We start from the raw sequence: 115,343 nt of genomic DNA, 5'->3' as shown, positions 1-115,343 counted from the left end.
GTAGGTCAAACCGGGGAAATTGCAAATTGGGCGGTACCTGGCAAGAATATCATGGGTGTTGGAGGAGCGATGGATCTGTTGGTTGGCGCCAAAAAAGTGATCGTAACAATGACACATACAAGTAAGGAAGGTAAAAGTAAAGTTTTAAATGAATGCAACTACCCCATTACTTCCACTAGGAGCGTTGACTTGATCATCACCGAGTTGGCTGTCTTTGAAGTTATTGACAAACAGTTGACACTGATAGAATTAATGCCCGGTGTAACGATCGAAGAAGTAAGAGCAAAAACAGAAGCAAATTTTATCTATTAAATTTTAAAAAGGTGGATTAAATGAAAATACGTTCAGTCGATGTATACATTATTGATTTACCCACAATTCGTCCTCATCAGCTTGCCATGCATACCATCGTGGAACAAACGATCATTCTTGCCCGTGTCATGGATGAAGAGGGTGCGGAAGGTTGGGCAGAGGTGGCGACAATAGGCGGGGCTTCATATGGTGAGGGGACACCTGAGGCGATAAAGGTGAATATTGATACATATATCGCCCCACTTATCATTGGTAAAAACCCCGTCCATTATGACAAAATCATGCATGAAGTTTCACTAAATGTTAGAGGAAATAATTTTGCGAAGGCTGTCGTTGAATCAGCCATGGTGGATTTAGTAGCTAGAAGGAGAAACATCCCTGCTTATGAATTATTCGGTGGACAAATTCATAAATCATTGCCAGTGGCATGGACTTTGGCAAGTGGTGATACGAATAAAGATATCGAAGAAGCGAAGGAATCCTTACACCAAAAACGTCATAATATCTTCAAATTGAAAATTGGCAAAGGTAATCCATATAAGAATGTGGAGCATGTATTGAAAATTATTGAAGCCGTAGGAGCTCAAGCACGCATTACGGTTGATGTTAATCAAGCATGGGATGAAACAACGGCTACGTATTGCATTGAAGCTTTACAGGAAGGTGGGGTTTCCATGGTCGAACAGCCGCTGCCAGCTTGGGATAATGAAGGGATGTCAAGATTGACCGAACGTTTTAAGGTCCCGATCATGGCCGATGAATCATTGAATACTTTACAAGATTCATTCCAAATAGCTAAACATAGAGCAGGTAATTCCTTCGCCTTGAAAATATGTAAACATGGTGGAATGACCCAAACGAAAAAGGTTGCTGCAATTGCTGAAGGTGTTGGTTTTGGTTTGTATGGCGGAACGATGATTGAATCATCATTAGGAACCGCCATTTGTGCACAACTTTATTCAACCATTCCAAAATTCGAATTCGGTACTGAATTATTTGGACCGTTACTTTTCAAAGAAAATATTACGCTAAACCAAATTAAATATGAGAATTATGAAATAATCATCCCGGATGGGCCAGGATTTGGCATGGAGATAGATATGGAAAAAGTAAAACATTTTTCAAGAGGTCTTTAATTAATATAAACTGGAAAGGGGATTATGGAACACCCACACTAGTTTATGCAAGTAATCTTGAGAGGATGTAGTTTTATATGGGACAGCCAACATTATTAATCACGGCCTATGCGAAGGCACCGCAAAATACGAGCATGTATGAAAATTATAAATACGCTGGGATGGTACTTGAAATCCACAAGGAAAGTCACATTATCATTAATGCAGAATTTACGTTTTTAACAACTTTGGCCCAGGATTTTTTTAAGCGAATGATAGTTGGTTTCGATTTTAGTAAAGATATTGATTCCTTAATAGAGAATATTAAAACGGACTTTTTAGCTCCATCGCAGCAGTCGGTAATTGTTGCCTTGAAAATAGCACACCAAAGATATAAGGATAGTTTAGAAGAAAGAAATAAAAATAGCAGGGGGTAGAAAATTGAGCAATGTAGTTATTATAGACTCGGTTCGCACCGCTATCGGGAAATTAGGGGGAGCATTGGAAAATGTTCCTGCCGATTTCCTGGCAGCTGCTGTCCTTGATGAAGTTATCAAGAGAGCGGATATTCCTAAAGAGAGTATTGATGAAGTGATTATGGGACAAGCGAAACAAAGTTCAGACGCGTCAAATTTGGCAAGAGTTGCATCGCTCCGGGCAGGTTTTCCTGTGGAAGTACCAGGTTATACCGTTCACCGACAATGCGGATCCGGCATCCAGGCGATCAATTCTGCAAGTCAACAAATACAATGCGGATTCGGAGATGTAATCATTGCAGGTGGAGCGGAATCAATGAGCACGGCTCCATACTATATGAGAAATATCCGTTTTGGGTTGAAATCAGGCAATGGACAGTTATTGGACCCGAATACGGAAAGCCAGCCAGGTTCACAGCCCATTGAAGAATACGGTATGTTAACAATGGGAATGACAGCAGAAAATCTGGCTGAAAAATATTCCATTTCAAGAACTGAACAAGATGAATTTGCTTTAAGGAGCCAAGAAAATGCAAGACGGGCAATTTCTACTGAAATATTTACGAAAGAAATCGTTCCCTATCAAATAAAAACGAAAAAGGGTGTAATCGAATTTAATGTGGATGAGCACCCAAGAGAAACCAGTCTGGAAAAGTTGGCTAGTTTAAAACCGTTTTTCAAGAAAAATGGAACGGTAACCGCAGGAAATAGTAGTGGAAGAAATGATGGTGCATCCGCTCTGATACTTATGTCGGAAGAAGCAGCAAAAAGGCGTGGTAAAAAGCCAAAAGCAAGAGTGATTGCTCAAGCGGCTGCAGGCGTATCACCGAATTTTATGGGGCTGGGGCCTGTCAACTCTACCTTGAAAGCGCTTCAAATGTCAGGGCTGAAACTGAATGATATTGATTTAATAGAACTGAACGAAGCCTTTTCTGCACAAGCATTGGCAGTAATTAAAGAATTGAAGCTTGATATGAATAAGGTGAATCCTAACGGCGGTGCCATTGCCATGGGCCATCCAATTGGTGCCACTGGAGCAATTTTGGCAACCAAATTGATACATGAGCTAGAAAGAACCGGAAAAAGATATGGGCTAATCACATTATGTATAGCAGGTGGATTGGGAATTAGTACCATTATTGAAAATAAACAGATATAAAAACTTATAAAAATTGGAGGAATTATTATGAAGAATCAAAAAGTAATCGACGTTTATAATGGATTGGTAGTTAAATTCAAGGAATTAGTTAGTGAATACGAAATTGATCATAATGACTATCAAGCTCTTGTTGATTGGATGGATCAATTAGGCAGGGCAGGGGAAATTCCGTTGTTTATGGATGTTTTCTTTGAAACTCATGCACTTCAAGAAATGTATAAAAGTGTAAAAGGAACTGAACCTACTATTCTAGGACCATATTACATTGAAAATACGCCAGTCGTCCAAAATCCTGGAGTGCTGCCACAACGTGAAAATGAACCAGGTGAAGCACTTTTCTTTTCAGGATCAGTGAAAGATGTTAATGGAAATCCGTTGGCAAATACCAAAATCGATATGTGGCAGGCTGATACAAATGGTGAATACTCATACTTCGCTGAAGGTATTCCAGATGATAATTTACGTGGTGTTTTTTATACGGATGCGAATGGTAATTTTGAAATTAAAACAGTTGTACCGGGTAATTATTCAATTCCAACAGATGGGCCTTCTGGTCAGTTCTTAAAGTGGATTGATCATCATTCATTTCGTCCAGCACATTTACATCTATTGTTCCAACCGGAAAATGGCGATAGATTAGTAACACAAATATATTTTGAAGGCGATGAATATTTAGAAAATGATGTTGCACAAGGTGTTCGTGGAAGCTTAATTACGAAGTTAGATAAACATTCCGGTGCAGAAAAAGGATTGAACAATGATTATTATACGGCTCATTTAGATTTTGAACTTAGATTACAAGATAAACCTGTTTTCAATAAAGCTGTCGTGAAAAACTAATCATCCCTATGAATACGCAGGCAAATATTCTCAGAAAAAAGGTTAGTAAATATACCTATGTATCCAACGAAAGTGCCTAAGTGGGTACTGAAAATGAAAGTAGTTTGCTAATGAAACAACCCACTCTTCGTTATCTGATTTTTTCGATTTTTCCGAGTTCCTATTTTGGAACTCGGAAAATACATTCTAAACAGATATTTTTAAAAAGATGGGAGGCGGAACATGCGTAGTGTAGTTGCTTCGGATATTATTGCTGCCAGTAAATTTAACCGCTTTCATTTACTTGTTTTTCTTTGGTGTTTTTATGCCATCGCTTTCGACGGGTATGATATTGCGATGTATGGTGTGGGTTTGCCTTGGATGATGGAAGAGTGGGGTTTAACTTCCATTCAGGCAGGGGCAGTCGGCAGTTATTCCTTATTCGGCATGATGATGGGTGCCCTGATTTTAGCACCGATTGCAGATAAATATGGTCGGAAAAATGTTCTCGTTATTTGTATGATTTTGTTCAGCGTATTTACCTTGGGGGCAGGGATTGCCCCTAACCTCACATGGTTCACCGTCATGCGTTTCATTGCGGCAATGGGCATGGGAGCTTTGATGCCGAATGTTATATCGCTAATGACTGAATATTCCCCAAAACAAAATCGGGCCATCATTGTAGCTGCGATGTATTGTGGCTATTCAATCGGTGGAATCATGGCATCATTAGTGGGAATGTATATCATTCCTTATACGGATTGGCGTGTATTGTACTTTATTGGAATTCTGCCATTACTTACACTTCCAATATTCATGAAGCAGTTTCCTGAATCCCTTTCCTACTATTTAGTAAAGAAGGAAATAAGTAAGGTTGTTGAAATCCTCAATAAAGTCAAACCAGAAGGGGATTTTAAAGAAACAGATGATTTCAGGCTTAGTGAAGCTGTACAGAGGGGGAAAGGATCTCCAGTAAAAAAACTATTTACGAACAAACGGACATTCAGTACGATTTCCATATGGGTGGCTGTGTTCTGTACATTGATGATGGCTTATGGATTAAATACATGGCTTCCAAAAATGATGCAGGATTCCGGATTCAGTATCACCTCAAGCCTTTCATTTAATCTGGTTTTATGCCTTGGTCAAATTGGAGGTTCCTTAGTAGGCGGTTATTATGCTGGAAAAATGGGACATCGTAAAATTCTTGTTACACTATTCTTAATAGGGGCCGTTACCTTTGTCGCATTGAGCGCTACGACGAATACCTTCGGAGTATATATACTGATATTTGTGGGGGGTGCCTGTACTGTGGGTGCCATGAACTTAGCCAATCCGTACATCACAGAATATTACCCCCGTGAAATCCGTACGACGGGTATGGGCTATTCGCAAGCTATAGGCAGGATTGGCTCAATTATAGCTCCTACTTTTATTGCCTTTCTTCTGACAACAGGCATGAATCCAAAGGTGGCTTTTGCTACATTTGCCCTTCCAAGTATCATCGCAGCGATCGGTTATCTTCTTGTCCAAGAAAACATGGATCTTTTGACAGGGTAGTCAAGGATGATAATGAAGAGGTAGAATCAGAGAAGACTGTAACTATCTAAAGAAATGATTCACAATTCAAAAAACAATCCCTTAAGTTGCTTAACTTTGCAACAAGGGTATCTGCTTTCAATGTTCCTTGGGGCTGCTCTTGAAAATATTAACTCAGATTGATAAGTAATTGCAGGAAACATACAAGCATTTATGAAATTTCAATTAAATTAGTAGAACGATGTACTAAAGTTGGGCATTAGGTTAGGGGGAAAAATATTGAGCTCAGAATTAAAGGCAATAATAGAAGATCGCACACCGGAAATGGTAACGGACAGATTAAAAAAAGGAAAAAAGAAAACTGTTCGATGGTTTATCCTATTTCTAATTGCTTTAGTCACTTGTATAAATTACATCGACCGTGCCATCATTTCGCTTGCGGCTCCGAATATTCAAGCCGATTTACAAATAGATCCGGCTTTAATGGGAATCATATTTTCCGTATTTGGCTGGAGCTATACCTTCTCCATGCTATTTAGCGGCTACTTTCTTGATAGATTTGGTCCTAGAAAGGTATACACGGTTTCCCTCATTTTTTGGTCTGTATTTACATTCATGGTAGGTACCGCGAAAAGTATATCGTCACTGATTACATATCGCATAGGACTGGGTGCCTTTGAATCTCCCTCCATACCTACTAATGCCTGGTGTGTATCCGAGTGGTTTCCTAAAAAAGAACGGGCTACTGCGGTAGGGATTTATACGGGTACCCAATATATTGGGTTAGCCTTCCTGACTCCAGTTTTTACTTGGATCATCATAACCTTTGGCTGGAATTACCTGTTTTATATCGCCGGAATTATAGGGATTCTTATTGGATTGGTTTGGTATGGATTCTATCGGAACCCAAGGGAACATAAGCGTATTTCTCAGCAGGAGCTAAACTATATCAAAGAAGGCGGAGGGATGATCGGTACCGAAGAGAAGCATCCTTTCTCCTGGAAACGGATTGGCCAACTGCTTAAACACCGTCAAATTTGGGGAATGTTCATCGGGCAATTTTCCATTCAAACTACTTTGTTTTTCTTTATGACTTGGTTTCCATCCTATTTGATTGATGAAAAGGGAATGACGATGTTAAAAACCGGAATTTATGCAAGTATCCCATACATAGTAGCTATACTAGGAACTCTGATTGGCGGCCGATGTTCCGATTGGATGATAATACGCGGGTTATCAACCGGAATGGCACGTAAACTGCCCATTATTGTCGGATTGTTACTTTCTTGTTTGATTCTCGGGGGGAATTATACGGATTCACCAAACATAGTCATCACCTTTATGGCAATAGCATTCTTCGGACAGGGGATGGCATCAACGGTTACCGGTGCTCTTTTAGCTGATATTGCCCCGAAAGGAATGGTAGGCCTAACGGGTTCTTCACTATATTTTGTAGCTAACATTGGTGGGGCATTATCTCCGTTAATCGTCGGTTTAATCATTAGTGCGACACATTCTTATGCAGCAGCGCTAACCTTCATATCCGTAGTGGCTCTAATTGGCGCTTTTGCTTATATCTTTCTTCTCGGGAAAGTCCAACGTATTGAAATCACTGAATGATAAAAATAAAAAGGAGAAAGGCGGAATTACATTGAAACTGAGTTTATGCACAACAGGATTTAAAGAATGGGACATAGAGGAAATAATAAATTGGCTGCTTCCGTTGCAAGCGGATGTTAAAGGACTTGAATTATGGAATAAACATATAGAACGATTTCAGGAGAAGCACGGACCACTGGACAAATTAGCCAAATTACTTGAAACCAATGATTTACAAATACCTTCCATTAGTGGATATACGACTTTTTCGAAACTCTGGAACCAAAAAGAACATCAAAACGAAATCAATCAAGCAAGAAGATTGTTAGATATGGCTCATCAATTAAACTGCCCATTAATACGGACGTTCGCAGGACATATTGCATCAAGGAATGCCTCACCAGAACAATGGTCGGAAACGGCAACCGAGTTAAATAAATTAGGACAAATGGCAGATCTCTATGGAGTGGATGTAGCAATAGAAATTCACTATGACTCCTTTGCTGATAACCTCGAAGCCATTCATAAGCTTTTAGAAGATATCGACCATCCACGGATAAAACTGATTTTCGATGGTGCTAACTTATACGTTGATCAATTGAATCCGAAAGAGGTATTGGAATCCATTTTCCCCCATGTCAGCCATGTACATTTAAAAAATTATCACTACAATCATAAAGAACGTTATAAAAACAAACCAGCACCCATTTTTAGTGGGGATGTTGACAATATTCGCTTACTCGAAGAATTGAGAAAGCGAAATTATACAGGCTTTGTTTCTCTGGAATATTTCGGTCAGGAAGGAATGCCTAACTTGCTTGCCTCATTAGAACAATGGAAACAACAACTGACATATTGATTCTTTTGGGTATTTTAGATGAAGAACAATGGTGGGAATTCAACTTTTATATAAATGATTTTAAGCATACTCTTTTCTCTTAATGAGCAGGAAACTCCATCATGGCAGTCGAACATCAATTAGTAAAAGAGCGCTCTAATTAAGAGTAGCTGAAAAGGAGGGTGAATATGCAGAATCATGAGCTGGAACAAGTCATAAAAAATGCGGACAGGGCAATAAATAATGAGGATTTCGATCATTTAATGGAGTTCTATTCAGAGGATGCGACTTTAGTTGTCAAACCTGGAACATTCGCAAAAGGAAAAGAGGAAATTCGGCGGGCATTCATTGCTATCGCTGAATACTTTAATCATAGTTTAATCGTCAAACAAGAAAAGATGGCAATAATCGAAACGGGTGATACGGCATTGGTTGTGGCAAAAGCCCAGCTAAGTGCCAATCAAAAGGACGATTCCGAATTCTCTATGGAAAGAACCGCGACATATGTATTTAAAAAGGATTCCACGGGTACATGGCGCTGCATAATCGACAACTCTTATGGTGCTGAAATAATTGAAGAATTGAAGTGATTGGTGAAAGCTACCGTATATGGTGGCTTTTTATTTTTTTTCAACTAGATTACATGAAAACAAAAAAACAGTTTTAGTTATGAAAAAATCGCCTATGTATAGAAGTGATGATGAAATGAAGAAATGATTGTGCCCATTAATAATAAGAACAAAGGCTACAATAAAAACATTAATTTACGACAAAACAAGAAGACGAAATCTTTAAGATATCGCCGTCTCATATAATACGGGTTTATAATTTTCCCTATGTTCAATTGTCGCTTATTTTAAAGCTGATAAACTTCTGCTCCATCATTTCATCCATCGCATATTTGACGCCTTCTCGGCCAACACCACTGTCCTTCCAGCCACCATAGGGCATATTATCAATCCGATAAGTTGGGATATCATTGATTACGACTCCACCTGTTTCCAAGCGTTCCGCCGCATAAAAAGCTCGTTCTATACTCGGTGTCATCACTCCTGAGTTCAATCCGTAACGCGAATCATTTGCATCATTGATGGCATCATCCAGCGTATCGAATGGGAAAATGCAAACAATTGGACCAAATACTTCGAAACGAAATACCTTTGAGTCACGATTTACATTGGTTAAGACGGTAGGCAATAGTACATTACCTTCCACTGTACCGCCGCACTCAATTTTTGCTCCTTCCTGTACTGCCTCGTCAATCCAACTTTGTAACCGTTCCAATGATTTTTTTGAAATAACCGCTGTAATATTTGTATTTTCCTCGAGTGGGGAACCGATGACAAGCTGTTTTGTTGTACTTACGAATCGATCTAAAAATTGTTGGTATAGTGATTTGTGGACATAAATTCGTTGAATAGAGATACACACCTGCCCATTATTCGTAAATGAACCCATCACACTTCTTTGAATAATTTTATCGATGTCGACTCCTTCATCAATGATGAAAGGCGAATTGGATCCGAGTTCAAGGGTAAGCTTACGGAAGCCTGCCTGCTGCTGGATAAGGTGTCCGACCTCTACACTGCCTGTGAAAGTCACTTTTTTTACATGTGGATGGGTCGTCAAGGCTTCACTTAAAACATCCCCTTTGCCCGGTATGATGTTCAATACTCCATCTGGCAACCCTGCTTCTTTAAAAATATCGGCAAGAACCAGTGAACTCAACGGGGTTTGTTCGGCAGGTTTTAACACAATCGAATTTCCAGCCGCAATAGCTGGACCAACTTTATGGGCGACCAGATTAAATGGAAAGTTAAATGGGGTAATCGCGGTAACGACGCCAATCGGGGTGCGAACCGTGAAGCCAAAACGGTTTACCCCACCCACTGCCGCATCCATCGGGATCTGTTCTCCATAATTGTTCTTGGATGCTTCTGCAGCAAAACGATAGGTCTGAACCGTACGATTCATTTCTTCACGAGCATTTCGAATCGTTTTCGCCGCCTCTAGAGAAATGATTTTCGCAAGTTCTTCACTGCGTTCTTCCATGATTGATGCAGCTTTAAATAAAATTTCTGCTCGTGCGTGAGCAGGGTAGGATCGGTATTTCTGAAAAGCTGAATTTGCTTCAACAATCGCTTCAATGGCATCAGCTGGTTCAGCCTGTCCGATTTGTGCAATTTCTTCGTTTGAATGGGGATTAAATAATGGCTCATATGATTTAGCCTCACGCCATTTACCACCAATCCACAATTGCCACTTTTTCTTCATCTGAAATCCCTCCAATAATATCTGCCTTTATAATTTACAAATATAATCACCTAGTGTTTTCGAGAGCTTTACATTTTCCGAATAATCGACATCCACATCAATCAAGACAATTTCCTGACTTGAAATCGCTTCTTCTAATGCATGAAGCAATTCATCGGAGTGGGTTACTTTCACTCCTTTAACCCCAAAGCTTTTTGCGAACCCTAAAAAGTCTGGGTCTGTAAATTCAATCGCATTCGTACGATCAAATTTATTCAATTGCTTCCACTCAATTAGGCCGTATTTTGAATCATGGAAAATGACTATCACGAAGGCAAGACCTAGACGTTTTGCAGTTGCCAATTCAACCCCATTCATCAGAAATCCACCATCTCCTGTAACCGCAATGACAGGTTTATCAGGTTTTGCCATTTTGGCTGCAATTGCGCCGGGAATGGCAATTCCCATCGATGCAAAACCATTAGAAATGATAGTGTGATTAGGCATTTCCGGCTGATACATCCGGGCAATCCATAATTTATGGGCACCCACATCCGATATGACAATGGCATTACCCTTTTCCGCCCTTTTCAAATCGGCGATAATTCGCTGAGGGATGATAGGGCTTCCAGATACATCATCAGAAGAATGAAATTTTTCAATGATTTGAGACCTTAACTTTTTTACTTCTGGCCAAAGCTCTTTTTTTGCTACACCAGTGGTCAAGGCTTCAATTGCCTCCGTAACGTTCCCGACCAATTCAGCTTGAACGGGGTAATAAGCATCAATCTCAGCCGGTCGAGCATCAATATGAACAATCGGATTCATTGCCTCATCGTTCCAATACTTTGGCAAATACTCGACGAAATCATAGCCGACAGTGATTATAAGGTCGGCCAAATCAAACCCGCATAGAACATAATCCCTTGCTTGCATCCCTACTGTAAAAAGGGTCAATGGATGGTTAGAAGGTAAAACTCCTTTGGCCATGAACGAATTCACAACGGGAATTTGCTTCTCTTCTGCAAATTTCCGTAAGGACTCAGCAGCTCCATCGCGGACTATGCCATTACCAGCTAGAATAATAGGCCTTTTAGCGCGATTTATTAATTCTACGGCTTTTTTGATTTCTTCCTCGGCTGGGCGGGATCTAGGCATTGGTGTAACCGGAAGAGGTTCACCTTCAGTATCCATCATCGCCACATCTTCCGGGAGTTCTATATGAACAGCTCCCGGCTTTTCTATGACTGCAGTTTTAAATGCTTTACGGATAATTTCCGGAATCGTATGCGGCACCTTAATTTGTTGATTCCATTTCGTTACTTCATTAAAAACCCCAATAATGTCCACATATTGATGCGACTCCTTATGAATTCGATCAAGGCCCGCCTGACCTGTAATCGCGACAACAGGGGAATAATCCAGATAAGCACTTCCTATCCCTGTCAATAAATTAGTTGCACCCGGTCCCAATGTGCCCAAACAGACGCCAGGCTTTCCAGTTAGCCGGCCATAGATGTCTGCCATAAAAGCTGCAGCTTGTTCATGATGAACCAAGATAAATTTAATATCAGAGCTTATTAGAGAATCAATAAGATCCGTATTTTCCTCACCAGGTATCCCAAAAATATACTTAACACCTTCATTCTCTAAACATCTTACAAACAAATCAGATGCCTTCAAATTATTTCCTCCTCGACCATTTCAATTTCTTTCCCTATATGTTGGCTTTGCCAACTAGAAATTATGTACTTGCTCATATTAAAACCAATTCGAACATTTGCAACTCTGTATAAAGAAATTCAGGTATAAGTAAATTTAGGAAGGGTAAAATTGATATCGCAAGTCGATTAATTATCATAATATTTATTACTGTTGCACTTGTTGTAATAGCACTTGTCCTTTTTCTTATCTATTTATTAATATTTGACCGAAATCAGAAGCATCACGCCATACTACGGAATTATCCAGAACTAGGCAGGGGGCGCTATTTTTTAGAAAAAGCCGGCCCGGAATTTCGGAAATATTTATTTAACGAGGAAAATGAAGGGAAGCCATTTTCAAGGGATGACTTAGAACATATTGTTAAAAGCGCAAAGTATATGCGAGGTGTAATTGTGTTTGGTTCAAAACGTGATTTTTTGAAGAACGCCTTTTTATTCGGAATGCTATGTTCCCCAAATTAGCCGAGAAGAAAAATTTGATAGGGAAACGAAGGTGATGACCAAAAGATATATCTTATTGAGAGATTCGCTTCTTACGCAGTGAAAGGGAAAATGGGAGGATGAGGAATCGTTTACTTACATAATGCATGACCATGATGCCTTAATCATTGGCCCAAGTAGAAAAACCTCCATTTAGAATAAAAGGTTTGATCGGGATATCGGCGATGAGCTATGGTTCATCACTGTTTTTTTAGCAAGTTCAATACAGGACATTGGTCGGAAGGGAAATATAATATCTGAGGGGAAATGGTAAGGTAGTTCGGATGTACAAAAAAAAGGGAGATGGAGCTATGAAGAAATTACTTACTAGTTTGGTAGTATTAGCAATGGCCCTTGGGATATCCTTTTCCACCGCTTCAGCATCTGCTGGAGGTTTTCACCACCCCGAAAGCTGGGATAAAAACTCAATTTTGCGGAAGGACACACATGGGGTGGAGGTCAGAAATATGCAGTATATCCTGAATGTCATGGGTTTTTATACGGATTCAGCAGTGGTTGACGTTGATGGAATTTTTGGACCAAAAACCGAAGCGGGTGTAAAGAAATATCAAAAAGACAACAACTTGAAAGTGGATGGTGTGGTTGGCCCCAGGACGTGGGAAAGCTTCTCGCAATATATTAAGAAGAATGGCAATGAAACATATGGAGCAGGCGGAAACATGGGACTCAGAATTAAATGGAAGTACGAAAATTCTTCCTATACTTCCGGCTCTAAAGCCTATATTTACGGTAATGGGGATACATTAAGCGACCAATATCGCTTGTATGCGAATTAAGATACAGGAAGGACCAATTAATTTCCCCTTCATATGAAAAACGTGTCCACAAATGGGCACGTTTTTATTTTTGGCTTCACGAGTTGATTGTTATGTCCTACCTATGATCCGGAACATTCTTATCATTAGGCAATTGAAGTGGATTAATGAATATATACATTAAATCAACACTAAACCGATTGATGTCTCAATCGGTTTAGTGTTGTTCAAACATTTTATCTTTTAAGAAATCCATAAAAACAGATTTAGGTTTACCTTTTAAATAAATAAAATCAATACTAATATTTGTTTTCACAGGAGGTGTTATTTCTACCCGAAATAACTCTTCATTCTCAAATTCTTTTTTAACACAATGCTCAGGTAGAAAGCAGATACCTACGCCTTGCAGTACAAGATTTTTAGCTGTTTCCATATTATCAACTTCTAAGTATATATTTGGATTCAAACCCTTACTTAAGAATAGACGATGAATTGTAAGCCAATCCATAGATCCATAATCAAAAAGGATTAGTGGTTGTTTACTTACATCTTCTACTGTTACACTCTCTTCTTTTAAAAAAACATGATTTCGAGGAACAAAAAGACTGATAGGATCATTATAAAGACGAATTGAATCTATTTGAGGGTGAGTTTCTGTACGTACAATGCCAAAGTCTACATCTTTATTAATAACCTTGTGCAAAATGTCTTTAGAATGGCCTGTTATAATTTTTATTCTGACGTCCTTAAACTCCGAGATAAAAGATGGCAAAATATCAGGAAGAATGTTATTGGAGATTGACAAAGCACTCCCAATTACGAGCTCATATGGGATGTTTACCTGTTGTAGGCCGTACTTTGCTTCCTGATATGATTGAAGAATTTTTTGTGCATGTGGAAAAAAATACTCTCCTTTTTCAGTTAAAGAAATTTTATTTCCGTTTCGATGAAAAAGCTTTATATTAATTTCACGTTCTAGGGATTGAATCCGTGCTGTTACAGAAGGTTGAGTTAAATAAAGAGCTTCTGCTGCTTTATTGAAACTACCGACTTGACAAACATAGATGAAGGCTTCAATATTTTCAATATTCATGTTTAACTGCTCCTAATTTTTATCTACTATAACACTTCCCTATACATTATACATTTAAAAGGTAAAAGGATGTAAACCCCCACGTCTTCTTCAAACTTCAAAATTACACCAATTGAATTTTCTTATTTGTTTCATTAGCTGTTTTAATTACCGTTTTTGCTAAAATTTCTGTTGGATCAATGATACAAATATCTTGGGACGATCTAAGTACAAGAGGAATTTCTGTACAACCTGCTATAATTGCTACTGCTCCTTGTTTTATCAATTTATTAGCAACTTTTGAAAGGCAAAAATGCCCTTTCTCTAAATTACTACCTTTAATAGCATATATTCCATCCATCACCTCTTTCTGCATGTCTTTATCAGGCTCAATGACCTCAATATCGTAGTTTTGACAACTATGTTGATACAGTTTTGTATTAATCGTCCCGTCTGTAGCTAACAAACCTACTTTTCTAAAACTATTTTCTTGTAAAAAGCGAGACGTTTCTAAAGGCATATGCAAGATAGGAATACTAACGGATTTTTGTACTAATTCAAAGAAAAAGTGAGCAGTATTACATGCAATTACTAGAAAATCAGCACCAGCGTTCTCTAGTCGCTGTGCTGATTGTATAATATATGGAGTAGGATCTGTTCCTTTTCCCAAAATAGCTGTAGTTCGATCAGGTATTTGAGAATAGTTGTCGGCAATGATATGGATATGATCTTGATCCTTCATTGCAGGCGTATAAGAAATAATTTTTTTCATTAAATCAACTGTTGCTAACGGGCCCATTCCACCAATAATTCCTACTACTTTCTGCATTTCGTCACCACTTTTAAAGTTATTTTAAAATTAAACTTTCAATGAAAGTCTACTTATTTTTTATGTGTTTTAGATACTTTTCTTTATTATAGTTTTTGTTTTAGGAGATGAATTATAGAAATAATCTATACAGTAATAGAAACTATATATTGAACAGTAGTTTTGACATAAACACTCTTTGTAATTATATTTCGTTCAGGATACATATTTTCTAATTGATGTTCTTCAATTAACCTGCCACGTTACTAAAAGTACATTCCTTCACAATCTCTATTTTTAAATATCCAAAATTATCATTAGAATTTAGGTTTTTTTGCATCTCGAAATTTTAAAAAACAACTATTAAATTATGCAATATTAAATTTTTTATTCTAATACGCATAATGATTTTGCTAATTTTACTAATAGTTAGCGTTATAACAGTATTTTGTAATTTGGAATGGGATTTGCATATTGAATATAGAAAATTCAAATAATAGGAAAGGGGGAAGAGAAATCTATAATCAAATAACTAGGGTGTTTTTTTGTATAAACTGGTCTGACCGGTCTGATATCTTAAGCTATGGAGTTGAACTTAAAGATGGCGATTGTAAGTGAAACTGTTCAAAAATTTTTATGTGATTTTATCCTTAAAAATAATCTTACATGTGGTGACCAGCTTCCGTCTGAAAGAGAATTGGCAAAACTATTAGAAGTCAGCAGATCTTCTGTAAGAGAGGCATTGCAATCACTTTCTGAAAAAGAAATTATAGAAAAAAAAGTAGGAAAGGGGGTGTATGTAAAGAAAAGTTTACAGCTCAATGACAAAGAATTTTCAAGCACGTTCGATATATCTGTCAATATAGAAAATTCTCTAGACTTATTAGAACTTCGCAAAGTGATTGAAGCTGAAATCGCTTATTTGGCTGCAAAACGGATAAAACCGAATGAAATCAATATTCTTGAACAATCGCTTGTCGACTTAGAAGTGAGTATTAAAATGGAATCTTCTATTATTGTTCCTGATCTTGTATTTCATAGAACGCTTGCACGATCTACAAACAATCAAGTGATTATTGATATGTACAATAATATTTCAGAATTTTTCAAAAAGGTAAGGATTGAAATGGCAACTTATGATGATACAAAAAATGCACTTTATTACCATCAACAGATCTTGAAGGCGGTGAAAAAAGGAGAATCAGATAGAAGTTCTAAATTAATGAAAGAACATATTGAAGATGTGAAAAGCCATTATATCAAAATGGTAGAGGAGTATAAGAACGTCCAAAGCACATACACCTGATACCAATAATAGGGGGAATTATATTGAGAGCTAAAACCACCGTTACTTCTGGTTTAATTCAAGAAGAGCCGAATTTTAAGAGAGTTCTAACCCTTCCTTCCCTTGTATTTTACGGCCTTGCTTATTTAATACCTACGACAATTTTTGATATGTATGGAATTGTATCTAATATAACTCACGGAATGTTTTCTTTAACTCACGCGTTAACCGCAATAGCTATACTGTTTACAGCATTTAGTTATGGCAGCATGGTTGCCGCTTTCCCGGTTTCAGGTTCTGCATACACGTATGCCCAACAGGCAATAAATCCATATATTGGTTTTTTAACGGGTTGGACAGTTATGATGGATTATCTTCTTGTACCTATGCTGTCTTACGTTATTGCTGCTAACTATATGAATGCGATTTTCCCTGAAATACCTAATTGGATATGGATCCTCGGATTAACTGTCCTTGTGACAACTATTAGCTATGTTGGCATTAACGTTACTGCCAAAGTAAACAATATAATTGTTTTGGTTCAGCTCTCCATTATAGCTATTGTAACGATTTTTTTAATTAAATTTATTGCCCAAGGTGGAGGAATGGGATCCTTTTTCTCGTGGGATGTATTTGTAAACACTAGTGAGTTTGCTAAACCAGAAGTAGGATGGGGAGTCATTTTTACTGGTGCATCTATACTGGTACTATCATATTTTGGATTTGATGCTGTAACAATGGTAGCGGAAGAAGCTATAAATCCGAGAGTTAATGTTCCAAGAGCGGTATTAATAATTTGTGCGGGTGCGGGGCTTTTATTTACAACCGTATCTTACTTAATGCTATTAGCCTGGCCTGCAGGCTGGAGTGAATTCACAGATGTAAATACGGGAGCACTTGAATTATTTAAAAAGATTGGTTTAGGTATACTCGCTGTTATCTATCCTTTTTTTACCATGATTGGAGCAATAGCGGGTCCTTTAGCTGCACAAACCTCTTGTTCCCGTATGCTGTGTAAAATGGGTGGCGACAGAATTATACCAAAGTTTTTTGGCTACATTCACCCTAAAAAAGCTACTCCAACAAATAGTATTTTATTTATCGGGTCTCTTAGTTTAACTGCTTTGTTTCTTGATGTAAAAACAGTCATTTCTTTAGTAAACTTCGGCGCACTGTTTGGCTGTACCTTCGTAAATATATCTGTTATATTCTATTATTTTATTAAGCAGAAAAAACGTAAAGGCATAAATATTGTACGATATTTGTTATTCCCCTCTATTGGAGCAATAATCACGCTATTCTTTTTATACAAATTGGATATGTATGCAAAGACTGCAGGTTTGATTTGGTTGACAGTTGGAGTTATTTACCTTGGACTAAATACAAATTTCTTCAAAAAACTTCCACCGGAATTAAATATGAATGAAATGAAGGGATGATACTTTAATGACACAATCATATTGGTTAGCAAATGTATTACTTGAAAGCGGTTTCTTTCGTAAGGATGGAATGGTTACAAAAACAATTACAGAAAACTGTCATATCCTTGTTGAAGAAGGAAAATTCACTAAAATAATCCCAGCGTATGAGAATTTACCCGTTGGGTTGCCAGTTCAGGATACGGGCGGACTGCTTATGCTGCCTGGCTTTCAGGATATGCATATTCATCTGGACAAAACATACTATGGAGGTAAATGGAAAGCATGTACCCCATTTGTGGATGTATTTGGCCGAATGAAAGAAGAAGAAGACATGCTTCCGTCTCTTCTTCCTGTCACGGAAGAAAGGGCGAAGAAGATTTTGGAGCTGCTTCTACAGAATGGAGTAACCCACATAAGGGCTCAGTGTAATGTTGACCCTATAATTGGGTTGAAAAACATGGAAGCAGTTTTACAGGCTTTAAAATCATACGATGGACAGCTTTCTTATGAGTTAGTTGCTTTTCCTCAGCACGGACTCTTGCGAAGTAATTCCGTTCCACTTGTAAGGGAAGCCTTGCAAATGGGAGCTACTGCTTCAGGGGGATTGGATCCGGCCATAGTAGATGAAAATATTGAAGCTTCATTACATGCACTCATAGAGCTTGCAGTTGAAGCGGATGCAGATATAGATTTGCATTTACATGAACCTGGTCACCTCGGAATTTATACGATGAAACGATTGGCAAAACTTACAGAAGAAGCAGGCTGGCAGGGAAGAGTTACAATTGGACACGCGTTTGGACTCGGGGATGTTCCAGTTGAAGTTGCAGCCGATGCGGCGGAAACTTTAGCTCAAGCGGGTATTTCAATTGCTTCTACTGTACCTATCGATATTCCCACAATTCCAATCCCGTTGCTTCATGAAAAGGGTATAAATGTCTCGCTTGTAAATGACAGCATAACGGATCATTGGGACCCATTTGGCACAGGGGACGTGCTTTACAAAGCTATCTGATGGCTGAACGTTTCGCTTGGATTGATGAGTGGTCTTTAGGACGAGCCCTTGGTTTTATTACTGGCGGGAAAATGCCTCTTAATTCAGAAGGGGAGCGAGTTTGGCCGACTATTGGTGATAAAGCGGATGCTGTTTTTGTGGAAGCTAGTTGTTCAGCGGAAGCAGTCGCAAGACGTTCAAGTCGCCTTGCAGTTATGCACAAAGGGAAAATTGTTTCAGGTTCTTTTAATCAAATCTTAGCAAAAAATTAATATTATAACGAAAAAACGCTATTCTTTTTGTAGAAATATACAGAAAGGATGGCGTTTTTTATGAGTTTTTTTAGATGAAATGAATCTCTATTTTCAAAAACTTCACGCCTTTTTCTCTCTATCTTATCTACAACTATTAGCTAAAGAAGTTGGTTTTGTTCAACATATAAGTAAATATCAAACGCAAGAATTCTCTATGGAAAGAACAGCGACATATGTATTTAAAAAGGATTCCATTGGTACCTGGCGCTGCATAATCTACAATTCTTATGGTGCTGAAATAATTGAAGAATTGAATTAAACGGCTTGACAATATACCCCTATAGGTATAATATGAACTCACAAGTTAAGAACGCATAAATTCACGAGTAAACTACGCAAACTCCGAGTAAAGCACTCAAATTCACGAGTAAAATGCACAAACTCACGATTGCTTCTAATAAATTGGAAGTGAACTTGGGGCTGAGCTTCTTAATGATTAGTGATTGTATTTGTAAATAGATGGGTGGGTGGAGTATGGAGTATGATAAAAATGTCATTAATCGCTTGAAGCGGATTGAAGGACAAATCAAGGGTGTTCTTGGAATGATGGAGCAGGGAAAAGATTGCAGGGAAATCGTCACTCAATTGTCTGCTGCACGTAATGCCATCGATAGGACCATGGGTGTTATTGTAAGTGACAATCTTGAGAAATGCGTTCGGGAAAACGTCGAGAAAGGCGAGGGCACTGATCATCTTGTCAAGGAAGCGGTTGAGTTGCTGATTAAAAGCAGGTAAAAGAATTTGATCTGACCTGTAGAAAAAGGAGTGTTATGCATGTCTTATATTTTACAAGTGGATTTTAAAATGGAGGGACCATTCGGCAACGAAATGGTAAAAGAATTTACTGATTTAGCAAAAAGCATTAATGATGAAGAAGGCTTGATCTGGAAGATTTGGACCGAAGACAGTGAGGCAAAGGAAGCTGGTGGAATTTATCTGTTTGAAACGAAGGAATCCGCATGTAAGTACTTGACTATGCATACAGCGAGGTTAAAAGGGTTTGGAATAGAGAAGGTCAATGGAAAAATATTCGAAGTGAATGAAGGTTTGACTTCAATCAATCATGGACCAATTAAATAAAGAAAACCCTATTCCGTTCATTTTTTAGTGAATAGGGTTAACGAACTATATTTTTTTATCACAATTTATACCCACTAGGGTATAAAAATGGAATATCGATCAGGGGGAAAACATAATGACTGAAAAGAAAAGAACGACGATCATTTTATTTAGTGGTGATTATGATAAGGCAATGGCTGCTTATATTATAGCAAATGGGGCGGCGGCTTACGATCATGAAGTGACTATCTTCCATACATTCTGGGGATTGAATGCATTAAGGAAGGATGATCCGATTTCTTTAAAAAAAGGATTCCTTGAAAAAATGTTTGCAAAAATGATGCCGCGTGGTTCTGATAAAATGGGTCTATCAAACATGAACTTTGCCGGGATGGGCCCTAAAATGATCAAACACGTGATGAAAAAACATAACGCCATGTCACTGCCAAATTTAATTGAGCTGGCCCAAGAACAGGAAATCAAACTAATAGCCTGTACGATGACAATGGATTTATTGGGCTTGCAGCAAGTGGAATTATTGGATGGAATTGAGTATGCAGGTGTTGCGGCATATTTAGCTGAAGCAGAGGATGGAAATGTAAACTTATTTATATAAATGTGGGTTCTGGAGGGATGAGGCTAAATGGGAACTATATTCAATATCATCATACTAGGTGTCATCGTTTGGTTTTTATATCAGCGATTCGTCCCGGTAAAGGGGATAAAAAATATAAATGCGGCTGAGTTAAAAGCTGAGCTAAATAACAAAGGAAATAAGCAATTCATTGATGTCCGTACTCCTAATGAATATAGGGGCAACCATATTAAGGACTTTATAAATATACCTCTAAACGAACTTGGCAAAAGGTCACAAGAACTTTCAAAAGATAAAGAAGTGGTTGTAATTTGCCAAAGCGGGTTGAGGAGCAGTAAAGCGAGTAAAGCGTTGAAAAAACGCGGTTTTAAAGAAGTAACCAACGTAAAAGGCGGCATGAGTTCTTGGCGCTAATAAAAGGAGGATATCAAAACGATGAAAGAAATTTTACCGAATGAAGTGAAAGCATTATTGAAGGGAGATTCACCAGTCCATATTATTGATGTGCGGGAGGTGGATGAAGTAAAGGCAGGGAAAATACCAAATGCTTTGAATATCCCGTTGAGTCTAGTGGAATTTAGATTGCAGGATCTGGATAAATCAAAAGAATATATCATCGTCTGCAGGTCAGGGGGCAGAAGTTCAAGGGCCGCACAGTTACTTGAGAATCATGGATATAAAGTGTTGAACATGATGGGTGATATGAATGAATGGGAAGGTCCCATAGATTAATTTTACATCTGAATATACCCCCACACCTATGAAAATTCAAGGAGGAAATAAAATGATTAACACAAATTCCGTTTTGGATGCTAAAGGTTTAGCTTGTCCAATGCCAATCGTAAAAACGAAAAAGGCCATGAATGGCCTTGAAGCGGGGGAAGTATTGGAAGTTCAAGCGACTGATAAAGGGTCAACTGCCGATATGAAAGCATGGGCGGAAAGTTCAGGTCATCAATACTTGGGTACGGTTGAAGAAGGAACCACACTAAAACATTATCTTCGGAAAGCAAGCGGAGAAGAAACAGAAGTGAAGAAGCATGAAAAAATCATTTCAAATGAAGAACTTCTTCAAGTAATGGAAGTAAATCGAAATACGATCATCCTGGATGTACGAGAATCTGCAGAGTACGCTTTTAATCATATTCCAACAGCTAAATCCCTTCCTTTGGGTGAATTGGAACAACGAATGGGTGAACTTGATAAGAAGTCAGAGATTTTCGTGATTTGCCGTACTGGCGGCCGAAGCGATCTTGCTGCACAAAAACTGACAGCGGCTGGATTTGAACAGGTATTCAATGTTGTACCCGGCATGAGTCAATGGAACGGTCCTTCACAAAAATCCGTTAATGAATAAAAGAGACTATTAAATGGAGGAATATATCATGACTAACAAAGTAGCTATAATCGCAAGTAATGGTGGTTTATTTGACGCATATAAAGTGTTTAACATCGCAACGGCAGCGGCAGCAACAGATCAAGAAGTGGCCATTTTCTTCACTTTCGAAGGCTTGAACTTAATTCATAAAGAAGCGAATGGACAACTTCCACTGCCTGAAGGTAAGGAGCATTTTGCCGAAGGCTTTAAAAAGGCTAATGTTCCTTCAATTCCGGAATTAGTTACTATGGCACAGGAAATGGACGTCAAGTTTATTGGGTGTCAAATGACCATGGACGTTTTGGGCATGGAAAAAGAAGCTTTCGTTGACAGTATCGAAGTAGGTGGTGCGGTCACATTTTTAGAGTTCGCTAAAGATGCTGATGTTACATTAACTTTTTAATGAAGGTAAATTTTTTTGAAATTCTTAATACTATAGGGGGTATGTGAGATGACGATTAAGCAAATGACAGCCGCTGAGGTTTCAAAGAAACTAAACAATAAAACTGACTTATTTATTTTGGATGTTCGAAATGAAAGTGACTTTAATGATTGGAAAATTGAAGGGAAGAATTTCAAATTCCTTAATATCCCATACTTTGATCTACTGGATGGTGTGGAAGAAATTCTCGATCAAATCCCGGCCAAGAAAGAAATCCTTGTAGTATGTGCAAAGGAAGGCTCATCTGTTATGGTAGCTGAAATGTTATCTGAAGCTGGATTGGATGTTTTTTATTTAAAGGGCGGCATGAAAGCATGGAGTGAACACTTGGAACCAGTGAAAATTGGCGAATTGACCAATGGCGGCGAAATTTACCAATTTGTTCGACTAGGTAAAGGCTGTTTATCTTACATGGTCATTTCCAATGGTGAAGCAGCCATTATTGATTCAACAAGAATGATTGATGCCTATCTTGACTTCGCCGATGGTATCGGAGTGAAAATTACACATGTTCTGGATACGCACCTACATGCCGATCATATTTCAGGTGGAAGACGAATAGCCGAAAGAACAAATGCAGCTTACTGGCTGCCGCCAAAAGATGCGGCTGAAGTAACTTTTGAATATCAGCCATTAGAAAGCGGTAAAGGGATAACGGTCGGTCATACAGCGATTGATATTCAATCATTATACTCCCCGGGCCATACCATTGGATCCACTTCATTTGTGGTAGATCAAAAATACTTGCTAAGCGGGGATATATTATTCATCGATTCCATTGGCAGACCGGATTTAGCTGGATTGGCTGAGGATTGGGTAGGGGACTTGAGAGAAACACTGTATATACGTTATAGAGAATTATCAGACGATTTAATCGTATTGCCATCTCATTTCATGATCATCGATGAATTGAATGAAGACGGAAGTGTCGCTAAAAAGTTGGGTGCGCTGTTTGCTGACAATCATGGATTGAACATTGTAGATGAAACGGAATTCAGAGAACTGGTAACAGGTAATTTACCGCCTCAACCAAACGCTTATCAAGAAATTCGCGAAACCAATATGGGGAAAATCGAGCCTGATGATGAAAAACAACGCGAAATGGAAATAGGACCAAATCGTTGTGCGGTTCGCTAATACTGATAAAAATAGAAGCCAAGAAAATAGGAGAGATGAAATATGCATTCAGATAAAGTGTTAGATGCTAAGGGACTAGCTTGTCCAATGCCGATTGTTAAAACGAGAAAAGCCATGAATGATTTGCAAACCGGGCAAGTGTTGGAAATACATGTAACCGATAAAGGAGCTAAAGCCGACTTAGCGGCTTGGTCAAGATCCGGTGGCCATGAACTGGTGGAAATGGCAGAAGAAAATGATATACTGAAATTTTGGATCAGAAAAGGCTGTTAAAGAGAAGGGAACCATTAGGGTTCCCTTCTTTTAAGGGAGGCACTTACAATGGAGATTACCTTTATCATTACCATCTTTTTGATTGGTTTTATAGGTTCATACGTTTCTGGAATGCTCGGCATCGGAGGCTCGATAATAAATTATCCAATGCTGCTGTTTATTCCCCCAATCATCGGTTTAGCGGCATTTAGTGCACATGATGTGACAGGTATAAGTGCTGTACAAGTCTTATTCGCTTCCATCGGAGGTATATGGAGCTATCGTAAGAGCGGACATTTAAATAAAACGCTTATTCTCTATATGGGGATCAGTGTTTTAATCGGAAGCGTGGTTGGAAGTTTTGGATCACGATCGATGTCGGAAAACGGAGTGAATATCGTCTATGGCGTTTTGGCGTTGATAGCAGCTGTCATGATGTTCATACCGAAGAAAGGGATAGATGACATTCCTTTGGATCAAGTTTCCTTCAACAAATGGCTTGCTGCCATCCTTGCCTTAATCGTTGGTTTAGGTGCTGGTATAGTCGGTGCCGGAGGAGGCTTTCTATTAGTTCCAATCATGCTTATCGTTTTAAGAATTCCAACCAGGGTAACGATTGCGTCTTCATTAGCGATCACTTTCATTTCATCCGTTGGTGCAACAGCAGGGAAAATCTCGACGGGACAAGTTGATTACTATCCGGCATTGATCATGGTCGTTGCTAGTTTAATGGCATCTCCGCTCGGGGCGATGGCCGGTAAAAAAATGAATGTAAAAGTCCTGCAAGTCATACTGGCTCTATTGATTTTAGCGACGGCCGTGAAAACGTGGGTGGAGATCATGTCTTGAGGAACTTCTTTGACAGGGAAGGGGTCGTGGGTTCGAATCCCTCACAGGTCATCAACTACCAAAGGCTCAAATCCTTGATATAACAGGGATTTGGGCCTTTTTTATTTTGTCTTACTGGATGCCTTTAGATCAACTATAGTGATTTGCTCACATTTTGCTAACGGGGCAGCATTCCTGTTAGAAGGATGTTCGAAGTCTTGAAAGAAAAAGAGCCCTCTTGTATGATGCATGAGTGTCAACGACCATTGACTCAGCATCAAACAAGGAGGACTTCTCTATGCAGTTTAAATGGAATGAAAAAATTAATCAAGTTACTGAAAATACACTCGTTGTTGGTATGGATATTGCCAAGCGTGTTCATTACGCTTGTTTTGTTGATGAACGAGGGCGCGTGATAGAGTAAGCCTTCGCAGTACATCAATCAAAAGAGGGCTTTGAACACCTGTATGAAAAGATTCGTCAAACGATGAAGGAAGCTAAGAAAACAGAAGTAATTGTTGGAATTGAGCCAACAGGCCACTACTGGATGAACTTAGCTAATTTCTTAGATCATTACGGCATACCACTAGTCATGGTGAATCCAATGCATGTCAAACGATCGAAGGAACTGGACGATAATTTACCGACAAAGAACGATAAAAAAGATGCATTAGTCATCGCTCGTTTATTGAAAGATGGGCGTTTTAGCTATCCACGTTTATTAAAAGAAGTAGAAGCAGAACTTCGTATCGGATCTACTCTTCGTTCAAAGTTAACGGAAGATTTAGCGAGTATTAAAAACCGAATCATTCGTTGGCTTGATCGTTATTTTCCCGAGTTTACTCAAGTCTTTCCGGCTTTTGGAAAGATGGCTCTAGCTACATTGGAAATGACTCCGTTGCCACAGGATATCGATGGAAAAACCAGAATTTCAATACTCTGTTTAAAAGTAGAATAAAAAAATAATTCCCCTAATACACCGAGTGGTGCAAACCGTTGATACATCAATGTTTATAGAGGGAGTTTAGTTCATTAAGAATTAACACTTATTTTGGGAATTATTGTTATAATGAAGTGGATAATTTCGTTAGGAAGGTTGCTGTTCAAGTTGGTTACAGTTATGAAATCTAAAAAGACAGTAGTGATTATTGCTCTCGGTATAATATGTATAGCTATCGTTATAAATCTATTAAAGAAGGAATTATGGGTTGTAAACGAAGAGTTGTTAAAAGAAGAAGTGTTATCAATTGGACAATCCGTTGAAACAATAAATTTATTAGATGTAACACCGTTTGACTGGGATGTAGTATATTCCTTTGGACCATATACCCCGAAAGATGATATATATGAAACGGTAGGTTATAAATGGGATACTATTAGCGAAACTGTAAATGAAGGAATGAATCAGATTGTATTTTTGAACGATGGAAAAGTGGTCTGCTATTTATATGGTTATCCTGAGAATAATGGATATGGTATATCTTATGAATCTGAGAATTATAAAGATGCTGGTTATATGCTTAATATTAGGGATGATTTAAATTTTCAAGTAGAAAGAAGCGACAGTGTCGTTTATTTGAGAAACTAAGTAAGAATATGAGGCCTTCAACTAACAGGTGCTTTCTCAATAAAAGGTTGCTGCGGCAACCTTTTTCTTAATGAACTAAAGGGGCAGGTTCACTAGAATTGAGGTTAAAAATTTACTGATTGAACAAGCACTAAATATAGAATTACTTTCACACTTTTATCTGTTTCTGCTTCAAGTAAACCAAAGCATTCTGTACTTCTTATGTTACCACCATTAATTGCAGCAATGCTTAATCCAGATACATTATAATCTTCCATAAGCTTTTGAATGTTGATATTTTGTGTTTTCGTACTAACAACCCCAAAATTAACTCCTATGTACAAACGTTTAAAATGCAACTCCATTAAACTGCCCGTTTGTTGAATAAGAACCACTTATAATTTACTATATATTGAAGGTTGTTGGTTTTTTATCCTGAGAGCAACAATCTTTTAGAAAACAGCCTAACAAAAAAAGACTTTCTACATTGTTTAAATGTAGGAAGTCTTATCTATTAAAGTGATTTCAAATGTTCAATACGTTTTTCTAATGGTGGGTGTGTAGAAAATAGTCTGGAAAATTTCCCCTTACCACTAATTTTAAAGGCAGCAATAGACTTTTGGCTGTCATCAACCAAGTTCGTGGTATGTCTTAATGATTCTAAAGCGTGAATCATATTTGCCTTTCCACCTAAATCGGCAGCTAATTTGTCCGCTTTAAATTCACGTTTTCTTGAATGCCAAAAGATAATGGGACTGCTTAAAATACCGAATAGAATCTCGAAAACTATAGAAGATACGAAGTAAACAATACCGGCAACTTCTTCTCTTACAAAACTTGAAACGATTTTTGAGGCAATACGGGAGAAGAAAATAACGAACGTGTTTATCATTCCTTGCAAGAGTGTGGTTGTAACCATATCACCATTCTTAATGTGTGCTATTTCGTGTGCAATAACTCCACTAATCGCCTTTCGATCCATTCTTTCTAACATACCGCTTGAAACAGCTACTAAAGAACGCTTTTTGCTTGGTCCAGTAGCAAATGCGTTGACCTCTTGTGAATGATAAATACCAACTTGCGGCATACCTTTCAAACCAGCCGTATGTGCTAATCGGTAGGTTTCTTCCAATACAAAGCGTTCGTGATCGCCACGCGGGGAATGTTCATCAATTAATTGAACACCCATAACCCATTTCGCCATTTTACGGGACATTAACAAAGAAATGAAGGAACCAGCAAAACCGGCGATGACGCTAAAGGCAAGTAGGGAACCGTAACCACCGCCACCAATATAACTTTCTACGCCTAGTAACGTGGTGATCGTGGTAATGGTGATCAATACGAGAATATTAACGAAAATAAATAAGGAAATCCGTTTAAACAATTAAGCCCCTCCTAAAATATAATGAACCTTATCTTAATAAGGCGTTCATCAATAATGAAACAAACATTATAAAGCTATATACGAAAAAATAAAAAAAAAGTTTCAATAAAACTTCTCACCACTAAGAACAAAAAAAATTTTAGGCTATGTAACTTCATAGGGGAATTCAATTGCTATTCTTCGCCATTTCTCTTCCTAATTCGCAGCGAGAACCTTAATCGTTTGGATTTTAATGTATTTTTATGTAAAAAAATATAAAAAAGAAACTTATGGAAATTCAGGTACTTATGTATTAATATAAGTGGAGTAAATAGTTCGTTATAACGAATTTAGGGGGGCGTTTTGTGCGTAAAAAAGGTATATTGTCATTGGTTTCTGTAGGTCTATTTGCTTCATCATTGTCTGTAGGTGTGGTTAAGGCAGAAGGAAACGATAACGGCTTGGCGAGGAAGGCCTTTGAAAGCCAAGTGGAAAAGCCTCTTGAAAAAGGTATTATTGATTCTAAAACGTTTAATCAACTTGAAAAAAAAGTAAATGATTCTCAATCGGTTTCAGTTAAAGATTCTAACAAAATGGGTAGAATGAGTAGTTCTTCCAGTAGTAATTTTATTTTGGAAATTGAGCCCAATAACGACTTTGGTTCAGCAGATAATAGTTCTTATGAAAAATCATCTATTGGTCAGTTGCTTCCTATGAATGATTTGGATTTACATAAAGTGGTTGTTCCTAGTGATGGAGTTTTGTTAGTAGCAGGATTTACGGACTCATACTTTATTGATCTGGGATTCGGGGCAGTTCAAAAAGATTTTGTTGAAAACAATAACTTAGAATATTTAGGCTATGAGGAAGATGAGGATGGAGTTGAAATACAAGCGTATCAAGCTAAGAAGGGCACATACTATGTGGGTGTCATAGACCTAGACAACGAATATATTGACGATAATACAACAGAAGACATATACGCTATCGGAACTGGATTTGTAGACAATGTTAAACCATCTAAGCCAACTGTTTATAAGGTTGATAATAATGACAAAGTATTAACTGGAAAAGCAGAGGCCAGTTCTACTGTTACTGTTAAAAATGGAAGTAAGGTGCTAGGTTCAGCAAAAGCAACATCTAAAGGTACGTTCTCTATTAAAATACCTGTTCAAAAAGCAGGAACTAAATTAACAGTTACAGTTAAAGATAGTGCAGGCAATGTGAGTTCAAGTGTATCGGTAACTGTTGCTGATGTTGTCGCCCCAAGCAAGCCAACAGTAAATAAAGTAGATGATAACGATAAAGTTGTAAAAGGGAAAGCTGAAGCAAACTCAACTGTAACTGTTAAAGTAGGAAGTAAATCCATTGGTTCAGCAAAAGCTAGTTCTAAAGGTATCTACTCAGTTAACATTAAAGCACAGAAAAAAGGAACTACACTTTCTATAACTGCAAAAGATAAAGCAGGGAATACTAGTTCTAACAGAACGATTACAGTGGTAAAACATTAAAGGTTAAAAGTATACACAAGTCGAGGTTAACTCCTCGGCTTTTTATATTGGTTTTGGAATAATTTTCGCCACGATGGCATCTTAGAGGAGCTTAAGAAAAACCTTTATGAAGAAAGGAGAATGAATATGGAAAACTTAATGCAAATAACTCCTTTAGTGTTTTGGGCAGTAATAATAATAGGGGGAATTTACTTATTAGCAAGGTATATAAAGAAATGAAAAATATTTTAATATTCTTAGGGATTGTGGCCGTTTTAATTATAGGGGGAAGTATTCTCTATTTTTCCACACAACCTACAAGTGCGGAATTAGAATACTGAACAATTAAAATGGGATGTCCATAAATACTTAATCAATGAGGAGAACTATGTTGAAGACAACATAGAAGAAATTAAAGTGACTGATAACGCTAAGCTAAAAGGAAAGAAAAGATTTGAAATAGCTGTTGTATTTAAAGACGATAAAGACAGTGTATATTACTACCAGTATGATAAAAAATCCGGGAAAGTAGAACAATTTGCAGTGACAGGTAAAAAACACGGAGGAATAATAAAATAATTTACTTCAATAATGAAGGTTGCTGCTGCGGCAACCTTTTTCTTACGGAACAAACGGGGCAGCTAGTTAAAATGTCGGTTTAAACTATATACCTCTTTCTAATTTAACCTCGGTCTGCTTTAATTTAGTATTAATCACAAATTAACCCAACCATTTTTGGATATTTATGTTAATATCGACTTAAGTATCTAAACGATTGAAACATAGTAGTAAAAAGGTACGTAAATTCAATGAAGTCGACAAAATTATAAAAGGGGTAAGTTATGAGTAAAAAAACTGAAGAACAAAGTAAAATACAAAAACCTTCCCTGGATAGAGCCGGTCAAAGAGCGTTTATGGGAAATCCTGAGGAATTTAAACTTTCTTTTTATGGGATCTTTATGGCTCTCATTCCCATTATCATATTAGGAATTATCGTTTGGTTAAATTGGTAATGAACCAACACTAATTTAATATGGTATTTGAATGGACGAAAGTTGAAAACACGTATAAAAAGCCCCGATTAGAGGCCTTTTTGTATACTCGCTAACAACGTACTCTTTGTTGAATAAGAAGAAAGTAGTGAGGTAAATCCTCCCTGATTAAAGCTATCTGCTAAAATGGAGACGCAATTATCATTCCCATTTATTTATTGTAGGGGGTTAAATCAATTTCTTCGGCGACTCGTTTATAGAATACCGAATTCCCCTCGATATGATCCCACTGAAAAATACCAACAAATTGATACTTATTAGTTTTAAAAATGGGGTCCTTAACCTTCATAAATGTAATTCGATCTCTTGGTTTACCCTCCGGGAGGTTGAGCGGAATATAATCCTTTTCCATTCTTTTTTCTTCAATTTCTGTCCAATTTTTGTTAAAAAGGTTAATCCATCCTCGAGTATTTGAGACATTTCCTTGTCCAATGTCTATAGATAACTGGGGGAACCACATCATATAGCGTTCATTAAACTTCCAATAAGATTTTTGAAGACTATCATAATTCTTTCCTAGACAACGCATCGCCTCTGAAATTTTACGAAACGTAAACTCATCATAAACGGATAATGTACCCTTCTTGACTGCTAACGCTGCATAATCTACGTCTTCAGACCAAGGTAGTATCTTGCTGTTAGAAGCCAGTTTATTGATTAGTTGAACGATCTCTTCAATTTTAGTATGTATCATTTCTATTGAGTCGGTGGCATCTATTCGTTCAATCTTAATTTCATTTTCCTTAACTGCTTGAAACATTTTTCCAATCTCCAATGTTCGAATTTCATCATTAAGTGCGTTACTTTTGTGATGCCCTTCGTCACATTCAACCCCTAAATGAATCTGTGGGAAATATAGATCAAGCAAGGCGTATTTACCATCCGCTCGTTTCACATATTGTTGAGTAACAGGTTTTAAATCTAACCGATTTAATCGATTCCAAATCCTGTTTAAAATATAATTCTCATAATCTTTCCTTTTAGTCCTGGAAAATGTTCGAACTAAATACTCTCTTTTCGCATTCATCATTTCCCCCACCTTGATTAATCTAGCTTTTTGCTTCAAATATATTTTTATTCCATAAGAAAAAGAGTGACTGATCAGCACTTATAGTGAAGTCAGACACCCAGCCATCTAACAAATTTCATATAGGCCATATAATTCATATTATATCAGTCATTAGTCATTAAGAAAGAATTCCGCCCGGATAAAAACAAAATAGGAGATAATAAAAGTATATTACTTTTGTTTTTTTACTTGGTTTTAAAGCAACGTAATAAGCAAATTACTGACTTTCCTTTTTCTAATCATCTTACGAATTGAAGAACTTCGTCCTAAATAACTACGAATTTGCTTATTGTTTTTAAAAAGCCTGGTGTATTTCGGGTTGTAATAAACATCATTAAACCAATCATGTTCTTTTAACATTTCAATGTGTTTATTTTGTTTCTTGTTCAACTAACTCGCAAGTTAATTGAATACATAATTTTTAAAAAATGATAAGATTATTATCAGTCGATAATATTTTGTAAAGTGGTGGATTTATGAATATTTTAGAAAAGTTTGGTGATGTACCTAAAATAGAAACAGAACGTCTCATCCTTAGAAAAATCACATTAGATGATGCAGAAGATATGTATTTATATGCTTCGAATGAAGAAGTAACGAGATATGTAACTTGGGATACTCAATCTTCATTATCAGATACAATTGAATTTATAAATACGTTTTTACCTCAATATGATGCTCTATGGGGGATTGAGCTTAAAGAAAATGGTAAATTTATTGGAACAGTTCACTTTGTTTGGTGGCAGCCAGAACACAATAGTGCTGAAATTGGATATGTTCTATCTAAAGAATACTGGGGCAAAGGGTTAATTACCGAAGCAGCAAGGGCAATCACCTCTTTTGGTTTCGACAGTATGAACATAGTTCGTATACAGGCGAGATGTTTTTTAGAAAACAAGGGTTCAGAGCGTGTTATGAAAAAGTTAGGTATGTCTTTCGAAGGTATAAGTAGAAAGGTAATGTATGTTAAAGGGGAACATAAGGACTTAAAGGTGTACTCCATATTAAAGTTTTAGATGTATTTTTTATGCTTTATTACAGTGATATCGTTATTTAACAACAGTTATATATTGCGATGAATAAGTTTGTGAAGATTTACACTTAAAGTAACGGGGCGTTAGTTTAATAAGCAAATATTTTAAAATAGAACTTCCATTAAATTGGAAGTTCTATTTTTACGCCTAATATCAACATTGAACTTTAATAGAGCCTTGTTTTTTAATAATAATCCCAAGCGTTTTCATATAAGTCGAGAAGATCTGGTCTATTTAACGAATTGACGGGGATATCAACGTGCTTCCCCTTAATGGTTATATCTTGATCTTCATCTTTGCCAAAATAAAAGAGGGATGCAATCATTTCATTCGCAAGATAGGTTGTTTTCACTTCTAACTTAATATTTTCAACATCAAACTTTTCCCTGGATGCTAGTGTGAAGCCCCAGTTTCCAAACGAAGGAATATCTAAATGATAATTATCAACATATAACCCTGTGGATTTCACAGTGTTACTAATCGTCCAAAAAGCGGCCGTAGCAAATACAGGGGAAGTAGATTGAATAGAAACAAGGCCTGTTGGTGTTAGGTGGTTTCTAACTAAACTGTAGAATTCCCAAGTATAGAGTTTATTTAAGGATTCGTTATTTGGATCAGGTAAATCGACAAGAATTACATCATATAGGTCATCGGCATTCTTTAAATAATTAAAGGCATCTTTATTAATGATATGAACTTTTTTAGAGTGAAATGAGTTTTTATTTAACTTTGTCAAATGAGGGTTCTCCTTGGAAAGGTTGGTCATTTCAGGATCCAGGTCAACAAGTGTGATTTTTTGAATTTCTTTATACTTTAATAACTCCCTTGTGGCCAATCCATCACCACCACCAAGAACCAACACATTTGTTTTTTTGTCGGAAAGAGACATCGGAATATGAACCAGTGCTTCGTGATATCTATGTTCATCAGACTCAGCGAATTGGAGTTGTCCATTTTGGTATAAACGTAAATCACCGGTATCTTTCGTCATAATAATCTTCTGGTATTTAGTATCTTTAGAAAAAACAATAGGGTCTCTATAAAGCTTCTGTTCTAATGTATGTGCATACCTCTCACCATATAAAAATCCAAGTCCAATAACGACCGTTAATAAAATCCCCATCAGTCTTATATAGTTTGGTTTGATCTCTTTTTTAAAGGCAAAGCTTATCCAGAGGGCTACCACAATATTAATAAAGGCGATAAAGAATCCTGCCTTGATGAGTCCTAGAGTAGGTTTTAACCAAAATGCAAAAGCTACTGTCCCTATTAAGCTACCTACATAATCCCAACCCAACACATTCGCAGTCGATCCCTTTAAGTCCGAATCAATTTCTTCTGATTTACGAATAAGTAAGGGCAATTCTAATCCGGTAAGATAACCGGTAATAATAATTATTGCATATAAAAATACCTTTGCTGTTGAATCACCGAAATTAGCTTGTATGTAAAAAACTGAAAAGATGGAAAAGCCACCGATTAAAGCAATCAAGTATTCGGTTATAACGAATTTAGACATTAAGTGTCGATGGAATTTGCTACTATGCATAGCACCAATTCCCATTCCGCTTAAAAACAATCCAATTGTTAAACAGTAAAATTTTGTTGAATCACCGAAAAGATAGCCACCAGCTGCTCCATAAAGTACTTGGTACACAATTCCACATATCGATACAATCCCAGAAGACGTAAAGATTCTTCTTTTTTGTATGTGGTTTTCTCTCTCTGTCATAATGTTCTCTCCTTAATGTTTTATCTATATTAATTATTTAGATAAAAATCTATAGCAAAAAAATAAATAAGAATAATTCCACACCAAACAAAGAAAAAAGAATCTGAAAGAATTCAGATTCTTTTGGTTTTAATACTTATGAAATGGCTCCAGATATTATAAAGGATATAGCCAGGGAAATAGAGGCAGCAATGATTCCAACCGATACTTTCCCTTTTTCGATTTCTTTTCGAACATCTAATTTAGGCGTAGCGATTTCAAAAATAAAATAACCGACTACCATCAAGATAAATCCAATAATACCCCATACAGCTGCACCCAATAACGAATCGTTTGTGTTGACCGCAACGCTCATAATATGTGTAATCCCTAAGATCTTTCCAGCAAATTGAATAGCAACAGCGATATTCCCATTTCGTATAAGTTCAAAGTCTTTGTAAGGGGTAAGTTTTGCGAATATCCACATACAAGCAATGGACACCAAACCCAATACGACAAAATAATATAAGGTTAATAGTACTTCCTGCACATCTATAATGTTTTCAAACATATCCAATATCCTCCTTGTTATTTACCAGTTCCCGGACCACCACCACGAACAGCAGCACCATTACGAATGCCATCCGAATTCGATGATTTTTTTACGTTGCTTGTCTCACCATTTGACGAAGTACCCGTAGTAGGTGGATTCCCACTGTTACTTGAGCTCGTACCAGTAGATGTCGTTGATGAAGAACCAGTTGAAGTATATTCGTCGTCCTCATCTTCTTCATCCGGTAAGACATTATTGGCGGGGATACTAGTAGTGGACTTGTTACGAAAAGCCTTGTTATATCCCTTATAACCTATTCTTTTCTTTTTTGTTTTAGAGTCTGACTTATTCCAACCATATAAAGCAGTAGCAACTCCCAACACTCCGAGTGTTTCCATAAGAGGGAAGTCATAGCTATTTTCAGCAAAATCCTCTTCAACCACTTCTATAATCGTGTTATCTGGGTTTTCATCATCTTTCATAATATGTACAACTTCTTCGGGCGAGTCTTCTGGGTATAGAAGAAACATCTCGTCCTCACTCTTTTTGGATGAATGATCGGGTTGAGCATTCTTTTGAATCTCCCTGGCTACCTGAGAAACACTTTTACCCTCGGCCTGATAAACAGTCCCATAATCCCCTAAATCATTTTCAATCGTGTCGATTTCTTGATAATTAGAAGAAATAAAGGGCTGATTTCCACAAGCAGCTAAAAATACGGATAACGAAGTAATTATGATGGCGATTTTCTTCATTATTTTCCTCCCTGATTATTGTCTTTTATATAATAGTATATTCTTATAATAAAATCTTAAAAAAATAAATAATGGTAAAAAAAATTATAGATTGATTGGATTAGTGGAGAGAGTAATGTATCTTTTATGGAACTAAAGGGGCAGCGTAGTTGAATAATTATGTTAAACTTAAAAAACAAGTCAGAGGTGGTTGTATGAAAATATACTTGTCCTTGCTGTGGATATAAAACATTAGATGAAAAACCTCCAGGAACGTATGATATTTGTGAAATCTGTTTTTGGGAAGATGATGGTTACCAATATGAACATCCAGATGAGGATGGAGCCAATTATGTTTCCTTTAGAGAAGTACAACAAAATTTTAAAAAATTTAGGGCTAAAGGTGAAAAAAGTTTGCAGTATGTAAGAAAGCCAAATAAGTCCGATATAAAGGACCCAAATTGGAAACCGTTAGAATAAGGGTACATATAGTAATCGATTATTTTGTTGATCAACTAAAAGGTGCGTTAGTTCCATTGGGCACGAAAAGAGACCACAATATTATCTCAGCAGTTTATTATATTGATAAAGGAAGAATAACTTAATCTACTACTATAATGAAGTAAGTCTTTAAAAGGGAAGTGATAGTTAAATGCTTTATATAAGCGATATCGAAAAGATAATTAATAACACATTAAATGAGCACAATTTGGATATTATTTATGAATTTGACAATAATCTAAGTGCACCTATGAGTTATAACGTATCGACCAATACTATAAAATTCAATTACCTTCAAGTTAACGGTTATAAAGGGAAAATTAGAATTAAAGAGACAGAGGAAAACTTTGTTAAAATTATTCTTTATCGTATGATTGGTTATTATTTAGATTTTAAGAAAAACAAACATGATTTAAGGATTTTAATGTATGGTCACGAAGAAGAAAAAGAAAAGCTAAAATCTGAAATAGAAACTAATGCTTGGGATTATGGGAGAACATTAATACCTGAACAACTATTGGAGTCATATGATAAAGTTCGTGAATTAGATAAAATGCTAATAAATTAATGTACTCTAAGAAAATGGTGACCCGACTTTAAACTAAAACAAGAAAAAGAAGCCTCCTAGGAAAATCTCTCTGGAGCTGACTTTTTAGTGAAAATTAAACTGATATCCAATAAGACAAGACCCAGAGAAAGAGGAGTTGTCTTAGAAAGCTTGATAAATAAACAAATAGAAAATGAAGTTCAAAGTTCGTGCTCAATTTTTAAGAGAAAACATGGAAAAGCATATCGATTACTTGACTAAAGAAATACACTGGACTGAACATACTTCTGAAGAAAGGTTTTAATGAACAACATATACTAGATAAAGAGGAAAGTGAATTATTGTTGAGGTGGGCTACAGAGAACGATTGCGTTGATAAGTATTATGACCTGCTCATCCAACAATTTGCTCATAGCAGTAATTTCGATACAGCAGACCATAATTACGATGTTTTTATCCAACCAAACTTGATGCAATTTAATCGAGAACAATTTCTTGCTATATATGATGGTATTAACAGAAGCCGTCAATGTTATGCGCATAGATTTGGACGCTTAGTGCTATCATTGTAAATTCGGTTTTATTAATATTTCCTTTTGTATATATGATTTTAGGAACAGTGATATTTGGTGTTTAAGTTTTTGATAATACTGATGACCTTTCTTCAATTAACAGGTGCTTTACTTCAATAAGAGAGTTGCTTTGGCAGCTCTTTTTTGTATGAAAATATATTCGTAAAAGGCCATACAAAATAAGCCCACCATATTCTAATTTTTTGAAGGACGTAAATGTGCCATATCGTTATATTAACTGGTTATGCAGTTTGTTGTTCAGATGGAGCGATTGTATAGCCTTTCTTTTTTAGGTATTCGATCATTTTTAATTCTTTGTTATTTTGTTTTTCTTCAAGGTAATTTGAACCTAGTTCATGATAGGGTTCTCCTGTTTTTAAGATGTTATAAGCGATCGTTAATAGTAAATGAGCAGAAGCGATTCGTCCCTTCATTTTTCCCTGGCGTTTGGTAATCCTTTTTCGATGTGAAGCAATTCGATTATTTTGCCTTGATGTCGCTAGTACACACTCTACAGCCATCGTTTTCAAAGCTTTGTTACCTTGTGTGGTTTTACTCGTTTTTTTTTACCAGCACTTTCGTAATTTCCGGGACTCACACCAGCCCAAGAGGCAAGATGTTTAGCCGACTTAAATACGGACATATCAACGCCCATCTCTGCAATAAAAGTAGCTGCGGCAGCTTTGTTAACACCAGGTATACCATCCAATAATTCTACTTCCTTACGATATGGGGACAGGAGTTGATCGATTTGTTTTTCCAATTCTTCTATGGCTTTTTCTAAATAACTCATATGCTCCCAATGGTAACGCAACATATCACGGTGATGACGGCGAATACGACCATTAATTGCATTTGCAATGTCAGTAATACTTGCTTTTGTTCGCCAATCCACCATTTTTCGAAGACCATCGGTCTCTATTTTTTCACCGTTTAGAATCGCTTCAAGGATACGGCGTCCCGATACACCAAAAATGTCTGATAATACGGATGTTAGCTTGATATTAGCATCTTGAAGAATTTTGTGAATGCGATTCTGCTCTGAAGTGCGATGATGAATCAATTTTTTTCGATAACGAGTAAGATCTCGTAAATCACGAATATCCTCCGGTGGAACAAAATTACTTTCAATAAGTCCACATCTTAGAAGCTTGGCAAGCCATTCGGCATCTTTCACATCAGTTTTACGACCTGGAACATTTTTGACATGTCTGGCATTGGCAAGAACAAGGTGAAAAGAACCCTCAAGTATATTCCATATTGGTTTCCAATAGACTCCGGTACTTTCCATCACAATATCGGATACCTGAAGGGTAGCTAGCCAATCACTTAAAGCCAAGAGTCCCGTTGTTGTAGTTGAAAACGTTTCAATAGAGGTTTTTGGCTTTTTATCTAATGGACCAAATAATACACAGGCTACTACTGTTTCTTGGTGTACATCTAGGCCAGCACACCGTTCAATCATTGCTTCCATAGGAGAATCACCTCAAAAAAAATTAACAATACATATGACAGGAGATTTGTTACAAAAATTTTTGTATACGTACTAGCAGTACACTAAATGGTTCTTCAATACTGTCACAACCAGTTTCTTATACAGGGTATCTTCCTTAAGATCCACCAAAAAAAGTTCAGCCTGGTTGTATTGTTATCATCCATTATCGTCAAGGAGTTAAAGGGTTAGACTCTATTTTGAGTTTAGATTTTCGTAGTAGATGGTGGCGGCGAGGAGCGCCGTCATAGGAGTTTCTTATGGAACTATCGTGGCAGGTAGTTCAACAATTTATTTGATTTTTTTGGTAATATCTATAGAGAGATGGAGAGGAATTATGATGAATAAAAATACTGTTTCATTGTTATGCCTATCTACTGCTTCTATTGCAGGAGGTATGGCACTAAAAGATATTTTTGATTATTCAATGATTATTGGAGTTGGTTTAGCGATAGTATCTTTATTAGCTGCTGGGTTTTCGCTTGGGAAAAATAATTCAGATAATTAAATTGTTTGTTTAGCTAAAGGGTGCTTTCCTTCAATTAGGTTGATTTAAGGCATAAAAAGTATTTTCTGGTTTAATTCATTATATATAGGTAAAAGGTGATACACTTTGTTTAAAAATAATAACTTGACGTTTGTATTCTTAATGCTTTCAGTATTCAGCTTTACATTCGGAAACGTAATATATTTCCTTTGGGAATACTCTACTTATGGGTCGCTTCTAGGTTTTACTTTCTTACTAATTAAGATGTTTTACTTTTGAGTTAATACTTGTATGAGTATTAACTCTTTTGTTTGTTCAGTATTAACTAGAAATTTAGTAATGCAACCTTGGTTTTTTGTCATTAGTTACAAGTCTTCATTCTATTATTTATATAACATTGGAGAATCTATTAATAAAAACTAATTATGGTAAAATGTAGATAGATTATTAAATAAGTAGAAGTAGATTGGAGAATGGAATAAATGAAATCAATCTTTTTAAGGGCAGGATTATTAACGTGTTTATTACTCGGTTTGGATTATGAAGAAACCTCTGCCGCGTCAGAATGGTCCTCTAAATGCTCTGGTGTAATTAAGCAAAATGTCAATCCCGATTTTCAGCATATTAACTGCTTACTGACGAATGCAGCTTTGGATGCAGAAATCCCTCCTGAAGTTGTAAAGGCTGTGGCTTGGAGAGAAAGTTATTGGGTGCAATTCATAGCGCCGGGCAAACCTAACATCTCCTCTGATGATGGAATCGGTATCATGCAGGTTACAGATATACCAGAGGGGTACGACGAGAATGAGAAATTAACATACAAAGAGAAATTAAAATACGATATTACCTTCAATATCGAGGAGGGCGTCAAAATCCTCAACGAAAAGTACGATTATCTCGATAACAATACTCTTCCAAAAATACAAGGCGCAGGAAGACAGGAAATAGAAAATTGGTATTTCCCTATAATGGCGTACAATGGTACTAAATCTATTAACGGAACTGTATATCAGAGTAGTGGATTGAAAAATACAAACGCTTATCAAGAAGAAGTCTTTTCTTCTATTGAAAATGACAGTTTCTTAAAAGATACTCAATTAGCACAATTTCCATTTAAGAAAGAGCACTTCTCATACGACCCTAAAACCAACAAAATTAATTTTTTACAGAAAACCTTTACACTAGTGGACCCATTGCATACTTCTGTCTACTTTGTAAAAAACGGGCAAGATGTAGTCGTAACAGGAGGGAATAGGTATTTAAGAGCACAGCCTGCTGCTTCCAGTGAGATAAATTATATAGCTCCAAAAAATACTTTATTGGAAATCACAGGAGAATTGGCATATACCTTAAAAACAGAGAAAACAGCAAATGCAAATCAGTTTGTCTGGTTTCATGTTAAAACGAAAGATGGGAAATCAACTGGTTATATTTCCTCTGCTTATATTAAAAAGCGAGATTCGTCTTGGACACCACCTGTAGATAACGCAGCTCCTGCATTACCAAAAGTGAATGAAGTAACAGATAAAACGACGAATATTATAGGGGAAAGCGAACCTGGTTCCATCCTTATGGTTAAAGCCGGTACACCAGTAATAGGGGCTACTACAACAAGTACCGATGGTAAATTCACCGTCCGAATATCCAAACAAAAAGCTGGAACAAAACTAACCGTCACAGCTACTGATAAAGCAGGAAACACAAGTGAGGCAAAAGATTTAACGGTTAAAGATGCAACAGCGCCGTCTATTCCAAGCGTTAATGCTATCTATGATTATTCGACTACTATTACTGGTAAAGCTGAAACCAATGCAAAAGTATATGCGATGGTGGGAAGCAAGATAATCGGGGAAACAACAGCAAAAGATGGTGCTTATACCATTAAGATAGCTAAGCAAAAAGCTGGTACATCCATTATTGTGTATGCAGTTGATGTAGCAAGAAATAAGAGCGCAACTAAATCGGTTAAAGTAATCGATAAAACAGCTCCATCTACCCCAAGTGTCAATACCGTCTATGATTATTCGACTTCTATTACGGGTAAAGCCGAAACCAATGCAAACGTATATGCCATGGTAGGTAGCAGGAAAATCGGGGAAACAACAGCAAAAAGCGGTTCGTATACCATGAAGATTTCGAAGCAAAAAGCCGAAACATCCATTGCGGTTTATGCCAAAGATGTCTCAGGGAACAAAAGCTCCAGTAAAACCGTTAAGGTGATGGATAAAACAGCTCCACCTGTCCCAACCGTTAATAAAATAACGAGCAAGACCGTAACCGTTACTGGTAAGAGTGAAAAAGGCGCATCCATATATATTTACAATGGAAGCAAGAAAATCGGACAAGGTGTAGTAGATAGCCGAGGCAATTATAAAGTGAAAATCAAGGCACAAAAGAAGGGTTCTACTATAAAGGTTTACGCTCAAGATAAATTAGGTAACAAGAGTAAAAGTAAAACAACGAAGGTAAGCTAATATTAACCAAAGACAATATCAAAAGCGGTAATACTTCTCCAAGTATTACCGTTCTTTTTTTGTATATTCTATTAAACAATAATGTTGGTTCAATAGATTAATAGAACAGATTCAACGCTTAATACAAAAAGGAGCTGCTACTTATAATTCTAATCATTCATCTGTAAGGATATAAGAGCCGCAAAGATGCTTATCGAGAATATGTGGATGCGAGGGAAGAATTGAAATCATGGGGCGGTGGCGGTTCGAGCGATGAAGTATCCATTACAAAGTTAGCCAATGCAAAATTAATTTCTATCCTCCGCTATCATGAGTTTTATGAAACAGTCAAGAAGGATGGTAGCCAACATCGAAAGCGGGCTAAGAATCCTATCGAACATCCACTTCCTTCAATTGACCAAGGAAAGCGTTTGGTTGATTGTACTACCGATTTATCATCTTATGAAATAGCATGTGGCTAACATGTTGGTTAAGGTAAATGACAAGGCTACAAGTGCATTCATGCAACAGATTAGACGCAGATTGTCTATATTGGAGCGTCCGTTGGTTACTGCAAGAGGGAAGGAAAAAGCTATATATATGCTAATTTTAACCCTAAGTATGCCCAATATGCTTTAACCATCCTTCGTACTTTCTACAACTTCTGTTTGCCATACAATTCATGGGATAAAGTGAAGGCTATACCAGCTCAAAGATTGGGAATTGCCGATAAACAATTTACGATGAAGGATATTATTTATTTTAAGTAGGTTCTGTTATCTTTCGTTGTTGATTTACTTTATTAAACTATTGGGAAGTTTTGTTTAACAAGTTGTAAATTTAACATTTTAAAATAAGAGCATTTCTTTGTAATGAGAAATGCTTTTTATTTTTGTAAAAATTAAAAGGATATAATAATAACAATAATAATATAATTAAAAACGATATTAGTTTATTGTAAAACAATAAATTATGTGTTAGAGTCATTTTATTATTAAATCAGTGAGGTGCTTTAAATGAATGTTAAACAAGGTTCAACCACTTTCTTAAAGGTAATTATTTTTCTGATTGGAATTGCGATGCTTGCTTTATGTATCTATTGGTTGCCTGAGATAGCCATTAAAGATGCAAAGGTACATCCAGATACGGCTTATTTCCTAATCCCCTTTTTAGTATGTGCATATGGATTCTGTATTACGTTTTCTGTTGCGTTGTATCAAGCATTTAAACTACTAACCTATATCGAAAAAAACAATGCTTTCTCTGAATTATCCCTTAAATCTTTGAAGGTTATAAAAAAATGTGCTTTTACAGTCATTTTCCTCATTCTGTTAGGAATAGTAAGCTTAAAGGTGCTTGCTAAAATCACAGGAGACGACCCAGCAGGTCCTATATCACTAAGTCTAATGGGTATTTTAGCAACAAGTATCATCGCAGCCATTGTGGATGCACTTCAAAAGCCATTAAAAAATGTCCCAGATATTAAGTCAAAAAATGATTAACGGTTTGAGAAAATTTAATTAACGAGGTACTTTTTATGAAACAAGTTACGACACTCTTTTTAAAGCTAGCTGTTATTTTTATAGGAATCCCAGTTCTTGCATTGTGCATATTTTTAGTGCCCCATATGGCGAATTTCGCAGCAATATTGTATCCAAATATTGCCCCAATGAAATATCTCGTTTTCATCGTGATGTATGGAGCGGCTGTGCCTTTTTACTTTGCTCTCTATCAGGCTTTCAATCTTTTACGGTACATTGACGAGAACACAGCGTTCTCGGAATTATCTGTAAAGGCGTTAAAGAACATAAAGTGCTGTGCGATTACAATCAGTGGTTTGTATGTATTAGGTTTGCCACTCTTTCATTTTATAGCGAAGAAAGTTGACCCTCCTATTGTATTAATGGGACTCATCATCATTTTTGCTTCGTTGGTTATCGCCGTTTTTGCTGCTATCCTCCAACGGCTTCTACAAGAAGCGATTAACATAAAATCAGAAAATGATTTGACGGTCTGAGGTGGAGGATATGGAAATTATTATTAATATTGATGTGATGTTAGCAAAACGAAAAATGAGCGTAACGGAGCTTTCTGAGAGGGTTGGAAGGAATTACTATGGCGAATCTTTCCATTCTGAAAAATGGGAAAGCAAAAGCGGTTCGTTTTTCAACATTAGAAGCGATATGTAAGACTTTGGATTGTCAGCCGGGTGATATTTTGGAGTACAAAAGCGATGAGGACACTCAATAAAAACAGACAACAAATATATTTAACTAACGGGAGTCGATAGAGAATTTAAGGGATAGCCATTAAGCTATCCCTTCTTTCGCGTTTATTGATGTTATTTACTCAGAGAATTCCATTGATATTAGTGACAAAAAACATGATGTGATTTGCAATGTTTGCACCTCAAAAGGGAACCCGTTACAACAATGTTGAGTACCTTTTTTCGTTATGCCTTTTATGTTTCAATCTTCTATATAAAAATATCAATGCATTGTTCTACAGTTGTAGCAGAGGCTAACTGTTTAGCTTTTGTAGCCAATACTTCTGCCGGTTCTGTATCGAGTATAACACCAAATAAGTTTTCTATTTCATCCAAGCTTTTTTCTAAACGGGTAGAGATGATTGAAATCGCAATTCCTTTGACAAGTCTGTGTTCTGCCATTTTAGTACTCACTTGAATCACCCCTTCTAATAAACTTAAATACCTATATTCGCTTATCCAAGTATTAATTCCTTTTAAGAAAAGAATTTGTCGAAAAATAAATCGACACCATTTACTTAATAATTGGCTATGTTTGCGCTGGTTTGGTTTTTAACTTTTTTTGTTCTATTGAGTAATATAATTAATATATGATTTTAATTTAGGTTTGAAAATAATGGAAAAAGAAGAAATAAAACAAATTATTCGGGATACCGGTGACAAAGGAAACCGGTCATAAGCAACTTCTTAAATTAACTAGGTGCTCCAACAAAGCGGTATTAGCTTTTGACTCTTTAACCGATATTTAATTTATTACCAAGTATAAAGGACCATTGCATGTTCCTTTTTTTATGTCTTGTCCGTTCAAAAGCAACAATGTTATAGAATACAGCCTTTAAAATATGTTAGCTGTATTTAAAACTCCAAAACTAGCAATTTTATTACAAACCACAACATTTTCTCTTAATCCTTGCTCTAATATGATACGTTTTGCTTTCATTTATAATTTAAATGTTGGGAATCGTCGGAAATTGTTAATATCTTTAGTGGGAAATATAGGATAATATATAATTAGAATCATTTGGGACAACTTCGGTGGCTAAGCATGAGATGGAGGGATATAAGTGAGACAGACTTTAGACAAAATGAGCGGATTTTCATTATATGATGACATATCCATACTAGAATTAGTGCGTAAGGGTGATATCGATTCATATGAATATTTGATAAGAAAATACCGAAGTTTAGTTCAAGCCAAAGCCAGACAATATTTTTTGGTTGGAGCAGAAAAAGAGGATATTTTTCAAGAAGGTATGATTGGTCTTTATAAAGCCATCCGTGATTTTAAATCGGACAAACAGAGTTCATTCAAGAGCTTTGCAGAACTTTGTATCAAAAGACAAATCATAACAGCAATCAAAACAGCCTCCCGCCAGAAACACACTCCCTTAAACTCCTATATCTCTTTGGACAAACCTATTTATGATGATGATTCGGGCCATACACTGATTGATAAATTACCAAGCGAAGTAATGGACCCGATTACCTTACTCATCGACAGGGAAAAAGCCATTGATATTGAGTTAAAAATGTCGGAAATCCTAAGCGAATTAGAAAAGACCGTATTAGCTCTTTATATAGATGGTGAAACGTATCAAGAAATTTCATTAAAACTAAACACTCATGTTAAATCTATAGATAATGCCCTGCAACGAACTAAAAAGAAACTTGGGAAATATCTAGACAATAGAGAACTAGTCATTTAATTGAACCGAAACAAAAAGGACGGCAGCTTCCGTCCTTTTTCATCATTAATTTAAACATTTTATCACATTAAAAAGGTTTACCCACAACTTGTTTTTAGGTAGCATGTTTTCATTGACAAGAGTGGGAAAGGGACTACAACTTCTATAGAGATACATTAAAAGCAACTATTGAAAGAAAAAGAAATACACCCTATTGTACAATCATTCCTTGATGTATTAAATGACAAAGATGAATCTAGGTGGGAGTCTGTACTTGAAGAATTAACGTATCTAATGAATAAGCAAGAAAAAGTTACAAAAGACTTTGCTTTGTTTACACGACTTGAGGTAATTGCGCCTAAAACAGCAGCGATGATTGTTGATTTCCTCTCAAAGTATGTACCGATTCCTCAAGAAGTTCATAAGTCTTGGGGACTAAAATCTTTACATGATTGGATGACAGAAAATCAAAACCTTGAAGCGGAACGAATAGAAAACAACATCAAATCTGAACAAGATTATCAAAAGAAATTAATTACATCAATAGTGTCAAGTTCTACTTGGTTAAATCAAATTAATGGAATAACTGAATCACAAAAGAGAGCTCTTGTAGCTTGGAAAAACTTTATAAAGCGTTATGGTAAAGGGACTGGTAATAACAAACGATATTTAGCTGATGCGCGTAAAGAAATGGAAAAGGCTCAATCAGCGATTCCTGTATGGATTATACCGGTCAATCAAGTGATTGAAAACTTTCCAATTTATAACGATAAATTACGGTAATAAAGTTTTATATTGTTCCATTAAATCACCTGCATATAAGCTTGTTATCATTAAGAAAATGGCAAGCCCAATGTATAATGAGAACCAGATGACTTTTGTTTTGAGACTAGATGAGTAATAGGATTTCTCTTTATCCCTAATTTCAGTTTGTTCTTGCACTTCTTTAAAGAACGTTGCTACTATTCGTTCATACGTGCCTATATTTTCAAAATCGGTCGGTCCGTACTGGTATTCATTCGAATTAGCAGCATCCATTAAGGACCTATAAATATTTAATTTTACCTCGGTCAGCTGTTTTTCTTTTAGCTTATTATCATCAAATAGCGGGATATGCCATCTCTTCATGTTGTTAAACTTTTCATGTAGTTGGCTTAATTCCATATTCCAAATATTAACCAGGCGAATTTTTTCTTCATCTGTTGCACCTGCATATTGTTCTAGTTGCCTTAAACCAAATTGATTCAATTCAATGATGTTGTCTCTTTGATTTCTGGTTGTCTCGCTACGGAATTCTTTCCACCACTTAGAAATACCCAATAATAAGAAAAGAATTAAAAATGGATTTGGATGGAGAAACAAATATACAACCATCCCGATAATCCCTAATACCCAAAGCTTTGTGGAGATGACTCCCACTATACGTCCTCCATCAAGAGGATGCACAGGCATTAGATTAAATAGGTTAATCATGGCTCCAAGTGTAATAACTAAAAGCCAAAATGGATTTTCCGTCATCATAAATAGGGGAATGGCTGGTAGAAATGCTAATGTACCTAATAAAGGACCTCCGAAGGCAAGATAAGCTTCTTGGTTAGCATTCTTGGGTTCTTCTTTAAGGGCAATTAACGCTCCGACAAACGGGATGAAAATGGCATTGGATGTTTTGATGCCTTTTCTCTTAGCAGCAAGTAAATGCCCCATTTCATGGATGTAAATTAGATAGACTAGGGCTAAGGCAAATTTCCAACCGTAAACCAAGGCATAAGCTCCTAATGAAACGAAAATAGAAATCAGAGAACCTACTTTTGCTATTTTCAATAGCGCAAACAACCATTTCATTTTCCCCAGGAAGAATAACCCGATTGCCCCCAAACTTAACCATCCTTTATTCGATTTAGATTCTTTCAAAATGTACCTCCTAGAGTATATGGGAAAACAGATGACCCCAGTGACACTATGTCTATCTGAGCTCCTTCTTGATTTATCATCTTTCTAATATCCTTATTATATCGTATTCGATAATCCTTTTCTTTTCCTTTTAGGAATATTTTTCTAGAATATTAACTTTCAAGTATTACATTTTTTTATAATTAAGATAGAGTGCACCTATCACAGAAATACTAGATGTAGGTAATGAACATGATTTTTGATAAAGAAGCTGTTGATGATTCAGATGACTATGGAAAATTAGTCCCTGCAAAAGAAGTCCTATAGAAAGTATATTAGAAGAAAAAAGTATGTTTTTCCAACCGGTTATAAGGACGGAGAGTAAAAAAGGCTGAAAAAAATGAGGTTAGCAATGTGAAAATGGTGAGAAAAAGTAATACAGTCCTGGTATTATTTAGTGGAGTTATAGATTCTACTGCTGGAGAAGCCTTTCCATCATACAAAGGCTATACTGTGGAACCTGCTAGAATGTATAAGACAGCATATACCAAGATTGGAAAGGATATTGAACTTATTTTTAATAACTTCTATAAATTTAATTGGGATATGTACGAACCGCAAAAACGATTATATTTTCTGTCGGTAGTTATATAAGTTACTTCTATGAAAAAGGATTTAATGAAAATACTTTAAAATGATAAACATGGATAAAACAATCCATCTTAACTATTTTAATCCCAATTATAGATGTGGCGAAGCGCTCCTCAGTATGTTTGAAAGGCAAATATGCTGTTGTAATATGACGTAAAAGCTTTCCGTTGGGTAACCCGTCTGCCCCGGCTACGATTTACTCTCGTAGTGTCTCCCGTTAAAAGGGAATACACTTCCCCAGAAGGTGACCTTCCTCATAGCGAAAGCTAGGTAGAATAAGGTGTACTCGTAGTAGAGTGCTTGGTAAAGTGAGACCTGGGCAAGTCAAGAGTATGAGAATCCTGCTCTTGGCACCTTAAATAATCCATACTCGATTGAAGCGCCAAAAGTTTGGTTGTTACAATTTTATTCATATTACAATGGAGTTCTGTCCTTAATATTAAGGGCATTTCTTGTCCGCCTCTGCTTCACACCAAAGCCATCAATTCAAATGCTTTATTAAAAGGTTATTTAAAAAATAGTTATACTCCATAAATAAAAGGCGTTTCATAGCTAATATTGAAGTAACACTTCTTTTCAATCAGCATTAATAAAAAAATTAATTTATATATCAATAGGTTCTTTCTGCTTTGAAAATCTAATTTGTGCATCGTTGTATTGATTAAGCATCCTTACCAGGTCATCCCTATCAAGTAAAGTAACCCCATTCCTTTTACCGGTTATCTTTGCAGCATCTGTATAATAACGATTGGTAATTACAATCTTTTTAGTTGCATTATAGTATCCTGCAGCTCCAACCACTTCGTTTATCGCATCTACACCAACCTTCTTGTCTTTCCCATATCGCTTGGCTTGTACCACAGATTTCTCTTTTCCTTTTTTAATATTAAATCTCCACCAAAATCACCAGAGGGGCTAGTTACTTCGACGTAGTAGCCTTGACTTCTAAAAAGTGGTGTTAAAAAATGTTCAAATTCAAGACCACTCATTTTATCTACATCTTCTATAGGTTCAATTAAATTTGTTGGCTTAATATTGAATAAAAGAGCTTTACAAACCCGGTATAACCAACGTATCCCTAAGCCAATTGAACCAAAGAAAATACCAATGAACAAAAGGTTAATTACCAACCTTAACACCGGATTTGAAGCTGTATCGCTTAAAACCACAATTAATAAATAAAGTGATATTCCTAAAAAAATTTTGTTTCTTCGCCTCCAGTATCTTATTGTTGATATAATAAAAAGATGGTCTTTGACTTTAGCAAAGTCCCTATTGTATCCCTTGAAAGAAATAAGGTAGCGGTATGTTCCCACTAATAAAGCCCCTATTACAATGAATGATGCTATAATTGGGTATTGAATCATTATTAATATCGAGAAAATAATTGCTACAGTTATATACTCACCTTTTGTATATTTAACTCTTCTTTTACTCATTGGAAGTCCCTTCTAATGCTTTTTCGTTAATTTTTAACAAGTTGGACAATGATTATTCCAACTTGTTAAAAAAGGACTTAAGCAAAAGAGTGCTGTCATGTGAAAAAATAAATTGGTTGTAATTGCTCATATGGATAATTTGTAATCTGATGAAAATAGGTCATGACCAAAAAGTGTCTGCGACCTAGCGTCAAATCAAATTAAATGAAGTGAGTCAAATATGGTTTTAAGCGGTACAATCACTATTTTATTAGTAATATGCGGTCTGATTGGGGGCGAAATGGGGGCGGATTCCAAAGAATCGGAAAGTATCAGAGGGTAATTTTATTGTGAAAAAGAGTGATAATCCCTTACGTGTCAGTATTTCTGGGAATAATAAAGAACTAGAAGAAAACAATGAAATAGTTTTGACAGGGTGGGGGTCGGGGGTTCAAGTCCCTCATAGGTCATCATCTAAATAAGGCTCAAATCCTTTTGTATCAAGGGTTTGGGATTTTTCTTTGTTTCCTGATATATCCATTTTATCCCTGTATTTTTATACATTGCACAAATACTGCACAGAAACTGCACGAAACTATCGCTTTGTCTTACAGTCACGAGGATTCCATTGTTTGTTTTTATGTGCTTTTTTGTCCGGTTGTACAGAGATTGTGAAGTTAAAATAAACATTTCCGATACAAACCCCGATTTCGTGAAAATAAACATTTCCGCAGTTTGATAAAAAGTGCTTAAGCATGGTATAAGTGTAAAAGAAGCAGGGACATTTTGCTTTTTAATTTTGGGATAAGGGGTTGGCCTGGTATCCCACCATAATGAGAGGATTTGGATTTGAATATGATAGATAATTTTTGGCGTGATTTACCACGACCTTTTTTTATACTGGCACCAATGGAAGATGTGACGGATGTAGTTTTTCGCCATGTAGTGAGTGAAGCAGCAAGACCTGATGTGTTTTTTACAGAGTTTACAAACACGGAGAGCTATTGTCACCCAGAGGGCATCCGTAGTGTGCGTGGGCGTTTGACTTTTACAGAGGATGAACAACCAATGGTAGCCCATATTTGGGGGGATAAGCCTGAATACTTTCGGCAAATGAGTATTGGTATGGCGAAACTAGGCTATCGGGGTGTGGATATCAATATGGGCTGTCCTGTACCTAATGTGACACAGAATGGGAAGGGAAGTGGCCTTATCCGTCGTCCAGAAGTTGCAGCAAATTTAATACAAGCAGCAAAAGCAGGAGGATTGCCCGTAAGTGTAAAGACAAGGCTTGGTTTCACGGATGTAGACGAATGGCGCGACTGGCTAACACACATATTGAAACAAGACATTGTTAATCTTTCCATTCATCTGCGTACAAAAAAGGAAATGAGCAAAGTAGATGCTCATTGGGAACTAATCCCGGAAATTAAGAAACTTCGTGACCAGGTGGCACCAGATACACTCTTGACGATCAATGGGGATATCCCTGACCGTCAAACTGGCTTAAAGCTCGCTCATCAATACGGTATTGATGGGATTATGATTGGGCGTGGTATTTTCAATAATCCATTTGCCTTTGAAAAGCAGCCGAAAGATCATAGTAGTAATGAATTGCTAGATCTCTTAAGGTTGCATCTGGATCTCCATGATAAATATTCAAAATTAGAGCTACGTCCGTTCAAGGCTCTTCATCGCTTTTTTAAGATATATGTACGTGGGTTTCGAGGGGCAAGTGAATTAAGAAATCAATTAATGAACACAGAGTCAACAGAAGAAGTGCGTGCATTGCTAGATAACTTTGGGTCAAAGAATCTTGATGGAATGGGGGAACAGTAGAAGTGTCCCAATTCAAGGTGAAAGCGAAGTAGGATGTTAAACTGGTGTGCCCTCAAAAAGTTAGAGTTTATACTAAGCAGTTAATTGGCTGGTGTGAAGGCGGTATTGAACCGGACGCTTTCCCGCCAATTTTTGCTTTATATATTTGTTATTATAGTAATCTATATTAGGTTATGATTTTGTAAATTAAAAGTATGCAAATGGGGAAGACCATTATTTTCTTCAATATTTTAGATAAATTATCAGCCTACAAGTAATAAACACAGCTAAAATGGCGTCTTAAATGAAATATTGCTAACGGAATCAGGTGAGACTGGTTCCGTTAGTTTTTTTGTAAAATCACCAACACCCCTTGTGTTGTCAATTACAGTCCACGCACGTGGAGGTGTAGTAAAAATAAAAAACCCTACCTTTCATCTCAATTAATATTTATTGATAAAGATTGCACAGAAATTGCACAGAATTTCTAGAAACAATGGAATTAAGAGAATTTATTTGTATAAATAAACATTGCGGTCTTGAATTATTGGACTTAATGGAATCTATTTATGTAAAAGTACTGTATAAAAGATAGTTTAGAAAATTGACAGGGAAGGGGCCGTGGGTTCGAATCCCTCACAGGTCACTATAACAAAGCCTTGGTACCCCTTATGGTATCAAAGTTTTTTCGTTGTAACAGGATATTTAGTTTGAAGTAATACAGGTGAATTGGTGGCGAAAATCTTAAATTGAAAAAAAGAGGTAGTTGTACTAAGATTCCCAATATTACTTTACTCACATTTTTTCTATTTTATATCTTTATTTTAAACAGGTTATTATTCCGGAACATATTATAAGGAAAATTAAAAAAGGCGGTAACCGAAAATATCTTGCGGAAAGTAATCATAGTCATCTATCAGGATTCTCTTATCATAATCAATGGTGGGTTAGCTATGATCAATTCGGTGGATATTCTGCCCGTGGGAAGTTTGACCAGCGAATATGCATTGCACCAAAAGCTGATACAGTGATTGTAAAATTATCTTCTTATCTGTCTCCTAGTTCAAAGGAGACAAATGCTTGTCAAGCGAAAATAGAGTATTTAGTAAAGGAATAAAATCAATAGAAGTCGGGCGTGGTGACTTTCATGATTAACGTATGTTATCCGTTAAAATCTGTTGTAATCCCATCACCATTAAGCTAAGAAAAAGAACCATTCTCAAAACTATAAAAGTGAACTGAATTTTCTTAGACACCGTAGAGAGGTAAAATTTTCACATTTAGGATTATTAAATATCTTAGCCTGAAAGGCATGGTGGATTTGTTCTATTAATTTGATGGACATGTGGCAGTACCCCTTATAGAGTTAAAGGGGCAGGTTTACGGAAGGGGATATGTGGAAATCATACAAGTTATGTGTTGAGATTAAGCTGTAAGATACAAAAATCCAGGGAGGTGCTCATATGGAAAAACCTATACATTATACAATAGAACCCCCTGAAAATTTTAAGCAATTACTAACCTTATATGAATCTTTAGGATGGAATTCACTTAAATTAACAGTTAATGATTTGAAACAAATGTGCACTCAAAGTTGGTATGCAATTTATGCTTTTGATGAACAACAGTTAGTGGGTATGGGACGTGTTATTTCAGATGGTGTGATTACTGGAGTGGTATGTGGAGTGTGTGTACTGCCGAGCTACCAGTCCAAAGGAATCGGCAAAGAAATGTTAAATCGAATAATTGAACATTGTGAGCAAAATCGAGTAATTCCTCAACTTTTGTGTGTAGAAAGTTTGGAATCATATTATGAAACTTTTGGATTTGAGAAGTTTACCATTGGTATGACAAAGAATATAAATCGATAAGTTTAATTTGTTGTCTAATTTAAAGGTGCTTTACTTCAATAAGGGAGGTTGCTGCGGCAGCCTTTTTTGTATGGAACTATAAACTATCGGGGCGGGTTAGTGCAATAAGACGGGTTGAAAATCCAGCTCTCTTTTAAGTCGCTCTTGAGACATATTATTTAGCTAAGAAAAGTAAAAAATAAAAATCCATCCCTGAAAAGCTTCAAGAATGGATTCAGACAAACACCAAGATCCTTAGGGTGTCTCTTGGATAATCCTTATTATGGTCTATAGATAGGTAAGTTATCCAGGTTATTACGTAAAACGAACATAATATATAGAAAAAGAGAATGTGCTTAAACGGGAACAAAAGTCGAAGATCCAGCTGCCATAATTGGTGGCTTTTTTATTGACTAAAGTGCAGATTTGGTCTTTATATAGAGGAGGAATCGAGGATTAAATATTTTGCCCCCTTAATACTAAGGTTCAATCCGAATTAATATAAATGGACTGTGTAATGGACTTGAAAAAATGAAATTTTCTATACACACTTTGATATATATCTTTTTAGGCTGTATCTATGGTATGCATGAAATATTTATAGATGGTACACAAAGGTATTTTTCAAAAATAGTAGGAATGCTATCCATCATTTTATCAACATGGGTATTTGCTTCATGTATAACGTCTTTGAAAGACAAAGCTGGTCGATAATTGGATTCTTATTCAGTATATAAATTTTAAGACTATTCGCTTCAAATAAGTAGACGTGTCTCCCTACTTAAGACAATCAGAAGTTGTTCTCGAAAGGGGGATTTAATTTGAAGAAATTTATTGTTTGTTATACCTTGGATAATGATATTAAACGAGAAAAAATAATAAAAGGGCCAGATGTAAAGAAGGAAGATGTTCTAAAAGATGTATTAGATAAGATAGTACGAAGTAATTACTTTATTGCGAAAACCGACCAAGGATAGTATAGGATAAATTCTTCCTTAATACGTTATATACAGGTTTTGAATGAAATGCATTGTTTTAAATATCATACTGATCATTAATGACTAGTGAGTAAATAAAAGGTTATTTGCATAGTTTTCTTTAATTTTGTTGAGTAACTTGAATATGGGAGAGAAGATTAATGTCAGAAACGTATCGTTCTCGTCAGGAACGAAAACAAGTGGAAAAAATAAAACAAGATCAAAAAAAAGGTAAAAACTCCCCTAAAAGAAGGTCTTTCTTGAAAAAAGTTTTACTTTGGTGTTTACTGTTAGGTGTTGTTTCAATTGGAATAGGGGCAGTTACGGTTGCAGCAATGATTAAGGATGCACCTAAAATAGATGCTTCAAAACTAGTCGATCCGCTTTCTACCAAATTATACGATAAAAACGGGAATTTCCTTTACGAATATGGTAAAGAAAAGCGGACAAAAATTAAGTATTCTCAAGTTCCAATAATGTTGGAACATGCTTTCATTGCCACGGAGGATGCACATTTTTATGAACACAATGGCATTGATATAAAAGGAACTGCGAGAGCAATCTTCAAGAACCTAAAAGGGGATTTCGGATCTCAAGGCGGGAGTACGATTACACAGCAGGTCATTAAAAACTCCTTTTTGTCACCTCAGAAAACAATAAAGCGAAAGGTACAGGAATGGAGCTTGGCCTATCAGCTTGAGCAAAAGTATTCTAAACATCAAATCTTAATGATGTATTTAAATAAGATCTACCTTGGAGACGGGGCATATGGTGTAGCAGCTGCCGCCAAAAATTACTACGGAATCGATGCCGATCATCTAAATAAATTAACGCTTCCGGAGGCCGCTATGTTGGCGGGGCTCCCACAGAGTCCAAGTTATTACGATCCCACTGAACCCGAACATGTGAAAGCTGCAACAAATCGTCGTAATATTGTTTTAGAAGCTATGTATAAACAAGGATATATTACGAAAAAGCAATTGGAGGATGCCAAGAAGGTTCCAGTTACATCAGGACTTGTTCCAAAAAAGAAACAACAAGGAATGCCGTACGAGGCGTTTTTGGACGCTGTTGTAAAAGAAGTTGAAAGAAAGCTGAAAAATGTAGATATCAGTTCGGATGGATTATCTATTTATACGACGCTAGATCCAAAAGCTCAGACCTTTGCGGACAAAATAATGAACACCGATACGATTATTTCTTATCCAAATGACAATTTTCAAGGAGCCTTCGTATTTTTAGATACAAAAACAGGAGAAGTTCGAGCTATTGAAGCGGTCGAAACCAATATAAAGCTTCCTTCCGAGGCAACAACTTTGCGGTTGATATTAAACGTCAACCAGGATCTACTTTCAAGCCAGTCTTTGATTATGGACCGGCTATTGAAAATTCAAAATGGTCTACAGCACACCAAATTAATGATCATGAGATAACCTACTCAAATGGTCAATCTATTTCTAACTGGGATCATCAATATCATGGAATGTTGTCGATTAGAACAGCACTTCAATGGTCATACAATATTCCAGCACTCCTTACCCTTCAAGAAGTAGGGATGGATAAAGCACAAAACTTTGCAGAAAATCTGGGTATTACTTTTAATAATAATAAGGTGTACGAATCATATGCGATTGGAAGTAATACGGTTAATCCATTAGAGTTGGCAGGGGCATATAGTGCTTTTGGAAATAACGGTGAATACAATACACCACATTTTGTTCGTAAAGTTGTCTATCCTGATGGCAGAGTTGTTAATTTAACTCCAAAGCCAAAACGTGTTATGCATGATTACACAGCTTATTTGGTGACGGATATGTTACGGACAGTCGTAAAATCTGGTACAGGAAAAACAGCAAATGTCCTTGGACTAGATGTGGCTGGAAAAACTGGCACAACCAATTTTGATAGTAAAACCAGAGTACAATATGGATATCCATCCGGTTCGGTAAATGATAGTTGGTTCGCTGGTTATACACCGCAATACACTATGGCGGTTTGGACTGGATATACTAAAAATGGTCCAGGTAATTATATGGATGGAAATACAACTAAAATCTCGCACCAAATGTTTAAGGCCATGCTGGAAGCGTTTGGAACAGACCAAAGTAGCTTCCAGCAGCCTAGTGATGTATACCAGGTGAATAATGAACTGTTCATTAAAGGTGCAAATCCTGAAGAAGCTCCACCAGTTACAAAAAATAATAAAGATAAACCATTTGATATTGATGGAAATAAAGAGGATATAAAACATAAACAAAAGGAAGAGAAGCATAAACAACAAGAGGAAAATAAATACAAACAAAAGGAAGAGAAGCATAAACAACAAGAGGAAAAGAAACACAAACAAAAGGAAGAGAAGCATAAACAACAAGAGGAAAAGAAACACAAACAATAAAGATTTTTAGGATGGGATCGCATTGGTTCCATCCTTTTTTATGATACACATAAGAGAATTTGAAGGTTTCTACTTAAACTATAGGGTGCTTTACTTCAATAACAGGGGTTGCTGATGCAGCCTTTTTCTTATGGCACTAACGGGGCATGTTAGTTGAATGATATGTTAAGAAGCAATTTGAATTGTCAAATAATTTTAAGAGAAGTATTAAAAAATCTTTTCTTTTCATACAATTTTATTTAATATCAATAAGGGCATCAAAAAAATTAAAAGAGGAGCAAAAATGTACGGAATCATTAATTACGATGTATTTTTACTAACAGGAATTTTATTAAATCTTATTCCTGGTGCAGACACGATGTATATTGTGGGAAGAAGTATTTCACAAGGAAGACCAGCAGGTGTTTATTCTGTTTTTGGTATTATTACAGGATCATTAATCCATACGTTATTTGTTGCTTTTGGTTTATCAATCATTCTTACAAAATCTGTTATTTTATTCAACGCAATAAAAATTGTTGGTGTGATTTATTTGATGTATTTGGGAATTAGAATGTTGATCGATAAAACAAATGCAAGCTTTGATATTGCTCCATCCAGTAAATTAAACATCAGAAAGTTATATATACAAGGGCTTTTAACAAGTCTTACGAATCCAAAAGTTTCTTTGTTTTTTATTGCGTTTCTCCCACAATTTATAGATACAAAGGTTTCAGGATCTATTCCTTTTATCATTTTAGGACTTACTTTTACAATCACTGGATTTCTATGGTGTCTATTTATTGCATCTTTCTCTTCGTATGCTACAAAAAAACTAAGAGGAAACCAAAAGGTAGGAATGATTTTAAACAAAATGACAGGAATAATTTTTATTGGTATGGGGTTAAAGTTGCTGCAAACAAAAGCTCCTCAATAACATTTAATAAGCATTGCCCCCCTTCATAAATGTTATATTAGCTTTAAGTCAAGTCGATTCACATGTAATATAATGCCTCTTCAGAATTATTCTGAAGAGGCTTTTGTTTTTCCTTTTAGAATCGTTGCAGTAATGGATATAGTAATAATCTAATTCAACTAACAGGTGCGTTAGTAGTAAAAGAAGGAGCTGTCCCCAAAAACTGTTTTTAAGATAAAAATGTTCGTTCATGAGCAAATCTAAAGATATATAAATGTGATTCTTAGCCATACTAATAAAGATTAAAATTTCGTTAGGAGGCAATATTATGGGAAGATCAAAAAATCAAAAACCATCTAGCAGTAAAAATTCATTACCTCAAACTCCCAAAAACTTAAAAATAGAACCTGATCGTGTGGATGAAGAGTTTTCTCGTGAGCTAGGTGAAAGTGGGAAAATAAGAGCTACAAGACCTAAATGAAACTATTGTTGAACTAACATGTGCTTTAGCTGAAGATCGGAGCTGTCTTTAAGGCAGCTTTTTCTTATGGAACTAAAGGGGCAGGTTAGCGGAAGAAGGGTAAAAAAAGAACACAAATGAATGTATCATTTGTGTTCTTTGTACTTATCCTAATCGGTCTCCTTTTTTAACCCTTTGTTGAGGTTCTATTAGAACAACACCTTGTTCCGAATAAGTCCCCATCACCAAAACTTCTGAACTAAAATCAGCAACTTTCATTGGCGGAAAATTAACTACTCCTAATACTTGCTTACCAACTAGTTCATCTAAACTATAACAATCTGTTATTTGAGCACTACTTTGTTTAATCCCTATTTCTTCTCCAAAGTCAACCCATAATTTATATGCTGGTTTTCTTGCTTTAGGGAACGCTTCTGCTTTAATAATTTCTCCCACACGCATATCTATTTTTTGGAAATCGTCAAAAATTGCCATTTTAAATCCTCCATCTATTTGAGTATATTCTTTTACATATTGAGATTTGATTGATTCTGATTCTGCTCTTCTTGTCTATCTTTAATAACAATTAGTACTCCTAAAAGAATTAAGAAAGAACCAGCCCAAAAGGTGATACTAATGGTTTCACCTAATATCAACCAACCTAATAATGTTCCAACAACAGGTTGAAAAAAGAAGAAAACTCCTCCACTAGAGGCATTGAGTATTTGTAAACCACGATTCCACAATAGAAATGCAATAGCTGTTGATATTACCCCTAAATATAGCAATCCTCCCCATATGGTAGGATCTGATAATTCGTTAATATTTATTTTAGGTAATCTTGTGATGACTAAAGGTGTTAGAACAACAAAAGCAATTAAAGTAGCATAGGTATTTATCACAATCTGCGAATAATCACTAGGCAGGCATTTTATAAGTACAGACATTAAAGCCCATGTTAATGCAGCGATAATAAGCGAGATGCCTCCTAGCATACTAGACATGTTAATATCATCAATTCCAACGATAATAATGACACCAATAGTGGCTAAGCTTACAGAAATAGCTTTCTTAAAAGTTAAACGTTCTTTAAGAATTAGACTAGCAAACACAACTATAAAGGCAGGTGTTGTAGAAGTGATAATAGCTCCCATTTGTGCAGTAGAAAGCATTGTACCCGTTTCTTGAGTAACAATAGAAATGACGTATCCTACAATCGAAATAGCAATTATTATCCCTATATGTTTCCTTTTAATTTTCCATTTTTGTTTAGTAACAAATCCAATCAATACTAACGCAACAAGTGCGATAAGATAACGGATCCATACAAGTTCTAATGGTGGTATGACTGCCACTACTACTTTTACGACAACATACATACCTCCCCAAATACTTGAAGCTAAAATTAAAAACAATGAACCGATTAGTGTATTTTTCATGTTTGTACCCTCCGTATTTTTTTAGGCTTGTTGCCCTAACGGAGAGAAATAACTATTCTAAAGTTCTCTCCGTTAAGATTGGGAGAGTACTTTTGGTACATCGTTTTCAAATAATGGAGTCCAATACATTATGTTCACCCCTCGTCCATTTCTTTTACTAATTTTATTATAGCAAAGAATATTAAGCTTGAGTTATCAGGCTAATAGGAAATTACTTTACTGAGAATAGATTGTGAAGGATTGTACTTAAACTAACGGGTGCTTTACTTCATTAAGGGAGTTGCTTTGGCAGCTCTTTTTCTTATAGAGCTAATGTGGCAGTTAGTCCGATTCCTTAGTGTTTTAAGAAATTAGTTTTTCATTTGGGATTATCAAAGTCACCATTGATCAATGGGAGATAGAATCAAATATGGGAGAAATTATAATAGAACTATGCTTTTGAGGCACAATAAATTGAAAAGATATAAAAAGGATGCAAAGCGAGGAATTTTATGAAAAAGGTTGTAATGTTTTTCCTATGTCTTCTTATCTTAATTCTTCCATCACAAGTTTTTGCTCAACGAAAAGTACCTATTTTAATTTATCATTCGATTGACGAGTTTACTGGGCAGGGTTCTAAGGAGCTATATGTAACTCCTGATAATTTCCAGAAACAAATGATTTATTTAAAAGACCATGGCTACACATTATTAACTTTTGATCGTTGGCAAGACATTTATAAAGAAAATAAACCCATTTTCATTACCTTTGATGACGGATACAAAAACAATCTGAATGCATTTGCTATCTTTCAAAAACTTGAAAACGAACGTTTTAAACCAAGTGGTACCATTTTTGTTATTTCTGACTTTATCGGTCGTTCAAACCGATTATCGAAATCGGATTTAAAAATGATGGCTGATTCGGGTATAATCTCAATCCAGTCTCATACTGCTACACATCCTGATTTGACGGAAATAAAAAATTATGAATATGAACTGAAAGGGTCCAAAGATAAAATTCAAAAAATAACAGGCAAACCAGTTAATGCTCTTGCGTATCCATACGGAAATTTCAATGACAAAGTCGTAGAAGAAACGAAGAAATATTATTTGTTTGGACTTACGACAACTCCTGAACTATTTTCTGAGAAGGGCATTAAAGACGAACTTTATCTTTTACCACGAATTTATATCAAGTATTCAACTACTCTTGATGACTTTGCAAAGATAGTTGAAGGCGGTTCCTATACCAGGTAATCGCTTTTTCTTTTGGAACCAAGGGAAAAGTACTTAATATTGTTTATAAGCAAATGGGTACGGAAAATAAGGAAAACATCAGATATAATTCCAAAATTTAAGGAGATAGATATTGAACTAATTGTGTGATTTATGATTGAAGTTCTTTAAAAACAATGGAGTTGATGAATACCACCTTCGTGTGTCACCAAGTAACAAGCAAGCAATAGCTTTTTAAAAAAAAAGCAATGCTAGAACCTAAATCTGAGTTAGGTGTGAAAGTAATGAGAATGAAATGTACAATTTAACTTTCACTATTTTCAACTAACGGGTGCGTTAGCTGAAGATCGGAGCTGTCTTTAAGGCAGCTTTTCTTTATGCAACTAACGGGGCAAGTTAGTTCATTAAAGGAGATAAGGATTTCAATAACTCATTTATGTAATTCCTAACCCCTTATAGTTATATCTGAATCATCATCGAAAGGATGATTAGATTTGTGTAATAACATTGGTGATATAAACATTTCAAAACACCTCATAATAATTGTAACACTTCAATAAATGTGAATTTACTGGTAATTAGAGTTAATTTAAGAAATGTACAATACGAAGAAAAAGCGAAAAAAAGAGACAGCAATATGCTGTCTTTTTTTCACCACCTACAAATCCAAGTCCAACCAAATCCATGAACCCATACTCTCCTACAGCGTGGAACCCATTGCCCGTGTTCCCAATGACCGCCACCATGACCACCACCGTGTCCATCCCAATGATCGCCACCATGACCACCACCACCGTGTCCGTCCCAATGACCGCCACCATGACCACCACCGTGTCCGTCCCAATGACCGCCGCCTTGTCCATCCCATTGACCACCGCCCGGGCCCGGTATTCGTTCTCCGTCTATATAATAAGGCACATTATAAGGGTTAAAAGCGTAATTATAGTTATACATTCAAGAAATCCTCCCTTTTTGTTTACCCTTTCAGGCTATGTACAAAGAGGGATTAGTGTCCTATATGGACAAAAAAATTGGGCTGCCTATTTATTGTTGTCTAAAAAAAGAGAAACCGTAAGGGCGATTAAAAGAAGTAGTGTGCCACGTGAAGAGTTATTCATTACGACTAAGTTATTGATAACAGATACTAATTATGCAGGGGCAAAAAGAGGTTTTCAAAATTCATTGGACGTTTAGGACTAGATTATATTGAATTATATGTGATTCACCAACCATATAATGATTACTATGGTGCTTGGCGGGCTATGGAAGAATTATATCGAGAAGGTAAAGTTCGAGCAATTGGTGTTGATAATTTTCAACAAGATCGTTTAGTCGTTTAAATTCTTTCCTAATTTCATTTTTGCATATGCAATGATTTTTTCGGATTTCCATGTATTCAAGTGGCATATCAGTAATAGAAATTTTTGAACTTTTTCATAAAGAACAAGTTTGTGAAGAAATGTACTTAAATTAACGGGTGCGTTCGTATTATAAGGTTAGCCAGTTTTTACTGGTTGACCTTTTTTTAATAGAATCTATTATATCAGTAGCCAGGGTAGGACGTACGGGTGCGTGGGACTTGATCCCGTGAACTAAACTGTCCGCCCCCTACTTGTAGAAACATGTTTGAGGCTGGTTGGGACGCAGATCTCGTATAACAAGCGAAGCTATGACACTACATGGAGGACTAGGGGTACTGGTTAATAAGTAGAGGAGGTAAAGGTAATGAATCCAGTTGTTGGTCTGGATGTGGCAAAAGGAGAGAGTCAAGTTCAGGCATTCTTAGATCAATCTAAACCGTATGGGAAAAGCTTTTCAATGAAGCATATCAAAGAGGAGTTAGATCATTTTTTAGAATTTCTAAAAGAAATTGAAGAGGTGACAGGGCAGATGCCTATGGTCATTTTAGAATCTACAGGGCATTACCATTCTCCCGTTATTCAATACCTGGAGGATCAAGGGATTCTATATATCTTACTAAATCCGATTATTTCTTATCAGGCAAAGAAGTCCAGTTTACGGAAGGTAAAAACAGACGCTATCGATGCGTACCAGTTGTGTGTGCTGTATTACAAAGAGGATTTAGAACCTCATAAAATTAGAGGAATTCAGCTATTAGATCTTCGGAATTTGTCCAGACAACAGGAAATCGTAACGAATATGTATGTGGAAGCTAAACTTCAGTTTCACACCATTTTAGATTAAGTGTTTCCTGAATACCGGAAGGTTTTTGGGGATCTATATTCGAAGGTATCTTTATTGATGTTAAAGGAATATCCTACTTCAGAGGCGGTATTAACGGCCGGAGAAAGTAGACTAGCAGAGAGTGTTATAGAGTTCTGTTCTAGCCGATCGGGTGAATGGGCATGGGAAAAAGCAAAAAAAATAATAGATTCCGCATCTAGAAATCCATTTCAAAAAAGCGTGTATGAAAGTCACGTAATCAATCTTAATATGTATATTGAGTTGCTTTTTCATTACCAGGGACACCTTTCTGATTTGGAAGATCGTATAGTGGCCCTGGCAAATGAACTGGAAGAATATAAGATCATCCAATCGATTCCGGGTATCGGAGAAAAAATCGCAGCCACGATTATCTCTGAAATTGGTGAAATCGATCGGTTTAATCATCCGAAAAAACTGGTTGCCTTCGCTGGAGTAGATCCAAGTGTTCACTCATCGGGTAAGTTTACGGCAACCATTAATCGTATTACAAAAAGAGGTTCGAGCAGACTACGTCATTCTCTGTATCTTGCCGTGCTATGCGGCATAAGGAGTTCAAGGAACAAAAAGCTTAAAGCTTTCTTTGATAAGAAAAAATCGGAAGGAAAGCCAGCCAAAGTGGCGATCGTTGCCTGTATGAATAAACTTCTTCATTGGATTTACGCTTTATTAAAGAGAAAAGAAGCATTCCTAGATTTATCCTGATTAACGGTTTTATGAAACAGAGAAAAATCCTTCGAAAAGGGTTTTGGAGGGTTATTTGTCATGAACAAAAATAGTATATCATAAGGGAAATGAAAATATTAGAGAAAGATATTGACATCCTATTAGCTGGTTTAGTTAAATAAGGTTGTTTTGAGGTTTCCATATAGGAAAAATAAAAAACAACAATGAAAGCAGTTGATTTCACCTAAGAAATACAACTGCTTTTAGCTTTTGGAAAGGAACCTGCGGATATTTCCTAGCAAATTAGTATACAAGGACTTTTATAATTTACAAAAAAGAAATAGCGCCACTAATTATAGCTAATACTGTTAAGATTAACGATGTCAAGATTGCCCATTTGTATGCGAATTTTTGATATTCTCCAAGGTCTTTATCAACCATGCCAACTAATAGAATGGTTGATGCAACAAGTGGGCTCATTAAATGAGCGGGTTGTCCCAATATAGAAGCCCGAGCAATTTCTAACGGACTAATACCATAGGCTGAAGCTGCTTCTGCAAGAATAGGGAGAACTCCAAAATAATAGGCATCATTCGATAAAACGAAAGTGAATGGCATACTTGTAATGCCAACAATGACAGGAAAAAACTGTCCTAATGAAGCAGGTATTATCGCAACCAGTCCATTAGCAATGGCATCAACCATTTTTGTACCGGAAAAGATTCCTGCAAATACTCCTGCCGCAAAAACTAATAGAACAACAATTAAAGCGTTTCCAGAATGTGCTAAGATACGTCTTTTTTGCATTTCCAGATTAGGGTAGTTAATCATTAAAGCAATGGAGAAACCGACCAAAAATAAAATAGGGGAAGGTACCAATCCCATGATAAGAATGACCATAATGCCTACCACAATTAATAAGTTAACCCACAAAAAACGAGGACGTTTAATGTAAATATAAGGAAATGTTTCAGTGGCTTCATTTTCTACAGTAGCAGCTATTTCATTTTTTAACTCGTCTATGTGTATTACACCCAGTCGTTTACGTTCTTTTTTCCCTAAAATAAATGCGACGAAAATAACCCAAAGAGCACCACCAATCATGGTAGGAATAAGTGGAACAAAAAATTCGGATGCATCAAGTCCCAATACTGCTATTGCTCGGGTAGCAGGTCCACCCCAAGGGGTCATACCACTCATAACACTTAAAGCTAGCATGGCTACTGTGGCTAAAACCAATGGATTCATACCGATTCGTTTATAAAGTGGATACATAGCTGAAACAGTAATGATATATGTTGTTGTACCGTCTCCATCTAGGGCCACGAGTAATGCAAGAATTGTGGTACCCATCGAAATTTTGACAGGATCTCCCTTGACGACTTCTAATAACTTTTTGATAAGTGGGTCAAATAAGCCCGTGTCTATCATAATACCAAAAAACAATATGGCAAATAATAATAGAGCTGCAGATGGAGCGACTAGCTTAATGCCTTCCATCATCATAGTCCCAATTTTACTTCCAAAACCACCAGCTACTGCAAAAACGATCGGAACTAAAGTTAAAGCAACAATGGGTGATAAACGTTTGGACATAATTAAATAGGTAAAAACGGTAACCATGGAGATGCCTAAAATTGTAACAAACATTATTAAATCCCCTCCCATATTTTGAATGCGCTTTCAAATGATTTCTGGATGACTAAAAAACAATTTCGCGACTATTCAGAGAAATTAATCGGTAGATTAATTAGTTTTACACTATGCTAAGCGCTTTTCTTTATTAAAGGTAATACAGAGAGAACAATAAGTTAAATACATATTTTTTTTGTATTGGTATCAAAATAATTTATTCTTTAAAAAGAATCGGGAGTAGAGCAAAGAAAGCCAAAGGATATTTTAAAAGTTTAATGATATTTTTAGTATTTAAAAAGAAGGTCATCATCTAAATATTGTGGATGATAACCCTCTTTTCTTTATAAATCAGACTTTTTCAGTGTCCTTGAGTAAAGCTCTCTCTTCTTTTTTATTTAACATTTAGTTTTACGTTAACTGTTCTTGTCTTTTTTTCTTAAACTTAATTTTAATACCATTCTTAGCAATGGAGGCACTGCGGCATAAATAAAAGCCATCCGAAATAGTTGATAGCTGGTAACAGTAGATACATCAGCATTGACTTCTTGTGCAATGATTCCCATTTGATCCATTCCACCAGGGGCTAAACTTAAAAAACCCGTAATAGTCGATAAATCATAATAATGGGTCAGTAGAAAACTAAAAAACATTGTTGCGCAGATCAAAATTAGTCCGTTCAGCAAAGCCAATAATAAGGTTTTTCTTTTGTTGTCAAGTTGTTCCGGTTTTAATAGTAAACCGATATAACCGCCAACCATAAATTGAGATATATCAAGAAGTGAAGGAGGAAGTGGTGGTCCCTGCAAACCTAAAAGACCTATTGCAGCAGCAACGATTACTGGTCCTAAAAAGTAAGGAGCTGGTAGTTTAAATATTTTACCTATTCTTGCTGCGAGAAAACAAATAAGCGCGAACAGAAAGATAAGAGGAAATAAATCACTCCACTCTGGAATAACGTTATCCATTATTTTAGATGAGCCATTGGTACTTTTCGCTGCAAAAATGGGACTGAAAATTAAAAGGGGAACTAAGAAAACAACCATTATCACTCTTGTAACATGGAAAAAGGTTACTGTCGTAATATCAATACCTTTCATTTCTTCTGCAAACACAACGATTTGTGACAAACCTCCAGGAATACTACTCGTTAAGGATGTAGGATAGTCAATGCTGGAATATTTTGACATAACAAAAGCCGAACATACACACACAAGGACAATTAAGGTTGTAAGGATTAACATTGAGGGAAGGTGACTAATCATGTCAGACAGTGAGCTCTTGGTAAAAGAGATGCCAATTGAATAACCTACAATAATTAATCCAGTATTTCTCATCGAAACGGGCCAAATTAAATTAACGTTTTTGAAACGTGATGCAATTAATAGGGCTGCCATTGGACCTAGAAGCCAGGGGATTGGCAATCTGATAAGAGTGAAAAGGCCGCCTCCAATAAAAGCAGTTAGAAGTGCAGCTGAAAATTGGGTTGTCTTGCTTGCATTATTTAAATCCCACTTTTTCATATTAATTCTCTTCCTTTGTACTAGTTTTATTTCGATTCGTCTTATTTCTATTGTTTAGAATCATTAAGAAAATCAATAAATGCTTTTACTTGTGCCAAATCCATAGTCACATCACGATAAAAAACCCAAGTTTCTCTAAGCAAATAGCTATTATCGCTTAATACAATAGGGAAAGTATACAGTGGTTCATCATTTTTAATACAGATTTCTGGTAAAATGGCATATCCTAAACCATTAAGAACCAGTTCTTTACATGTTTCAATCCGATCTACCTCCATTGAAATCTTAGGTGGTACCGCAAATGTTTCCTGCCACCAGTTTTCAATAGTATTCCTTAACGATTGGTCTGTCTGATAATTAATTCTAGGAAGAAAAGGAAGTTCTTTTAATTCAATTTTTTTACTGGAGGCAATACAAATCTTTTCTTCTTGAAATAACACTTTATTTTCCTGCCATTTGTAAGGACCTCTAACTATCCCGAGGTGTGCTTCTTCTTTTTGAAGCATTTGATGAATTTGAGAACTCCATCCAGTTTTCAAACTAATTTCAACCTCTGGATATAGGGTTAGAAATTCTTTTAATAATACTGGCAGTTTATATCGGGCAAACAAGCCAGATACACCCAATCGCAAAGTTCCTTTTACTTTTTTATCCAAATTTGAAATGTGTTCTTTTGCAGCTCCTAATTGCTTACGCATATTTTTCGAATATTTAACTAGGTATTCCCCTTCAATTGTAAACTCGACACCTCTTTTGCCTCTAGAGATTAAATTTGTTTTGAACTCTTTTTCCAGCTGTTTTATACGATAGGATAAAGCTGGTTGAGAAATAAATAGTCGTTGTGCTGCCTTTGTTATATTTCTTTCTTCGTAAAGAGTAATTAAAATAAGCCAGTCTTTTTCATCCATAAAATTTTTCTCCTTTAACCATAAAAAATATTTATGGGTAATTGTAAATAATAATAATTTATTTGATTTCTAAAAGTATAATACAACTAATGAATAAAAGAAATCTATCTTTTTATGTAAATCAATAGACTCACAATAGTTTGCGTTTCCTGCATTTTTTCATAAAAATTTTCTATGGCAATGAATAAAAAAACAATATTATTTTTATTCATTATTTTCACTTATTATTTACATGAAGAGTTATCACTACTTAACAGGAGGGGTAAAAATGTCAAATACACAAAATTATGATGTAGTTGTAGTAGGGGCAGGAAACGCAGCTTTATGTGCCGCAATCTCAGCAAAAGAGGGAGGTGCTAGAGTTCTTGTGTTAGAACGAGGACCAGTGGAAAAGCGTGGAGGGAACTCTTTCTTCACGGATGGAGCCATTCGTGTTGCATACAATAATTTGGACGCAATCAGAAATATAATACCTGAATTAACAGATGAAGAATCCGATTTAATTGTAATGCCTGAATACTCGGAATCCGATTATTACAATGATCTAATGCGAGTAACAGGTGGACAAAGTAATCCTGAGTTAGCAAAACAGCTGGTTTCTAGATCGTATGAAACAATTACGTGGATGCGTGATCAGGGAATAAAATTTGAATTGAATTATGAAAATCAATCTTTCGTACAAGATGGAAAGCGCAATTTCTGGGGGGGACTGCCTATCAAAACGGAGGATAAAGGCGTTGGCTTAATGAGACAGCTCTTTGCGCGGACAGAAGAAATCGGCATCGACGTTTGGTACGATTCACGTGCTGTGGAGCTTGTATCAGAGCATAACACAATAACCGGTGTCGTTGTTGAGAACGATCATACAATGGTAACTGTTCAGACATCCGGTGTGATTTTGGCTTGTGGCGGCTTTGAAGCCAATAAGAAAATGAGAAGTGAAAATATTGGTGAAGAATGGGAAGCGGCTATTGTTCGTGGAACCGAGTTCAACACAGGAGACGGCATTTCCATGGCTATGGCAGTTGGGGCTGAAAAATTTGGGCAGTGGTCTGGATGTCATTCTATTGGGACAGATTATAATGCGCCAAAAGTAGGAGACTTCACGAAGCCGGGAGATATTTTTAAAAAGCATTCTTATCCTTACAGCGTCATGCTTAATAATGAAGGGAAACGGTTTGTTGATGAAGGAGCAGATTTGCGAAATTACACCTATGCCAAATACGGCCGTGAGGTACTAAAACAGCCTGGACATGTGGCATATCAAATTTATGATGCACAGGTACGCCCGATGCTGCGTAAAGAATATGACCTTGAAGAAGCGACTATTTATAAAGCAGATACGCTTGGGGAGTTGGCTAGTTTACTGCCGGTCAATCAAACACAATTTCTTAAAACGATCGAAGAGTATAACAGTGCCGTACAAGATGGCGAGTATAGACCCGCAGAGAAAGATGGCAAAGGAACGAAAGGAATTACCCCTCCTAAATCCAACTGGGCACTTCGAATTGAACAAGGTCCATTCTATGCTTTCCCTGTAACGTGCGGAATCACCTTCTCGTTCGGTGGTTTGCATGTAGATACAACGGGTCATGTGTTAGACAAAGAAGAACAACCGATAAAAGGTCTCTTTGCGGCTGGTGAAATGATTGGGGGGATTTTTTATGAAAACTATCCTGGTGGATCCGGGTTAATGTCTGGAGCAGTCTTTGGAAAATTAGCTGGTTCATCCGCAGCCCGCTATACTCAAGAAAAGGTTGAAACGATCAATAATCACTGAGTCTTTTCCATGAATGGTTTATTAGATAAGAATGTGTCCAAAAAATAATAGAGTTACGTGTAGTAGAAGAATGAAAAATAGCCAAGGCTTAAAAAAGTCCTTGGCTGTTTGGTATTTTAAAATATAAAAATTCTGTATGCTTTGACTAAAACTCATATCATATAGGTATATAAAAGGTCAAACTTAGTAACAGTTTATCTATTGGAATTTTTTCAGGTGGAGTGATTGTATAGCTTTAAGCGTCCTGATGGCCAGACAATAAGATTCTTCATTACTAGCTTTTCGAGTTTAGCACCAGCTTGAATGGATCAGATGGGCATTAACGTGCATGAAGCCAGTTCTAACTTATCAATTTACCAGTTATATTGCTGTTGATCACTCCGATGCTAAAATTCAGCATGAAAAAGGGTAGTGGATTTGTTTATTGGTATTTTTCTCTAAACAAAATGATAGATAGTAATTAGCTTTTTTTAAATACTATAGTAACCATAAAAATTTGATTTCAGTATCTGTACCCTAATTTGTATAGGGGTTTTAGCTTATCTGGGGAAATTCACTTCTATTCTCAATCCTAGTTTATTATTAAATTTGAAGCCATGGTTTAGGTGAAATACATTAGAGTCTGGGCTCTTTTGAAGTCTCACTTATACAAAACAAGGATCATTGAAGTAAACAATTTCGGAAAGAATTTTAGTGCCTTTCATATTTTTGAATAGTTCTTTCGCTTCTTTTTCTGTGTCAAATTCAAATATTTTAATATTTTCTTTTAAAAAGACAGTGATGACCCACATTTGACAAGCCTCCAAGTGATAGAAAATTTTTTTGCTGTAATTGCAGATCAATTCAAATCAAGCTAATTGATAGGAAAGCTCATAATATTTTTTCGTGTACACGTATCCCTCCAAAATGATTCTTGCTGTGCGTACCACTTTAATAGCGCGTATGTGTCCTGCTAAGAAATCAACTTTTGTTTCCATTATCCCGGCCGGGTGGGCTAATCGAAAAATTTCGTGTTTAATATTTACCATCTCAGATAAAACCGTTTCCTGTAAGTAAGCCCCTGCTGTTGCACAAATGGCTCCTGTAATAGCAAGCGCTTGATGGGGCTTTTGCATGGACATCATTCGGATCATCAAATCCATCTCTGACGCTTTTCTTTCCGATCCGTTTAGATCGACGTAATCCATAGGAGGAGCAATTAGGGTCATTTTAGGTACAGCAGGAGATTTGACAGTAGCTGTTTTCTTATCGGAAAATTGACACATTTCAGCTGCAATTGACCGAATTTCTTCCAGTTCATTTAATTTTTCCTGTGAATAATCAGTGGGCAATTCGCTTCCGCTTAGACCAATATCCTGTGCCCTTACAAAAACGAGTGGATTGGCAACATCAATAATTGAAACTTGAATTAGTCGATCCTTGGTTTTAATCATGTCAATCGGATTTCCTGTAGGGAAAAGTTTTCCTGTAACTGCTCCTTCTGCACGAGTAAAAGAAAGATAGATAGGTGATCCTTTACCAGGCACCCCAGGAATTGAGCAGCATCCTTCTGATTTTACATGTCCATTTTCAACCTCTACTTCTGCAATAATCAATTTTTGTGTATTCACGTTAAAGATTTTCACCGTTGTAACAGGTTCTTTTGCAGAGACTAATCCTTGCTCAATTGCGTAAGGTCCTACAGCAGATGAAATATTTCCACAATTTCCTTTAAAATCAACCATTTGATTATCGATACTAATCTGAGCAAATGTATATTCCACATCGAATTCTGGTGAATCTGATTTTTTGATAATCGCTGCTTTACTTGTCAATGAATTCGCTCCTCCAAGACCATCAATCTGTCTCCGATCCGGACTGCCCATCACGTCAAGTAAGAAACCCTCCCAGTGTAAGGGATTCGAAGGCATATGTTCATAGTTAAGGAACACACCTTTACTTGTCCCGCCGCGCATTACAACTACAGGTACTTTCATTGTATAACCACCTTTTCTCAACCAATATTTATAGCACTACCGGTTCCTTTGAAAATATAGTATGATAAGTTTGTTCATAAGTAAAATACATATTTTTTTAATAAAAATGATAAAAAAACTTATAATCTATAAAGTGGGAGATGGTTAAGTGGACGAAAAAGATTGGATTGCGATAAGGGTACTTTATGAAGAAAAAAACATTAGCCGTGCCGCAGAGCGTTTATATATATCGCAGCCGGCGTTAACGTACCGGCTTAAAAATTTAGAAAAAGAATTTAGCACGAACTTATTTTTCAAAATAAAAGGAGGCATTGAGTTCACTTCAGAAGGGATACATTTAGCGGGCTATGCGGAAGAAATGGTGAAAAAGTTGCAAAAAACGAAAGATTATATGCTGAATATGAAAAATGAGGTAAGAGGAACGTTAAGGCTTGGCGTTTCCAGCAACTTTGCTCAATATAAGCTACCAGAAATATTGAAAAAGTTTTCAACACAATATCCTCATGTACAATTTAATGTGAATACAGGCTGGAGTACTGAAATCATGCATCTTCTGGATTCCTCTAGTGTTCAATTAGGCATTCTGCGTGGAAATTATGAATGGTATGGAATCAAATCGCTACTGCATAAAGAAAGACTTTGTTTAATTTCTAAGAAAGAGGTAGACTTGGATAATTTGCCAGAACTTCCATTCATAAATTATAAAACCGACAGTTCTTTAAAAAACTTAATAAATGGCTGGTGGCATGATAGATTCCCGGAGCCACCATTTGTAACTATGGAAACAGATCGGCAGGAGACGTGCAAAGAGATGGTCAAAAATGATCTTGGTGTTTCTATTCTGCCAGAAATATGCCTGCAGCCTTCAGATAATTTGCATACATACGGGTTATCCTACAAAAATGGGAAGCCGGTGTTAAGAAATACATGGTTAATGTATAACCAGGATTCATTAAAACTCTCTACTGTGAAAAACTTTATTGATTTCTTGAATAAAAATTCCAATCTATAACGAAAAAGCACAATGAAATTATTGACAATTGCATTGTGTTTTTTTGATTTCTTAATTTAATATAAAATGGATTATAAGTTTTTTTTTCGAAAAAGTACAAAAAATATGTATTTCACTTATTTAATGATATGAACTATTCTAAAAATAGAAAAACAAAGCAACAGAGAAACAGAAAATAATATGTTGTATTTTTTAACTATTCAAACTTTTCATCTGATTTGTAAGCGGTTTCTTTAATAGGAGGGGATTCATATTCTAACGTTACTTGGAATTTCAATGGTCGTTGTTTTTACTTATTTAATCATGTCTAAACGGTTATCACCAGTTACTTCTCTTGTAGTCATTCCAATTATCTTTGCATTAATTGGCGGATTTGGTCCAGAGCTCGGAGATATGATGCTCGATGGAATAAAGGTTGTCGCACCTTCAGCCGCTTTGCTATTGTTCGCTATTTTGTTTTTCGGAGTTCTGATTGACGCTGGATTATTTGATCCACTTATTAAAACTATGTTGAAAATCGTAAAAGGGGATCCGGTTAAAATAGCGATAGGAACAGCAGTAATCGCAATGACCGTTGCCTTAGATGGTGATGGTACCACGACTCATATGATTACGATTTCCGCTATGCTGCCTCTTTACTTACGACTTGGTATGAATCCACTTATTCTTGCCACTATTTCTATGCTGGCTGTCAGTATTATGAGTGGTATGACTCCTTGGGGAGGACCTGCAACAAGAGCAATAGCATCTTTAGGTCTGGATGCAAATGAATTCTTTGTCCCGATTATCCCAACACTATTATCAGGAATAGCAGCTATTCTTTTTACCGCTTATGTACTTGGTAAAAAAGAGCGCAAAAGGCTTGGCGTTGTTTATATCAAATCTGCACCTGAAATGAAAGGGGCTCTTGCTGAAGCAGCGGTAGCTTCCGCCATACAAGACGATTTAAAGCGCCCTAAATTAATATGGGTCAATCTTTTGTTGACGCTCACAGTCATGGTCGTTCTTGTAATGGGCTTAGTACCAGTACCGGTGTTGTTTCTAATCGGGTTTGTGCTTGCATCGATCATTAATTACCCTAATTTAGAACAGCAAAAAGAGCGAATCGTGTCACATGCAGGAAACGCTATAACCGTTGTCACATTAGTATTTGCGGCTGGTATTTTCACAGGGATCTTTTCCGGAACGAAAATGGTAGACGCCATTGCAAATTCATTAGTGGCCATCATTCCGGATTCTTTAGGCTCTTTTTTACCGATGGTCGTTGCGTTCACAAGTATGCCATTTACGTTCGTTTTATCCAATGATGCTTACTACTTTGGTGTTTTGCCAATTCTTGCCGAAGCAGGAGAAGCTTATGGGGTGAGTCCTTTAGAAATTGCCAGAGCTTCCGTACTGGGCCAGCCTGTACATTTCTTAAGTCCACTCGTGGCATCGACTCTATTACTGGTAGGGATGGTAAAGACAGATATCGGGGAACTACAGCGGTATGCATTTAAATGGGCTCTAATTTGTTCATTAGTCCTAATCATTGTTGCTATCTTGACAGGGGCTATTATTTAAGTATAAGGTTATCTAATAAATTCTTCGAACTTAAACAAAGTAGGGCTGTGCCAAAACCAATTATTATTAGTGGTTTTTGGGACAGCCCATTCTTTTAATAAGGTCTAGAAGTCTCCCCGGTCGCTTGAGTAATGATTTTTACGATTTTATTCGCAAGGTTCATAACCGTGTATAGACGAGTATCATTTAAAAATTGCATGGTTGGCAGCGGATCTATATAATTTACCATTCCTATAATATGATAGTCTCCCACTTCAGGTAATACTTTTTTTAAAGCTTTCCCTGGGACAAGAGGTCCATTCTTCAAGAAAACATAACCGACCTGGTTTTGATCCCCTAAACAAGCATCCACACTAAAAATAAGAGGCTTTTTGAATTGTTTTTTAATTTCTTTCAACGTCTCTTTTAAATTAAATGCATGAACGGGATTTTCCAAAGTACCGTAAACACGATAAGGCACCGTATGTTCTTTAAGCATCGTCCCGACTAAAGGGCCCAATGAATCCCCAACCGATCGGTCTGAACCAATGCACAGAAAGATTACATCTTCATTTTGACATCCTGAAGAATGAATAATATCTTTGACTTTTAATGCTAAACTCTTTATTTCTTCGCCTTTTGGTTCCACAGAACAAATCTGCTCCCTCTTTTGTAAATTAGACTCATTTTGATTCCCCTTTATTCTATTATACGAATTAAAAAGATATCATGCATGTAAATATGAGCATATGCTTGAGACTGATGGATATTTTTAAATTATTAGTATTTAACACTCTGAAAAATGGCAGTAATTCAAAAAATGCCCTTTAATTTATTTGGCGAGGAAGTGGGAGTAGGTTTACAACTAGAATATTTCTAGAGCAATTATATAGCATGGCTTTAACCGATTCCACTTTCCAAAAATTCATTAGATTTGGGTAGAAATAATCTGGTTAACTAGTTTGTCATAGTGTGTATCTCATTTATTTACAAACTATTAATAAGCTTTAATAATCTGCATCGGTCTTTTTATGACAAAATCCTTAGTTTTTTCTCCACTTTAGACTAATTCCATCAATTTCCACCCTTTTCATGTTACTAATATGGTTATTACCTCCACTTTTTTCGATAAACCGTGACTTTTGATTTATTTTCCTTGCGAAGGAATAAAATCACATGTGATTAACAGAGCATTTAAAATGGTCTGTTAATTTTGAGGGTAGGGTTTGCTATAAGGAATATAGCATCCCTCAAAAAGATTTTTTGGAGGTAATGTTGATGAAATCCAGCAATAGCGGTTTAAACAGACGTAATTTCTTAAAAGTTGGCGGAATGAGTACTTTAGCATTAACACTTGGTTCAACTGGGGTATTTTCTCTTGCGGGAGCTACAAAAGGATTTGCAGCGGAATCCAGCAATCCAACAAGAGGATTTGGTGGATATGGCCCACTAGTAAAGGATCCAAATGGAGTACTTGATCTGCCAAGGGGATTTCATTACAAAATGCTTTCACGAACTGGTGATATCATGCCTAATGGTGACCTTGTCCCTTCTGCTCACGATGGAATGGCTGCTTATAAAGGGGAGAAGGGTACAACCATTCTAGTTAGAAACCATGAAAATGGGACAAATTCAGATTATCCTGTAAACGGAAAAAAACCTTGGAGCGCTGGTGCTGCCGGCGGCACAACCACAATAATCGTTGGACAAAATAACAAAGTCATTGATCAGTATGTATCAAGTTCAGGTACAATCCGTAACTGTGCGGGTGGAGCTACGACTTGGGACACTTGGTTAACAATGGAAGAAACTCGTGATATGGGACATGGCTTTGTATTTGAAGTAAATCCGCTTGATCCTGAAAACGAAATGTCAAGAACACCGATCCGTGATATGGGTTATTTCTCCCATGAAGCTGGGCATGTTGACCCTTCAACAGGAATTTGGTATTTAACCGAAGACGCAAGTCCAAGCTTCTTGTACCGTTTTACACCACATGACCGAAGTCAAAAGCTAGGTTCTCTGCAAAAGGGCGGTATCCTTGAAGCAGCAGCGATTGATGAATTGCCAGCTGCAGCTGCAAGTCAATTTAGTACTAGACAAAAATTCGGGATTGTTTGGAAAAAATTAAATCCTGAAATCGCACAGCAAGATGCTAAGGATAAAGGCTGTATTCAGTTTAGCCGTCTAGAAGGGGCTTATTTTTCTGAAGGTACTTTATGGTTTGATGATACAAGTGCAGGTTCAGCACGCCTTGGCCGTGTTTATCGCTACACGCCAGCGACAAACACCTTAGAACTATTCTATGAGTCTACTGATAAAAATGATTTAGAAGCACCGGATAACATTACAATCACTCCTTGGGGAGATCTTTGGATCGCCGAAGATGGTGGCGGTAATGATCGTATTGTCGGATTAACTCCTGAAGGAAATATTTATACTTTCGCTGAAAATATGATGAACGGTTCTGAATTTGCTGGCCCTACGTTTTCTCCAGATGGAAATACTTTCTTTGTAAATATGCAAACACCAGGTATCACCTTTGCGATTTGGGGACCATTTGCACGCAGAAGTTCTACCCGTAGACGAGCTATGAACCAGGCACTACCGCCAGCAAGTCTTGCTCCTGTTGTTTCGGATAAACTTACTTCATTCGCAGAAGAACAAGGCATGTCTATATTAGAAGCAGCAGCATTAGAGCGTCATGGTATGCCAATTTTATAAGTAATGATCGCATTTTTTGAGTACTAACAAACCATCCTGGTATAGGAGGTGAGACGTTTGTTATCTAGTATCGGCATCCCTGGCCTAATTCTTATTCTAGTCATTGCGTTAATCATTTTTGGTCCTTCTAAATTACCAGAAATCGGAAGCGCTTTTGGAAACACTTTAAAAGAATTTAAAAAAGCAACAAATGATTTGATCAGCAATGACAAAGAAGAAAAATTAACTCTGAAGAAAAAAATAAACTAGTGGCTCTTGAGAAATCCGAAAAGACTGGAAACTAAATAACTTGTTTTACAATTTAATAGAGTAATTGCTTGGAGGAAATAGTATGAAAAAAATGGGGAAGATTTTTTTGACGGGCTGCTTTTCGTTGGCGATGGCTGCTGCTTTTGTCGAAATGCCCGTTACGGCAGATGCGGAGGAAAAGCTCAAGGAGGGAGAGAAGTTTGAACTCACCATTCTCCAGACGAATGACTTTCATGGTCATTTGGATGATATCATCACGCTGGATGATGGAACCGTTCATCACAATTCTATTGCGAAGTATGCAACCATCATTAAAAATGTGCGTAATGAAGAGGAGAATGTGCTTCTCGTCGATGGCGGGGATGTCTTCCTGCGCGGGGAGTTTCAGGCGGGTCAAGGAGAGTTGGAGACGTCTCTTTTGAAAGCTTTGGACTATGATGCGATGGCTCTAGGAACAACGACTTCCGCGTTTACCCTGCCGGGGAGGGCACACCGGACAGCCGTTATGAACAGTTAAAGGATTACCACCGCAACGTGAATTTCCCCATCCTTACTGGTAATGTCATTGACAGGGAAACAGGAAAGTACATACAGAATGTCAAGCCTTGGAAGAGTTTTACTTTCACTGGCGTTAAAGTCGGCATGATCGGCCTTACTTCGATGAAGCCGGAAATTCGCGGTTGGGATGATGTAGCAGATCTCGATTTCATCGAACCTGTTGAAGCGTTGAATGCGTTGCTTCCTGAAGTGAGTGAAAAGTCAGACGTTAACATTGTCCTTTCGCATGCCGGAAACCCTGAAGACCATAGGCTGGCTCAGGTTCCCGGAGTTTCGGCGGTAATCGGAGCAGATACACACAAGGTTATCGAAACTCCCGAATACGAATTCAACGGAGAGGTGATGGTGCCAATTACTCAAGCCGGCGGAGAACAAGAACATTATTTGGGCCGCCTGGATTTGACTTTTGAAGTCGTTGACGGCAAAATGGCTTTGGTCGAATCCGCTGGATTCCTCTACGACGTCACAAATGTTCCGGCAGATCCGGAGATACAAGCGATTATAGACGATTATCGTGCAGAGATGAACGCGCAATAATCAAGTCTCATAATGCTATGAGGTATGGACAAAGCGAGGATATTCGCTTTGTCGTTTTTTTATTAATGATGAAGTATGAATGCAAGGGGTTGTCCAGAAAGTCGGTGAAAACTAACTGACTGGCGGCCTTTTTATTTTTGCTCATTTCCTGCCATTTACACTGACGAGCGTCGAGCTTAGTGTAGATTTTATCTGTTTAGTTTAGCTTATTTCCACTAATTAATGTGCTAAAAAGGATCGTTAGGAAACTAAGGATTTGTTATGCCATTGAGATTGTGAAGGGTTTTACATAAATTACCATTAAAATAAACTTCTGTAACTGATAAAAAAGACAATACCAAAGAAGACCCATCCTATTCCGTAAATAATGGAACCAATAAAAATATCCTTAACTAATGAATCAATATGCTTTAATTCATCTGCAAAAGTTCCTGAATAATTGCAGTATGAAATAATTGATTCTCCTTTTCGATGTGTGCATCGTTTTTTAATTGCAGAAAATCGATTGAAAGAGCACTAATGAGTTCATTCACCAAGTTTCATTGAGATAGATATAAATTGATTTTAAACAATTCTTGATTTCCATAAACAACCAGTTATATTTTGCCCGATTATGGTCATTATAAATAAAGAAGAAGGGGCTAGTGATTACGTATGATTCACATCATATAGTAAATGAGGTGTCGGTTAAAGACGTTTAACTTAACTACTACTGGAAGCTTCATTAAAAAATCGATTCGAGCAAGGAGATGGTTCTCTTGCACTTAAAAGCAGAAAACTCATTCAATAATTGTCATTTATGCTTTGAAAGTTGATAATACTTTTAAGATATAGGGGATGGTTGCTTTGGATGGTAAACTCTAGTCAGATACCAGTATTTACTCTAATGTAGATGAGGTGTTTATCGCAGAGAATTTATGCTGATTCGAAATGAAGCAAACCCCTTTTTCAGGCAGGGTGCAACTTTCCGTTGCATCCTGTTTTTTTGTATTTTCTTGTTATCACTAGCGTGAGCCATTTTATTTATATCCTCTTTACTCGTATGTTTTTTCATTTTAACGTAACCTGTGATGTTATAAAAAAAAGAACTTAATAAGGAAAAGCATATGGGTAACAAAATGATAAAAAAATAATACACTATTATCGGAAAGACATAAATCAAACAAGAAGGATGGGATCCTGATGGTTGATGAAAATAAACAAAAAAACAAACGGGAACAATGGAAAAAGCAAGTTATGAATAATCTGAAGAAGGAAGCTGTCAAAAATATCATAGCAGGAATGGGAGACCTAGCAAGATTAGATGCTAAAGTCAATAATACTTACACTGTATACATCAAGAATGGAAGGATGATAAAGCAACCTACAAATGGGAAGTGTGTTGTCATTAAGGGAAAAATCCAAGGTTAATTGAGAAGGGTTAGGAAATACATTAAGGATTTTTTTGGAGATTTAACTCCAGCTGCTCTTCTATTAAAAGATTTATACAATCCAATTTTTAGTAAAGAAATAATGACAAGAAATCACTGCGATTTGCCAGTACTGCCACAATTGTTATAGGGCTGATTCTCATTCCATTTGTGATCTTTGCTCCAGATATCTAAGCACGGGCTTCTTTACTATGGCATTAAGAACCACTCTAGCCATCATTGTTGTTTTGAATTTATTTCACGCGTTTTAGCAGTGGCCGAGGAGCAGTATTGGGAATGCTCTTTGCAGTAGTTACGTCAACTGTCTGGTATTTTATCGGTAACCTTAATTGTTATGTTGATTGACCATATCATCGGGAAGAATGATAGTGTTTTGCAATACGAATCGAGCAGCATAAGCAAATAAGGAAGGTAAGGTCATCATATGATATAGAAAGAGGGGGGATATTCCCTCTTTTTTTAATTCATCCAAAAATCTGCGATTGAATTGAATGATGTTGTGGGGAACTCAGTATTGGATTTGTCTTTATGGAATAAATTCCTTTTTCACCAACTAGTTTGGTCGAATCGAAAATCTTTTCTTACTTTTTATCAAATGATCTTTTAATAACACATTTGATTTCCATGAAAAATGATTTATTAAAGGATATATATAGGATACTACATTCAACGATTCTTGTAGTTCCCCGATTATTCCACAATTCGGAACCATTCGTATAAACCTATTCAGGGGTATAAACAATTTCATATAAATCAAATCAGTCATTCATTTTTATTATCTTTTAAATGACCGGAACGTATCACTTTAGTTTTTAAATATTTTTCATTGAACTCGGAAATATCTCCCCATAACGGAACTCTGCCTGCAACATTGGCACCTGAGTTTTGAAGGGCTTCTAATTTTCTCGGATTGTTGGTGATAAGAGTCACTGGATTAGAGCGCAGGTTTTTTAACACTCGAATGGCGTCATCATAGTTGCGTGCATCATCCACAAATCCAAGCTCCAAATTCGCTTCCACTGTATCTAACCCTTTTTCTTGCAGTACATAAGCCATGGCTTTACTAAATAATCCGATGCCTCTTCCTTCGTGATTCGCTAAATAAAATAAAGCACCGGTTCCTTGAGTGGCAATCATTTTCATAGCCTGCTTTAATTGAAAGCCACAATCACAGCGTTTGCTGCCAAATATATCGCCCGTATGACAAATACTATGCATCCGGATAAGGGCATCAGAGGAGCTTTGAAAATCTCCATACAGTAACACACTCGATTGCTGCATTTCCGCTAAGTTGGAAGAGGCTAAAGTTTCAATGATCTTTCCTATATTATAAGTGCCGTCACCACAAAAATGACCTGCCATATTCTCACATCGTAACCAGCAATACCATTGGAATATAATTGTTTCGCCCTCTAAGTTAACGGGTAATTTGATGGGGCCGACTAAATAAATGGATGTTTCATCACTTTTAATAACGTTAATTTTATCTTCTAATATTAAAGCCACTTTTTCATTAATCATTTACTTCCTCCTGATGCTTCAAAATATTTAAGTTTACTGTTTGGCAAAAAATATTATTTTGGACCATTTATACTTTTTAGTTCTGTTCATATTGTACCCAATCACTCTTTTGTGAATCTTTTGTTTTAAAAGAAACTAAAGCTCCAAATATAACTAAAGCGAGAAAAAAAAGCAAAAGGTTATCCCCTACATTGGAGTTAAAACCCCTCTTGTCAACTTGAACAATAACTCATACAACCTCAATAACGCAGAGCTGTAGATTGTACCTACAGCACCGAATTTTTAGATGGAATTCCCCACTAAAAAACACTGTATCTCTCAAATTCAGCAAAAAAGGATTTTCCTAATGTAGAGGCATTATTGAATCAATGGTATTCGGTTAAAAAGAAATTTGTCTTCAGCTGCCTGTTTACCCCGGATAATGATGTTTTTGCTTTCCGAAGGAAATGTCCTGCGAAGTCTTTGGGAAGTTTTGCATCGGTCAGTCTTCTACTAAGATGGAAAGGAAGACATGGTCTTTTCAATCATGGTCATTTGTTGTGCTTACGTTTATTTTACAAATTTCATCTAAGTAAAATCGTGATTTTTAAGATGATTTTACCTTGCAGAATGAGTTTGATTGTCGAAAATGGAGTATATATCCTTGGTCTTTCATGCTCAACCAATTTCCTTGTTTTCGAAAAATTGGTAAGAATTAAAAAACTTCTTCAAAAGAAAACAAATGTGTTATACAATAAAACAAACATAAATAAAAATAAACGGGGGTAAAACAAAGTGGTTAAAAATTTATGGAATGATAAAGAAGCGTCAATAGTAACATCTGGAGTAGAAGAACTGGTATATCGGTCTAATTTAATCGGTACAGATCGAGCTGTCTGCAACTGGGGCGGTGGCAATACATCCATGAAAACAATGGAAAAGGATTTTCGTGGCCGGGAAATTGAAGTCATGTGGGTAAAAGGAAGCGGTTCCGACCTTGCGACAATGAAAGCGGGCAATTTCACAGGTTTGAATCTAGCCGATATTTACCCTTTAATCGAGCGTGATGAAATGGCTGATGCAGATATGGTTGAATATTTGTCACACTGCATGATCGACAGTAAGCATCCACGTATGTCGATTGAAACTTTACTTCATGCCTTCCTCCCCTTTAAACATGTTGACCATACACATCCTGATGCAATTATTAGTCTTTGCTGTGCAGACAATGGAAAAGAAGTCGCCAATGAAATTTTCGGTGATCGTTTTGTCTGGGTACCATATGAGCGCCCTGGTTTCACATTGTCTAAAATGATCTCAGAAGGTGTTAAAAATAACCCGCAAGTCGAGCTTGTTTTAATGGAAAAACACGGGTTGGTTACTTGGGGTGAAACATCGAAAGAAGCCTATGAAAAAACAATTTCGATCATTACGGAAGCAGAAGAGTTTATTAACAGCCGCCAGCTTGAAGAAGATGCATTTGGTGGACAGGCATATGACTCTTTATCTGAAGAAGAGCGCAAAAAGGTACTTGCTTCGGTTATGCCGGTTATCCGCGGTGCTGTTGGCGAGGAGAAAAAAATGCTTTTAACTTTTGACGATGCTGATGATGTATTGCAATTTTTGAACAGCAAAAATGCGGCAACCTTATCACAAGTAGGTGCCGCTTGCCCGGATCACCTAGTACATACAAAAATGAAGCCGCTTTACATTAACTGGAATCCTCAAAATGAACGGACAGAATCCTTGGTGGAAAAAGTTAAAACGGGTATTCAACAATATAAGGAAGAATATGAGCAATATTTCGAGCGCAATAAAAACGAAGGCGATGTGATGTTTGAGGCGGCACCCCGAGTTATTTTGATTCCAGGTGTCGGAATGGTCAACACAGGCAGAAACGTAACCATGGCAAACGTGAGCGGAGCACTTTATCATCGTGCAATTGCGGTTATGAAAGGGGCAACAGCACTTGGCGAGTTCGTATCTCTCAGTGAAAATGAGTCATATAACGTTGAATACTGGCCACTCGAACTTTATAAATTGTCTCTATCCCCGGCGGAAGCGGAGTTCTCACGCAAAGTAGCCTTCATTACCGGCGGTGCGGGGGGGATTGGAAGCGCAACAGCACGGCGTTTAGTTTCTGAAGGTGCCCATGTAGTTCTAGCTGATTTAAATATTGAAGGTGCAGAAAAAGTTGCGGATGAAATCAATAAAGAATACGGGGAAAGACGCGCGGCAGCTTATAAAATGGATGTCACCAATGAAGAACAGGTACAGACTGCCTTTGAGAAATCAGCTCTTACATTTGGCGGAATTGATATTATCGTCAACAATGCTGGTCTTGCCACATCCAGCCCGTTTGATGAAACGACCTTAAAAGAATGGAACCTAAACATGAATGTACTGGGGACAGGCTATTTCCTTGTAGCGCGTGAAGCTTTTAAGCAAATGAAACGACAGGGTACAGGAGGAAATATGGTATTTGTCGGATCGAAAAACTCTGTTTACGCTGGCAAAAATGCTTCTGCTTACAGTTCAGTCAAAGCACTTGAAACACATCTAGCACGTTGTATTGCAGTGGAGGGCGGGGATTTCGGGATTCGTGTTAACTCTGTTTTGCCAGACGCCGTATTACAGGGATCTTCCATTTGGGGATCGGGTTGGCGTCAAGAGCGTGCCGCTGCATACGGAATAGAGCCAGAACAGCTTGAAGATCACTACAAAAAACGCACGACATTGCTGGTGAATATATTCCCGGAGGACATTGCTGATTCCATAGCGTTTTTCGCTTCATCAAAAGCAGAAAAAACAACGGGTTGCATGGTCACTGTAGACGGCGGTGTACCTGGAGCTTTTAATCGCTGAATTGGTTGTGCCTGTTTTCCATCAAGCTTAAAGGATATTGTTGCTTTAAGTGGATAGGTTGTCAAAGGCGAATTCAAATCCAAAAATGTAGAAAATTAACGCCTGCGTAGGGATTTATAGTGAAAGACGGAATCCGTACCTATCGATCGTTTGTTTGTAAAAAGAAATCTGAAACTTGCACCAGGATTGAATCATTAGTGGAAGAAAAGGGTGTTGTTCGATCTGATGGTAAAAGATTAAGTTTGTCCTACACATCGTGATAAATGAAGAATATATGATTAGGAAAAGGTAGTAGGAATCGTGGAGTGATCAATTCAATCCGTTAAAAAGGATGGGACGATATGACAATTAAAGAACAGTACGAAGCAGCGAAACAAGCGTATGCGAATTGGGGAATTGATGTTGATGAGGCACTCGAAACACTGAAAAAAGTGCCCATTTCGATTCATTGCTGGCAGGGTGATGATATTGGTGGATTTGAAGTGAACAAAAGTGAATTATCGGGCGGTATTGATGTAACGGGAAATTATCCAGGAAAAGCCACTACGCCGGAAGAGCTACGTATGGATCTTGAAAAAGCACTATCTCTTATTCCGGGGAAACATCGGGTCAATTTGCATGCCATTTATGCGGAAACAAATGGAGAAGCAGTCGAACGCGATCAGCTTGAGCCCAAGCACTTCGAAAACTGGTTGAATTGGGCTAAAGAAAACGGTCTTGGTTTGGATTTTAACCCGACACTATTTTCCCATGAAAAAGCAGCAGACGGCTTGACACTTTCTCATCCAGATGAAGAAATACGTGAATTCTGGATTGATCATTGCATTGCCAGCCGAAAAATCGGAGAGTACTTTGGCCGTGAACTAGGCAGGCCCTGCTTAACAAATATATGGATTCCAGACGGCTACAAAGATATTCCAAGCGACCGTTTGACACCGAGAAAGAGATTAAAAGAATCCCTTGATCGAATTTTTACAGCAGAAGTGGATGAAACATGTAATTGGGATGCAGTGGAAAGTAAAGTATTCGGTATCGGCTCCGAGTCATATGTCGTAGGATCGCATGAATTCTACCTTGGCTACGCACTGAAAAATAACAAGATTTGCTTAGTTGATACAGGTCATTATCATCCGACTGAAACTGTATCGAACAAGATTTCTTCGATGCTATTATACAGTGATAAACTAGCACTTCATGTTTCGCGCCCGGTTCGATGGGACAGTGACCACGTCGTAATTTTAGACGATGAGCTTCGTGAAGTTGCACTTGAAATTGTTCGCAATGATGCATTAAACCAGGTGATCATTGGTCTTGATTTCTTTGATGCCAGCATTAACCGTGTTGCTGCCTGGACGATCGGTACGCGTAATATGATTAAAGCCCTCTTATATGCCTTACTTGTACCGAACGATCATTTGAAAGAGCTGCAAGAAAAAGGGGATTTTACAGAGCGCCTGGCATTAATGGAGGAATTTAAAACCTATCCATTTGGTGCAATTTGGGATTATTACTGTGAGCAAATGAATGTGCCGGTGAAGGAAAGATGGCTGATGCAAGTAAAAGATTATGAACGTGATGTGTTAGCAAAACGTTAAATTAACGGGTTATCCTGAATCGGCAAACCGATGTGCGACTAATCCCGCTGAATTAATATGGGGTCTATCGATTCGTCCCGAGTGGATGGTCTGGAATTTCCAAAGTATGACTGAGAGATGGGGAAAAAGAAAAAAGATTTTTGTTTTAAAATAGAAAATTAATATAGTTAAAAGGAAAACCTTTATGAAAGGTAATTTCTTTATAAGATATACCTATAACGATCTATTACAGAGGTCTCTCTATGGGTATATTTTATTTTTTTTGATTGCACGTTAATGAATAGACTTGAAAGCTAGTCAATTTGTATTAGAAAAGTAAAATGCGGAATGAGGAAGAGTCGTTATGGTAACCTTTTCTAAATAGGGAGGATCTGGATTGAAGACATCAATCTACAGTTTAAAATAATAAAAGCACTAGAAAAAAGGATAAAGAAAATGTAATTACGTAGACTGCTTTCTAATTTTCCAATACAAGTAAAATTGAAACACTATGAGCAAGTGAAACTATATGAAAATATTATTTGAATTTTAAAAATGTTTGTAAAATTTGAATTGACAAACCTTTCAAAAACAGTAAAAATCAATAATAAAAAGAAAAATATGATGGGGCTCAAATGTACAATAGAAGTATTTTTTATAAATATAGAAGAGAAAGAGAAAGGGCCTCCACTCTTGATGCTAAAATACGATTTTTCCAGTTTCCATTCCATTTTCGTGTAAGTTAGTTAGCGGATCATAACAGAGAAGGTCATGGCTGGATAATAAATTATAGGGAAACCTGAAAGTATATAAAGGTTTTCCTATTTTAGTAAAGAATTTGCGCTCCCGGTAATTTCTATTATTTATGAAATCGCTTTCTTTGATAAAAAGCAGTAGTGAACTTACCCGCATGAGAAAAGCATTTCTCAAGTCATTCCTTATTACTGTATCTATGATACGAGCTAATGTTTAGAATTAAAGAAAGCAGGTAGCTAATCATGTTATGGAAGCCCATCTTTTTTATTTTGTTTTTATTTATACTAAGCGGCTGTAATCATTCTTCAGAATACGAGGTTATTTACAATGATGAAGAAAGTATCGACGTCACTACAAAACCTGTAGAGAATAAAAAAGATCCGTATACGATAGCTGTTATACCTAAAATTGACGGAATTCCTTATTTTAACGCGGTAGAAGAGGGGGCGTTGGAGGCGGGAAAAGACTTAGGTGTTAAGGTCTTATATACAGGCCCACCTACCCCCAGCTCTGAAAAGCAGGAAGAGATTATAACAAAATTAATTGAAAAAAAAGTGGACGTAATTGCGGTATCTGCAAATGATCCATATAAATTAGGTAGGGTGCTGCAAAAAGCAAAGAGTAAAGGAATCAAGGTGATCACCTGGGATTCTGATACTAATGCATCATACAGAAGCTTTTTTGTGAACATGATAGATCCTGAGATAATCGGCAGGCATGTAATGGATACTCTCGCATTGGAAATGGAAGAAAAAGGGGAGTTTGCGATTATGACGGGATCCCCTACCGCTGCCAATCTTAATACATGGATTGATTGGATTCAAATACAACAAAAAGAATATTATCCAAATATGAAACTAGTTGAAGTGGAATATACAAACGAAGATATTCATAAAGCGTATAAGGTAACACAAAATTTATTTAAAAAATACCCGGGCCTAAAAGGAATAATTGGTATTTCAACTGTTAACCCTCCTGCTGCGGCTCAAGCTGTGAAAGATGCAGGGAAAATCGGGCAGGTTGCCGTAGTAGGTACATCAACTCCTAATTTAATGAATGAGTATTTACAGGAAGGGGCTGCCCAGACCATTACGTTATGGAGTCCACAAAAATTGGGTTACTTGACTGTTAGTCTAGCAAAAAACTTATTGAATGATGAATTTCCTTATGAGGGACAGAACATTAAGAACATAGGTACGATTAAATTCAACGGTGAAATGGTCATTATGGGAGAGCCCATCGATTTTACAAAGGGAAATGTGAACCAGTATGATTTTTAAAGGGAAAAAGCGGATCCAGATTAAAAACTTGCGTTTAACGACAAAATTAGTTACAACCTATACATTATTAACGGTTCTACCTATGGCCTTCCTTGGGTTCATTGCATACTGGCAATACACAAAATCGATAGAAGAAGAAGTAGGTGAATATATTCCCCGTCTTGTCAAACAAGTAAATGGCAATATTGAAATTGAAATTCAAAAACTAGAGACCTTACCAGATTTAATTTATAATTCCGGTGATGTTATGACTATTTTAAGAGACAGCCAATCAAAAAAAAAATCGGTTTTGCTACACGAGGAATATATCATGAAGAGTTATTTGACAAGGACCTATTTAAATAACAATTCATCTCATATTTTGGGGGCGTTTCTTGTTTCCAAGAATCGTATATTTGCAAGTACAAGTCTGCATTATGACAGCTTTGGGTTTGAAGATGGTTCCTTGCCATATGCAGATGACCTTGGATTGTTAGGCGGGATGCAGTTGCTCCTTCCTAATCAGACAAATTTAACGTTTGAAGGGAATCCATCCTATTTTATGCTGGTCAAACCAATTACTGATTTCGATAATAGAAAAAATCTAGGAACGCTCTATATAGCCATCGATGTAGCCTTTTTTGAGCAATCACTTCAGGATTTGCAGAAGGAAAAGAATGTTACGATGTGGATCATGAATAAGCAGGGGAAGATAATTTATCATAAGGATCATTCAAAAATTGGTACAGTGGAAAAAGGGATACATGATTACCCATTACTGAATGGTAGTTTTCGTACAGAAATCGATGGAAAACGGAATTTAATCAGTATAAGTGAATCAAATGAGCTGCCATGGGTACTCGTTCATAGCATGCCAATCAAAAACATGACGGAAAAAACGGATGTTATCAGAAGTGTGACAATTTTCTTTTTTATCCTTTTCACACTCATTACTACATTGATCTCTATCTTTTTTGCCTGGACTGTTACACGTCCACTAAACGAATTAGGAGATATCATGAAGCGGGTGGAAAAAGGTGATTTATTAGTAGATATACCCATACATTCCAAGGATGAAGTCGGGATGCTCGCGAACAGTTTTCGATCAATGCTTGCAGAGATAAGAGAGCTGATTCAAAAAAACTACCACATTGAACTGCGCAAAAAAACAGCTGAATTATACGCCCTTCAATCTCAAATAAATCCTCACTTTATGTATAATACGCTGGAAACCATAGGCATGGCTGTGGAAGAAGGAGAGAGCGAGGAAGTCGTGAAGATGGTGACTCTGCTTGGCAGAATGATGCGCTTTTCAATCAGTAATAAAGAAAGCTTGGTTCCTATAAACAGTGAAGTTCAGCACATAGAAGATTATTTAAACATCCAACAATTCCGTTTTGAAGATCGTTTGCTTTTTATGATAGAAAAAGGGACAGATACGGTTAATTATTATATACCCAAGTTTGTTTTACAGCCAATCGTTGAAAATTCCATTAAATATGGACTGGAAAAAAGAAAGGAAATAGACATTCAAATACATATTTCTGAAGAGGAAACTCAGACAGGTGAGGAAGATCTTTTGCTGATAGTCAGCGATAACGGACCAGGGATAACAGAAAATAAATTAATTGAATTAAATGAAAAGTTACGTTTGGATCCAATGATGAAACGAGACTCTGGCTTTGGGATTATCAATGTAAATGCAAGAATTGGCATGATGTTCGGAGAACAATATAACCTTCAAATTAATAGCGAATACGGAAAGGGAACGACTGTGGTTATACGACTTCCCAAAATAAATGCCCAACAAGTAAGCATGTACGTTCAAGGAGAGGAGAAGAACAGAGATGATACAAAGGGTCAAGACGGTCATTGTAGATGATGAACCAAGGATAAGAAGAGGAATTGAAAGACTAGTACAATCTTGTGGGGATGAGTGGCAGGTTGTAGGTGTATACTCCGATGGCCAAGAGGCCTACGATGCAATTATCAATCATGTAGAAGCAGTTGATGTATTAATAACAGATGTACAAATGCCAGTCATGGACGGGTTAACGTTAATTCAACAGTTGAAAAAAACTAAACCAACGCTATTTCCATTCATTATAAGCGGATATGATGATTTTCTCTATGTACAGACTGCTCTAAGGGAAGGTGCTGTTGATTATATATTGAAACCGATTGATCGAGAAAAGTTTAAACTGCAATTGAAGAATGTGCAGGAAAAAGTAATTGAGGCTCGAAAGGAAAGGGAGAAGATAGGAGAAATAGAAGAAAGAGCCTTGATATTAACCCATGAAAAACAGCTTCAATTGCTGATGGAAATAACGTGGAAAGATGCATTGGACTTATCATTACTAGAATGGACACGCCAATTTCCAGAAGGAACCTATTCCCTGATCCATATTGGAATCGATCAAACATCTGCCAAAACCCAAAGTTTTTCACCAGAAGATTGGGGGAGATGGAATGATGTTATAAAAAAGCTGATAAAAGATTTACTAGATGATCATTCAACGCATTGGATGTGGAAAGATAGCCTACATGCCAGTTGGTTATTGATTAAGGATACTACCCCTACAGCTTTGGAGCAATTGTGTATAACATTAAAAACAACTGTCCAACGGCAAACCCCTTTTACAGTTTCTATTGCCCTGGGGAATGAGTTTAATGACCTTACCCTTTTAATAAATATTAAAGATGAATTACGATCCACCTTGCAATATCGAATGATACAAGGAGGCAATAAAATTTTCAGAACTGAAATGCTTAAACATGTATCCTATAATAAAGTGATCGAAGTGCCGCCAACCATCTATAAATGGGCAGAAGAGACAGTGGAGGCGATGGAGTATGGGGAAGAAGCTGCCATTCGTTCTCTCATGCAATTTTTTAACGAATTGAAAGATGTCACGTCCCCTTTCGTAATACAAGAATCGGTTCGTTATTTGTCTATTAGAATTATTAATAGATGGATTAAAAGTGATGGTTTTAAAGAGCTTCCTCTATTACTTGAGGAAGCATTTAGCATCGCTGAGGATTCTTCTCATTTTAATCATTTAAAAAAGGAGACGGAGCGCTGGGTCATGAATATGTTAAAAAAGCAAGCAGCATTTCAAAATGACCAAACAGATCCCATACGCCAGGCAAAAGGATGGATTCTAAAACATATAGGCGATAACATCACAATAAAAAAAATCGCCAATCATGTCCATTTAAATTCAACCTATTTTTGTGAGTATTTTAAAAATCAGACAGGTGAAACCGTGCTTGATTATGTTACCAATGAACGGTTAAAAGTGGCGAAGGAATTATTAAGTCATACAGATTTAAAGATTTACGATATTGCTTCAAAAGTAGGCTATCAAGATACCAAATATTTTAGTCGGCTATTTAAGCAATGGACAGGAAAACTGCCGTCTCAATATCGAGATACTCATGAGTTTTTTGTGAAAAAGTAGAAGCTTCCATTCTGGGGCTTTTTTTTATGCCTACATTAAATGTCCCGAAGAAAATCCCCCCTATCCGAACTTTATCACCTACCAGCTTATGCCAATTCCCTTTATAGTGAAAGTATCAACGAAGAAAGCGCTTTCTTAATAAAAGACGAAATGGAACGGGAGTGTTTATATGACCTTAATTGGACCCTCACTTATGTGTGCAGATATGGGGAATTTACAAGAATCAGTAATGAGATTAGACCGTGCAGGTGTTGATTTCTTTCATCTAGATATAATGGATGGATCGTTTGTTCCTAATTTTACAATGGGCCCGGATCTAATTAAACGCATTAGGCAATTCTCGGATAAACCATTTGATGTTCACTTAATGGTTGAAAGACCGGAAGACCATTTAGATCTTTTCATTCAGTCGGGGGCAGATATGATTTCCATTCATGCAGAGGCAACTGCCCATTTACAGAGATCATTACAAAAACTGAAGAATGATGGGATTAAGGCAGGGGTAGCCTTAAATCCATCAACCCCCATCACAGAGCTTGAACATGTATTGGATGTAGTCGATTATGTAACGGTGATGACGGTGAATCCTGGTTTTGCCGGGCAGTCTTTTGTACCGCTTATGTATAAGAAAATAAAAAAGATAAAAGAATTAATTCAATCGGAAGGCTACCAAATTGATATTCAGGTAGATGGAAATATTGGGTTCGAAACCATTCCGGGTGTATTGCAAAATGGAGCCGACATGTTGGTTTGCGGTACGTCCTGTTTATTTAATAAAGATGTATTACTGGAAGATGCCGTTGGCCAACTCCGGGCATTCTTAGAGCAAATGAAAATGAAAAACGAGGGTTGTGCATGAAAGGGATTGTAGTGGTTGGGAGTATTAATATGGATATTGTCGCAGTCACTAATCAGTATCCAGCCCATGGGGAAACGCTCTTCGGGGAAAATATGAAACTATTAAGTGGTGGAAAAGGCGCAAATCAAGCAACGACGTGCGCTAAACTTGGAAAACCAGTAAAGCTGATCGGTGCGGTTGGCGAGGACGCATTCGGGCATGAAATAGAACGTTCTCTTCTTCAAAATAACGTGAACATATCCTCCCTGAAACATGTTGCAGAACATCCAACCGGTTGCGCAGTCATTACAGTAGATGCTACAGCAGAAAACACCATGCTTGTCATTAAAGGCGCCAATGACGATTTGAAAAGAAGTGATATTGACCATTGTTTTTCTACCATCAGTGATGACTATGCTGTTTTACTTGTACAGATGGAAATTCCTGATGAGGCTGTTCTGCAAGCCATGAAAAGGGCTAAAGAAAAAAATATGTTTATTATCCTGGACCCTGCTCCTGCAGAAGGGGTAACGACTGAAGCACTGACGTATGCCAATTTGATTACGCCGAATTGGCAGGAAACAAAAGTGTTGACTGGGATCGACGTCAACTCGAAGGAAAGTGCATGCAAAGCGGGTGTTTTCTTTAAGAATCATTTTGGCGTGGACAGCATTATTAAGTTGGGCCACAAAGGAGCATTGGTGTATCAAAACGGTGAAACATCCTTTATCGAGCCCATTGCTGTAAAAGCTGTAGATACAGTGGGGGCAGGAGACTCATTCGCAGGCGCCCTTGCCTGTGCCATTGCAGATGGGGAGACGATCGAATCTGCAGCCGAATTTGCTTCAATTGTAGCGGCGATGAAGGTAACGAAAATGGGGGCCCAAGATGGTGTGCCCACGCTAGCAGAAGTGGAACATTTTTGTGAAACCAATAACTTTAATTACTATGGAAAAAAACAAAAGCTGAATCAAATTTATGACTGATTAAGGTTGGAAAGGAGAGAAACATGTCTGATTTCTTATTGCAAATGACGAATGTCAGTAAAACCTTCCCTGGTGTAAAAGCACTGAATAGCGTTCAGCTTGAAGTGAAAAAAGGAGAAGTTCATGCGTTAATAGGTGAGAATGGTGCCGGGAAATCAACGCTCATTAAAATATTAGCTGGCATTTATCGACCGGACCCAGGCGCCAAGTTTTACTTTGAAGGAAAAGAAGCCGAAATTCAAAAACCGATTGATGCTACGCTAAAAGGTATTTCAATCATTTATCAAGATTTAAGTTTATTTTCAAACCTATCTGTAGCAGAAAATATCTATATTGGCCGGGATAGTGACAAAAAACCATGGAAAAAGATTAGATGGAAGGAGATGGAGGACACAGCAAAACGGGCACTTAAAGAACTAGAATTTGAGATTGATGTTCATACACCCGTTGAAAAATTAAGCATCGCTCAACAGCAGCTGATTGAAATCGCCAGAGCCCTCGCTTTTGATTCCAAGTTGATTGTAATGGACGAACCGACTTCATCCCTATCCGCCGGGGAAGTTGAAAAGCTTTATAAAGTTATACAAAAATTAAAGGATCGCGGAATTTCCATAATCTTTGTCAGCCACAAGTTAAAAGAGTTATTTACTGTTTCCGATCGATTTACAATATTGCGCGATGGGAATTATGTAGGCACTTACGAAACTGAAGAACTTGATGAAGATAAATTAATCACACTAATGGTGGGACGTCAGATTTTATATAAAAAGAATATGGTAAAAGGAAAAACGGGAAAAACTCTTTTGGAACTGAATGGTTTATCAAAAGAAGGTAACTTTAAAGATATTTCCTTTGAATTGAAAGCTGGAGAAGTCCTTGGGATTACAGGACTTGTCGGATCTGGAAGAACAGAGCTTGCACAGGCGATATTCGGGGTCAACAGGCCCTACGATGGAAGTATGAAAATAAATGGGGTTTCTACTAAAATCAAGTCTTCTGAACATGCTGTAAAACAAGGGATTGCATATATTCCAGAAAGCAGAAAAACGCAAGGACTCATCCTTCGCCAGTCCATAATCAATAATATTTCATTACCTGTTTTGAAACAATTGAGAAATAAATTCAAATTAATTAAGCGAAAGGAAGAAGTTAAGCTGGCTGATCACTATATGAAAACGCTAGATGTTAGACCTGCTTTGCCTAAAAGAGCAGCTGGTGACCTGTCAGGCGGAAATCAGCAGAAAGTCGTGATCGGCAAGTGGCTTTCTACCAAACCACAAATCCTAATTATTGACGAACCGACGAATGGGATTGACATTGGGGCGAAGTCAGAAATTCATAAGTTAATGAGGGAACTGGCTGCTGAAGGAATGGGCATTATTGTGATTTCTTCAGAGCTTCCAGAAGTACTTGCTGTCAGTGATCGAATTTTGGTCATGAGACATGGAAGAATAGCCGGAGAACTTGGTATAGAAGAAGCGACACAGGAAAATATCATGAATTATGCTCTGCTTGGTTCCCAATCGCCTTCCAAAAAAGGGCTTCCGCTAAAAGAGGAGGTACGTGCATGAACGCCGTTTTGAAGTCGAAGGAAATCAGCATCGCTATGATTGTATTGCTTCTATGTATTACATTGACATTCTTAAGCCCGTATTTTTTAACTGTAGACAATTTGCTGGATGTACTAAAAGGGAATGCTGTCCTTGGAATTCTGGCGGTGGGTATGACACTTGTCATCATCACTGGCGGGATTGACGTATCGGTCGCCGCTGTTACAAGCGCTGTCTGTGTCATCGTTGGGAAGGTAATGATGCTCATGCCAGACCATCCCATCTCTATCCTATTACTCTTTTTGATTGGGCCATTTCTTGGGGTTTGTTTAGGTGCACTGAATGGACTGCTTGTTGCAAAGGTTCAAATTCCAGCTATTGTCGTGACACTTGGAATGATGAGTATCATTAATGGGCTCGTGTTGTACATTACGAATGGACAGTATTTGAACAGCAGCAGTTTTCCACCCGTATTCATCAAGTTTGCTAGTTTTGAGGTGTTTGGTGTATCTATCATCATTCTTATTTTTATCGCCGTTGCCCTGTTTACTTGGTATATTTTGAAATACACATTAATCGGTCGCGAAGTATTGGCGATTGGCGGTAATAAAGATTCAGCCATTCGGGTTGGGATAAATTTTGACAAAGTTCAAATCTTTGTCTTCTCCTATATGGGCTTTCTCGCAGGAATAGCAGCCATAGCTCAAACAGCTTATACAAAGGCTGTGGATCCAAATGGAATGCTTGGTCTTGAGCTGATGGTCATAGCAGCCGTTGTTTTGGGCGGTGCGAACATCATGGGGGGGCGCGGTACCATTTTGGGAACGGTTTTGGGAGTTCTTCTGCTAGGCATTGTACAAAATGGTCTTATCTTGGCAAAAATTGATACCTTTTGGCAAAAAGTATTCACTGGATTGATTATATTACTGGCGGTGTCATACGACCACATTCAATATAAGCGCTCAAAAGATAAGTTAGCAAAAATTGAAGTGGAAGCGTAGGTGAAAAAATGAAACGGCTTTCAATATCAAAAGAAAATACTTTAGGTGTAATTACAGCAGGCTTGTTTGTGTTAATGAGTTTTTCGATACCTGGATTCTTTTCTTCAAATAATTTAACCAATATGATGTTCCAGCTTCCGGAGTTTGGTTTAATCGCTTTAGCTATGATGGTGGTGATTGTAACTGGAGGGATTGACCTTTCGATTACGTATACGGCTGCCTTGTCTGGCGTGACGATCGCACTTATGGCAAGCAGCGGATACCCAATGCTCGCCGCAATCTTAATCGGTGTTTTAGTCGGACTGAGCTGCGGATTGATTAACGGCGTACTCATCTCAAAAATCGGTGTTTCGCCAATACTGGTGACCCTCGGAACGATGGTCCTTTTTGAAGGTGTGATCCTAAGCATTACGAAAGGAAATTCGATTTCAGGATTCAGTGAGGGTTATAGCTTAATTGGAAACGGTTACTATATGGGGATCGTTCCTCTTTCTATCATTATTTTTGTACTATTTGCCATATTAACAGCTATATTGCTGTCAAAAACCAAATGGGGCAGAAGCGTTTATATGGTGGGAAGCAATCCGATCGCCACATTATTTTCAGGGGTAAATAATAGTACGGTATTAATGAGGGTTTACTTATATGCAGCACTTCTTGCCACAATTGCTTCTATTATTATGACATCCCGTTATAATACAGCAAAAGTGGATCTGGGATCTTCTTATTTATTACAAAGTGTAGCGGCAGCCGTGCTTGGCGGAACGGAAATTCAAGGTGGATATGGCAAAGTTATCGGCACAGTTTACGCAGTGATCATTTTCCAAATGTTATCAAGCGGATTGAACTTAATGGGTGTACCACGTTCGATCGTGACTGTAATGATGGGGGTTATTTTAATCACGGTATTGGTCATAAACTTCGTGAAAACGAAATTAGATGAAAAAAGTCAAAAGAATTTACCTTCAAACTCTGTAGCGTAATATACAGGACCATGTAATCTTTGAAAATACTTTAGAAAAAATAAGAAAAATTCAAGGGGGATCATTATGAAGAAAATGACGGGGATCTTAGCAACAGCTATTTTAGCTGGGGGACTGTTAGCAGGCTGTGTATCACAAGAAGGAGCAACGGGAAACAGTGAAAAAGGAACTAGTGGCGGAGGTGGTAATGAGAAGTTGAAAATTGCCGTAGTACCAAAGTTAATGGGGATACCATATTTCAATGCTTCTGAAAAAGGAGCGATTCAAGCAGGTAAAGACCTTGGTGTGGAAACCATTTACACAGGACCTACGGAACCGGATGCTGCACAGCAAGTAAAAGTCATTGAAGATTTAATTAGTCAAGATGTGGATGTAATCGCGGTAGCGCCAAATGACGCTGCATCACTCTCACCAGTCCTTCAAAAGGCGAAGGATGAAGGAATAATTGTCATGGACTGGGATACACCAGCTGATCAATCCCTTGTAGAATTATCCGTCCACCAAATAGACGATGAAGCATACGGTCGCCATATCGCTAAATCCCTCGTAAAACAAATGGGTGTTGAAAAAGGGCAAATCGCTATATTAACAGGAGGGCTTTCAGCTGCAAACTTAAACACTTGGATTGATGCAGCAAAAAAAGAACTGGAAGAGAATTATCCTGGTATTGAATTAGTATCGGATAAAATCGCGACAGATGAAAAACAACAGGTGGCATACCAAAAAACACTGGATTTAATAAAATCAAATCCTGAATTAAAAGGAATCATGGCTTTTTCTACTCCAGCACCTCTTGGGGCAGCCCAAGCTGTTCAGGAAAAAGGACTGCAAGATGATATTACAGTTGTTGGAACTGCCCTGCCGAAAGACTCTTCACCATATTTAAATGATGGATCTCTAGATGTAGCCATTCTTTGGGAGCCAGACAAACTAGGTTATTTAACCGTTGCCCTTGCCAAACGTCTAGCTGAAGGGGAGAAACCAGAAGATGGTTTGAAAGTTGAAAATGTAGGTGAAATTGACGTGTGGGAAGATGGAAAAACAATCATCATGGGACCACCGACAGATTTTACTAAAGACAATGCAGCTGATTTTAATTTTTAATGTCAGATAGACATAAATGTCCCCTCTCAACTATCTAGAGGGGGCTTTTTATTAAAAATCATGAGTGACTTGTATGTTAGGAGATGGTGAAGGGATGAATGACAGATATACAATTGGAATTGATTATGGTACTGAATCAGGCAGAGTGCTGTTAGTAAATATAGCGAACGGCAATGAAATGGCTACACATGTTACACCTTATCGTCATGGAGTAATGTCTAATAGGCTTCCAGACGGACGTAAACTTGAAAAAGATTGGGCTCTCCAGCATCCAAGTGATTATTTGGACGTTTTATACACTTCTGTTCCTGAAGTGATTCGGTTAAGTGGGGTAGATGCAAATGATGTGATTGGCATTGGAATCGATTTTACCTCATGTACCATTTTACCAATTGATAAGAAGGGAGATCCCCTTTGTTTTGATGAGAAATGGAAAAGGGACCCTCACAGTTGGGTGAAATTATGGAAACATCATGCCGCACAAAAAGAAGCAGATGATATTACACGCATTGCACAGGCAACGAATCAGCCATTCCTGCAACGATATGGCGGGAAAATTTCTTCTGAATGGATGTTCCCTAAGATATTACAAGTGTTGCGTGAATCACCTGATATCTATGAAGAAACGGATCTATTTATGGAAGCCGGGGATTGGATTACCTTCCGACTGACGAATGAGCTGGTACGCAGCAGTAATATGAGCGGTTATAAAGCACTTTGGGATAAAAAAGATGGATATCCGGACCCTGCTTTTTTAGCGGCTATTGATGAACGTCTTCTGGATATACTGGATACAAAAATGCGTGGTGAAGTGTTACCCATCGCTGGGCGGTCGGGTGGTTTAACAGAAGGGATGGCTAAGGAGATGGGGTTGAAACCCGGTACGGCTGTTTCTGTATCCATAATCGATGCCCATGCAGGTGTTCCAGCTGTAGGAGCTGTCCATCCAGGCCAATTTGTGATGACGATGGGAACGTCTACATGCCACATGTTAATTTCTGAGAAAAAACAAAAAGTAGAGGGTATTTGTGGTGTAGTTGAGGATGGAATAATTCCCGGATCATTCAGTTATGAAACGGGACAGGTGGCTGTTGGCGATTCGTTTGCATGGTATATTGAGCAAGCTGTTCCGGAGTATGTAAAGAAAGAAGCTGAGCAAGAAGGTGTCAATCTACATGGCTTAATGGAAAAAAAGGCTTCCTGCTTAATGCCTGGTCAATCAGGGTTAGTGGCTTTAGATTGGTGGAATGGCAACCGAACAGTCCTTGTAGATGCGAACTTGTCAGGTGTGATTGCAGGGATTACTCTTTCTACGAAGCCGGAAGAAATATACCGTGCACTTTTAGAATCAACGGCTTTTGGAACAAGGAAGATCCTTGAAACATTTGAGAATGACGGTATAGAGATAAACGATTTGTTTGCCTGTGGCGGATTACCTCAAAAAAATAAACTATTAATGCAGATATATGCCGATATTTTAAATCGCGAAATTAAAACCGCGGATGGGGAACAAGTGGTTGCATTAGGAGCAGCCATATACGCTGCCACGGCTGCCGGCCGTATAAATGGTGGGTATGATTCCATAGAGGAGGCAGCCTCTAAAATGGCAAAAGTAAAAGAAAAGACTTTTATACCGGTTAAAGAAAATGTAAGGATTTATAAACAACTCTATGCTTATTATTTAGAACTGCATGACTTCTTTGGCCGAGATCACATTTCCATAATGCATGGTTTAAAGAAATTGAGGAGTGTGGATTAATGATACATATTGCGGTGGATATTGGTGCTTCAAGTGGCCGGCTGGTCTTAGGGAAAATTGAGAACGGGAAATTAGTAATTGAAGAAATCCATAGATTTGCGAATGGTTTCACCACCCAAAATGAAACATGTTTTTGGGATATTGATCATTTATTGAATGAAATCTTAAAGGGGTTAGAATCAGCAAAAAAGCTTGGATACGACCACTGTACACTTGGCATTGATACGTGGGGAACGGATTACGTATTGTTGGATGATGATGGACAAAGAGTGCAAGAAGTTATCTCTTATCGTGATAAGCGCACCGAAAATACAATCGAAAAGGTCACAAGAACACTACCTAAAGAAATCATTTATCAAAAAACGGGGATTCAATTCTTATCATTTAACACGTTATACCAATTGTACGAAGAAGATATAAAGAACCTGAAAGTCACCAGGAATGTCATGACTGTGCCTGATTATTTAGGTTACTGCCTAACGGGAAAAAAGGTCACAGAAGTTACAAGTGCTTCTTCGATGCAATTATTGAATTTAAACACGAAGAAGTTTGATGAAGAGTTACTTAATCTGATTGCATTATCAAAAGATCAATTCCCGCCTTTTGCTAATCCAGGAGAACGATTAGGGAAACTGATGAAAGAACGTTTTTCTACTTTTGATCTTCCCGATACAGAAGTGATTATCGTTGCTTCACATGATACTGCTTCCGCCATAGTCGGTTCACCTGGTAATGGAGAGAAATGGGCCTATATTAGTAGCGGAACGTGGTCGTTGCTTGGGATTGAAAGCGATAAACCGATCGTGAATGAGTTAGCCCTTAAAAACAATTATACAAATGAATGGGGTGCATACGGAACCTTCCGCTTCCTGAAAAATATCATTGGCATGTGGGTTATTCAAGAAGTCAGAAGACATTTGAAGGAAGACTATAACTTCGAGCAGTTTGTATATGAGGCAGAGAAAATAAATGAGTGCAGGCAGTTTATCAACTTTAATGATAAACGATTTTTAAATCCAGAAAATATGATTCAAGAAATTCAGCAGTATTGTCGGGAGACGAATCAGGAGATTCCACATACAGTGGGCGAATTAGCGAACTGTATATTTACAAATATGTCTATTATTTATGCGATGTCCATTCGGCAAATAGAAGAGATAACGGGGAAAAGAATCGAGCAACTTCATATTGTCGGTGGAGGAGCGAAAAATGAATTCGTTAATCAACTTACGGCAAACCTAAGCGGGAAAACCATATACGCTGGACCAACAGAGGCTACGGCGATTGGGAATATACTAGTTCAAATGATTTCAGACAATGAATTAAGCGATTTACAAACGGCACGTAAGTTAATACAACACTCGTTTCTTATAAAAAAATATGAGCCAAAAGGAAAAATTGAATCATCCCTGATTGAAAAATTTAAACAAGCAATTTCCATGAAAGAAGAGTGTAAATAATAGGAGTGATAAAGTATGAATGAAAACCTGCATCCAGCCGAACAAATTGTTATGATCATGGAACGTGTCTATAAATATGGTATGACAACAATTTCAGGAGGAAACCTTTCTATTCTAGATGAAAATGGTGACCTTTGGATTACTCCATCGGGCATTGATAAAGGAACATTAACCATGGATGATATCATGTGCGTCAAAAAGGACGGTACAGTCATAGGGAAACATAAACCATCGGTAGAGCTTCCTTTTCATCAGGGAATTTATGAAGCAAGGCCCGATATTAAAGCTGTCGTACATGCACATCCCCCGGCATTGGTTTCCTTTAGTATGGCTCGTAAAGGACCAAACCCAAAATTGCTTTTACATGCATATAAGAGTGTAGCAGATTCCCTTCAGGTTGCACCCTATGCGATCCCTGGAAGCGACAAATTAAAAGAAAATATTTCGGCTGAATTTGCAAAAGGAGGGGATGCAGTCATATTGGAGAATCATGGTATTGTGGTAGGGAAACCCACTATATTTGATGCCTTTATGTTGTTTGAAACCCTTGAAGATACTGCTTGTATGGAAATAAATGCGAGAAATATAGGGAAGCCAGTTGAACTGACCGAACAAAATTTAAAAGAAATAGATTTATATAAAGTTGATAAATTAACACAGATAGAAATGAAGCACCATTCTGTCGAAGAGGTTTCTTGCCGTCAAGAAATGATTAGGTTATTGGAAAGGTTATATGATCGTCAGCTTTTTACAAGTATCTCAGGCAGCTTTTCAACACGCCTTAAAGATGGATCTATTTTAATCACGCCTTCTCAACAGGACCGTAAATATATTAAGGAAGATGAATTGGTTCTGGTTCATCATGAATTTAGTGAAGCTGGCAAGGAACCATGTGAGTTTTATGAGCTTCATCAAAAAATATATGAGTTAAACCCGGAGCTTACATCTGTCATCATTGCCAACCCAAGATTTTTAATGGCCTATGCAGTGACAGATGTTAAATATAATACACACATAATTCCAGAGGCCTACATTGTTCTTCGGGATATAGATAAAGTGCCTTTTGGAATGGGAGAAGATCATAATAGAATGATTGCAGATAAACTAGCAGAGGATAATCCTGTCCTATTAATTGAGAATGGGTATGCAGTTGTCTCAGGAAAAAGTTTACTGAGTGTATTTGATAGGCTAGAAGTAGCTGAATATAGTGCAAAAGCATTGGTGTACGCTAAAAGTATTGGTGAAGTAATCGATATTAGTGATGAAGATATTGAAGAAATTATTGAAGGTTTTAAGCTAATTGCCAAATAACGATATCAATGAAAAAAAGCAGTTCCTAAGCTCTCTATTTATATAGAGGGCTTTATATATGTTACAATACAAAAACAAACAAAAGTAAACAAAGATTATATAGATAGGAGAAAGTTGGTATGCTTGTAGCTCAAAGACACCAAAAAATTGTCGAACTCGTAAATGAACGTTCGAGTATTCGTGTTACAGAATTAAGTGAAATCTTTTCAGTTACAGAGGAAACAATCCGACGTGATCTCGAAAAGCTTGAGAAAGAAACAAAACTAATACGCAGCCACGGCGGTGCCGTTAGTCTGCAAGAAGATGATTCGGAAATCCATTTTTCCGAAAGAGTGATAACAAATGTCAACGAAAAAAAAGTGATAGCATATGAAGCGGCAAAGCGGGTAGTGGAAGGTGACAGGATTATTTTAGATGCAAGTACAACTGCCTGGTATATGTCAAAAGCCTTACCAAACATACCGCTAACGGTAATTACCAATTCCACCAAAGTGGTTATGGAATTGAGTAAAAAAGAAAAAATAGAGGTTATTTCAACCGGGGGAAGATTGCTGTCAAAGTCTTTATCATTTGTTGGTCCGATAGCAGAGAAATCATTAACGATGTATCATGTCAACAAAACGTTTTTGTCTTGCAAGGGGATTCACTTAGAAGAAGGACTCAGTGATTCTAATGAAGGGCAGGCTCTATTAAAAAAGAAAATGATCGAAAGGTCGGATGCAGTGATCCTGATGGTGGATTCCTCAAAGTTTGGAAAAAAGGCGTTTTCATTAATCGTACCGCCTAGTGAAGTGGATGAGGTCATTACGGATGTAGAAATCGATGAAGCATCAAGACAATTTCTAGAAAAAAGAAAGGTAAAAGTAACGATTGTAAAATAAGAAAACAGACTTGCATCAGTTGAAATTTATCGCTTTAAAGCGATTAGACGAATATGTAAATAGGTTGGGCACCCAACCTATTTTTTGTTACGTTGGAACACTGTATATTTGTTTATTCAGAGTGAATCGAAAGATAAAAAAATTTGAAGAAACAGGTGACCACCATTTATATTTCATCGACAACATTTTGTCGACGTGATGAATAGCATAGCTGACATATACCTTGCTTTGCAATCGTATACTTTGGAAATGAGTTAACCGGAAGTGAAAGAGTACATAAGGCTATTCAGATTCGTGACATAATGGCTGTTAGGTGTAGGATGGAGACGTTACGTGATGTGAATAGCTCCATGTCACGCAATAAGAAGAGGAAAGGTGGAATATTCCTTCGATTCGCAGAAAAATCTTATTGCAAACTTTGCATTTCTTTTCAAAGGGTGGATAGTGGAAATTTGTTTCTTGGATATGTCAATTATGGTGAAGGGAAGAGTTCTTAAAGTCTTCTCGATAGTTGAAATTGGAAAACCTTTCCGTTAACATATACTTAGAATCATATATTAGGAGGTTGTGCATTGTCTTTACAAATCAAAGAAGTTACGAAAAAATTCGGGGATTTCACTGCTGTCAACCAGCTTGATTTAACTATCCCCGAAAAAGAAATGTTCGGTTTTTTAGGGGGAAACGGAGCGGGTAAAACGACCACGTTCAGGATGATACTCGGACTGCTTGACCCTACTGAAGGGGAAGTTATATGGGATGGTAAGAAAATCGATTATACGACCAGTTCATTGATTGGCTATCTTCCTGAGGAACGCGGACTATATCCAAAACTGAAGGTCCGCGATCAAATTGTGTATTTGGCAAGATTAAGAGGGATGAACAAAAAGGATGCTTTGAAAGAGTTGGAGTATTGGCTAGACCGCTTTATGGTACCCGAGTATATCGATAAGCGAGTTGAAGAGCTTTCAAAGGGAAATCAGCAAAAAATCCAGCTGATCGCCTCCATGATCCATAAACCTGAATTACTTATCCTTGACGAACCCTTCAGCGGACTGGATCCGGTGAATGTGGAAATACTGAAGAAAGCTGTCATCGACTTAAGGGACAGCGGCACGACGATCGTTTTCTCGAGTCATCGCATGGAGCATGTTGAGGAGATGTGTGAGCATCTTTGCATCATGCATAAAGGTTCCCCTGTTGTGGCAGGAAAATTAAAAGAAATTAAGCGTTCTTTTGGTAAAAAGAATGTATCAATTAAAGCTGATTTTGACTTATCTTTCTTGGATACTTATTCAGGTGTAACAAAAGTTAAGAACACGATGGAAGGGAAAATTCTTCAAGTCACAGGTGAAGATGTTGCTGAGAATATGATTCGTGATCTTGTTCCAAGAGGTTTCGTCCGGAAGTTCGAATTGGAAGAACCATCGCTGACGGATATTTTCATTGAAAAAGTAGGTGCCGTCTATGAATAACTTTTGGATTGTCCTTTCCCATACATATCTATCAAAATTAAAAACGAAATCCTTTATCATTTCTACAATCATTATGATGGCCCTAATTCTAGTCCTTACGAATATTTCGAATCTTATTGATAAATTTGACAGTGATGATCAGGAAAAGGTTGCCGTCATCGATCAGACTGAAGATAGCTTATTTGATTCTTATAAAAATGCGGTTACAGGTGTGAACGATGACCTATCGATCATTTCCGCCCAGGATGAAAAGGAAGCGGAGAAAATGGTCAGCGCAGAAGAAATCGTTGGGTATCTGTTAATCGAAAAGGATGACAGCCTAGGTTTCAAGGGAACGTATAAAGCGAATCAAATTTCAGATTCTGCAGTAAGTAACGATTTGCTTTTAGCGCTTACCCAATTGAAGGGTCAAATAACTGCGAAGGAATTGAATTTGACAGGGCAGCAAATCGCTCAATTGAATACGCCGCCAGCATTTGATACCATTGCGCTTCAGAAAAATGCAAAAACGGAAGAGGATCTTAATCAAGCACGAGGTCTCGTGTATGTGCTCCTATTTGTCATCTACTTCGGTGTGTTGATGTATGCAACAATGATTGCAATGGAAGTGGCTACTGAGAAAACATCCCGAGTCATGGAAATCCTGATTTCAAGTGTTCCGCCAGTCACACAGATGTTTGCCAAAATAATGGGTGTTGCTTTACTTAGTCTTACGCAAATGATTTTATTTTTTGGAGTGGGCTATTTCTCGATTAAACAAAACTTGACAGGTATGGATGAAGGATTCTTTTCATTTTTCGGTTTCGGCAGCACCGATATCTCAACGATCATATATGCAATCATTTTCGCTTTGCTTGGTTATTTTCTGTACGCGACTCTTGCGGCATGCCTTGGGTCCGTTGTCAGCAAAATTGAAGATGTCCAGCAAATGATTTCACCGATGACCATGTTAGTCGTCATTGCCTTCATGATTGCGATGTTTGGACTAGGGAATCCGTCAGCGAGTTATATTACGATTACATCATTCATTCCATTTTTCACGCCTATGATCATGTTCTTGCGCGTAGGGATGCTTGAAGTTCAGTTCTGGGAAATCGCTATCAGCATTGCTGTGTTAATCTTAACCATTGTTTTACTAGGAATAATCGGAGCAAAAATCTATCGTGGTGGAGTCTTGATGTACGGAAGCTCAAAATCATTGAAAAGCATCAAGAATGCATTACAATTATCAAAGAAAAATTAACATGAAACCTGGATCCTTCATTCCTGATGAAGGTATTCAGGTTTTTTAATAAGATAACATTCAAATAAAAAATATTATGAGAGTTATGAAAAAGGAACGAAAAGTAACATAGATATAAGGGAACATAAATATATTCCATTTATGCAACCACGATTAGGAGTGAACTATAATGAGCAATCTGGTAACGTTGACGATAGCTTCAGAAGCGTTTCTCTTGCTATCCTTCATCATTATTATTTTATCAACCAGGAATCCGAAAAAGAATGTACTCATTGTCATCCTATTCATCATTGGAGCCGCACCGCTTTTATATTTAGCCATAGATCATGTAAAAAACGATTATATGGATGCAAATATAGGATTGGGTCTTGCCTTTATGTATACCTGGATATATAGCGCAGTTGCCTTTATCATTGCCATCATTCTTTTAGTGAAAAAGAAAAGGAATAATAATATTTCTAAAGAACAGTGATTATCGCTTTTTGGAATCTTAATATAAATGAAATAAAAACGCTGAGGAAACATGAACTATCCCCCGAATAACGGACACACATAAAAAAGTGTCCCTTATCCGGGGTTTTTTTATGCTTCAATAGGTGTAATGAGTATGGACGGAGGGTTTCTATGAGTAAGAATATATATTGAATTTCAGATTAAAGAACTTGAAAAGAATCCAACTATCATTAGTGCTTCAGAGCGTTCTATTTCCTATAATCCTGAATTTAAAACAAAAGCTGTTAAGGAATATAAAAAGGGAAATCCCCCTCTCAAATTTTCATGGAACATGGCTTTAATCTCGAAATAATTGGTAATGAACAGCGTTGTCTACAGTGCTGGCGTGATACCTTTGAAAGGTTTGGTGAGGACGGTCCTTACGGAACACCGTGGAAAAGGAAGTACAGGACGCCCTTTCTTCCAAGCCACAGTCTGTAGAGGATCAACTTAGGAAGGCCGAAGCGAGAATCAAATTCCTTGAAGCAGAAAATGACTTTCTAAAAAAGCAAGTTAGAAAGGCGGGCGTTGAAAATGAAATAATTCTAATTGCAACTGAGAAGTTCTATCTGATTGAAAGAACGATCAGGATAAACCAGTTAAAGAAGGCTGTTTCCTATCTATGCAAATTGGCTGGTGTAAGTCGAAGTAGCTACTACGATTGGTTAAAGGCAGCTTCAACCCGTGAGCTATGCCAGAAACAGGATGATTTGGACATAGAATTAATTAAAAATATATTCCTCAGTAAAAAGGAAAAAGTAGGAGCCAACCAAATCAAAATGGTTATGGAAAATGATTATTCGGCCGTCATGAATCATAAGAAAATCAGACGGTTGATGGCTAAGGCAACCAAGGAGCACCATACTTGTCCAACATTCTAAATCGTGAATTCAAACAGAAGGAGCCAGGGGAAATTCTGCTTACTGACATTGCCTATCTTTATTATGGAAAGGGTCAAAAAGCGTAGTAGTCATACGTAAAAGATGCGGCTACAAAAGAAATAGTCACGTACCATTTACCCACGTCATTAGAAATGAATATCGTTTATGAAAAGTTAAACAAGCTAAGGCAGGCTGTGAATCACGAGTTCCATCCGAGTGCAATCCGTGCATTCTGACCAAGGATTCCATTACACCCATCCGCTATTTCAAAACAAAGTGAAGGAACTTGGGCTAACCCAATTCATGTCCTGCAAGGGAAACTGTTGGGATAATGTGCCGATGGAAAGTTTTTTAGATGGAGAGATCATGAAGTAGCCCTTCTGTTATCCTGAAATTCCTTTTTAATATTATTAATACTTACATACAAATTAAAATCTTTAATTTTATTTAATTATAATTTATGAGTATACTTAAAATGTAATAATAGTTTAAATATTCAAAAAAGTTGGCATTCAAAGCCTTCTATGTGAGAAAAGGGGTGGAATTCATTTAATGAGTTATAACTTAAACGAAAATCTAAAAAGAAGCGCAAGTAATTTCCCAGAAAGTATCGCTTATATCTATGGAGATAAAAGTGTTACTTATCAAGAACTTAATCAGAAGGTGGATCAATTGGCTGCTGGTCTGTATGTACAAGGAATCAGGAAGGGAGATGGAGTGGCTCTTATTTTAGGAAATAGCCCTGAATTTCTCATTGCGTACTACGGTATTTTACGGCTTGGTGCATTTGTTGTTCCGATCAATCCTTTTTATACCCAAGGGGAAATCAATTACTTATTAGACAATTGTCAAGCCAAAGCGGTCATTACTCATGTATCTTTAGAATCGAAGTTATCAGAAGTAAAAAAGCAATTGGAAAATCTGAAGCTTGTGGTTTATACCGAAGCTGAGAATCAGGAAACGACATGGGAGCATCTCATGGAAACAAGCACAAGCTTTAATACTTATGGAAGCCCTTACATTGATGATGAAGATCTTGCAGTCATTCTATACACATCAGGAACAACCGGGAAACCAAAGGGTGCAATGTTAACGCATCGGAACTTGGTTTCAAATGCGGACTCCATTTCAAAATTATTAGAATTCGATATTAAAGATCGTGTCATAGCAGTTCTGCCAATGTTCCATGTATTCTGTATGACTGTTTGTCTGAATGCGCCAATTGCTTGTGGGGCTACAGTCCTGATCCAGCCTAAATTCAGCCCTCATGACGTGGTCAGCACCATTCGAGAAAAAAAGGCAACCGTGTTTGCTGGAGTACCTACGATGTACAGTTTTATCTATCAATTGCCTGAAGCGATTGCGGAGGATTGCCAATCTATTCGCATGTGTATCTCTGGAGGTGCCTCGATTTCGGCAGAGCTGCTGCATAAATTTGAAAACAAGTTTAATGTTTCTATCTTGGAAGGATATGGGCTTTCGGAAACTGCTCCTCTCGTCGCTATTAATCCTTTAAAAGGAACTCGCAAGCCAGGTTCTATCGGCTTGAATATTCCAGCTGTCCAAAGCAAAGTTGTAGATGAGTTCGGAAAAGAATTGCCGCGAGGAGAAGTCGGAGAATTAGTTGTTCAAGGGCCAAATGTAATGAAGGGATATTTGGGGATGCCGGAAACTACTTCAGCTGCTTTTAATGAGGGATGGTTTTACACTGGTGATCTCGCAACAATGGATGAAGAAGGATACATCTACATTGTTGACCGCAAGAAGGACATTATTATTGTTGGAGGCTACAATGTATATCCTCGTGAAGTGGAGGAAGTCCTGTATCAACATACTGCTGTGGTAGAGGCAGCCGTAATCGGAGTTCCAGATGCGGAATACGGAGAAAGTGTTAAAGCTTTTGTCGTAGTTAAGGATGATCAGATCACCATGAATGACATTATCCAATTCTGTCAGGATAAGCTGGTGAAGTACAAACTTCCTAAACGAGTAGAATTTTTTAAAGAGCTGCCTAAGAGCTCAACAGGGAAGATTTTGCGCAGAGAGTTAAGAGAATTGACTGAAGTGAAGTAAGAAATGAACCAACTTACTAAAAGGGGGATTAATTATGTCAACCATTTTAAAGAAAAAAGTTAAAGGGCAAGTAGCGTGGAAAGGCACTGACCTGGCTAAAGATGATTCATGGGTTTATTATTTGTCTGAAAAAACGATTGCCTCTCTTGAGAACGCTTTAGTTCATGTTAAACAAAAGGGTTTAAAAGCACCTGATTTTAACAAAGAGGATTTTCCGATTCCTGATATATATGAAGAAATCGTTTACTTTGTTGAAGAGCTGGAGAATGGGAGAGGGTTCCTATTAATTCGTGGATTACCTATTGATAGGTATACAGATGAAGAAGCAAGCATCATTTACTGGGGTCTCGGACTTCACATGGGCATTCCGGTATCGCAAAACGCAAATGGTGACCTCTTAGGGCACGTCAAAGATCAAGGTTTTAGCTTAGAAAATTCTAATGTACGTGGTTACCAAACGAAACTGCATCTTCCATTTCATGCTGATGGATCTGATGTTGTTGGATTATTAAGCCTGCGAAAAGGGAAATCTGGAGGTCACAGCAGTATCATCAGTTCGATGACTGTTTACAATGAAATTCTGGAGAAGAACCCGGAATATTTAGGAGTTCTCTGTCGTCCATTTTCCTTTGATCGTCGTGGAGAGGAAGCGCCGGGAGAACCTCCAGTATTTACATCATCAATCTTTAATTATTATGAAGGTAAACTGAGCTGTAGATATGTCCGTTTATTTATCGAATCAGCACAAGCAAAAACAGGCATCCAATTATCAAAAGTGGAAATTGAAGCATTAGACTTACTGGATTCCCTCCTTCATGATGAGAATTTACATTATAACATGATGCTGGAGCCAGGGGATATGCAGTTCGTCAATAATTATACGATTCTGCACTCACGTACTCAATACGAAGACTATGAAGAGCCGGAACGCAAACGACATCTTTTAAGATTGTGGCTCACAATGCCAAATGGTCGGGAAATTTCCCCGGAATTCGCGATGTTTATTGATGAGAATACGGGTAAATCAGGTCGCGGCGGCGTACCACAACGTAAAACAACATCTGGCGGTATTGTAGAAACCCTGAAGTGATTTTTTATAAAACGTTTAGTAAGGACGAGTGGGAACACCTTTTCAGAGCACAGAAAAAGGTGTTCCTTATATAGGAAAATGTGGGGAGATTTACATGACAAGCACTCCAAAATATTCTTGGATTATCTTATTATTTCTAGTTCTTAGCGGGATGATCAACCAAGTGGATAAAATAATTATTGGTTTGGTTTCCGTTCCTTTAATGAAAGAGTTACATTTAAGTCCATCTCAATGGGGAGTTGTAGGAAGTTCTTTCTTTTGGTTCTTTACTTTCTCCTCTATTATTCTTGGCGGCATGGCCGATTCAAAAAACACGAAAAAAATGTTAACTTGGATGTCGTTGATTTGGTTGATAGTTCAATTTTTCACCCCTTTCGTTAACAGTTTGTCTATGCTTTTGTTAACCAGAATGATTTTGGGAGCTGGTGAAGGTCCTGCCCCAGCTCTATCCACGGCAATCATGGGAAAATGGTTCCCGAAACATAGGCACGGCATCGGCTTTGGTGCGGTTCTGTTAGGAACGACAGGGGGATCTGCGATCGCTTCACCATTATTGATCTCCTTGATTGATCATTATGGATGGAGATCTGCATTTATAGCGATGGGTATTCTGGGACTGATTGTGCTGGTTTTATGGATGATTTTCGGAAAAGAAAGTCCTCAAGAAATCGGCTGCCCGTCGATACAGCAAAAGGAGCAGCAATCATCCAGCCTCTCTAAAGTTTCTTGGAGTCAGTTTCTTCCGCATCTATTATCTAAAAATTTTATTCTGATCGTTTTGTGCGGGGGGGGTGCCTATTGGTTATTGTCCGTACAAGCGGTATGGCTTCCAGCCTATTTTACCAAAATTCAACATTTTAATGGTCAAACATTAAAATTAGCCGTGTCTTTACCTTTTCTTTTTGCAGCCTTTTTCCAATTAGGATTTGCCATTCTATCAGATCGGCTCTATCGTAAAACAAGAGATATTCGTAAAGCACGAATAAATCTTGCCGGTATAACGATGATGTTATCAGCTCTATGCTTATACCTAGCAAATGCCGCGAATTCCACGGCGATATCCATATTGTTCTTCACCCTTGCTCCGGGTTTTGCGTATGTCATTCTTTCACTCGCACCTGCAATATTGATGGAGTTTTTTTCTCCCAAGAATATTGGAAAGGCACAAGGGACGTTCATTGCACTTGCAAGTACTACAAGTATTATTGCTCCACTCGTATTTGGCTATCTTATTCAAAATGCAGCGACTGAAGCTATCGGATACGGATACGCATTTCAAGCCTCTTCTTTAGGGATGCTCATAGTCGGATTATTGTTTTGGATCGGTGTACGTCCCGCAAAGGAAAGCTACACAATAATTGAAAAAGATGAGCAAGTGAGTATAAACGTAGATTGAAAGATTCTTAGTAAGATTATATTGATCTAACTTAATTATAAGTTACAAAGATAATTTCATTTAATTAATAAGTGTACCATAAATAATAAATTCAAAATATTCCGTTTATTAAAGTGGTATAACAAATATAAAGGAGGAATATGTATGTCAGTTATTTTAAAGGAAAAAATTCAAGGGCGTTCAGCGTGGAAAGGTATCGAACTAGCAAAAGATGATTCATGGATTTATTATTTGTCAGAGAAAACCCTCGCAGCTCTTGAAAAGGCTGTATTACATGTTCAGCAAAAACGGTTAAGGGCTCCCAATTTTAACAAGGAGGATTTCCCGATTCCTGATCTCGCTGATGAAATTGCTTATTTTGTAGACGAGCTGGAGAATGGGAGAGGATTTCTATTGATTCGTGGATTACCAATGGATCAATATACCGACGATGAAGCTAGTATCATTTACTGGGGTCTTGGACTTCACTTAGGCCTACCGATCATTCAAGAAAAAAAGGGTGACCTCTTAGGGCATATCAAAAATATGGGTAAAGACTTTAATGATAATACAACAGTAAGAGGTTACCAAACGAATGTACGTCTTGACTATCACACAGATCTCGCTGATGTTGTCGGATTACTATGTCTTCGTAAAGCGAAATCTGGCGGTTTAAGCAGTATCGCTAGTGCGATGTCTATCTATAATGAAATTCTGGATAATCACCCAGAGTACCTTGAAATTCTCTATCGTCCATTTGCCCATGATCTTCGTGGGGAAGAAGCACCAGGTCAATCTCCTGTAGTTCCATCACCGGTCTTTAGCTATTACGATGGTAAATTAAGCTGCAGATATATACGTCAATATGTCGAATCAGCACAAACGAAAACAGGTATCTCTTTGTCGAAAGAGGAAATCGAAGCATTTAATTTTATAGATTCCCTTACTGCTGATAAAAACTTTCATATTGATATGATGATGGAACCGGGTGATATGCAATTCGTTAATAATTATACCGTTTTTCATTCACGTACACTATTTGTAGATTATGAAGAAGAAGACCGCAAACGTCATTTATTAAGATTGTGGCTCATGATGCCAAATGGCCGAAAAATTGCTCCAGGTTTCGAGTTTTATATAGGGGGAGCACCTGTAATTAGATAAAAACCGGTGATAACAATAATCACCACTATTTTTGTATGGTGATTTTATTCAACGAAAATGATGAATAAAATCACCATTTTATATTTTTATTTTGAAGTTAATCTGAGAGTTTCGTGACAGGAATAATGGTTTCGAATATAGACTGGGTAAGTTAAAAATAACCTGAAGTGAGGATGAGTTTTTTGGCAAATTTAGATCCGCTAGCAGAAAAATATTTACAAGCATTTAATCAGCTGCCATCTATTCATACGATGGATCATAAGTCAGTAAGAGAGATGCTTTCTAAAGCTCCACGTCCTGCTGTAAAACTAGAACCGCTTTCAAAAGTTGAGGATTTCATGATTCCGGTAAGCCAGGATGAAACAATCAAATGCAGGGTATATATACCGGAGGGGCAAGGTCCTTTCCCTCTATTTATTTACTACCATGGTGGAGGATGGGTTCTAGGAGACATTGATTCAACGGATGCTAGCTGCCGAATGATAGCGAATCGAACGGAAAGTATCGTTGTATCCGTAAACTATCGTCTTTCTCCAGAGTATAAGTTTCCGACTCCAGTAGAAGACGCCTATTCCGCATTGCAATGGGTTTTTGAAAAAGGGACTTCATTTAACGGAGATGTTTCTCGATTGGTAGTTGGAGGGGATAGCGTAGGTGGAAATCTAGCGACTGTAGTTACGATGATGGCGAGAAACAAAAAAGGTCCAAACATCACTGCACAGGTCTTAATCTATCCTGCGACAAATCTTGAGTTCAATACGGAATCCCATCGAACCTTTGCAAAAGGATTTGGTCTTGATCGAGAACAGTTGATTTGGTTCCGTAATCATTATTTAAGGAATATTGAGGACAGGTGTAATGAGTATGCTTCCCCCTTGGTAGCTCAAGATTTAAGTGATCTCCCGCCAGCAATTGTTATTACAGCGGAAAATGATGTGCTTCGGGATGAAGGAATGGCCTATGCTGAACGTCTGAAAGATTTTGGTGTACAAGTTGAATATGAATGTGAACCCGGGATGGTCCACGGATTTTTTGTACAAATGGCCATTTTCTCAAAGAACATAGAATTGACTGTTTCTAGGATCGAGAAGTTCTTGAGTTCCTTGAAATATACAATAGGGATAGATTGAAAGAAAATGTTCTAAATGAAGCGAGCCTCAGATTTTAGTGAGGCTCGCTTTTTAAAATAACCTATTTAATTTTTAAAATAGAAATTATTGATAATCAACGAAACTGTAACAATAGCAACCCTAGGCATTTAGTAATAAACGGTATTTCCAATTCCACCGGTTACCGAAATGACATCGCCAGTTATCGATGCCGCCAAAGGTGAGGCAAGGAAGGTAACGGCATAAGCAATTTCCTCTGGTGTAATCAAGCGGCCAAGGGCATTCATTGATGCTGCCTGGCGTATAGCTTCCTCATTAGTGACACGGCCTCTAAACGTTTCCGTATCGACAATCCCTGGATAAACAGCATTGACAGTAATTTCGTGCTTTCCTAATTCTAATGATGCGGATTTTGTCATATGGACAACAGATGCATTACGAGGTCCGGAACTAAAATAATTGCCGCCAATTCTAGCTGCCAGACCACTTATATTGATAATACGTCCCCAATTATTTTGGATCATATAAGGAGCAACAGCCCGGATACAACGAAAATAGCCCAAATACTTTTCTTCAAAATCTTTCAAGATAAGTTCATCTTTAATGCTGTTAAATTCCTCTGGTTCATGGCCACCAACACGGGCTCCACTGTTGATTAAAATATCAATGCTTCCCATTTCTGCTGCTGATTTTTCAACTAAATTTAGGATAGAGTCAGGATCATTAGTATCTGCCACGATTGGATAAATACTTCTGTTGGTTTCTTTGGCCAATTCGTCTGCTGCATTCTTTAGTGAAGATTCGTTTCTTGAACAAATCGTACAATCTACACCTTCCAAAGCCAACTGACGGGCAATAGCTTTGCCAATCCCCCTGCTTCCTCCAACGATAAGTGCTTTTTTTCCAGATAATTTTAAGTCCATAGTTCAACCTCCTGTTTCGAATTAACTTGTATTAGACTCTGCTTGAAAGTTATTTATTAGAATATTTAATCATTTCTATCTTTGATTCTACCTATAAATTATAATTATATAAAATTAAAAATATTAAATTGCACTTAAGTTTTATTAATATAAAGATATGTGTTGTAAGATTGCCATGTACAAGGGTGTTATATTTTCCATTTATTAGTAAAGGTTATTTGCAGATTAAAAATTTTAATTTTATTTAACTGAAAATTATGAATATAATTAATGGAATAACAATTATAACAGTCAGAAGTTATTTGAAGCGCTTCCATGGAAGTGAGGGGGGAACAAGGAACAACATTTATTAAGCAATAATTGTTGTATAAGGGCTTGAAAGATAGTGGCAGTCGCTTTTAAGTAGGAAAACAGCCCAAACTCATTAGGTACTATAGTTAAAATTGCAATAGAATACGAAGGAGGATTCTCGGTGCCGTCTATTTTAAAGAAAAAAATTCAAGGACCAGTGGCTTGGAAAGGTATTGATTTAGAAAAAGATGATTCATGGATTTATTATTTGTCAGAGAAAGCGATTGCAAATCTTGAAAGCGCTTTATTTTATGTAAAACAAAAAGGGTTAAAGGCACCTGATTTTAACAAGGAGGACTTTCCAATTCCGGATCTTTCTGACAAAATAGCATACTTTATAAACGAGTTGGAAAATGGGAGAGGTTTTCTATTAATTCGTGGCTTACCAATTGAAAAGTATACAGATGAAGAAGCAAGCATCATTTACTGGGGTCTCGGAGTCCACCTAGGCATCCCGGTAACGCAAAACGCAAAAGGTGATTTATTAGGGCATGTTGTTGACCAAGGTCTCGACATTAATGATTCAAATGTACGTGGTTACCAAACGAATGCTCATCTTCCCTTTCACCCAGATGGATCTGACGTAGTCGGATTATTAAGTCTTCGAAAAGCTAAAGCTGGCGGTTACAGTAGTATCGTAAGTTCCATCGCGGTTTACAATGAAATTCTGGATAGGTACCCAGAGTATCTTGGAGTTCTCTATCTTCCATATTTCTTGGATCGTCGTGGTGAGGAAACACCAGGTGAATCTCCTGTTTATTCATCACCAGTCTTTAGTTATTACAAAGGAAAATTAAGCTGCAGATATAACCGCGGATATGTCGAATCGGCACAAACAAAAACAGGGAGATATTTGTC

At 37.2% G+C, this 115,343-nt stretch carries 102 protein-coding genes and 7 pseudogenes (2 of these 109 cut by a window edge); 83 read left to right on the top strand and 26 right to left on the bottom strand.

The window, feature by feature from the left end; translation table 11 throughout:
• From BS1321_RS02120 to BS1321_RS02080, 9 genes are all read left to right on the top strand, one after another.
• Positions 1 to 312 carry the 3' portion of a 3-oxoacid CoA-transferase subunit B gene (locus BS1321_RS02120; protein ID WP_063236056.1) on the top strand. The gene continues 321 nt to the left of window position 1, outside the view, so only the last 312 of its 633 coding nucleotides appear in the window; its start codon lies off the left edge, out of view; its stop codon occupies positions 310 to 312.
• A 20-nt stretch (positions 313 to 332) separates the two neighbouring features.
• Positions 333 to 1,448 (top strand): muconate cycloisomerase family protein, encoded by a 1,116-nt coding sequence (locus BS1321_RS02115; protein ID WP_063236055.1) that lies wholly within the window; start codon positions 333 to 335, stop codon positions 1,446 to 1,448.
• Between the two features lie 77 nt (positions 1,449 to 1,525).
• Complete coding sequence (locus tag BS1321_RS02110) at positions 1,526 to 1,864, top strand: DUF3870 domain-containing protein (RefSeq protein WP_063236054.1); 339 nt, start codon at positions 1,526 to 1,528, stop codon at positions 1,862 to 1,864.
• 4 nt (positions 1,865 to 1,868) lie between these two features.
• Positions 1,869 to 3,062, top strand: coding sequence for a thiolase family protein (locus tag BS1321_RS02105; RefSeq protein ID WP_063236053.1), 1,194 nt, complete (start codon positions 1,869 to 1,871; stop codon positions 3,060 to 3,062).
• A gap of 27 nt (positions 3,063 to 3,089) precedes the next feature.
• Positions 3,090 to 3,902, top strand: a complete 813-nt coding sequence (locus tag BS1321_RS02100; protein ID WP_063236052.1) for a dioxygenase family protein — start codon at positions 3,090 to 3,092, stop codon at positions 3,900 to 3,902.
• A gap of 222 nt (positions 3,903 to 4,124) precedes the next feature.
• Positions 4,125 to 5,441 (top strand): MFS transporter, encoded by a 1,317-nt coding sequence (locus BS1321_RS02095; RefSeq protein WP_155726533.1) that lies wholly within the window; start codon positions 4,125 to 4,127, stop codon positions 5,439 to 5,441.
• Positions 5,442 to 5,699: 258 nt separating this feature from the next.
• A complete protein-coding gene (locus BS1321_RS02090) occupies positions 5,700 to 7,040 on the top strand; it encodes an MFS transporter (protein ID WP_198319686.1) in 1,341 nt (446 codons plus the stop codon).
• 31 nt (positions 7,041 to 7,071) lie between these two features.
• Positions 7,072 to 7,878: a sugar phosphate isomerase/epimerase family protein gene (locus tag BS1321_RS02085; protein ID WP_069981784.1), complete on the top strand. Its 807-nt coding sequence runs from the start codon at positions 7,072 to 7,074 to the stop codon at positions 7,876 to 7,878.
• A gap of 167 nt (positions 7,879 to 8,045) precedes the next feature.
• Positions 8,046 to 8,447 (top strand): YybH family protein, encoded by a 402-nt coding sequence (locus BS1321_RS02080; RefSeq protein WP_063236050.1) that lies wholly within the window; start codon positions 8,046 to 8,048, stop codon positions 8,445 to 8,447.
• A 250-nt stretch (positions 8,448 to 8,697) separates the two neighbouring features.
• Here BS1321_RS02080 and BS1321_RS02075 read toward each other — a convergent pair whose 3' ends face one another.
• Positions 8,698 to 10,131, bottom strand: a complete 1,434-nt coding sequence (locus BS1321_RS02075; protein ID WP_063236049.1) for an aldehyde dehydrogenase family protein — start codon at positions 10,129 to 10,131, stop codon at positions 8,698 to 8,700.
• A 27-nt stretch (positions 10,132 to 10,158) separates the two neighbouring features.
• Positions 10,159 to 11,793: an acetolactate synthase large subunit gene (locus BS1321_RS02070; RefSeq protein ID WP_063236048.1), complete on the bottom strand. Its 1,635-nt coding sequence runs from the start codon at positions 11,791 to 11,793 to the stop codon at positions 10,159 to 10,161.
• A gap of 832 nt (positions 11,794 to 12,625) precedes the next feature.
• Here BS1321_RS02070 and BS1321_RS02065 point away from each other — a divergent pair.
• Positions 12,626 to 13,111, top strand: a complete 486-nt coding sequence (locus BS1321_RS02065; RefSeq protein WP_063236047.1) for a peptidoglycan-binding domain-containing protein — start codon at positions 12,626 to 12,628, stop codon at positions 13,109 to 13,111.
• 196 nt (positions 13,112 to 13,307) lie between these two features.
• Here the strand turns inward: BS1321_RS02065 and BS1321_RS02060 are convergent, their stop codons facing one another.
• Positions 13,308 to 14,183: a LysR family transcriptional regulator gene (locus BS1321_RS02060; protein ID WP_063236046.1), complete on the bottom strand. Its 876-nt coding sequence runs from the start codon at positions 14,181 to 14,183 to the stop codon at positions 13,308 to 13,310.
• Between the two features lie 103 nt (positions 14,184 to 14,286).
• Complete coding sequence (cuyB, locus tag BS1321_RS02055; RefSeq protein ID WP_063236045.1) at positions 14,287 to 14,991, bottom strand: cysteate racemase; 705 nt, start codon at positions 14,989 to 14,991, stop codon at positions 14,287 to 14,289.
• 580 nt (positions 14,992 to 15,571) lie between these two features.
• Between cuyB and BS1321_RS02050 the strand changes: the two genes are divergently transcribed.
• From BS1321_RS02050 to BS1321_RS01975, 15 genes and pseudogenes are all read left to right on the top strand, one after another.
• Positions 15,572 to 16,276, top strand: a complete 705-nt coding sequence (locus tag BS1321_RS02050; RefSeq protein ID WP_063236044.1) for a FadR/GntR family transcriptional regulator — start codon at positions 15,572 to 15,574, stop codon at positions 16,274 to 16,276.
• A 23-nt stretch (positions 16,277 to 16,299) separates the two neighbouring features.
• A complete protein-coding gene (locus BS1321_RS02045) occupies positions 16,300 to 17,694 on the top strand; it encodes an APC family permease (protein WP_063236043.1) in 1,395 nt (464 codons plus the stop codon).
• Between the two features lie 7 nt (positions 17,695 to 17,701).
• Positions 17,702 to 18,942 (top strand): annotated as a pseudogene (locus tag BS1321_RS02040) (amidohydrolase).
• A gap of 516 nt (positions 18,943 to 19,458) precedes the next feature.
• Positions 19,459 to 19,719 carry a metal-sensitive transcriptional regulator gene (locus BS1321_RS02030; RefSeq protein ID WP_063236041.1) on the top strand — a complete coding sequence of 87 codons (261 nt, stop codon included), beginning with the start codon at positions 19,459 to 19,461 and terminating at the stop codon, positions 19,717 to 19,719.
• Between the two features lie 39 nt (positions 19,720 to 19,758).
• Positions 19,759 to 20,064 carry a monooxygenase gene (locus BS1321_RS02025; RefSeq protein ID WP_063236040.1) on the top strand — a complete coding sequence of 102 codons (306 nt, stop codon included), beginning with the start codon at positions 19,759 to 19,761 and terminating at the stop codon, positions 20,062 to 20,064.
• A 115-nt stretch (positions 20,065 to 20,179) separates the two neighbouring features.
• Complete coding sequence (locus tag BS1321_RS02020; protein WP_063236039.1) at positions 20,180 to 20,659, top strand: DsrE/DsrF/DrsH-like family protein; 480 nt, start codon at positions 20,180 to 20,182, stop codon at positions 20,657 to 20,659.
• Between the two features lie 27 nt (positions 20,660 to 20,686).
• Positions 20,687 to 21,052: a rhodanese-like domain-containing protein gene (locus tag BS1321_RS02015; protein ID WP_063236038.1), complete on the top strand. Its 366-nt coding sequence runs from the start codon at positions 20,687 to 20,689 to the stop codon at positions 21,050 to 21,052.
• A gap of 21 nt (positions 21,053 to 21,073) precedes the next feature.
• Entirely contained in the window at positions 21,074 to 21,370 is a 297-nt protein-coding gene (locus tag BS1321_RS02010; protein ID WP_063236037.1) for a rhodanese-like domain-containing protein, read from the top strand.
• Between the two features lie 52 nt (positions 21,371 to 21,422).
• A complete protein-coding gene (locus BS1321_RS02005; protein WP_063236036.1) occupies positions 21,423 to 21,995 on the top strand; it encodes a sulfurtransferase TusA family protein in 573 nt (190 codons plus the stop codon).
• 28 nt (positions 21,996 to 22,023) lie between these two features.
• Positions 22,024 to 22,419, top strand: a complete 396-nt coding sequence (locus BS1321_RS02000) for a DsrE/DsrF/DrsH-like family protein (RefSeq protein WP_063236071.1) — start codon at positions 22,024 to 22,026, stop codon at positions 22,417 to 22,419.
• 48 nt (positions 22,420 to 22,467) lie between these two features.
• Complete coding sequence (locus tag BS1321_RS01995) at positions 22,468 to 23,595, top strand: MBL fold metallo-hydrolase (protein WP_063236035.1); 1,128 nt, start codon at positions 22,468 to 22,470, stop codon at positions 23,593 to 23,595.
• Between the two features lie 42 nt (positions 23,596 to 23,637).
• Positions 23,638 to 23,868 carry a sulfurtransferase TusA family protein gene (locus tag BS1321_RS01990; protein WP_063236034.1) on the top strand — a complete coding sequence of 77 codons (231 nt, stop codon included), beginning with the start codon at positions 23,638 to 23,640 and terminating at the stop codon, positions 23,866 to 23,868.
• Between the two features lie 48 nt (positions 23,869 to 23,916).
• Positions 23,917 to 24,696 (top strand): sulfite exporter TauE/SafE family protein, encoded by a 780-nt coding sequence (locus BS1321_RS01985; protein WP_063236033.1) that lies wholly within the window; start codon positions 23,917 to 23,919, stop codon positions 24,694 to 24,696.
• 277 nt (positions 24,697 to 24,973) lie between these two features.
• Positions 24,974 to 25,621, top strand: a pseudogene (locus tag BS1321_RS01980) (IS110 family transposase); the annotation flags it as partial.
• A gap of 174 nt (positions 25,622 to 25,795) precedes the next feature.
• Positions 25,796 to 26,263, top strand: coding sequence for a hypothetical protein (locus BS1321_RS01975; protein WP_063236485.1), 468 nt, complete (start codon positions 25,796 to 25,798; stop codon positions 26,261 to 26,263).
• Between the two features lie 104 nt (positions 26,264 to 26,367).
• On the opposite strand, the gene BS1321_RS01970 is transcribed toward BS1321_RS01975, so the two are convergent.
• The gene (locus BS1321_RS01970) at positions 26,368 to 26,607 is read right to left on the bottom strand and encodes a hypothetical protein (protein WP_063236484.1); all 240 of its coding nucleotides are present in this window, start codon (positions 26,605 to 26,607) and stop codon (positions 26,368 to 26,370) included.
• Positions 26,608 to 26,756: 149 nt separating this feature from the next.
• The gene (gene htpX, locus BS1321_RS01965) at positions 26,757 to 27,629 is read right to left on the bottom strand and encodes a protease HtpX (RefSeq protein ID WP_063236483.1); all 873 of its coding nucleotides are present in this window, start codon (positions 27,627 to 27,629) and stop codon (positions 26,757 to 26,759) included.
• A gap of 344 nt (positions 27,630 to 27,973) precedes the next feature.
• Here htpX and BS1321_RS01960 point away from each other — a divergent pair, with 344 nt between their 5' ends.
• From BS1321_RS01960 to BS1321_RS27280, 3 genes are all read left to right on the top strand, one after another.
• Positions 27,974 to 29,119 carry an Ig-like domain-containing protein gene (locus BS1321_RS01960; RefSeq protein WP_063236482.1) on the top strand — a complete coding sequence of 382 codons (1,146 nt, stop codon included), beginning with the start codon at positions 27,974 to 27,976 and terminating at the stop codon, positions 29,117 to 29,119.
• 396 nt (positions 29,120 to 29,515) lie between these two features.
• Positions 29,516 to 29,677: a hypothetical protein gene (locus BS1321_RS27285; RefSeq protein ID WP_155726553.1), complete on the top strand. Its 162-nt coding sequence runs from the start codon at positions 29,516 to 29,518 to the stop codon at positions 29,675 to 29,677.
• Positions 29,678 to 29,940: 263 nt separating this feature from the next.
• Complete coding sequence (locus BS1321_RS27280) at positions 29,941 to 30,111, top strand: hypothetical protein (RefSeq protein WP_155726552.1); 171 nt, start codon at positions 29,941 to 29,943, stop codon at positions 30,109 to 30,111.
• Between the two features lie 190 nt (positions 30,112 to 30,301).
• On the opposite strand, the gene BS1321_RS01955 is transcribed toward BS1321_RS27280, so the two are convergent.
• On the bottom strand, positions 30,302 to 31,180 hold the full coding sequence (locus tag BS1321_RS01955) for an AbaSI family restriction endonuclease (RefSeq protein ID WP_155726551.1): 879 nt from the start codon (positions 31,178 to 31,180) through the stop codon (positions 30,302 to 30,304).
• Positions 31,181 to 31,695: 515 nt separating this feature from the next.
• Here BS1321_RS01955 and BS1321_RS01950 point away from each other — a divergent pair.
• Positions 31,696 to 32,235 carry a GNAT family N-acetyltransferase gene (locus BS1321_RS01950; protein ID WP_063236480.1) on the top strand — a complete coding sequence of 180 codons (540 nt, stop codon included), beginning with the start codon at positions 31,696 to 31,698 and terminating at the stop codon, positions 32,233 to 32,235.
• 202 nt (positions 32,236 to 32,437) lie between these two features.
• Here the strand turns inward: BS1321_RS01950 and BS1321_RS01945 are convergent, their stop codons facing one another.
• From BS1321_RS01945 to BS1321_RS01935, 3 genes are all read right to left on the bottom strand, one after another.
• Positions 32,438 to 33,985, bottom strand: a complete 1,548-nt coding sequence (locus tag BS1321_RS01945) for a polyamine aminopropyltransferase (RefSeq protein ID WP_063236479.1) — start codon at positions 33,983 to 33,985, stop codon at positions 32,438 to 32,440.
• Between the two features lie 136 nt (positions 33,986 to 34,121).
• A complete protein-coding gene (locus BS1321_RS01940) occupies positions 34,122 to 34,535 on the bottom strand; it encodes a DUF350 domain-containing protein (RefSeq protein ID WP_063236478.1) in 414 nt (137 codons plus the stop codon).
• A gap of 17 nt (positions 34,536 to 34,552) precedes the next feature.
• On the bottom strand, positions 34,553 to 35,272 hold the full coding sequence (locus BS1321_RS01935; RefSeq protein ID WP_063236477.1) for a DUF4247 domain-containing protein: 720 nt from the start codon (positions 35,270 to 35,272) through the stop codon (positions 34,553 to 34,555).
• Between the two features lie 198 nt (positions 35,273 to 35,470).
• On the opposite strand from BS1321_RS01935, the pseudogene BS1321_RS01930 reads away from it, so the two are divergent.
• A pseudogene (locus tag BS1321_RS01930) lies at positions 35,471 to 35,731 on the top strand (CPCC family cysteine-rich protein); the annotation flags it as partial.
• A gap of 172 nt (positions 35,732 to 35,903) precedes the next feature.
• The gene (locus BS1321_RS01925; RefSeq protein WP_094246560.1) at positions 35,904 to 36,320 is read left to right on the top strand and encodes a hypothetical protein; all 417 of its coding nucleotides are present in this window, start codon (positions 35,904 to 35,906) and stop codon (positions 36,318 to 36,320) included.
• Positions 36,321 to 37,113: 793 nt separating this feature from the next.
• On the opposite strand, the gene BS1321_RS28040 is transcribed toward BS1321_RS01925, so the two are convergent.
• Together BS1321_RS28040 and BS1321_RS01915 are read right to left on the bottom strand one after the other, a co-directional pair.
• The gene (locus tag BS1321_RS28040) at positions 37,114 to 37,401 is read right to left on the bottom strand and encodes a hypothetical protein (RefSeq protein ID WP_063236593.1); all 288 of its coding nucleotides are present in this window, start codon (positions 37,399 to 37,401) and stop codon (positions 37,114 to 37,116) included.
• On the bottom strand, positions 37,398 to 38,345 hold the full coding sequence (locus BS1321_RS01915; RefSeq protein WP_232522694.1) for an IS110 family RNA-guided transposase: 948 nt from the start codon (positions 38,343 to 38,345) through the stop codon (positions 37,398 to 37,400). The genes BS1321_RS28040 and BS1321_RS01915 overlap by 4 nt, the downstream gene beginning before the upstream one ends.
• A gap of 358 nt (positions 38,346 to 38,703) precedes the next feature.
• On the opposite strand from BS1321_RS01915, the gene BS1321_RS27275 reads away from it, so the two are divergent.
• From BS1321_RS27275 to BS1321_RS01890, 6 genes and pseudogenes are all read left to right on the top strand, one after another.
• Positions 38,704 to 38,871 carry a hypothetical protein gene (locus BS1321_RS27275; protein ID WP_155726549.1) on the top strand — a complete coding sequence of 56 codons (168 nt, stop codon included), beginning with the start codon at positions 38,704 to 38,706 and terminating at the stop codon, positions 38,869 to 38,871.
• A 461-nt stretch (positions 38,872 to 39,332) separates the two neighbouring features.
• On the top strand, positions 39,333 to 41,324 hold the full coding sequence (locus BS1321_RS01910) for an Ig-like domain-containing protein (protein WP_069981796.1): 1,992 nt from the start codon (positions 39,333 to 39,335) through the stop codon (positions 41,322 to 41,324).
• A 221-nt stretch (positions 41,325 to 41,545) separates the two neighbouring features.
• Entirely contained in the window at positions 41,546 to 41,785 is a 240-nt protein-coding gene (locus BS1321_RS01905; protein WP_155726548.1) for a hypothetical protein, read from the top strand.
• Positions 41,786 to 42,319: 534 nt separating this feature from the next.
• Positions 42,320 to 42,805 carry a DUF2975 domain-containing protein gene (locus BS1321_RS01900; RefSeq protein WP_057217112.1) on the top strand — a complete coding sequence of 162 codons (486 nt, stop codon included), beginning with the start codon at positions 42,320 to 42,322 and terminating at the stop codon, positions 42,803 to 42,805.
• A gap of 35 nt (positions 42,806 to 42,840) precedes the next feature.
• Positions 42,841 to 43,320: a DUF2975 domain-containing protein gene (locus BS1321_RS01895; protein ID WP_063236317.1), complete on the top strand. Its 480-nt coding sequence runs from the start codon at positions 42,841 to 42,843 to the stop codon at positions 43,318 to 43,320.
• Between the two features lie 10 nt (positions 43,321 to 43,330).
• A pseudogene (locus BS1321_RS01890) lies at positions 43,331 to 43,553 on the top strand (helix-turn-helix domain-containing protein).
• Positions 43,554 to 43,779: 226 nt separating this feature from the next.
• On the opposite strand, the gene BS1321_RS01885 reads toward BS1321_RS01890, so the two are convergent.
• Positions 43,780 to 43,983 carry a hypothetical protein gene (locus BS1321_RS01885; protein WP_063236316.1) on the bottom strand — a complete coding sequence of 68 codons (204 nt, stop codon included), beginning with the start codon at positions 43,981 to 43,983 and terminating at the stop codon, positions 43,780 to 43,782.
• Positions 43,984 to 44,654: 671 nt separating this feature from the next.
• Here BS1321_RS01885 and sigH point away from each other — a divergent pair.
• Together sigH and BS1321_RS01875 are read left to right on the top strand one after the other, a co-directional pair.
• Positions 44,655 to 45,275, top strand: coding sequence for an RNA polymerase sporulation sigma factor SigH (gene sigH, locus BS1321_RS01880; protein ID WP_063236320.1), 621 nt, complete (start codon positions 44,655 to 44,657; stop codon positions 45,273 to 45,275).
• Between the two features lie 168 nt (positions 45,276 to 45,443).
• The gene (locus BS1321_RS01875; protein ID WP_063236315.1) at positions 45,444 to 46,037 is read left to right on the top strand and encodes a hypothetical protein; all 594 of its coding nucleotides are present in this window, start codon (positions 45,444 to 45,446) and stop codon (positions 46,035 to 46,037) included.
• On the opposite strand, the gene BS1321_RS01870 is transcribed toward BS1321_RS01875, so the two are convergent.
• Entirely contained in the window at positions 46,029 to 47,165 is a 1,137-nt protein-coding gene (locus BS1321_RS01870; protein ID WP_063236314.1) for a site-2 protease family protein, read from the bottom strand. The genes BS1321_RS01875 and BS1321_RS01870 overlap by 9 nt on opposite strands.
• 393 nt (positions 47,166 to 47,558) lie before the next feature.
• Between BS1321_RS01870 and BS1321_RS01865 the strand changes: the two genes are divergently transcribed.
• Positions 47,559 to 47,798: a hypothetical protein gene (locus BS1321_RS01865; protein ID WP_063236313.1), complete on the top strand. Its 240-nt coding sequence runs from the start codon at positions 47,559 to 47,561 to the stop codon at positions 47,796 to 47,798.
• Between the two features lie 600 nt (positions 47,799 to 48,398).
• Here BS1321_RS01865 and BS1321_RS01860 read toward each other — a convergent pair.
• Positions 48,399 to 48,784 (bottom strand): annotated as a pseudogene (locus BS1321_RS01860) (restriction endonuclease).
• 1,284 nt (positions 48,785 to 50,068) lie between these two features.
• Here BS1321_RS01860 and BS1321_RS01850 point away from each other — a divergent pair.
• From BS1321_RS01850 to BS1321_RS27265, 7 genes are all read left to right on the top strand, one after another.
• Entirely contained in the window at positions 50,069 to 51,052 is a 984-nt protein-coding gene (locus tag BS1321_RS01850) for a tRNA dihydrouridine synthase (protein ID WP_063236319.1), read from the top strand.
• A gap of 1,442 nt (positions 51,053 to 52,494) precedes the next feature.
• Complete coding sequence (locus tag BS1321_RS01845) at positions 52,495 to 52,902, top strand: GNAT family N-acetyltransferase (RefSeq protein WP_063236310.1); 408 nt, start codon at positions 52,495 to 52,497, stop codon at positions 52,900 to 52,902.
• An 800-nt stretch (positions 52,903 to 53,702) separates the two neighbouring features.
• Positions 53,703 to 53,858, top strand: a complete 156-nt coding sequence (locus BS1321_RS27270; RefSeq protein WP_155726547.1) for a hypothetical protein — start codon at positions 53,703 to 53,705, stop codon at positions 53,856 to 53,858.
• A gap of 161 nt (positions 53,859 to 54,019) precedes the next feature.
• Entirely contained in the window at positions 54,020 to 55,291 is a 1,272-nt protein-coding gene (locus tag BS1321_RS28035; protein ID WP_232522758.1) for a transglycosylase domain-containing protein, read from the top strand.
• Positions 55,186 to 56,253 carry a transglycosylase domain-containing protein gene (locus BS1321_RS28030; protein WP_232522794.1) on the top strand — a complete coding sequence of 356 codons (1,068 nt, stop codon included), beginning with the start codon at positions 55,186 to 55,188 and terminating at the stop codon, positions 56,251 to 56,253. Before BS1321_RS28035 ends, BS1321_RS28030 begins: the two co-directional genes overlap by 106 nt.
• A 283-nt stretch (positions 56,254 to 56,536) precedes the next feature.
• The gene (locus BS1321_RS01835; RefSeq protein ID WP_063236309.1) at positions 56,537 to 57,169 is read left to right on the top strand and encodes a LysE family translocator; all 633 of its coding nucleotides are present in this window, start codon (positions 56,537 to 56,539) and stop codon (positions 57,167 to 57,169) included.
• A 307-nt stretch (positions 57,170 to 57,476) separates the two neighbouring features.
• Complete coding sequence (locus BS1321_RS27265) at positions 57,477 to 57,629, top strand: YfhD family protein (RefSeq protein WP_155726546.1); 153 nt, start codon at positions 57,477 to 57,479, stop codon at positions 57,627 to 57,629.
• 144 nt (positions 57,630 to 57,773) lie between these two features.
• On the opposite strand, the gene BS1321_RS01830 is transcribed toward BS1321_RS27265, so the two are convergent.
• Both BS1321_RS01830 and BS1321_RS01825 read right to left on the bottom strand, forming a co-directional pair.
• Positions 57,774 to 58,103 carry a tRNA-binding protein gene (locus BS1321_RS01830; protein WP_063236308.1) on the bottom strand — a complete coding sequence of 110 codons (330 nt, stop codon included), beginning with the start codon at positions 58,101 to 58,103 and terminating at the stop codon, positions 57,774 to 57,776.
• A 32-nt stretch (positions 58,104 to 58,135) separates the two neighbouring features.
• Positions 58,136 to 59,047 (bottom strand): DMT family transporter, encoded by a 912-nt coding sequence (locus BS1321_RS01825; RefSeq protein WP_063236307.1) that lies wholly within the window; start codon positions 59,045 to 59,047, stop codon positions 58,136 to 58,138.
• 491 nt (positions 59,048 to 59,538) lie between these two features.
• Between BS1321_RS01825 and BS1321_RS01820 the strand changes: the two genes are divergently transcribed.
• Entirely contained in the window at positions 59,539 to 60,285 is a 747-nt protein-coding gene (locus BS1321_RS01820; protein ID WP_063236306.1) for a polysaccharide deacetylase family protein, read from the top strand.
• 563 nt (positions 60,286 to 60,848) lie between these two features.
• On the opposite strand, the gene BS1321_RS01815 is transcribed toward BS1321_RS01820, so the two are convergent.
• Entirely contained in the window at positions 60,849 to 61,127 is a 279-nt protein-coding gene (locus BS1321_RS01815) for a hypothetical protein (RefSeq protein ID WP_063236304.1), read from the bottom strand.
• Positions 61,128 to 61,338: 211 nt separating this feature from the next.
• Between BS1321_RS01815 and BS1321_RS28025 the strand changes: the two are divergent.
• Together BS1321_RS28025 and BS1321_RS01805 are read left to right on the top strand one after the other, a co-directional pair.
• Positions 61,339 to 61,598 (top strand): annotated as a pseudogene (locus BS1321_RS28025) (aldo/keto reductase); the annotation flags it as partial.
• Between the two features lie 391 nt (positions 61,599 to 61,989).
• A pseudogene (locus BS1321_RS01805) lies at positions 61,990 to 63,192 on the top strand (IS110 family RNA-guided transposase).
• 288 nt (positions 63,193 to 63,480) lie between these two features.
• On the opposite strand, the gene BS1321_RS01800 reads toward BS1321_RS01805, so the two are convergent.
• The 3 genes from BS1321_RS01800 to BS1321_RS01790 all read right to left on the bottom strand — a co-directional run bounded on the left by BS1321_RS01800 (position 63,481) and on the right by BS1321_RS01790 (position 67,216).
• The gene (locus BS1321_RS01800) at positions 63,481 to 64,803 is read right to left on the bottom strand and encodes a CitMHS family transporter (protein ID WP_063233359.1); all 1,323 of its coding nucleotides are present in this window, start codon (positions 64,801 to 64,803) and stop codon (positions 63,481 to 63,483) included.
• A gap of 398 nt (positions 64,804 to 65,201) precedes the next feature.
• Entirely contained in the window at positions 65,202 to 66,308 is a 1,107-nt protein-coding gene (locus BS1321_RS01795) for an AbrB family transcriptional regulator (RefSeq protein ID WP_063233360.1), read from the bottom strand.
• Between the two features lie 47 nt (positions 66,309 to 66,355).
• Positions 66,356 to 67,216 carry a LysR family transcriptional regulator gene (locus BS1321_RS01790; RefSeq protein WP_063233361.1) on the bottom strand — a complete coding sequence of 287 codons (861 nt, stop codon included), beginning with the start codon at positions 67,214 to 67,216 and terminating at the stop codon, positions 66,356 to 66,358.
• A gap of 268 nt (positions 67,217 to 67,484) precedes the next feature.
• Here BS1321_RS01790 and tcuA point away from each other — a divergent pair, with 268 nt between their 5' ends.
• Positions 67,485 to 68,996: an FAD-dependent tricarballylate dehydrogenase TcuA gene (tcuA, locus tag BS1321_RS01785; protein WP_063233362.1), complete on the top strand. Its 1,512-nt coding sequence runs from the start codon at positions 67,485 to 67,487 to the stop codon at positions 68,994 to 68,996.
• Between the two features lie 644 nt (positions 68,997 to 69,640).
• On the opposite strand, the gene BS1321_RS27750 is transcribed toward tcuA, so the two are convergent.
• Positions 69,641 to 69,787 (bottom strand): hypothetical protein, encoded by a 147-nt coding sequence (locus tag BS1321_RS27750; protein ID WP_169803979.1) that lies wholly within the window; start codon positions 69,785 to 69,787, stop codon positions 69,641 to 69,643.
• Positions 69,788 to 69,844: 57 nt separating this feature from the next.
• The gene (locus BS1321_RS01780; RefSeq protein ID WP_063233363.1) at positions 69,845 to 70,972 is read right to left on the bottom strand and encodes a 2-methylaconitate cis-trans isomerase PrpF family protein; all 1,128 of its coding nucleotides are present in this window, start codon (positions 70,970 to 70,972) and stop codon (positions 69,845 to 69,847) included.
• 148 nt (positions 70,973 to 71,120) lie between these two features.
• Here BS1321_RS01780 and BS1321_RS01775 point away from each other — a divergent pair, with 148 nt between their 5' ends.
• Positions 71,121 to 71,984, top strand: a complete 864-nt coding sequence (locus BS1321_RS01775) for a LysR family transcriptional regulator (protein ID WP_034313052.1) — start codon at positions 71,121 to 71,123, stop codon at positions 71,982 to 71,984.
• A 252-nt stretch (positions 71,985 to 72,236) separates the two neighbouring features.
• Positions 72,237 to 73,547 (top strand): CitMHS family transporter, encoded by a 1,311-nt coding sequence (locus tag BS1321_RS01770; RefSeq protein WP_063233364.1) that lies wholly within the window; start codon positions 72,237 to 72,239, stop codon positions 73,545 to 73,547.
• 94 nt (positions 73,548 to 73,641) lie between these two features.
• Here the strand turns inward: BS1321_RS01770 and yyaC are convergent, their stop codons facing one another.
• On the bottom strand, positions 73,642 to 74,175 hold the full coding sequence (yyaC, locus tag BS1321_RS01765) for a spore protease YyaC (RefSeq protein ID WP_063233365.1): 534 nt from the start codon (positions 74,173 to 74,175) through the stop codon (positions 73,642 to 73,644).
• 629 nt (positions 74,176 to 74,804) lie between these two features.
• Between yyaC and BS1321_RS01760 the strand changes: the two genes are divergently transcribed.
• The 5 genes from BS1321_RS01760 (at position 74,805) to BS1321_RS01745 (ending at position 79,004) form a co-directional block, all read left to right on the top strand.
• Entirely contained in the window at positions 74,805 to 76,250 is a 1,446-nt protein-coding gene (locus BS1321_RS01760) for an alkaline phosphatase PhoX (protein ID WP_063233366.1), read from the top strand.
• Positions 76,251 to 76,307: 57 nt separating this feature from the next.
• Positions 76,308 to 76,499, top strand: a complete 192-nt coding sequence (gene tatA / locus BS1321_RS01755) for a twin-arginine translocase TatA/TatE family subunit (RefSeq protein WP_063233367.1) — start codon at positions 76,308 to 76,310, stop codon at positions 76,497 to 76,499.
• Between the two features lie 82 nt (positions 76,500 to 76,581).
• Positions 76,582 to 77,016: a metallophosphoesterase gene (locus BS1321_RS28020; RefSeq protein WP_232522757.1), complete on the top strand. Its 435-nt coding sequence runs from the start codon at positions 76,582 to 76,584 to the stop codon at positions 77,014 to 77,016.
• 17 nt (positions 77,017 to 77,033) lie between these two features.
• Positions 77,034 to 77,594, top strand: coding sequence for a bifunctional UDP-sugar hydrolase/5'-nucleotidase (locus BS1321_RS28015; protein ID WP_232522756.1), 561 nt, complete (start codon positions 77,034 to 77,036; stop codon positions 77,592 to 77,594).
• 1,182 nt (positions 77,595 to 78,776) lie between these two features.
• On the top strand, positions 78,777 to 79,004 hold the full coding sequence (locus BS1321_RS01745; RefSeq protein ID WP_063233368.1) for a hypothetical protein: 228 nt from the start codon (positions 78,777 to 78,779) through the stop codon (positions 79,002 to 79,004).
• Between the two features lie 782 nt (positions 79,005 to 79,786).
• On the opposite strand, the gene BS1321_RS01740 is transcribed toward BS1321_RS01745, so the two are convergent.
• Positions 79,787 to 80,545 (bottom strand): GTP cyclohydrolase II, encoded by a 759-nt coding sequence (locus tag BS1321_RS01740; protein WP_063233369.1) that lies wholly within the window; start codon positions 80,543 to 80,545, stop codon positions 79,787 to 79,789.
• Positions 80,546 to 81,319: 774 nt separating this feature from the next.
• On the opposite strand from BS1321_RS01740, the gene BS1321_RS01730 reads away from it, so the two are divergent.
• The 24 genes from BS1321_RS01730 to BS1321_RS01610 all read left to right on the top strand — a co-directional run bounded on the left by BS1321_RS01730 (position 81,320) and on the right by BS1321_RS01610 (position 113,232).
• Positions 81,320 to 83,389: a bifunctional aldolase/short-chain dehydrogenase gene (locus BS1321_RS01730; protein ID WP_063233371.1), complete on the top strand. Its 2,070-nt coding sequence runs from the start codon at positions 81,320 to 81,322 to the stop codon at positions 83,387 to 83,389.
• A gap of 341 nt (positions 83,390 to 83,730) precedes the next feature.
• Positions 83,731 to 84,984, top strand: coding sequence for an L-rhamnose isomerase (rhaA, locus tag BS1321_RS01725; RefSeq protein WP_063233372.1), 1,254 nt, complete (start codon positions 83,731 to 83,733; stop codon positions 84,982 to 84,984).
• 977 nt (positions 84,985 to 85,961) lie between these two features.
• Positions 85,962 to 86,999, top strand: a complete 1,038-nt coding sequence (locus tag BS1321_RS01715) for an autoinducer 2 ABC transporter substrate-binding protein (RefSeq protein WP_063233374.1) — start codon at positions 85,962 to 85,964, stop codon at positions 86,997 to 86,999.
• Entirely contained in the window at positions 86,989 to 88,860 is a 1,872-nt protein-coding gene (locus BS1321_RS01710; protein ID WP_063233375.1) for a cache domain-containing sensor histidine kinase, read from the top strand. Before BS1321_RS01715 ends, BS1321_RS01710 begins: the two co-directional genes overlap by 11 nt.
• Positions 88,826 to 90,439, top strand: a complete 1,614-nt coding sequence (locus tag BS1321_RS01705; protein ID WP_063233376.1) for a response regulator — start codon at positions 88,826 to 88,828, stop codon at positions 90,437 to 90,439. Before BS1321_RS01710 ends, BS1321_RS01705 begins: the two co-directional genes overlap by 35 nt.
• 169 nt (positions 90,440 to 90,608) lie before the next feature.
• Positions 90,609 to 91,298 (top strand): ribulose-phosphate 3-epimerase, encoded by a 690-nt coding sequence (rpe, locus tag BS1321_RS01700; protein ID WP_063233377.1) that lies wholly within the window; start codon positions 90,609 to 90,611, stop codon positions 91,296 to 91,298.
• Positions 91,295 to 92,263: a ribokinase gene (gene rbsK, locus BS1321_RS01695; protein ID WP_063233378.1), complete on the top strand. Its 969-nt coding sequence runs from the start codon at positions 91,295 to 91,297 to the stop codon at positions 92,261 to 92,263. Before rpe ends, rbsK begins: the two co-directional genes overlap by 4 nt.
• A 23-nt stretch (positions 92,264 to 92,286) precedes the next feature.
• A complete protein-coding gene (locus BS1321_RS01690) occupies positions 92,287 to 93,834 on the top strand; it encodes a sugar ABC transporter ATP-binding protein (RefSeq protein ID WP_063233379.1) in 1,548 nt (515 codons plus the stop codon).
• A complete protein-coding gene (locus BS1321_RS01685; RefSeq protein WP_063233380.1) occupies positions 93,831 to 94,814 on the top strand; it encodes an ABC transporter permease in 984 nt (327 codons plus the stop codon). The genes BS1321_RS01690 and BS1321_RS01685 overlap by 4 nt, the downstream gene beginning before the upstream one ends.
• An 8-nt stretch (positions 94,815 to 94,822) precedes the next feature.
• Positions 94,823 to 95,797 (top strand): ABC transporter permease, encoded by a 975-nt coding sequence (locus tag BS1321_RS01680; RefSeq protein WP_063233381.1) that lies wholly within the window; start codon positions 94,823 to 94,825, stop codon positions 95,795 to 95,797.
• A 66-nt stretch (positions 95,798 to 95,863) separates the two neighbouring features.
• Positions 95,864 to 96,901, top strand: coding sequence for an autoinducer 2 ABC transporter substrate-binding protein (locus tag BS1321_RS01675; protein WP_063233382.1), 1,038 nt, complete (start codon positions 95,864 to 95,866; stop codon positions 96,899 to 96,901).
• Between the two features lie 94 nt (positions 96,902 to 96,995).
• Positions 96,996 to 98,660: a ribulokinase gene (locus BS1321_RS01670; RefSeq protein WP_063233630.1), complete on the top strand. Its 1,665-nt coding sequence runs from the start codon at positions 96,996 to 96,998 to the stop codon at positions 98,658 to 98,660.
• Positions 98,660 to 100,120 (top strand): rhamnulokinase, encoded by a 1,461-nt coding sequence (rhaB, locus tag BS1321_RS01665; protein WP_063233383.1) that lies wholly within the window; start codon positions 98,660 to 98,662, stop codon positions 100,118 to 100,120. Before BS1321_RS01670 ends, rhaB begins: the two co-directional genes overlap by 1 nt.
• Before the next feature lie 15 nt (positions 100,121 to 100,135).
• Positions 100,136 to 101,431, top strand: a complete 1,296-nt coding sequence (locus BS1321_RS01660) for a class II aldolase/adducin family protein (protein ID WP_063233384.1) — start codon at positions 100,136 to 100,138, stop codon at positions 101,429 to 101,431.
• A gap of 119 nt (positions 101,432 to 101,550) precedes the next feature.
• Positions 101,551 to 102,312, top strand: coding sequence for a DeoR/GlpR family DNA-binding transcription regulator (locus BS1321_RS01655; protein ID WP_063233385.1), 762 nt, complete (start codon positions 101,551 to 101,553; stop codon positions 102,310 to 102,312).
• A 572-nt stretch (positions 102,313 to 102,884) separates the two neighbouring features.
• Positions 102,885 to 103,784 (top strand): ABC transporter ATP-binding protein, encoded by a 900-nt coding sequence (locus BS1321_RS01650; protein WP_063233386.1) that lies wholly within the window; start codon positions 102,885 to 102,887, stop codon positions 103,782 to 103,784.
• A complete protein-coding gene (locus BS1321_RS01645) occupies positions 103,777 to 105,027 on the top strand; it encodes an ABC transporter permease (RefSeq protein WP_063233387.1) in 1,251 nt (416 codons plus the stop codon). The genes BS1321_RS01650 and BS1321_RS01645 overlap by 8 nt, the downstream gene beginning before the upstream one ends.
• 169 nt (positions 105,028 to 105,196) lie before the next feature.
• Positions 105,197 to 105,499, top strand: a complete 303-nt coding sequence (locus BS1321_RS01640; RefSeq protein WP_063233388.1) for a hypothetical protein — start codon at positions 105,197 to 105,199, stop codon at positions 105,497 to 105,499.
• Between the two features lie 412 nt (positions 105,500 to 105,911).
• Positions 105,912 to 106,400 carry an IS3 family transposase gene (locus BS1321_RS01635; protein ID WP_063233389.1) on the top strand — a complete coding sequence of 163 codons (489 nt, stop codon included), beginning with the start codon at positions 105,912 to 105,914 and terminating at the stop codon, positions 106,398 to 106,400.
• A 552-nt stretch (positions 106,401 to 106,952) separates the two neighbouring features.
• Positions 106,953 to 108,473: a long-chain-fatty-acid--CoA ligase gene (locus tag BS1321_RS01630; protein WP_063233390.1), complete on the top strand. Its 1,521-nt coding sequence runs from the start codon at positions 106,953 to 106,955 to the stop codon at positions 108,471 to 108,473.
• A 34-nt stretch (positions 108,474 to 108,507) separates the two neighbouring features.
• Positions 108,508 to 109,563: a TauD/TfdA family dioxygenase gene (locus tag BS1321_RS01625; protein ID WP_063233391.1), complete on the top strand. Its 1,056-nt coding sequence runs from the start codon at positions 108,508 to 108,510 to the stop codon at positions 109,561 to 109,563.
• Between the two features lie 94 nt (positions 109,564 to 109,657).
• Positions 109,658 to 110,959, top strand: a complete 1,302-nt coding sequence (locus BS1321_RS01620; RefSeq protein ID WP_063233392.1) for an MFS transporter — start codon at positions 109,658 to 109,660, stop codon at positions 110,957 to 110,959.
• Positions 110,960 to 111,103: 144 nt separating this feature from the next.
• Positions 111,104 to 112,102: a TauD/TfdA family dioxygenase gene (locus BS1321_RS01615; RefSeq protein ID WP_063233393.1), complete on the top strand. Its 999-nt coding sequence runs from the start codon at positions 111,104 to 111,106 to the stop codon at positions 112,100 to 112,102.
• A 182-nt stretch (positions 112,103 to 112,284) separates the two neighbouring features.
• Positions 112,285 to 113,232 (top strand): alpha/beta hydrolase, encoded by a 948-nt coding sequence (locus BS1321_RS01610; RefSeq protein ID WP_063233394.1) that lies wholly within the window; start codon positions 112,285 to 112,287, stop codon positions 113,230 to 113,232.
• Positions 113,233 to 113,360: 128 nt separating this feature from the next.
• Here BS1321_RS01610 and BS1321_RS01605 read toward each other — a convergent pair whose 3' ends face one another.
• Positions 113,361 to 114,134: an SDR family NAD(P)-dependent oxidoreductase gene (locus BS1321_RS01605; protein WP_063233395.1), complete on the bottom strand. Its 774-nt coding sequence runs from the start codon at positions 114,132 to 114,134 to the stop codon at positions 113,361 to 113,363.
• Between the two features lie 472 nt (positions 114,135 to 114,606).
• Here BS1321_RS01605 and BS1321_RS01600 point away from each other — a divergent pair, with 472 nt between their 5' ends.
• Positions 114,607 to 115,343, top strand: partial view of a TauD/TfdA family dioxygenase gene (locus BS1321_RS01600; protein ID WP_063233396.1) — the 5' portion only. It continues 319 nt past the right edge of the window; 737 of the gene's 1,056 nt are visible here — the first part of the coding sequence; its start codon is at positions 114,607 to 114,609; the stop codon falls past the right edge of the window.

The organism is Peribacillus simplex NBRC 15720 = DSM 1321, assembly GCF_002243645.1.
Classification (GTDB): Bacteria; Bacillota; Bacilli; order Bacillales; family DSM-1321; genus Peribacillus; species Peribacillus simplex.
Note: the sequence above shows the minus strand (reverse complement) of the source record. Positions and strands in the feature narration are given on the sequence as shown.

Bases quoted from the DNA above. Each gene is read 5' to 3' on its own strand.
- BS1321_RS02095 (WP_155726533.1), top strand. From the start codon at position 4,125: ATGCGTAGTGTAGTTGCTTCGGATATTATTGCTGCCAGTAAATTTAAC.
- BS1321_RS01675 (WP_063233382.1), top strand. From the start codon at position 95,864: ATGAAGAAAATGACGGGGATCTTAGCAACAGCTATTTTAGCTGGGGGA.
- BS1321_RS01640 (WP_063233388.1), top strand. From the start codon at position 105,197: ATGAGCAATCTGGTAACGTTGACGATAGCTTCAGAAGCGTTTCTCTTG.
- BS1321_RS02075 (WP_063236049.1), bottom strand. From the start codon at position 10,131: ATGAAGAAAAAGTGGCAATTGTGGATTGGTGGTAAATGGCGTGAGGCT.
- BS1321_RS01705 (WP_063233376.1), top strand. From the start codon at position 88,826: ATGATACAAAGGGTCAAGACGGTCATTGTAGATGATGAACCAAGGATA.
- BS1321_RS01760 (WP_063233366.1), top strand. From the start codon at position 74,805: ATGAAATCCAGCAATAGCGGTTTAAACAGACGTAATTTCTTAAAAGTT.
- BS1321_RS01795 (WP_063233360.1), bottom strand. From the start codon at position 66,308: ATGAAAAAGTGGGATTTAAATAATGCAAGCAAGACAACCCAATTTTCA.
- BS1321_RS02005 (WP_063236036.1), top strand. From the start codon at position 21,423: ATGATTAACACAAATTCCGTTTTGGATGCTAAAGGTTTAGCTTGTCCA.
- BS1321_RS01835 (WP_063236309.1), top strand. From the start codon at position 56,537: ATGTACGGAATCATTAATTACGATGTATTTTTACTAACAGGAATTTTA.
- BS1321_RS01660 (WP_063233384.1), top strand. From the start codon at position 100,136: ATGAATGAAAACCTGCATCCAGCCGAACAAATTGTTATGATCATGGAA.
- BS1321_RS01685 (WP_063233380.1), top strand. From the start codon at position 93,831: ATGAACGCCGTTTTGAAGTCGAAGGAAATCAGCATCGCTATGATTGTA.
- BS1321_RS01975 (WP_063236485.1), top strand. From the start codon at position 25,796: ATGAAATCTAAAAAGACAGTAGTGATTATTGCTCTCGGTATAATATGT.
- BS1321_RS27265 (WP_155726546.1), top strand. From the start codon at position 57,477: ATGGGAAGATCAAAAAATCAAAAACCATCTAGCAGTAAAAATTCATTA.
- BS1321_RS01955 (WP_155726551.1), bottom strand. From the start codon at position 31,180: ATGATGAATGCGAAAAGAGAGTATTTAGTTCGAACATTTTCCAGGACT.
- BS1321_RS01625 (WP_063233391.1), top strand. From the start codon at position 108,508: ATGTCAACCATTTTAAAGAAAAAAGTTAAAGGGCAAGTAGCGTGGAAA.
- BS1321_RS02030 (WP_063236041.1), top strand. From the start codon at position 19,459: ATGGAGTATGATAAAAATGTCATTAATCGCTTGAAGCGGATTGAAGGA.
- BS1321_RS01780 (WP_063233363.1), bottom strand. From the start codon at position 70,972: ATGAAAGTACCTGTAGTTGTAATGCGCGGCGGGACAAGTAAAGGTGTG.
- BS1321_RS02080 (WP_063236050.1), top strand. From the start codon at position 8,046: ATGCAGAATCATGAGCTGGAACAAGTCATAAAAAATGCGGACAGGGCA.
- BS1321_RS01620 (WP_063233392.1), top strand. From the start codon at position 109,658: ATGACAAGCACTCCAAAATATTCTTGGATTATCTTATTATTTCTAGTT.
- BS1321_RS01670 (WP_063233630.1), top strand. From the start codon at position 96,996: ATGAATGACAGATATACAATTGGAATTGATTATGGTACTGAATCAGGC.
- BS1321_RS02050 (WP_063236044.1), top strand. From the start codon at position 15,572: ATGGCGATTGTAAGTGAAACTGTTCAAAAATTTTTATGTGATTTTATC.
- BS1321_RS28035 (WP_232522758.1), top strand. From the start codon at position 54,020: ATGTCAGAAACGTATCGTTCTCGTCAGGAACGAAAACAAGTGGAAAAA.
- BS1321_RS01815 (WP_063236304.1), bottom strand. From the start codon at position 61,127: ATGGACAAGGCGGCGGTCATTGGGACGGACACGGTGGTGGTCATGGTG.
- rhaA (WP_063233372.1), top strand. From the start codon at position 83,731: ATGACAATTAAAGAACAGTACGAAGCAGCGAAACAAGCGTATGCGAAT.
- BS1321_RS01845 (WP_063236310.1), top strand. From the start codon at position 52,495: ATGGAAAAACCTATACATTATACAATAGAACCCCCTGAAAATTTTAAG.
- BS1321_RS01945 (WP_063236479.1), bottom strand. From the start codon at position 33,985: ATGACAGAGAGAGAAAACCACATACAAAAAAGAAGAATCTTTACGTCT.
- BS1321_RS01825 (WP_063236307.1), bottom strand. From the start codon at position 59,047: ATGAAAAATACACTAATCGGTTCATTGTTTTTAATTTTAGCTTCAAGT.
- BS1321_RS27280 (WP_155726552.1), top strand. From the start codon at position 29,941: ATGAGTAAAAAAACTGAAGAACAAAGTAAAATACAAAAACCTTCCCTG.
- BS1321_RS01940 (WP_063236478.1), bottom strand. From the start codon at position 34,535: ATGTTTGAAAACATTATAGATGTGCAGGAAGTACTATTAACCTTATAT.
- BS1321_RS01950 (WP_063236480.1), top strand. From the start codon at position 31,696: ATGAATATTTTAGAAAAGTTTGGTGATGTACCTAAAATAGAAACAGAA.
- BS1321_RS01680 (WP_063233381.1), top strand. From the start codon at position 94,823: ATGAAACGGCTTTCAATATCAAAAGAAAATACTTTAGGTGTAATTACA.
- BS1321_RS01715 (WP_063233374.1), top strand. From the start codon at position 85,962: ATGTTATGGAAGCCCATCTTTTTTATTTTGTTTTTATTTATACTAAGC.
- BS1321_RS01615 (WP_063233393.1), top strand. From the start codon at position 111,104: ATGTCAGTTATTTTAAAGGAAAAAATTCAAGGGCGTTCAGCGTGGAAA.
- BS1321_RS28020 (WP_232522757.1), top strand. From the start codon at position 76,582: ATGAAAAAAATGGGGAAGATTTTTTTGACGGGCTGCTTTTCGTTGGCG.
- BS1321_RS02020 (WP_063236039.1), top strand. From the start codon at position 20,180: ATGACTGAAAAGAAAAGAACGACGATCATTTTATTTAGTGGTGATTAT.
- BS1321_RS02100 (WP_063236052.1), top strand. From the start codon at position 3,090: ATGAAGAATCAAAAAGTAATCGACGTTTATAATGGATTGGTAGTTAAA.
- BS1321_RS27275 (WP_155726549.1), top strand. From the start codon at position 38,704: ATGAATAAAAATACTGTTTCATTGTTATGCCTATCTACTGCTTCTATT.
- BS1321_RS02065 (WP_063236047.1), top strand. From the start codon at position 12,626: ATGAAGAAATTACTTACTAGTTTGGTAGTATTAGCAATGGCCCTTGGG.
- BS1321_RS01970 (WP_063236484.1), bottom strand. From the start codon at position 26,607: ATGGAGTTGCATTTTAAACGTTTGTACATAGGAGTTAATTTTGGGGTT.
- BS1321_RS02010 (WP_063236037.1), top strand. From the start codon at position 21,074: ATGAAAGAAATTTTACCGAATGAAGTGAAAGCATTATTGAAGGGAGAT.
- BS1321_RS02015 (WP_063236038.1), top strand. From the start codon at position 20,687: ATGGGAACTATATTCAATATCATCATACTAGGTGTCATCGTTTGGTTT.
- BS1321_RS01895 (WP_063236317.1), top strand. From the start codon at position 42,841: ATGAAACAAGTTACGACACTCTTTTTAAAGCTAGCTGTTATTTTTATA.
- rbsK (WP_063233378.1), top strand. From the start codon at position 91,295: ATGAAAGGGATTGTAGTGGTTGGGAGTATTAATATGGATATTGTCGCA.
- BS1321_RS01900 (WP_057217112.1), top strand. From the start codon at position 42,320: ATGAATGTTAAACAAGGTTCAACCACTTTCTTAAAGGTAATTATTTTT.
- cuyB (WP_063236045.1), bottom strand. From the start codon at position 14,991: ATGCAGAAAGTAGTAGGAATTATTGGTGGAATGGGCCCGTTAGCAACA.
- BS1321_RS01630 (WP_063233390.1), top strand. From the start codon at position 106,953: ATGAGTTATAACTTAAACGAAAATCTAAAAAGAAGCGCAAGTAATTTC.
- BS1321_RS01820 (WP_063236306.1), top strand. From the start codon at position 59,539: ATGAAAAAGGTTGTAATGTTTTTCCTATGTCTTCTTATCTTAATTCTT.
- BS1321_RS01790 (WP_063233361.1), bottom strand. From the start codon at position 67,216: ATGGATGAAAAAGACTGGCTTATTTTAATTACTCTTTACGAAGAAAGA.
- tcuA (WP_063233362.1), top strand. From the start codon at position 67,485: ATGTCAAATACACAAAATTATGATGTAGTTGTAGTAGGGGCAGGAAAC.
- BS1321_RS01655 (WP_063233385.1), top strand. From the start codon at position 101,551: ATGCTTGTAGCTCAAAGACACCAAAAAATTGTCGAACTCGTAAATGAA.
- BS1321_RS01925 (WP_094246560.1), top strand. From the start codon at position 35,904: ATGCTTTATATAAGCGATATCGAAAAGATAATTAATAACACATTAAAT.
- BS1321_RS02110 (WP_063236054.1), top strand. From the start codon at position 1,526: ATGGGACAGCCAACATTATTAATCACGGCCTATGCGAAGGCACCGCAA.
- BS1321_RS27750 (WP_169803979.1), bottom strand. From the start codon at position 69,787: ATGTGGGTCATCACTGTCTTTTTAAAAGAAAATATTAAAATATTTGAA.
- BS1321_RS01745 (WP_063233368.1), top strand. From the start codon at position 78,777: ATGGTTGATGAAAATAAACAAAAAAACAAACGGGAACAATGGAAAAAG.
- BS1321_RS01850 (WP_063236319.1), top strand. From the start codon at position 50,069: ATGATAGATAATTTTTGGCGTGATTTACCACGACCTTTTTTTATACTG.
- BS1321_RS01985 (WP_063236033.1), top strand. From the start codon at position 23,917: ATGGAGATTACCTTTATCATTACCATCTTTTTGATTGGTTTTATAGGT.
- BS1321_RS02000 (WP_063236071.1), top strand. From the start codon at position 22,024: ATGACTAACAAAGTAGCTATAATCGCAAGTAATGGTGGTTTATTTGAC.
- BS1321_RS01800 (WP_063233359.1), bottom strand. From the start codon at position 64,803: ATGTTTGTTACAATTTTAGGCATCTCCATGGTTACCGTTTTTACCTAT.
- BS1321_RS01710 (WP_063233375.1), top strand. From the start codon at position 86,989: ATGATTTTTAAAGGGAAAAAGCGGATCCAGATTAAAAACTTGCGTTTA.
- rhaB (WP_063233383.1), top strand. From the start codon at position 98,660: ATGATACATATTGCGGTGGATATTGGTGCTTCAAGTGGCCGGCTGGTC.
- BS1321_RS01990 (WP_063236034.1), top strand. From the start codon at position 23,638: ATGCATTCAGATAAAGTGTTAGATGCTAAGGGACTAGCTTGTCCAATG.
- BS1321_RS02115 (WP_063236055.1), top strand. From the start codon at position 333: ATGAAAATACGTTCAGTCGATGTATACATTATTGATTTACCCACAATT.
- BS1321_RS02060 (WP_063236046.1), bottom strand. From the start codon at position 14,183: ATGAATATTGAAAATATTGAAGCCTTCATCTATGTTTGTCAAGTCGGT.
- BS1321_RS01645 (WP_063233387.1), top strand. From the start codon at position 103,777: ATGAATAACTTTTGGATTGTCCTTTCCCATACATATCTATCAAAATTA.
- BS1321_RS01915 (WP_232522694.1), bottom strand. From the start codon at position 38,345: ATGGAAGCAATGATTGAACGGTGTGCTGGCCTAGATGTACACCAAGAA.
- BS1321_RS01910 (WP_069981796.1), top strand. From the start codon at position 39,333: ATGAAATCAATCTTTTTAAGGGCAGGATTATTAACGTGTTTATTACTC.
- BS1321_RS01740 (WP_063233369.1), bottom strand. From the start codon at position 80,545: ATGATTAATGAAAAAGTGGCTTTAATATTAGAAGATAAAATTAACGTT.
- BS1321_RS01605 (WP_063233395.1), bottom strand. From the start codon at position 114,134: ATGGACTTAAAATTATCTGGAAAAAAAGCACTTATCGTTGGAGGAAGC.
- BS1321_RS01995 (WP_063236035.1), top strand. From the start codon at position 22,468: ATGACGATTAAGCAAATGACAGCCGCTGAGGTTTCAAAGAAACTAAAC.
- BS1321_RS01690 (WP_063233379.1), top strand. From the start codon at position 92,287: ATGTCTGATTTCTTATTGCAAATGACGAATGTCAGTAAAACCTTCCCT.
- BS1321_RS02025 (WP_063236040.1), top strand. From the start codon at position 19,759: ATGTCTTATATTTTACAAGTGGATTTTAAAATGGAGGGACCATTCGGC.
- BS1321_RS01830 (WP_063236308.1), bottom strand. From the start codon at position 58,103: ATGGCAATTTTTGACGATTTCCAAAAAATAGATATGCGTGTGGGAGAA.
- sigH (WP_063236320.1), top strand. From the start codon at position 44,655: ATGAGCGGATTTTCATTATATGATGACATATCCATACTAGAATTAGTG.
- BS1321_RS01935 (WP_063236477.1), bottom strand. From the start codon at position 35,272: ATGAAGAAAATCGCCATCATAATTACTTCGTTATCCGTATTTTTAGCT.
- rpe (WP_063233377.1), top strand. From the start codon at position 90,609: ATGACCTTAATTGGACCCTCACTTATGTGTGCAGATATGGGGAATTTA.